Origin of the sequence: Neobacillus muris, from assembly GCF_943193175.1 — a bacterium.
Lineage (GTDB): Bacteria > Bacillota > Bacilli > Bacillales > Cytobacillaceae > Neobacillus > Neobacillus muris.
Genome location: NZ_CALPDF010000010.1, coordinates 1 through 115,343, shown reverse-complemented (window position 1 = coordinate 115,343; position 115,343 = coordinate 1). Strand labels below are relative to the sequence as shown.

Annotated in this window: 92 protein-coding genes and 4 pseudogenes (1 of these 96 running past the window's edge); 8 read left to right on the top strand and 88 right to left on the bottom strand. The window is 39.5% G+C overall.

What is annotated here, in order from left to right:
- The 36 genes from NFS43_RS09825 to NFS43_RS09650 form a co-directional block, all read right to left on the bottom strand.
- Nucleotides 1-19: the 5' portion of an ABC transporter ATP-binding protein gene (locus NFS43_RS09825; RefSeq protein WP_251551491.1), read on the bottom strand. 737 nt of this gene lie to the left of the window's left edge; only the first 19 of its 756 coding nucleotides appear in the window; the start codon lies at nucleotides 17-19; its stop codon lies beyond the left edge, outside the window.
- A gap of 41 nt (nucleotides 20-60) precedes the next feature.
- Nucleotides 61-768, bottom strand: coding sequence for an aliphatic sulfonate ABC transporter permease SsuC (gene ssuC / locus NFS43_RS09820; RefSeq protein ID WP_251551490.1), 708 nt, complete (start codon nucleotides 766-768; stop codon nucleotides 61-63).
- A 49-nt stretch (nucleotides 769-817) separates the two neighbouring features.
- A complete protein-coding gene (locus tag NFS43_RS09815; protein ID WP_251551481.1) occupies nucleotides 818-1,819 on the bottom strand; it encodes a sulfonate ABC transporter substrate-binding protein in 1,002 nt (333 codons plus the stop codon).
- Nucleotides 1,820-1,828: 9 nt separating this feature from the next.
- On the bottom strand, nucleotides 1,829-3,394 hold the full coding sequence (locus tag NFS43_RS09810; RefSeq protein ID WP_251551480.1) for an AMP-binding protein: 1,566 nt from the start codon (nucleotides 3,392-3,394) through the stop codon (nucleotides 1,829-1,831).
- A gap of 21 nt (nucleotides 3,395-3,415) precedes the next feature.
- Complete coding sequence (locus NFS43_RS09805) at nucleotides 3,416-4,582, bottom strand: acyltransferase (RefSeq protein WP_251551479.1); 1,167 nt, start codon at nucleotides 4,580-4,582, stop codon at nucleotides 3,416-3,418.
- Between the two features lie 265 nt (nucleotides 4,583-4,847).
- Nucleotides 4,848-5,789, bottom strand: a complete 942-nt coding sequence (locus tag NFS43_RS09800) for an alpha/beta hydrolase (RefSeq protein WP_251551478.1) — start codon at nucleotides 5,787-5,789, stop codon at nucleotides 4,848-4,850.
- A 129-nt stretch (nucleotides 5,790-5,918) separates the two neighbouring features.
- A complete protein-coding gene (locus tag NFS43_RS09795; protein ID WP_251551477.1) occupies nucleotides 5,919-6,896 on the bottom strand; it encodes an AraC family transcriptional regulator in 978 nt (325 codons plus the stop codon).
- A 106-nt stretch (nucleotides 6,897-7,002) separates the two neighbouring features.
- Nucleotides 7,003-8,154 (bottom strand): iron-containing alcohol dehydrogenase, encoded by a 1,152-nt coding sequence (locus NFS43_RS09790; protein WP_251551489.1) that lies wholly within the window; start codon nucleotides 8,152-8,154, stop codon nucleotides 7,003-7,005.
- 90 nt (nucleotides 8,155-8,244) lie between these two features.
- Entirely contained in the window at nucleotides 8,245-9,081 is an 837-nt protein-coding gene (rhaD, locus tag NFS43_RS09785) for a rhamnulose-1-phosphate aldolase (protein WP_251551476.1), read from the bottom strand.
- 238 nt (nucleotides 9,082-9,319) lie between these two features.
- Nucleotides 9,320-10,624, bottom strand: a complete 1,305-nt coding sequence (locus NFS43_RS09780) for an MFS transporter (RefSeq protein WP_251551475.1) — start codon at nucleotides 10,622-10,624, stop codon at nucleotides 9,320-9,322.
- A 306-nt stretch (nucleotides 10,625-10,930) separates the two neighbouring features.
- Nucleotides 10,931-12,580 (bottom strand): response regulator transcription factor, encoded by a 1,650-nt coding sequence (locus NFS43_RS09775; RefSeq protein WP_251551474.1) that lies wholly within the window; start codon nucleotides 12,578-12,580, stop codon nucleotides 10,931-10,933.
- Nucleotides 12,573-14,408 carry a cache domain-containing sensor histidine kinase gene (locus NFS43_RS09770; RefSeq protein WP_251551473.1) on the bottom strand — a complete coding sequence of 612 codons (1,836 nt, stop codon included), beginning with the start codon at nucleotides 14,406-14,408 and terminating at the stop codon, nucleotides 12,573-12,575. The genes NFS43_RS09775 and NFS43_RS09770 overlap by 8 nt, the downstream gene beginning before the upstream one ends.
- Entirely contained in the window at nucleotides 14,398-15,468 is a 1,071-nt protein-coding gene (locus NFS43_RS09765; protein ID WP_251551472.1) for an autoinducer 2 ABC transporter substrate-binding protein, read from the bottom strand. The genes NFS43_RS09770 and NFS43_RS09765 overlap by 11 nt, the downstream gene beginning before the upstream one ends.
- A 90-nt stretch (nucleotides 15,469-15,558) precedes the next feature.
- Nucleotides 15,559-16,329 carry a DeoR/GlpR family DNA-binding transcription regulator gene (locus NFS43_RS09760; RefSeq protein WP_251551471.1) on the bottom strand — a complete coding sequence of 257 codons (771 nt, stop codon included), beginning with the start codon at nucleotides 16,327-16,329 and terminating at the stop codon, nucleotides 15,559-15,561.
- 176 nt (nucleotides 16,330-16,505) lie between these two features.
- Nucleotides 16,506-17,759, bottom strand: a complete 1,254-nt coding sequence (rhaA, locus tag NFS43_RS09755; RefSeq protein ID WP_251551470.1) for an L-rhamnose isomerase — start codon at nucleotides 17,757-17,759, stop codon at nucleotides 16,506-16,508.
- A gap of 21 nt (nucleotides 17,760-17,780) precedes the next feature.
- Nucleotides 17,781-19,199: a rhamnulokinase gene (gene rhaB, locus NFS43_RS09750; protein ID WP_251551469.1), complete on the bottom strand. Its 1,419-nt coding sequence runs from the start codon at nucleotides 19,197-19,199 to the stop codon at nucleotides 17,781-17,783.
- A gap of 162 nt (nucleotides 19,200-19,361) precedes the next feature.
- Entirely contained in the window at nucleotides 19,362-19,772 is a 411-nt protein-coding gene (locus NFS43_RS09745; RefSeq protein ID WP_251551468.1) for a substrate-binding domain-containing protein, read from the bottom strand.
- A gap of 93 nt (nucleotides 19,773-19,865) precedes the next feature.
- Nucleotides 19,866-20,666 carry a polysaccharide deacetylase family protein gene (locus NFS43_RS09740; RefSeq protein WP_251551467.1) on the bottom strand — a complete coding sequence of 267 codons (801 nt, stop codon included), beginning with the start codon at nucleotides 20,664-20,666 and terminating at the stop codon, nucleotides 19,866-19,868.
- A gap of 50 nt (nucleotides 20,667-20,716) precedes the next feature.
- Entirely contained in the window at nucleotides 20,717-23,206 is a 2,490-nt protein-coding gene (locus NFS43_RS09735) for a glycosylhydrolase-like jelly roll fold domain-containing protein (RefSeq protein ID WP_251551466.1), read from the bottom strand.
- A gap of 11 nt (nucleotides 23,207-23,217) precedes the next feature.
- Nucleotides 23,218-23,850, bottom strand: coding sequence for a YesL family protein (locus NFS43_RS09730; protein WP_251551465.1), 633 nt, complete (start codon nucleotides 23,848-23,850; stop codon nucleotides 23,218-23,220).
- Nucleotides 23,851-23,913: 63 nt separating this feature from the next.
- Nucleotides 23,914-24,606 carry a DUF1961 family protein gene (locus NFS43_RS09725; protein WP_251551488.1) on the bottom strand — a complete coding sequence of 231 codons (693 nt, stop codon included), beginning with the start codon at nucleotides 24,604-24,606 and terminating at the stop codon, nucleotides 23,914-23,916.
- A 160-nt stretch (nucleotides 24,607-24,766) separates the two neighbouring features.
- Nucleotides 24,767-27,112, bottom strand: coding sequence for a helix-turn-helix domain-containing protein (locus NFS43_RS09720; RefSeq protein WP_251551464.1), 2,346 nt, complete (start codon nucleotides 27,110-27,112; stop codon nucleotides 24,767-24,769).
- Nucleotides 27,113-27,371: 259 nt separating this feature from the next.
- On the bottom strand, nucleotides 27,372-28,256 hold the full coding sequence (locus NFS43_RS09715; RefSeq protein ID WP_251551487.1) for a carbohydrate ABC transporter permease: 885 nt from the start codon (nucleotides 28,254-28,256) through the stop codon (nucleotides 27,372-27,374).
- A 31-nt stretch (nucleotides 28,257-28,287) separates the two neighbouring features.
- A complete protein-coding gene (locus tag NFS43_RS09710) occupies nucleotides 28,288-29,280 on the bottom strand; it encodes an ABC transporter permease (protein ID WP_251551463.1) in 993 nt (330 codons plus the stop codon).
- An 89-nt stretch (nucleotides 29,281-29,369) separates the two neighbouring features.
- Complete coding sequence (locus NFS43_RS09705) at nucleotides 29,370-30,908, bottom strand: extracellular solute-binding protein (protein ID WP_251551462.1); 1,539 nt, start codon at nucleotides 30,906-30,908, stop codon at nucleotides 29,370-29,372.
- Between the two features lie 189 nt (nucleotides 30,909-31,097).
- Nucleotides 31,098-33,701: an exo-rhamnogalacturonan lyase family protein gene (locus NFS43_RS09700; protein ID WP_420910317.1), complete on the bottom strand. Its 2,604-nt coding sequence runs from the start codon at nucleotides 33,699-33,701 to the stop codon at nucleotides 31,098-31,100.
- A gap of 3 nt (nucleotides 33,702-33,704) precedes the next feature.
- Nucleotides 33,705-34,898, bottom strand: a complete 1,194-nt coding sequence (locus tag NFS43_RS09695; RefSeq protein WP_251551460.1) for an oligogalacturonate lyase family protein — start codon at nucleotides 34,896-34,898, stop codon at nucleotides 33,705-33,707.
- A 200-nt stretch (nucleotides 34,899-35,098) separates the two neighbouring features.
- Nucleotides 35,099-36,931, bottom strand: coding sequence for a rhamnogalacturonan lyase (locus tag NFS43_RS09690; protein ID WP_251551459.1), 1,833 nt, complete (start codon nucleotides 36,929-36,931; stop codon nucleotides 35,099-35,101).
- A gap of 175 nt (nucleotides 36,932-37,106) precedes the next feature.
- Nucleotides 37,107-37,763, bottom strand: a complete 657-nt coding sequence (locus NFS43_RS09685) for a rhamnogalacturonan acetylesterase (protein ID WP_251551458.1) — start codon at nucleotides 37,761-37,763, stop codon at nucleotides 37,107-37,109.
- 83 nt (nucleotides 37,764-37,846) lie between these two features.
- Nucleotides 37,847-39,247 (bottom strand): family 4 glycosyl hydrolase, encoded by a 1,401-nt coding sequence (locus NFS43_RS09680; RefSeq protein WP_251551457.1) that lies wholly within the window; start codon nucleotides 39,245-39,247, stop codon nucleotides 37,847-37,849.
- Nucleotides 39,248-39,655: 408 nt separating this feature from the next.
- Nucleotides 39,656-41,725: a bifunctional aldolase/short-chain dehydrogenase gene (locus NFS43_RS09675; protein WP_251551456.1), complete on the bottom strand. Its 2,070-nt coding sequence runs from the start codon at nucleotides 41,723-41,725 to the stop codon at nucleotides 39,656-39,658.
- Between the two features lie 183 nt (nucleotides 41,726-41,908).
- Nucleotides 41,909-42,628 (bottom strand): LutC/YkgG family protein, encoded by a 720-nt coding sequence (locus NFS43_RS09670; RefSeq protein WP_251551455.1) that lies wholly within the window; start codon nucleotides 42,626-42,628, stop codon nucleotides 41,909-41,911.
- A 1-nt stretch (nucleotide 42,629) separates the two neighbouring features.
- Nucleotides 42,630-44,054, bottom strand: a complete 1,425-nt coding sequence (locus tag NFS43_RS09665) for a LutB/LldF family L-lactate oxidation iron-sulfur protein (RefSeq protein ID WP_251551454.1) — start codon at nucleotides 44,052-44,054, stop codon at nucleotides 42,630-42,632.
- A 46-nt stretch (nucleotides 44,055-44,100) separates the two neighbouring features.
- Nucleotides 44,101-44,817, bottom strand: coding sequence for a (Fe-S)-binding protein (locus tag NFS43_RS09660; RefSeq protein ID WP_251551453.1), 717 nt, complete (start codon nucleotides 44,815-44,817; stop codon nucleotides 44,101-44,103).
- A gap of 174 nt (nucleotides 44,818-44,991) precedes the next feature.
- On the bottom strand, nucleotides 44,992-45,858 hold the full coding sequence (locus tag NFS43_RS09655; protein ID WP_251551452.1) for a C39 family peptidase: 867 nt from the start codon (nucleotides 45,856-45,858) through the stop codon (nucleotides 44,992-44,994).
- Between the two features lie 315 nt (nucleotides 45,859-46,173).
- Nucleotides 46,174-47,517, bottom strand: coding sequence for a multi antimicrobial extrusion protein MatE (locus NFS43_RS09650; protein ID WP_251551451.1), 1,344 nt, complete (start codon nucleotides 47,515-47,517; stop codon nucleotides 46,174-46,176).
- A gap of 352 nt (nucleotides 47,518-47,869) precedes the next feature.
- Between NFS43_RS09650 and NFS43_RS09645 the strand changes: the two genes are divergently transcribed.
- Nucleotides 47,870-48,439, top strand: coding sequence for a biotin transporter BioY (locus NFS43_RS09645; protein ID WP_251551450.1), 570 nt, complete (start codon nucleotides 47,870-47,872; stop codon nucleotides 48,437-48,439).
- Between the two features lie 427 nt (nucleotides 48,440-48,866).
- On the opposite strand, the gene NFS43_RS09640 is transcribed toward NFS43_RS09645, so the two are convergent.
- The 40 genes and pseudogenes from NFS43_RS09640 to NFS43_RS09445 form a co-directional block, all read right to left on the bottom strand.
- Nucleotides 48,867-49,073: a hypothetical protein gene (locus NFS43_RS09640; RefSeq protein ID WP_251551449.1), complete on the bottom strand. Its 207-nt coding sequence runs from the start codon at nucleotides 49,071-49,073 to the stop codon at nucleotides 48,867-48,869.
- Nucleotides 49,074-49,231: 158 nt separating this feature from the next.
- A complete protein-coding gene (locus NFS43_RS09635) occupies nucleotides 49,232-51,124 on the bottom strand; it encodes an N-acetylmuramoyl-L-alanine amidase (RefSeq protein WP_251551448.1) in 1,893 nt (630 codons plus the stop codon).
- 296 nt (nucleotides 51,125-51,420) lie between these two features.
- Complete coding sequence (locus NFS43_RS09630; RefSeq protein ID WP_251551447.1) at nucleotides 51,421-51,681, bottom strand: hypothetical protein; 261 nt, start codon at nucleotides 51,679-51,681, stop codon at nucleotides 51,421-51,423.
- A 163-nt stretch (nucleotides 51,682-51,844) separates the two neighbouring features.
- The gene (locus NFS43_RS09625; RefSeq protein ID WP_251551446.1) at nucleotides 51,845-51,979 is read right to left on the bottom strand and encodes a YjcZ family sporulation protein; all 135 of its coding nucleotides are present in this window, start codon (nucleotides 51,977-51,979) and stop codon (nucleotides 51,845-51,847) included.
- A 37-nt stretch (nucleotides 51,980-52,016) separates the two neighbouring features.
- Nucleotides 52,017-52,118, bottom strand: coding sequence for a YjcZ family sporulation protein (locus NFS43_RS09620; RefSeq protein ID WP_251551445.1), 102 nt, complete (start codon nucleotides 52,116-52,118; stop codon nucleotides 52,017-52,019).
- Between the two features lie 219 nt (nucleotides 52,119-52,337).
- Nucleotides 52,338-53,546, bottom strand: a pseudogene (locus NFS43_RS09615) (sulfite reductase subunit alpha); the annotation flags it as partial.
- 137 nt (nucleotides 53,547-53,683) lie between these two features.
- Complete coding sequence (locus tag NFS43_RS09610) at nucleotides 53,684-53,977, bottom strand: spore coat protein (RefSeq protein WP_251551443.1); 294 nt, start codon at nucleotides 53,975-53,977, stop codon at nucleotides 53,684-53,686.
- 20 nt (nucleotides 53,978-53,997) lie between these two features.
- Complete coding sequence (locus NFS43_RS09605; protein WP_251551442.1) at nucleotides 53,998-54,201, bottom strand: hypothetical protein; 204 nt, start codon at nucleotides 54,199-54,201, stop codon at nucleotides 53,998-54,000.
- Between the two features lie 199 nt (nucleotides 54,202-54,400).
- Nucleotides 54,401-57,484 (bottom strand): MMPL family transporter, encoded by a 3,084-nt coding sequence (locus NFS43_RS09600; protein ID WP_251551441.1) that lies wholly within the window; start codon nucleotides 57,482-57,484, stop codon nucleotides 54,401-54,403.
- A 178-nt stretch (nucleotides 57,485-57,662) separates the two neighbouring features.
- On the bottom strand, nucleotides 57,663-58,196 hold the full coding sequence (locus tag NFS43_RS09595; RefSeq protein ID WP_251551440.1) for a TetR/AcrR family transcriptional regulator: 534 nt from the start codon (nucleotides 58,194-58,196) through the stop codon (nucleotides 57,663-57,665).
- A gap of 577 nt (nucleotides 58,197-58,773) precedes the next feature.
- A pseudogene (locus NFS43_RS24600) lies at nucleotides 58,774-58,941 on the bottom strand (stage II sporulation protein P); the annotation flags it as partial.
- A 139-nt stretch (nucleotides 58,942-59,080) separates the two neighbouring features.
- Nucleotides 59,081-60,694 (bottom strand): gamma-glutamyltransferase family protein, encoded by a 1,614-nt coding sequence (locus NFS43_RS09585; RefSeq protein ID WP_251551439.1) that lies wholly within the window; start codon nucleotides 60,692-60,694, stop codon nucleotides 59,081-59,083.
- 306 nt (nucleotides 60,695-61,000) lie between these two features.
- Complete coding sequence (locus tag NFS43_RS09580; protein WP_251551438.1) at nucleotides 61,001-61,990, bottom strand: ABC transporter ATP-binding protein; 990 nt, start codon at nucleotides 61,988-61,990, stop codon at nucleotides 61,001-61,003.
- Entirely contained in the window at nucleotides 61,941-62,993 is a 1,053-nt protein-coding gene (locus NFS43_RS09575; RefSeq protein WP_277613921.1) for an ABC transporter ATP-binding protein, read from the bottom strand. Before NFS43_RS09575 ends, NFS43_RS09580 begins: the two co-directional genes overlap by 50 nt.
- 78 nt (nucleotides 62,994-63,071) lie before the next feature.
- Nucleotides 63,072-63,962, bottom strand: a complete 891-nt coding sequence (gene nikC / locus NFS43_RS09570) for a nickel transporter permease (protein WP_251551437.1) — start codon at nucleotides 63,960-63,962, stop codon at nucleotides 63,072-63,074.
- Nucleotides 63,962-64,918, bottom strand: a complete 957-nt coding sequence (nikB, locus tag NFS43_RS09565; RefSeq protein ID WP_277613920.1) for a nickel ABC transporter permease — start codon at nucleotides 64,916-64,918, stop codon at nucleotides 63,962-63,964. Before nikB ends, nikC begins: the two co-directional genes overlap by 1 nt.
- Nucleotides 64,919-65,015: 97 nt before the next feature.
- Nucleotides 65,016-66,566, bottom strand: a complete 1,551-nt coding sequence (locus NFS43_RS09560; RefSeq protein WP_251551435.1) for an ABC transporter substrate-binding protein — start codon at nucleotides 66,564-66,566, stop codon at nucleotides 65,016-65,018.
- A gap of 70 nt (nucleotides 66,567-66,636) precedes the next feature.
- A complete protein-coding gene (locus NFS43_RS09555; RefSeq protein WP_251551434.1) occupies nucleotides 66,637-67,344 on the bottom strand; it encodes a FadR/GntR family transcriptional regulator in 708 nt (235 codons plus the stop codon).
- A 598-nt stretch (nucleotides 67,345-67,942) separates the two neighbouring features.
- Nucleotides 67,943-68,155, bottom strand: coding sequence for an SPW repeat protein (locus tag NFS43_RS09550; RefSeq protein WP_420910316.1), 213 nt, complete (start codon nucleotides 68,153-68,155; stop codon nucleotides 67,943-67,945).
- Between the two features lie 554 nt (nucleotides 68,156-68,709).
- Nucleotides 68,710-68,937, bottom strand: a pseudogene (locus tag NFS43_RS09545) (manganese catalase family protein); the annotation flags it as partial.
- 209 nt (nucleotides 68,938-69,146) lie between these two features.
- A complete protein-coding gene (locus NFS43_RS09540; RefSeq protein WP_251551432.1) occupies nucleotides 69,147-71,108 on the bottom strand; it encodes a cytochrome c family protein in 1,962 nt (653 codons plus the stop codon).
- Nucleotides 71,109-71,370: 262 nt separating this feature from the next.
- Nucleotides 71,371-71,997: a spore coat protein gene (locus NFS43_RS09535; RefSeq protein WP_251551431.1), complete on the bottom strand. Its 627-nt coding sequence runs from the start codon at nucleotides 71,995-71,997 to the stop codon at nucleotides 71,371-71,373.
- Nucleotides 71,998-72,201: 204 nt separating this feature from the next.
- The gene (locus NFS43_RS09530) at nucleotides 72,202-72,543 is read right to left on the bottom strand and encodes a hypothetical protein (RefSeq protein ID WP_251551430.1); all 342 of its coding nucleotides are present in this window, start codon (nucleotides 72,541-72,543) and stop codon (nucleotides 72,202-72,204) included.
- A 56-nt stretch (nucleotides 72,544-72,599) separates the two neighbouring features.
- Nucleotides 72,600-74,843, bottom strand: coding sequence for a molybdopterin oxidoreductase family protein (locus tag NFS43_RS09525; RefSeq protein ID WP_251551429.1), 2,244 nt, complete (start codon nucleotides 74,841-74,843; stop codon nucleotides 72,600-72,602).
- Nucleotides 74,844-74,848: 5 nt separating this feature from the next.
- Entirely contained in the window at nucleotides 74,849-75,070 is a 222-nt protein-coding gene (locus tag NFS43_RS09520) for a hypothetical protein (RefSeq protein WP_251551428.1), read from the bottom strand.
- A gap of 227 nt (nucleotides 75,071-75,297) precedes the next feature.
- Nucleotides 75,298-75,480 (bottom strand): Fur-regulated basic protein FbpA, encoded by a 183-nt coding sequence (locus tag NFS43_RS09515; protein WP_251551427.1) that lies wholly within the window; start codon nucleotides 75,478-75,480, stop codon nucleotides 75,298-75,300.
- Between the two features lie 372 nt (nucleotides 75,481-75,852).
- The gene (locus NFS43_RS09510; RefSeq protein WP_251551426.1) at nucleotides 75,853-76,122 is read right to left on the bottom strand and encodes a hypothetical protein; all 270 of its coding nucleotides are present in this window, start codon (nucleotides 76,120-76,122) and stop codon (nucleotides 75,853-75,855) included.
- A gap of 15 nt (nucleotides 76,123-76,137) precedes the next feature.
- On the bottom strand, nucleotides 76,138-76,368 hold the full coding sequence (locus NFS43_RS09505) for a hypothetical protein (protein WP_251551425.1): 231 nt from the start codon (nucleotides 76,366-76,368) through the stop codon (nucleotides 76,138-76,140).
- A 229-nt stretch (nucleotides 76,369-76,597) separates the two neighbouring features.
- Nucleotides 76,598-78,061, bottom strand: a complete 1,464-nt coding sequence (locus NFS43_RS09500; protein ID WP_251551424.1) for a CoA-acylating methylmalonate-semialdehyde dehydrogenase — start codon at nucleotides 78,059-78,061, stop codon at nucleotides 76,598-76,600.
- A gap of 39 nt (nucleotides 78,062-78,100) precedes the next feature.
- Nucleotides 78,101-79,294 carry an iron-containing alcohol dehydrogenase gene (locus NFS43_RS09495; protein ID WP_277613923.1) on the bottom strand — a complete coding sequence of 398 codons (1,194 nt, stop codon included), beginning with the start codon at nucleotides 79,292-79,294 and terminating at the stop codon, nucleotides 78,101-78,103.
- A gap of 111 nt (nucleotides 79,295-79,405) precedes the next feature.
- Nucleotides 79,406-79,957: an NADPH-dependent FMN reductase gene (locus NFS43_RS09490; RefSeq protein WP_251551422.1), complete on the bottom strand. Its 552-nt coding sequence runs from the start codon at nucleotides 79,955-79,957 to the stop codon at nucleotides 79,406-79,408.
- Nucleotides 79,958-80,000: 43 nt separating this feature from the next.
- Nucleotides 80,001-80,501 (bottom strand): flavin reductase family protein, encoded by a 501-nt coding sequence (locus NFS43_RS09485; RefSeq protein ID WP_251551421.1) that lies wholly within the window; start codon nucleotides 80,499-80,501, stop codon nucleotides 80,001-80,003.
- 142 nt (nucleotides 80,502-80,643) lie between these two features.
- Entirely contained in the window at nucleotides 80,644-81,729 is a 1,086-nt protein-coding gene (locus tag NFS43_RS09480; RefSeq protein ID WP_251551420.1) for a maleylacetate reductase, read from the bottom strand.
- Nucleotides 81,730-81,810: 81 nt separating this feature from the next.
- Nucleotides 81,811-82,209 carry a DoxX family protein gene (locus tag NFS43_RS09475; RefSeq protein WP_251551419.1) on the bottom strand — a complete coding sequence of 133 codons (399 nt, stop codon included), beginning with the start codon at nucleotides 82,207-82,209 and terminating at the stop codon, nucleotides 81,811-81,813.
- 78 nt (nucleotides 82,210-82,287) lie between these two features.
- Entirely contained in the window at nucleotides 82,288-82,569 is a 282-nt protein-coding gene (locus tag NFS43_RS09470) for a hypothetical protein (protein ID WP_251551418.1), read from the bottom strand.
- Nucleotides 82,570-82,597: 28 nt separating this feature from the next.
- Nucleotides 82,598-82,978 (bottom strand): riboflavin kinase, encoded by a 381-nt coding sequence (locus tag NFS43_RS09465; protein ID WP_251551485.1) that lies wholly within the window; start codon nucleotides 82,976-82,978, stop codon nucleotides 82,598-82,600.
- Between the two features lie 92 nt (nucleotides 82,979-83,070).
- Nucleotides 83,071-84,324 (bottom strand): MFS transporter, encoded by a 1,254-nt coding sequence (locus NFS43_RS09460; RefSeq protein ID WP_251551417.1) that lies wholly within the window; start codon nucleotides 84,322-84,324, stop codon nucleotides 83,071-83,073.
- 242 nt (nucleotides 84,325-84,566) lie between these two features.
- Complete coding sequence (locus tag NFS43_RS09455; RefSeq protein WP_251551416.1) at nucleotides 84,567-85,376, bottom strand: alpha/beta fold hydrolase; 810 nt, start codon at nucleotides 85,374-85,376, stop codon at nucleotides 84,567-84,569.
- Between the two features lie 34 nt (nucleotides 85,377-85,410).
- Nucleotides 85,411-86,646, bottom strand: coding sequence for an LLM class flavin-dependent oxidoreductase (locus tag NFS43_RS09450; RefSeq protein ID WP_251551415.1), 1,236 nt, complete (start codon nucleotides 86,644-86,646; stop codon nucleotides 85,411-85,413).
- 87 nt (nucleotides 86,647-86,733) lie between these two features.
- Complete coding sequence (locus tag NFS43_RS09445) at nucleotides 86,734-87,717, bottom strand: VOC family protein (RefSeq protein WP_251551414.1); 984 nt, start codon at nucleotides 87,715-87,717, stop codon at nucleotides 86,734-86,736.
- Between the two features lie 406 nt (nucleotides 87,718-88,123).
- Here NFS43_RS09445 and NFS43_RS09440 point away from each other — a divergent pair, with 406 nt between their 5' ends.
- The 3 genes from NFS43_RS09440 to NFS43_RS09430 all read left to right on the top strand — a co-directional run bounded on the left by NFS43_RS09440 (nucleotide 88,124) and on the right by NFS43_RS09430 (nucleotide 92,409).
- Nucleotides 88,124-90,961, top strand: a complete 2,838-nt coding sequence (locus NFS43_RS09440) for an AfsR/SARP family transcriptional regulator (protein WP_251551413.1) — start codon at nucleotides 88,124-88,126, stop codon at nucleotides 90,959-90,961.
- A gap of 114 nt (nucleotides 90,962-91,075) precedes the next feature.
- Nucleotides 91,076-91,744 (top strand): 3-oxoacid CoA-transferase subunit A, encoded by a 669-nt coding sequence (locus tag NFS43_RS09435; RefSeq protein ID WP_251551412.1) that lies wholly within the window; start codon nucleotides 91,076-91,078, stop codon nucleotides 91,742-91,744.
- Nucleotides 91,744-92,409, top strand: coding sequence for a 3-oxoacid CoA-transferase subunit B (locus NFS43_RS09430; protein WP_251551411.1), 666 nt, complete (start codon nucleotides 91,744-91,746; stop codon nucleotides 92,407-92,409). Before NFS43_RS09435 ends, NFS43_RS09430 begins: the two co-directional genes overlap by 1 nt.
- Before the next feature lie 51 nt (nucleotides 92,410-92,460).
- Here NFS43_RS09430 and NFS43_RS09425 read toward each other — a convergent pair whose 3' ends face one another.
- The 12 genes from NFS43_RS09425 to NFS43_RS09370 all read right to left on the bottom strand — a co-directional run bounded on the left by NFS43_RS09425 (nucleotide 92,461) and on the right by NFS43_RS09370 (nucleotide 111,104).
- Complete coding sequence (locus NFS43_RS09425; protein ID WP_251551410.1) at nucleotides 92,461-93,231, bottom strand: citryl-CoA lyase; 771 nt, start codon at nucleotides 93,229-93,231, stop codon at nucleotides 92,461-92,463.
- Nucleotides 93,232-93,325: 94 nt separating this feature from the next.
- Nucleotides 93,326-93,970 (bottom strand): alpha/beta hydrolase, encoded by a 645-nt coding sequence (locus NFS43_RS09420; protein ID WP_251551409.1) that lies wholly within the window; start codon nucleotides 93,968-93,970, stop codon nucleotides 93,326-93,328.
- 141 nt (nucleotides 93,971-94,111) lie between these two features.
- The gene (locus NFS43_RS09415) at nucleotides 94,112-95,083 is read right to left on the bottom strand and encodes a ring-cleaving dioxygenase (RefSeq protein WP_251551408.1); all 972 of its coding nucleotides are present in this window, start codon (nucleotides 95,081-95,083) and stop codon (nucleotides 94,112-94,114) included.
- 424 nt (nucleotides 95,084-95,507) lie between these two features.
- Nucleotides 95,508-95,780, bottom strand: a complete 273-nt coding sequence (locus tag NFS43_RS09410) for a hypothetical protein (protein ID WP_251551407.1) — start codon at nucleotides 95,778-95,780, stop codon at nucleotides 95,508-95,510.
- Nucleotides 95,781-96,203: 423 nt separating this feature from the next.
- Entirely contained in the window at nucleotides 96,204-98,051 is a 1,848-nt protein-coding gene (locus NFS43_RS09405; protein WP_251551406.1) for an ABC transporter ATP-binding protein, read from the bottom strand.
- The gene (locus NFS43_RS09400) at nucleotides 98,044-99,804 is read right to left on the bottom strand and encodes an ABC transporter ATP-binding protein (protein WP_251551405.1); all 1,761 of its coding nucleotides are present in this window, start codon (nucleotides 99,802-99,804) and stop codon (nucleotides 98,044-98,046) included. The genes NFS43_RS09405 and NFS43_RS09400 overlap by 8 nt, the downstream gene beginning before the upstream one ends.
- A 61-nt stretch (nucleotides 99,805-99,865) precedes the next feature.
- Nucleotides 99,866-100,342, bottom strand: a complete 477-nt coding sequence (locus NFS43_RS09395; RefSeq protein WP_251551404.1) for a MarR family winged helix-turn-helix transcriptional regulator — start codon at nucleotides 100,340-100,342, stop codon at nucleotides 99,866-99,868.
- A gap of 293 nt (nucleotides 100,343-100,635) precedes the next feature.
- Nucleotides 100,636-102,381, bottom strand: a complete 1,746-nt coding sequence (locus tag NFS43_RS09390; RefSeq protein WP_251551403.1) for an SGNH/GDSL hydrolase family protein — start codon at nucleotides 102,379-102,381, stop codon at nucleotides 100,636-100,638.
- 331 nt (nucleotides 102,382-102,712) lie between these two features.
- Nucleotides 102,713-104,023 (bottom strand): ABC transporter substrate-binding protein, encoded by a 1,311-nt coding sequence (locus NFS43_RS09385; protein ID WP_251551402.1) that lies wholly within the window; start codon nucleotides 104,021-104,023, stop codon nucleotides 102,713-102,715.
- A gap of 92 nt (nucleotides 104,024-104,115) precedes the next feature.
- Nucleotides 104,116-106,212 (bottom strand): glycosyl hydrolase 115 family protein, encoded by a 2,097-nt coding sequence (locus NFS43_RS09380; RefSeq protein ID WP_251551401.1) that lies wholly within the window; start codon nucleotides 106,210-106,212, stop codon nucleotides 104,116-104,118.
- A gap of 52 nt (nucleotides 106,213-106,264) precedes the next feature.
- A complete protein-coding gene (locus NFS43_RS09375; RefSeq protein ID WP_251551400.1) occupies nucleotides 106,265-107,170 on the bottom strand; it encodes a helix-turn-helix domain-containing protein in 906 nt (301 codons plus the stop codon).
- Nucleotides 107,171-107,546: 376 nt separating this feature from the next.
- Nucleotides 107,547-111,104 (bottom strand): P-loop domain-containing protein, encoded by a 3,558-nt coding sequence (locus NFS43_RS09370; RefSeq protein WP_251551399.1) that lies wholly within the window; start codon nucleotides 111,102-111,104, stop codon nucleotides 107,547-107,549.
- A 166-nt stretch (nucleotides 111,105-111,270) separates the two neighbouring features.
- Here NFS43_RS09370 and NFS43_RS24365 point away from each other — a divergent pair.
- From NFS43_RS24365 to NFS43_RS09345, 4 genes and pseudogenes are all read left to right on the top strand, one after another.
- Nucleotides 111,271-111,732 (top strand): annotated as a pseudogene (locus NFS43_RS24365) (cytochrome P450); the annotation flags it as partial.
- Between the two features lie 523 nt (nucleotides 111,733-112,255).
- Complete coding sequence (gene nagA / locus NFS43_RS09355) at nucleotides 112,256-113,449, top strand: N-acetylglucosamine-6-phosphate deacetylase (RefSeq protein WP_251551398.1); 1,194 nt, start codon at nucleotides 112,256-112,258, stop codon at nucleotides 113,447-113,449.
- Entirely contained in the window at nucleotides 113,446-114,183 is a 738-nt protein-coding gene (gene nagB, locus NFS43_RS09350; protein WP_251551397.1) for a glucosamine-6-phosphate deaminase, read from the top strand. The genes nagA and nagB overlap by 4 nt, the downstream gene beginning before the upstream one ends.
- Before the next feature lie 88 nt (nucleotides 114,184-114,271).
- On the top strand, nucleotides 114,272-114,994 hold the full coding sequence (locus NFS43_RS09345) for a GntR family transcriptional regulator (protein WP_251551396.1): 723 nt from the start codon (nucleotides 114,272-114,274) through the stop codon (nucleotides 114,992-114,994).
- Nucleotides 114,995-115,343: the final 349 nt, after the last annotated feature.

Sequence of the window (115,343 nt, the reverse complement as noted above, 5' to 3'; positions counted from 1 at the left end):
ATTGATCCGTATTCTCCATTTGCTTTAACCCGCCTCTCTCTAAAAGTTTTTCCGTAGAGCTCAGGACATCTGCCTCCATATCAGCCACTTGTTTTCAAATAATTTCGCAATCCAATCAGATAGTTTTCCCAGTATGGCATAGATCAATATACTTAACACAATGATATCCATTTGCATAAATTCACGGGCATTCATCGCCATATAGCCGACTCCAGAATTTGCAGCGATGGTTTCAGCCACAATCAAAGTTGTCCACATGATTCCCAATGAATAGCGGACCCCTACTAAGATGGATGACAAGGCTCCTGGAAAAATGACCTGGGCAAAAAGTGAGAAGCCATTTAATCCATATGCTCTGCCCATCTCAATTAATCCTTTATCGACTGATTTAATGCCATGATAGGTATTAATATAAACAGGAAACAGGACACCCAGTGCAACAAGGAATATTTTTGACATTTCATCAATGCCGAACCATAAGATGACAAGCGGGATCAATGCCAAGTGAGGAATATTTCTCAACATTTGGATGGAAGTGTCAAATAGCAAATCAAAATATCTAAAAATTCCGTTAAACAGCCCTAGGGTAAAACCAATTGAGCCTCCGATGATAAAGCCGATGAGTGCTCTCCATAGACTAATCGTGATATGGCCGACTAGTTCTCCAGAAGCAGAAAGTTCCACACCAGCTTTGATTACATTCGTCGGGGATGGCAGTATTTTGGAAGGAATGATTCCTGCCCCGCTAAGAACTTGCCATAAAATCATGACGATCGTCGGAATCAGCCAAGGGAGCCACTTTGAGCCCCAAACTTTTTTACTCACCGTTTTTCACCTCCATTACAGCCTCTTCCACAGAAATCTTTTTAGGGATGATATCTAACTTGTAAAATAAGTCAGCAATTTCCTGTTGCTCCCCGACAATTTCATTTGTTATTTCTTCTACTCCATATACACGTCTTTCAACTGCCTTCGTGACAGATTCCGTATCCATTTTTAGCGCTTTCGATAGCAGGTTGATCAGATCTTGATGATTGTTGTTTGCCCAATCCATGGAATCTGAAATCTCTTTAAGCAGCGTATCAATGACCTCTTGATGATCATTAGCAAATTCTTTCGAGGCAACGAAGAAATCACGGTCGGTTGTCAGCCCTTCTCCATTCACTAGGAGTCTTGCATTGGCATTCACTTCTGTTGAAGAAGTATAAGGATCCCAAACAGCCCATGCATCCACTTGCCCCTGTTCAAAGGCAATTCTGGCATTACCAGGCGTTAAATACACCGGCTCTATATCATCCAGAGAAAGTCCTGCTTTTTCAAGCGCCATGATGATTAAATAATGGGCACTCGACCCTTTGGAAAAAGCGACCTTTTTCCCTTTTAAGTCATTAAGAGTTTGAATAGAGGAATCATTTTGCACCAATATCCCGCTTCCCTCGTATTTAGAAGTGCCGGCTGCCACATATCTTAAATCGGATCCCGATGCTTGAGAAAAAATTGGCGGGGTATTGCCTGTTCTGCCAAAGTCAATACTTCCTGCATTTAATGCCTCTAAAAGGGCTGGGCCATCCTGAAATTCTTTCCATTCCACTTTATATCCTTTTTCCTTCAGCTTCTCATCCAACGATCCTAAAGATTTTACTATATAAAGCGGACCATTTTTCTGATAGCCAATTCGAACAATCTTTTCCCCATCCTTTTCAGATTTACTGCTGCTATTTCCACAACCAGTCATAAAGAGGCTAAACGCTAGCAGACATGCGAGCATGACCATAAATTTATTTGTTTTTTTCACAGTTATCACAATCCTTTGTATCATCCTGCTAATCTAACTCATATTTTTCGCTTTAAGATTTTGATAGGTGTCAAGACTTAGCTCTCTTAATCTAGTCCTCTGAATTTTTCCCGTAGGGCCTACAGGAATTTCGTCTACGGCATATACCTCAGAGGGACATTTATAGCCTGACAGTGAGTTTCGGCAATGAGCTATAACCCTGTCGATAATTTCGTTGGGTGTTCCCTGGTTTTTATGGCAAACGATATAAGAAACAACCATTTCCCCATACAGCTGATGAGGAATGCCAATCACTGCTGCATCTTTGACGGCTGGAATCTGGCGAATCACATCTTCTACTTCATACGGACTGACCTTTTCTCCGCCCCGATTAATCATCTCTTTTATTCTTCCAACAATAAATACAAAGCCCTCTTTATCGACATATCCCAGGTCTCCAGTATGAAACCAGCCATCACGAAAATCCTTTTGGCTGTCGGCCTCAATGTAGTGATTGATCACATTTTTCCCCTTTATCACAATTTCACCAATTGAATTAGGTAAGCATTTCCGTCCATCCGGATCCACAATTTTTAGCTCCAGCCCAACTGGCAGCCCGACAGAGCCTAACACCCTTTTGTTAGGAGGGAGAGGATTGACACATATTTGACTGGCCGCTTCGGTCATGCCATAGGACTGGATGACAGGAACACCAAACTGCTGTTCAAAGCGTCTGGCATTCACCATTGGCAGCTGAGAGGATGCAGAACGAATAAACCGTAAACTACTGGAAATATGCTCAGGTCTAGGTGTATTCAATAGTATAGAAATGACTGCTGGAACACCAGAAACCCAAGTCACTTTGTGTTCATTAATCACATCCCAAAACTTCGAGGCACTGAACTTCGGTGCAATGACCATTTTTCCTTTAGACAAAATGGTTGACAGGACGGCAACCACTTGTGCGTTGATATGGAATAAAGGCAAAAAACAAAAGGTAACATCCAGCTGACTTAACTCATGAGAGTCAATAATATTCTCAATCGCTGCCAGAATTTGTCCATGTGTTAAACCTACTGCTTTCGGCCTCCCTGTTGTTCCTGATGTATAGAGTAAAACCGCTACGGAATTTTCAGAAGTTTGATAAGGGCTGTAATGGACGGCTTTTCCTCCGACCTCATTCTTAACCCATACAGAATCTGTATACTCATATCTCTTTTTCAAAAATGAGCCGGCATCAACCACAAAAAAAGTGTTTAACGTCAGATTAGGAATCTGGCTGTTTATTAAAATGTCAGCATGGTGTGTGCCAATAAAAGCACCTGCTGGCCGGCAGCGCTGGATGAACGAAATAAATTCATATTCTGGCATATTGGGATTAATCGGAACCACAATAGCACCATAATCAATAATTGCAAGATATAAGCAAACAAACTTATAGGAATTGGGGAAACTCACTACGATTCGGTCGCCTTGTTGAACACCAGCACTTGCTAAACAATCCTGTACTTTAGACATATCGTTCAGTAAATCGTTAGTCAAATGCCATTTGCCATCATCATGAATGATGGTTTTGGGCAGGGATAAAGCATATTTAAGTCGATCTGTTAATTCAGACATTCAATCATCTCCTAAAAATAATCACAAGTTACCACGTGCTGGTACCGTATTTCCTGCCTTTGTTAGTGTTGATTTTTTTCCCACCACATAAGAAATAAGCGGCAGCTTATTCAGCCAGTACGACAGAAACATGGACGTACTATAGACAAATAAAATGGAAGCTGGCAGGACCAGCACATACATCCACTTGATGCCATCAAACAATGGAATCACCTGTTTGATGATAAACAAGGGAAACGGCTGGACAAGAAACATTCCAAACGACGTTTTGGAAGCGAGCATGATATAACGGCTAAAAGGCTCCCACTTTTGCTCTGTTCGATGCTTCGCCCATTTTCTTCCACACATCAATAAGGCCGCAATGACCAATAAACTATAGGGTAGAAATAAAGGCTGATGCGGTTCTTGTGCTTTATTTTCCGATAAAAACAGGAAAAATCGATTATAAAAGTAGTAGAACCACATGAGCACAACACCCGAACACAAACTAATCAAAATCGCTTTAACATGGTTTTCAAGGAAATGGCTAATTTTTTCGTAATGGCATGCCACCATTCCTCCCGCAATAAACCAGCATTGATAGGTCAAAACAAATACGCCATAATGAGAAAGCAAATAGGGCCATCCAGAACGGTCAATGTGCGGAATCGCAAATTTGTAAAAAGCCATCATAACTAATTGGAAGATGACACTGCCAATAAAAATTTGCAGATGCCACTTTTCATATTTCCGCATCCCATAAAGCAGAAACGGGAAAACAAGATAAAATTGAAAACTAATTAAAACGAAATAAATGTAAAATTCATCTCCCTGGAGGAGAGATATGCCCAACTCTTTTAGAAAAGCTAGCAATGACCCATTAAAATCGAGAGAATACGTGCTGCGGAATAAAATATAGATGATATTCCAAAACAGGTAGGGGATCGCGATTAAAGAGAGTCTTTTCTTCCAAAATGATAAAATATGAAATTCTTTGCGATAATAAGTGATAAACAATACCAATCCTGTAATAAACATAAATGCCAGTCTTGTGACATGCATGGACGAATGGACAGCAGACATGGCCATGGAAGGAACTGTCCCATCTTCCAGTTTATTTGTAAATATGGTCATGGTATGTACTGATAGCACTCCAAGCATGATAAAAGTCCGCATGAAATCAATTTCGTAAAGATGAAGCTTTTTCAACTAAGAAAATACCTCCTTCTCCTCTTTTTTAGTTCCTTTAGTTTAGCTGTTAAACCTTAAGTAATTATTAAGATTCTCATTAGAAATACGTTTGATTTTATTGGTAATTTAAAATCATAAGAACTTTCGCTTCCAAAAGAATGGAAAACCATTTTGGGCTCCCTTCTATTGAAACGAAAAAGTATGAACAAATTATTACCAAACTTTTAACAAATTGGACATTCCTTCTAAAAAACACCTCAAAACAAAAAAAGATGACAATATGTCACCTTTTCTTTAAGTGGAGATCAAAATATTCTTGGACGATATTGAGAATAGCGGGCTCTGAAAATCCGCCATGCCCCGCCCCTTTAATTCTGTACATGGTTACTTCTACGTTCGCTTTTTTTAAAGCCTGATATAATAGGACACTTTGGTTATATGGTACCCTCTTATCCTTGTCTCCATGCATAATTAAAAAAGGCGGATCGTCAGGAGTTATATAAGTAATGGGATTGGCGAGTTTCACCTGATCCGGATGTTCCTGAACCGGCCCCCCAATCAGTATCGATTCAGGTGAATCCGCAGCATCAAAATCTACCTCCGAAGGAAACTTACTCATTTGCGAAAAATCAGTGGGGCCATACCAATCCACAACTGCTTGAACCCTGCTTTCAGTGCTTTGATTGTACGAATTTCCTTCTAATTGCTTTATACCGCCGCTCGTCCCCAATAACGCAGCAAGATGCCCGCCTGAAGAACTGCCCCAAACCCCAACTTTATCTGGATTGATATGATACTTGCCAGCGTTTGCTTTCAGATAACGAACAGCCGCTTTGATATCATGAAGCTGGGCAGGAAATTTAGCTGCATGGCTTGTCCGATGCTCCACACTGGCCACGACATAGCCTCTCTTGGCAAATTGGACTAATGACGGAATAAAGCTAAAAGACTTTTGAGGATGGTTTTTCCCCCATCCTCCTCCCTTAATATAGATAATTAAAGGAAGCTGCTTATCGGAATGCTTTGGGACAAGGAGATGCAGTTTTAATGCAATCCCATCTATTTTGGTGTATACGATGTTAGGCAATAGTTCTATATTATTTGCTCGTGATTTTTGCAGCCTAATGGTTTTTATGTCTGTTTGACTTCCATTTGCATACGCATTTTCCCAACTGAAACTGGATAATAGGAAAATGGCCGCTATTGCTGATAATATGTATTTCATTGAACCAATCCTAGTCTTATTTGATTTAAGCCGCATAACTATTATTTACTAGGCTTTGTCCTTTATTCCATAGAATAACAATAAGATTAATAATTGATTTTTCTGAACTTAACAAAGAGAGAAAGCAGATTAATGGTCTCCTCTCCCCATGACGTGATCTCGAAATTTTTTTGGAGTCTGACCGTACTTCTCTTTAAAAATTCGATAAAAATAACTGATATTATCATACCCGACCATCTCCACTATTTCGGAAATCGGCAGATGGGTCCCTTCCAATAAATCCTTTGCCTTTTCCAGCCGTTTTTCCTGAAGAAGCTCTTTAAATGTAAAGGAAGTGGCCTTTTTTATGATTTTACTTAGGCCATAATGCGGCTGATTTAATTGTTCCGCTAACTCATACAGCGAGGCATCTTTAAAATGCTCGTCAATATATTTAAGGGATTCCACAATCAAATAATGATGGACCGATGCTTCTTCCTTTCTCTCGACTTTATCAGAGTTTTTGATTAGTTCAATCATTAGAAGACCCATATAGAGCTTAATGGTAGACTCGGAAAACGTAGATGGATACATGATTTCATATATCATTTTTCCTATAAAGCTTTGTATTGACTCCACTTCAGCTACTTTAAAATATAAATACTGGCCGTTTTGCGTATTATTGTATAAACTGTTCAGCAAAAAATCACTCACCACATTTTCAGAGCTTAAAAAGGAAAAAATAAACTCAAAAAATGCCGGTCGAATGATTAAGTTGATAACGATGTCTTCTTTTCCCGAAGCTTTAATTTCATGCTCAATATGCTGATTTAATAGAAGAAGCTCGCCTTTTTTTAAAATGATCGGTCTGCCGCCGACTGTTTGCCGCAATTCCCCATTAAACACGTAATTGGCCTCAATATAATCATGTTTATGCAAGGGAAAATCAACAAATCTAGTATGCTTCCGTACCATGATCGTTTTATCCTTACTGAGGAATTTTTCACTTTCAATAATAAAATTCTTCTTGCTTGTATATAACTCTCTACTAACATCCGCCCTTTGTTCAAGGATCGCTTTCTCTTCCTCTGTTATCTCCAATAGTTCAGATAAAATGTCCGGCTTCAACTATCTCACCTATTTCTCTCAGTCACTCTAAAAGAAATCATACCATATTCTTTCATTAACAAATATAAAAAGGCATATTCCGATTGTTGGAATATGCCCTGAGGTATTATACTATTTCTTTAAACATTTCTTTGACTTCTTCTTTTGTTGGCTGGAATGGGTTTCCTGGTGCACATGCGTCGTTTAATGCATTTACGGCTAATTTTTCCAGATCTACCTCATTAACCCCAAGTTCAGCTAGTTTGCTAGGAATGCCAACTTCTTTTGATAGAGCTTTAATGGCTTCAATTGCTGCATCTGCACATTGTTCATCTGTTTTTCCTGTCACGTCAAGGCCGGCAGCTTTGGCAATGGCACGGAATTTGCGGGGATCACGTTTGGCATTTTCTCTTTCAACAATTGGCAGCAGCATCGCATTACATACACCATGCGGCAGGTCATACACGCCGCCAAGCTGGTGGGCCATCGCATGGACAAAACCAAGACCAGCATTATTAAAGGCAATTCCACCTAAGAACATGACATATGACATTTGTTCACGTGCTTCAATATCGTGGCCATTCTTCACGGCACGCGGGAGATAATTAAAGATAATTTCAACAGCTGCAAGGGCTGTCGCATCGGTAACACCGTATGCACCGGGAGTGACAATAGCTTCAATAGCATGGGTCAATGCATCCATTCCCGTTGCAGCAGTTAAGGCTGCTGGTTTGTCGACCATTAATTCAGGATCGTTAACAGAGATAGTAACTAGACTATTTTTATCGACCATAACCATTTTTACTTCCCGCTCTGTATCAGTAATCACATAGTTGATCGTAAATTCACTGGATGTCCCCGCTGTTGTGTTTACTGCCACAATTGGAATCGATTTATTTTGGGTTTTGTTCACACCCTCATAATCACGGATGTCCCCGCCATTTGTTACGTAAAGACCCACCGCCTTCGCTGTATCCTGTGGTGAACCCCCGCCAACGGAAACTAGGAAATCACAGCCACTAGATTTGAAGACATCTACACCTGCATATACATTTTCAATGGTTGGGTTTGGTTTTACTTCGTCATATACAACATATTCAAGATTAATAGAATCAAGTTGTTCAAGAACCTTCCCGGCAATTCCTGATTTGCTTAAAAATTTATCGGTTACTACCATTGCTTTTTTGAATCCAAGATCTTTTACTAATGGAGCCAGTTCATTCAAACAGCCTCTTCCAAACAAATTGGTACTTGGTACATAGTAAACACTCACAATAATTCCTCCTCAAAGTTTGTTCAGTTATTCACAAATGTATTTATAAAAGTAAGGAACTGAAACCGCCCCTTAATTTTGTAAAACAATAAGACATTAGATATTTAGGATCCCTGGTCGAGGCACCACTTTAAAGGCCTCTGCCAGTGCTTGAAGCTGTTCATCCGAAATCGTTTGTTTTTTACCTCCTTGAGCACAAACAATCGTATAAACCTCTGCAGCCTTTTCTGCTGTTTCGATCAGCCCAAAAGTCTCATCCATTGTATTGCCAGCACCGAAGATACCATGATGCGGCCATAGAACAAGACGAACATGCTCCATTTTTTCCGCTGTAGCTTCCCCAATTTCGTTTGTTCCGGGCACGATCCAAGGGATGATGCCAACGCCCTCTGGAAATACAACCAGACATTCTGTACACATTTCCCAAAGCGTTTTTGTAAATTCTTCTTCCTTCAAAATATGTGTAAAGGACATTGCAATTAAATTAGTGGCATGACAATGCATAATTACACGATGGTTTTTATCAACAGATAGACGGGTCATATGGTTCATTAAGTGGGTAGGAAGTTCACTCGTAGCGACTCCGCCATTTTCAAAGCCCCAAAGAATTTCGTAGCTTCTTCCATCCTCAGAAATTCGAATGACCCCCAAGTTAGATGCTGGATCCTGTTTTACATTTTTAAAATATTTGCCTGAACCAGTAACAATGAAATATTTCCCTGCTAAGGCTGAAGCATCAAAATTCATCGGGATCGTTCTGATCACTTTGGTAACATCCAAATACGGAATGACTTCATATTGATTTAACAAATAGCTGATATTTCCGCCATTGCGTTCATCCCAGCCATGACGATATAAGTTAGTAGTTGTTTCAATCATTTCCTGCAGAAATGGTGCTGTTTCGATGGAATTTCGGGTTAATATCATTGCCATGTTTTTTCGCTCCCTCTATATAAAGGTCTTTGTTCTCTATTCAAACACCTTTGGTATCTTCTTCATATAAAAAGCATACATCTAAAACACACGCAAATCAACATAAACAAAGAATATTTTTTTGTTTATGTTGATTTAATTAACATTTTTGTCACATTTCCTTTATTTTAACTATTAAACAAAAAACAAAAATTAAAACCTAGGATCGAAACCCCAGGTTAATGAATATTTCATTGAATTAAACCACATTCTCTTTTACATCAGCTGCTGTGCCAAACCGTTCTCTTTCAATCTGTTTTAGTGTTTTCCCATTAGTGTTAGGAGCAAGCAATAGGCCGACTACACAATGGATGGCTAAGAATACAAGCATAACAATCCCAGCTACTTTAAAGCTTAATTTATCCATTATCGTTGGGAGGATGAATGACCAAATGGCTATCCCGAATCGAACTAAGAAATACATAATTCCTTGTGCACCTGCACGATACTTCGTTGGGAAAAGTTCACTTGCCCACAGACCATAGAATGCCTGGGCGCCAAAGCCTGCAGCACTGCCCCATAGGATAACGAAAGCAAACAGTGAAAACCAGTTCATTCCAGTGAAGGTCAAGATGATCCATGCAGCGATTCCCATAACCGCACCTAAGCCAAACAAGAATTTTCTGCTATACTTATCGCCTAATTTCATGAATACAAAATAAGTGGTTGCAACAGTTAAACTCCAAAGCAGAACTTGAAGCAGATTTGCTTGAGTACCAGTTAAACCGCCAACATTTTGATAAATGTATGGCATAAAATACCCCATGGCTCCTGCAGTTAAGTTCCAGAATAAATATATACCGATTAGCAGGAACAATGCTTCCCGATTCGGTTTCAGGCTAAATAATTCCTTCAGCACACCTTTACTCTTTATGTTGCTGCTTTGTTTTGCTTCTTTTTCTTTTCCTTCTTTCCAAATCGCTGATTCAGACAAGCCTTGACGGATATACCATGTAATGAAGGCAATAACTAATAAATGGATAAAGATAAGACGACTGCCTAATAATCCAAGTGGTGCAAGCAAGACGGCGAGTAAAAACGTAAGCGCAGGACCAGTTGACCATGCCAGCTGAGCGGTTCCCACATGGGCTGCCCGTTTATCGGCTGGTGCTTCTTCCGCAATGTATGTCCAAGATGCAGGTACCCCTGCACCCACCGCCACTCCAGTGATGATGGTACCAACCAATAGCATTGGGAAGTTGACCGAAACCGCTATCAATAATACCCCAAGCATATAAAGCAGTAAATCATACGTATATATGAATTTTCGTCCATATTTGTCACATAAATAACCGCCGAACAAGGCACCGACAGCAGCACCAAAAGCATTTGCACTTAGGGCGCTTAATAAGCCTACCGCCATGCTGTCCAATTTTAAATACTCCTGCCACAATGTTAGACTGCTAGCTGCAGCGATGATCGAACCAGCTTCGATATAGTTGGCCATCGCAACAGAGATCGTTGCTTTCCAACCAGTTGTCTTCTTAGCACCAAATTTAGCCATGATATAACCTCCTAATTCGTTCGCTAATTTAGTAAACGGTTTCATTTGGATCGAAAATTTTTTCTATAAATCTTTAAGTCTAACATTCAACATAAAAACTTCCATTGTCCCGATGAACAAACATGATACTTGTTTTTTGTGTTCATTGCATTCCCTTCCCCGGATTTATTCTCTTTATAGGTAAACTATACTATTTTAAAGCGCTTACCTGAAGGTGACAGAATTCAGATAAGGGTGACAAAATTCAGAATAATGGCCGCAGACGCAAAAAAAAGAGACATGGCAAACCCATATCTTTAAAAGTCCTTATTTTTCAAATGTTGGCACCGAGTGCTGATCTCTGTATTGTGAAGGGGTTTGTCCCAGCCACTGCTTGAACAGCCGTCTAAAATATTTCGTATCGTGGTAGCCGACAGAAATGGCAATTTCTGCAATTTTTAAATCGCTATTCGTCAATAATTCCTTCGCTTTTTCCAGCCTTACAGTTGTGACATAATCCAATACGGTCTCACCTGTTTGTGCTTTAAAGTAGTCACAAAAATAATTGGGATTCATATAGACCTGCTGGGCAATCTTTTTGATCGTTATATTTTCATGGAGGTTATTTTTTATCCATTTTTTGGATTCCAGCACAGGGTTTTGCTGTTCTGCTTTCAAAACAGTTATTTTCGACATTACCTTTAATACCCATTGCTTGATACTATCTTTTAACTGGACGAAATTACCTGCATGCCTCGTCATGTTTAATGCTTCAGCTAAAAGTTCAGGTTCTTCACGATAGCCATTATTTTCAATCCAGCTGTTTACAATTCGAATCATTAAATAATGCACGGCTTCATTCATATTAACGGGTGAAGTGATAGATTCCAGCTCGCGAAAGTAACCTTGTAAGGAATTAATGAGTTCTTCCCTTTTTCCGTATACTAAAGCGTTTACGATTTGTTCGGTGGATTTTAGAATTGTAGAAGTGATACCTTGGTTTTTCTCATTACTGGAGCTTTTGATTATGCTTGCCTGAAATGTTTGGTTGCTCCCATGAATCATTCGAAACTGCATCAAGGTTTGCAATTGCTTCTTTGTATTTCCAAGAATGGAGAGGTCCATAAATATTTTGCTGATTGCAGCAGAAACCGTAAATGGTGTGTACTTTTGGATACTATATCTCAATTCTTGTGCAAATTGATTCGTCTCTTTCAAAAGCGATCCATTCAGCCCAGACAGGGATTTATCATTGAACAGCACCCAATAATCAAACTTGTTGCTGCGCCACCACCATCTTTTGCCCTTTTGATTAAATCGCGCTCCCATCACTTCTTCCAATATATTTTCTACTGCAAAAATCCAGGTGTTCCATTCTTTAGAAGAAAAATCTTTGGTTTTTGAAAATACATGATCAATGCTAAAGTGAACTAATTGGTAGGATCCTGCTGGAAATTCCCGAGTCCAGTCCAAGTAAGAGATATCTCTCTCCTCATTCCAAATCATTTCACTCAATAGTTGGACTTGTTTGGTATAGTCTAATTTTGCTGCTTTTTCTTTTATTTTTTCCCACTCATGCCTTTTTTTATATTCTGCAATGATCCTTTCTTTTATCTCATTTAACTGTACCTGAAATTGTTCCTTATCAATTGGCTTTAGAATGTAATTAGCCGCTCCGCTCTTCAGGGCAGACTGCAGGTATTCAAAATCATCGTAACCGCTTATAAAAATGGTTAGAAAGGTGGAATACTTTTTTAATTCATTATTTAGAGTTAAACCATCCATCTCCGGCATCTTGATGTCAGAGATCAACAGGTCAAATACAAGGGAGTCCTTTGTTATGGTCTCGAATGCTTCCAAGCCATCAGAGAAGGCAGCCACGATTTCCCATTCATCCCCGCATGAGCGAATTAATCGCTCAATTCCTCTGCGAATTCTTGACTCATCATCAACAATAATGGTTTTTATCTTATTCATCACTTACCATCCCCTTTCCTGCCAGAAACTGAGAGACCTCATTCTTGGTGATGATTGGAATTTGAATGGTTACCTCTGTACCTGTGCCTTCTTTACTCTTTACCTTAAGTTCATACTGATTACCAAACAGCATCGCCACGCGGGCATGGACATTCATCATTCCAAACCCTGATTCTCGTTTTCCCATTGGATCTGACCGTAATTTCAGGTTTATATCAGCCAATTGCTCTGAACTAATGCCCGGGCCATTATCACGAATAATAAAAACAATGTCCTTGGATCCCTGCTCTCTGGCAATTTCCCGAACAACAATTTCTATCTTTAATATTTTTCGCTTTTCTAATCCGTATTTTATGGAGTTCTCTATTATTGGCTGAAGAATAAACTTAGGTGAAAAATACTCATCGCTTTTTATTTCTACTTTTATTTCAAAGGTGAGCCTTTCTTCAAATCTAAACCTCTGTAATCTTAAAAAATCATTAACATGCTCCACTTCCTTGGAAATGGGGACAAGCCGGTCATTATTGGTGAGGGAATAACGGAGCATCCTTCCCAGAACGGTTACCATTTCAACTACTGCTTCGGATTCTCCCTCTTCGACTGCCATACTTATCGTCTGCAAGGTATTGTACATGAAATGAGGATTGATTTGGGACTGCAACGCATACAGTTCAGCATCTTTTTGCCTAATTTCAATCGTGTAATTTTTCTTAATTAATTCCCTGAGCTTTCTGATCATCGAATCAAAGCTATGAGCTAATACCCCCACTTCATCCTTACCATGGACGGGTATGTACACATCCAAGTTCCCCTGTTCAACCTCCTGCATGATGTTTCCTAGTCTTTTGATTGGTTTGGTAACTGTCCATGCAAGAATGATCGAGATAATCGTGGTGATTATAACCAGCCCAACAAATGCAAAAACGGTTACATTTTTTACGATATCCGTGCTTTTTGTTAAATATTTTAGAGGAATACTATGAACTAAAATCCATTTATGGGATGCAGACTGGTTAATGCTGATAAGTGACGGTCCTTTTTGATCGAATGATTGGAAGCTTCCGTTGTGAATTGGATATTCTTTTAAGTTTGGAAAAAAGGTACCTATTCTATTTGGATTAGTATGATAAATAATCTGCCCGCCTTCATCCATGACCGACAATTCTGCATTTTTTTCCTCTTCTAAATCGGATAGAACCTTTTCAATAAAGGAAAGTTTGACAGCCAAAAAAATGGTACCAAGGGACTTTCTGTTATCGAAGTCGGTAATTTGTTTCATTAAAAGCAGGAAGGGAGGATTTCCTTCAAACTTTAATGCTGTCCGGTATGGCATTAACATTTGTATTTTATCTCCAAGGGCATGTTCTTCTCCATAGGGTAAAGACAAATTTTCAAGATTAAACCCATCATATGGAACTCGTGTGCTGACAAATGCACGATTTTTTGACAGAATAAAAGCACCCAAAATATCCGGACTATTTTCCAGATACGTCTTGGTCAGAAAGCTTTCCACGACAAATTTATCTTGCTGGTATCGCGATTGATTTTTTTTGGAATCATCCCTCAATACGCCCATTACTTCATTCGAACTATAAATTAATTCCGGATAATTCTCTAATTCACTTAAATTATTTTCCAAATTATTATTTGCTTGTTTTAATAGTTTCGGAATATATTCACCCACTTGTTCTTCGATAGACTTCGTATATTCGTAATAGGCAAGGGAGCTCAGCAGTCCCATTGGAATGACTGTTATAAGAATATAAGTGATAATTAATTTTGTTGACAATCGGGTGCTGTTTCTTTTGTTGAAGACCTTAAAAATCATACTGGTCAATATTCTCCCTTGTAAAATCAATCGGCAGTCCCATGATGACAGTATCTCCCTCCACCTTGATATTCCCAATATTTTTGATATGTTGTCCGTCCTTTGGTGTTTGGCCATTCAAAAGATCTTTAGCAACACTTACAGTTAAATACCCAAGTTTTTTGGGACTCCATAATGTGACAATTTGGGCGGAATTATCTTTTAAAAAGGTTCTCATTAAATTAGGTGTCGATAAACCTGTAACCACTACTTCTCCTGATTTCCCCGCATCCTTAACTGCTTGAGCCGCTGCAGGCGGTCCAACGGAGGAACTTCCTAATATTCCCTTTAAGTTTGGATAATTTTTCAGGAGTCTTTCTGCCTCTAGATAAGACTTCTGTGGATTATCCTCCGTTTCTACAACCTCAATTAAATTCATATTGGGATAAACCTGTTTCTGCTGCACCTTTATCCATTTCAGCCACTCCGATAAATTTGCAGCATCTTGGGAGCCTGTCATGATAGCAAAGTCCCCTGTTTCTCCCATTCTCGAAGCCAAATTATCCATTAAATGACGCCCTAACTTTTCAGGATCAACCATGTTGATAAATAAATCTCTTTGTTCGGAGGTTGTATCTGAATCCCAGGTGATTACTTTAATGCCCTTTTGCTCGGCCTTTTGTAAAATAGGTCTCAACATCATTGGATCGTTTGCCGAAACGGCAATAAGGTCGACATCTTTTTGAACTAAATCTTCAATAATATTCATCTGCTGCTTCCAATCAGCAATTGGAGGACCAGCAAAAATAACGGTTACTTTTAATTTTTTGCCTGCTTCCAAAGCACCTTCTTCTACCGCATTAAAATATGGGATCCCGCTTACCTTCGGCACAATCGCAATTGTGAAATCATTTTTTGTTCCGCTTTCGCTATTTTGCGCATCCTTCTTTTCACCATTAAAGATAATTTGATATTTTTCAGTATGGTCCCAATAAGAGCAACCGCTTACAACAAATATTAGTAAAAAGCCTGCCAACAGTTTCAATGTTACCTTTATATGAACCACCTCACAAGTCAGCACAATAAAGTATTGGTAAAACGAAGAGACCGGAAAACAATCCACGGTCTCAACTATTAAGTCATATCTATTGAAAGGATATTTTTATCCAGCTCACCGTGGCTTGTCGGCGATTATTACTTTAATATTCTTTTCCTCTAACAACTTTATCGTTTGTTCATCAATATTAGAATCCGTTATCACACAGTCCACTTTTGAAATAGGTGCTATTTGTGAAAATGCACGTGTCCCAAATTTACTAGAATCTACCATGAGGATTCTCTCATCAGCGATTTCCATCATTTGTTTTTTCAGGAGCGCCTGCAGCTCATTAAAATCACTAAGTCCTTTTTCAAGGTGAACCCCCTTGCAAGAAAGAAAAACTTTATTGACATGATACATGCCAAGGGATCTTTCCGCAAGAGGTCCTACATATGATAGAGATTGTGACAGTAATGTTCCGCCAGTAGATATCACTTTGATTTGTTCCTTCTTACTAAGCTCGATCGCCGCCTTTATAGAGTTTGTTAAAACTGTTAAAGGCATATCTGGCAATTCCTTTGCTACATACCATGCGGTCGTACTTGCATCTAAAATGATTTGATCTCCAGGTTCAATGGTTCGAACGGCAGCCCTTGCAATTGAACCCTTCTGTTCCGCATTGGTAATCTCTCTTTCTAAATAAGAAATCTCCCCTTGGTCCTTTTCAATACTGACTGCTCCACCATGGCTGCGCATTAATAAATTCTCTTTTTCAAGCTTTTCCAAATCTCGTCGAATCGTTTCTTCGGTTACAGAGAAAATTTTGCTAAGTTCGGATACCCGAATACTTAATCGTTCATTAACTAATTCGACAATTTTTTTTTGTCTTTCTGCTACAAGCACAAACTCCTGCCCCTTTCTCATTTTTAGACCTATGTTGGTTTTATGTTGTTTTTCGTTTGATTATCTGTTTATTCACACTCATACTATAACACATTTTCTGAAAAACAAATATATCTTTTCAAAAAATTAAAGGCCCAAACGGTTGCACTTTCCCCGTTTGAGCCTTTACCTGGTTTTTATCTTTTTGATAAAACTTCATTTTCGTAGGCTTTTACTTCTTCTAACCAAGACTCCTTTACTGGAACCCTCATTATTTCACAATAATAGTCCCAAACTGCGCCAAATGGATAAGTCTTGAATTCTTCCATTAACGCTAACCTTTCGGTAAAATTGCCTTCTTCCTGAAGCTGTTTTAATTGCTCATTTGGAACAAGCATTGCATAAAGCAGGGCCTTGATCATGTTGCGTGTACCAATGGTCCAAGCCGCTACACGGTTTATGCTGGCATCAAAGAAATCAAGTCCAATGATGACACGGTCTAGGGCATCATTACGTACAATTTCTAAAGCGATTTCTTTTAATTCATCATCAAGGATGACAACATGGTCACTGTCCCAACGTACAGGTCTTGATACATGCAAAGCAAGTTTCTCGCTAAACAGAAGCATAGAAGATATTTTGTTAGAAACAGTTTCAGTTGGATGATAGTGACCCGTATCCAGCAAGCATAATTTATTGTTTTTCATTGCATAGTTTAAATAGAATTCATGAGAACCAACTACATAAGATTCTGATCCGATGCCAAATACTTTACTTTCAACTGCATCCAAGTTGTACTTTTCGTCTACATCCACTGCAAAAATCTTATCCAACGATTCTTTTAATCTCTTTCTTGGAGTCAGACGATCACTTGGAACATCTTTATAGCCATCTGGAATCCAGATATTAGTTAAGGCAGGAGTACCAAGTTCTTTTCCAAAATATTCGCCAATTTTCCGGCTGACAATACAGTGGTTGATCCAGAATTCGCGAATTTCTTCCTCTGGATGTGAAAGTGTAAGACCATCAGCTGCTTTTGGATGAGAGAATAAAGTTGGGTTGAAATCCAAACCAAGTCCATTTTCCTTTGCCCAATTAACCCAGTTTTCAAAATGCTTGGGCTCTAATTGGTCTCTTTCCACTACTTCGCCATTTGTTTCTGCGTAAATCGCATGCAGGTTTACACGGTGTTTACCAGGAATCAAGGATAACGCTTTTTCTAAGTCAGCTCTTAGCTGCTCAGGTGTAGAGGCTTTACCAGGATAGTTACCGGTTACATCAATGCCGCCGGACAATTCATGTTGATTCACTTCAAATCCGCCGATGTCATCGCCTTGCCAGCAATGGATAGAGACTGGAACCTTTTTTAATGTTTCAAGGACCTCATCAACGTTAATTCCCCATTTAGCATACGCTTGTTTCGCAAGTTCATAGTTTTCTTTAACAGACATAGTTCATTCTTCCTTCCTTAGTTAGCTTTTAACGGGCTGTGCCGGTAAATATTTTTTTACTTCAAAAGATTCTTTGATGATGGCGCGGGCCCGCTTAATGTCTTGAATTTCTCCCAGCGCCAGCAGTTGGGCAGCTATATTGCCGATGGCCGTTGCTTCAATAGGTCCGGCATTTACTTCTTTATTAGTCACGTCGGCGATTAACTGATTGAGCATTTCATTCTGGCAGCCGCCGCCAATGACATTAATTTTTTCAAACTGCTTTTCAAAAATTTCTTCTATTTCTTTCACTGCATCCTGATAACTTACCGCTAAGCTATCGTAAACGCACTTGGCTACCTCACCAGGCGTGTTTGGAACAGGCTGTCCGGTTTCCACACAATAATTCATGATTTCTTGCACCATGCTGTCCGGTTTCAAGAAGCGGTCATCATTTACATTGACAATGGCCTTGAAATCCTTAGCTTCTTCCGCTAACTCTACGAATCTAGCAAAAGAATATTCATCATTATAGTTTCGTTTCACTTCCTGAATCATCCAAAGGCCCATGATGTTTTTCAAGAAACGGAATTGGTAATCGATTCCGCCTTCATTGGTAAAGTTATAATCCAATGCTTTAGTAACACAGATTGGGAAATAGTTTTCCGTTCCAATCAGCGACCATGTTCCGGAACTGATGTATATCGTTCCATCCTGTTCCGGAACGGCGATAACAGCCGAACCAGTGTCGTGAGTTGCCGGAAGAATGACTTCCATATCAAAACCGAGCTCTGAAACCAATTCTTCTTTGAGTGTTCCAAGGACTGTTTTAGGTACATTGATTTCCTGGAACATGTCCTTATTGATACCAAGGACATCCAACAGCTGATGGTCCCATTTCTTTGTAAACGCATTCACAAGCTGCGTCGAAGTGGCATTCGTATATTCATTGGCCTTCTTGCCTGTCAACAAGTAGTTTAAATAATCCGGTATCATTAAAAATGTTTTTGCTTTTTCGAGAATTTCAGGGTGATTTTTTTTAATCGAATAAAGCTGATAGATGGTATTAAATTTTTGGAACTGGATTCCAGTTTCCAGATAAAGTCTTTCCTTAGAAATAATCTGGAAGACCTCTTCCATCATTCCATCAGTCCGGGGATCACGGTAAGAAACCGCTTCCGTAATTGGCTGATCGTTTTCATCCAACAGCACAAAATCTACAGCCCATGTATCAATCCCAATACTGTCTGGTTTAATGCCCACCTCGGCACATTTCTTTAATCCATTTTTAATTTCCTGGAACAGTTTATCAACTTCCCAGCAAAAGTGGTCACCTTTTTTGACAATCTTGTTTTCAAAACGATGAATTTCATCTAATTTTAATGAGCCATTTTCCAGCCAGCCTAAAATGAGTCTTCCGCTGGAAGCACCAATATCAACGGCAATACTGTACTTTGTCATGAACATCACCTTTCGGTCGTAAACGCTTACTTACACTACTATCATACTAAAAATATAAGTTATTCCTATAACTTAATTGGTCTAATTTATTGTCCTTATTTGCAAACTTAAAAAGCCTGCAGAAATTGTTTTCAAATTTCTGCAGGCTTTGGGGGAATAATTTTAGTAAACGTCTTTCCACTCTGCAATGTTGCTAGAATCAAATTTAAATGGGTCTCCTAGCATGATTTGTGTGCCATCACCATCTGCAACCACTTCTTTTTCACCAAGATCACCTGCTGTAAATTTATCACCGACTTTACCCGTGATTTTACCACTTACAAGTGCTTCTGCAGCATAACCAGAAAGATATCCGACGTCAATTGGATTCCACAAATACATCCAGTCACAGACACCGCTTTCAATATACTCAGCCATTTCGCTTGGCAAACCAAGTCCCGTTAGCTTTACTTTGCCTTTTAAGCCTTTATCTGTCAGCACTTTTCCTGCCGCGGCAATGCCGACAGTTGTCGGGGCAATAATTCCTTTAAGGTCGAATAGAACCTCTTTGGGACTTTGTTTTATTAATTTCATTCATTCCTAAGCCAACTGTTATCGAAATATCCTTGAATATCGCCGCCGACTACCCAAAAACAATACTTATTTTTATTAAAAATAATAGTCAAATTAAACTAAAACAATTTGCTTCCCAGCTTCTACTTCGACAATAATCCCGTCTACACTTAACCAAACTGAAATTGCAGTCGGGTTGTAAACAAAAGTACTGTCTGCCGAAAATTTTAGGTTTTGGAACGCCTTCATATAGTCCACAATTTCGATGTTAGCCGCATACCAAATATCATTTCTATTGCCTATAAACTCACAAAAACTTTCGATCAAATCCCAGTTTTCATCATCGTCAAACTCATAGCTATGACCCCAGACATACATCATATATAAGTATTGTTTTTTATGAAGCTGGACAAATTCCTCTGCCAGCTTCATTAAATCTCGTTTATGATGGCAGGTTGGATTCCACTCGAGAAAATCATCCGGCATGGAAAAATTTCCTGTACTATGGACGGTTCTCGCATACTCAATACCTAAATATGGAAGCATTTCTTTAATTAATTGATTATAAGAGCCATTAGGGTAGGATAATCCCCTTACCGTATATCCAGCTATTTCCTCCAACCGTTTTCGGTCTTCGATGACTTCCTCAATGATTTGTTCCTTTGGAGATCTAGCTATAGTTGGGTGCGTCACAGTATGGGTTGAGATTTCATGCCCTTTATATAGTGACTCAATCTCCTCATGGGGAATTCGGCCGTCTGTCCCTAATAAACCAGAATTAATATGAAACGTTCCTTTGATTCGATTTTTATTAAAGATTTCTACTAATCTTCTGTCGGCATCCCTGCCATCGTCATAACTCATGGTTACTACTTTATGTTTTCCTTCAGGAAAAGCCATCATAATTTTTGGCATACAATCCCTCACATTCTATTTAACTCAATTGGAATTTAATTCACATTGACCTATGTATAAAGTTTCAAAGTCACTGGGCCAATCAAGCCAGATTTTACAGATTCTTTGGCGTACTCATTTGCCTTACTATTGGTAACGGTTACCTTAATACTCAACTGATCTGCATCCATATACGGGGTGATGTCAAAAAGATAGGGACTCCACATTTTTACTCCTGCATTTTTCCCGTTGACGTTTAATTCCGCCAACTCACAAACCTCACCTAAATCCAATTCGGCCTTTTTATATTCATTTATCGAATCAACAGTCACATTAGACTCATAAATTGATTCTCCGGAAAAATATTTCATCTCTTCAAGCTCTGTTAAAGAAACCAAAGTTTCGAGTGGTTCTCCGTGCCAGAAAGGATTGGTTAAAATCCAGTTGTCGACCTGTACGGTGATTATTGGTTTTGATTCATTATGCCCCTTTGCAAAAGCTGGCGCTCCCTCTGAATTCACACAAATAATGGCTGACTCTCTGCGCTGCAGTGAAATAGGGAACCTTGTATAGATATCATCCGCTGCCTTAATCTGAATTTCTTCTATACGGGAGTTCCAGGCATCCCAGGTTTCGATAGCGCCATGGCCATTAATAGCCAATTCACCTTCTATCGCATGCTCGTCTTCATTCACTAAAACATAAAAATCAAAGCCTTCTTTGACGATATGCGTAACCCGCAGCCCGGGATTATTCGGTGCTAAATAAACATCTCTGAAAAGAACACGATCGATCGCGCCAATCACGCTGTTATAATTATAGATTTGGATGACCCTACCCGATAACGAGAGATTTTTCTTTTCTGGATTATAAGCAATCACTGCACCCCCCGTTTCTAGGAACAGATTGAGCTTATTGACAAGGTCATTTGACGCCAGTTGTTCAAGATTCTCAAGAATGAGTACTCGATAACTTTGGTTTTTTATTTTCGCTTTACCTTCTTCAATCACACAATCATGAAGAAAAAGTTCCTCTTCCAAATAATTAAATTCAATCTGATGGGTATATAAAGGCTCAGCAATTTTCCACGGAATATGATCCTCTTCGCATAAAACAGCAATTTCTGTTACGTTTGAACATTCACTCAACAGCCAGGACATACGTCTTTCATAATCCGCAATTTTCTTATAATATTTCCACCATGCGTTATGTGGACCATTGTCAGGTGCCCGTTCATTTAATCGTTCACCATCAATAGAATAGTAGAATGCATGAGGATAAAGTTTATTTACTCCCCGAACGAACAGCCAGTCGACAAACCATTTCATATCATCTACGGAAAATTGCCATTGATGCCCATTTGGTCCGCAGCAGCCAAAAACCTCATTAGCATTACGCGGCAATCCGCGATGCCGAGCTGCATCCGAAGAACATTTTCCTAAAGTACTGTCCCGTCCTATGATTCCTTTATTGTCTTCGGGGCCAACCCATCTCCACACCAAATCCTGGCCTGGCAGCTGAAAATATTTTAGAAATCCGATATCGTCACTTGTTTCCGGATGCCCGGTCAATTGAATGCCATGTCTCTCACACCATTCAGAAATAGGACGGTAATACGTTTCTTGAAGCCGTTTGTTAACGGCCTTTTTAAAATTTCTTCTCTTGATGTTTGTGTCAACCCCGACGTCAAACCATAGCGATAACAAATCAGTGCTTTCATTCCCATGTTCCTGATAATAATCCAAAAAGCCGATCGTCCAAGGCTTAATTTTTTCGGTGTCAACACAGCGCCCAACCACACTTGGTTCATCTGTGAAAAGTGCTTCTATCGTATTTCCGAAGTATTCCTTCAAGTGTTCGTAATAGACATCATGCGTGACACGGATAAACTTTTGCATGGCGTCAGGATTTAATAAATCCCCCGCCGGCGGTGCTCCAGGCTCACCATCATCTTCTCCGAAATGAATTCCCCGCACAGTTCCCTTGGAAAAAGTAGAAATAAGGAACACCATGGACCAGTCACCCGGTTCTGTTGGTTCAAAGGAAACCCTATTGTTCTCGACCTCCAATGGAATAATCGCTAGGGGATCAATCTTCGATTTTCCGATAAACTTTACTGCAACGGCGAGAACGATCTCCTCGGAATCTGCCAACTCTTCTTCCATTTGTGTAAAGCCGCTTGCAGAATGCAATGCCATTCTCAAGCCCCTTGCCGCATACTCTGGATTATTTTCAACTACCTTGCCATGTGCCGACCCAGATGGATACATCCCTTCATCATAGATAATCACCTTCATACCTAACTTTGTGGATTCCTCCATGATAAATTGCATGATATCCATAAACTTTGGCCCTAGATATTCGATATCCTCTGGTATGCCAATACGAGGATGGGCAACCACACCAAGAACCCCTTTGGATTTGAAATCGCTCAATTGCTTTGAAATCTCTTCTTTATTAAGATCCCCATTTAAAAACCAAAAGGGAAAAACCGAATACTCTGCAGATGGATTTTGAAAGTGATTTTTTAATTGTTGTATCTGACTCATTTGTCTTTGCATATCCCTTCTCCTTATTTCGAGACAGTCCCTTGTTGGATTCTTTCAACCTTAGAAAAAGCAAAAAATGCTGACCACATCAGAATCACTGCTAATACACTGCCACAAAATAAAGGGATTAATCCTGGAACTGTGGTCATTAAAAGGTAGATAGCCACAGCGCCAATAGCCATCAAAGCTGTGGATAGCGGATTAAATAGCATGATGTAAAATGCTGTTTTTAATACCTGATGAACTTTAAGATCATAATGAACAAACGTCGGAAATACATAACACACTGTCAAGACGTAGCCCAAACAAATAAGTAAGACAGGATAGTAGATTAAATTGAGATACCCGCCAGTGTTTTGAAGCAAATGAATGTCAACATATAGGAAATAGCCAAGGATCACGAGAATAAGACCGAGAAGATTACTTTTAATAAACTCCTTCTTATAAGACCCCCAAAAGGTTTTAAAAACAGGAACATCAAACTCCCCCATCAACATTTTCCTTACGATGACAAACATTGCAATTGTAGCAGGAAAAACTCCAAACACCACTAATCCAGCGATCGAAAAGGCAAGCCATAGAACATTAATAAAGGCTAATTTCAAAACCCATTCACAAAGTTTATATAGCGCCCCTGTCAGCCCATTCATTTGCATAGGAAGTACCTCCTGTAAACGTATTAAAATAGTAAAAGGAATATCTCAAAAATCTCCATATGGTCAACGTTTGATAGCTTGATATACATTTAAATTAGAATAAGCTACCTTCATTGGCGCCATTTGACGAAAGCCGATTTTTCCTCCTTCGTAAATTGGTCCATACATAGTACCATCATCTTCCCATTCGAGTACCGGTAAATAATTAATTGAAAACTGTACGATCCCCTCATATTTTACTAATCTCATATAATAAGGAGAAATCGCATCCTCTACAGGCGGCAGAGGATCGGCAGCCATTGCGGCTAAGTGGAAGCCAAAGCTTTTCCGCAAATTACACGTACGAAAAGCTCTTTCATCTGCATGCTTATGCCTAAAATAAGACAGGTGCAAGCAATTAATAGATCCCGAATGGTATTCTGGATACTGACCATGCCTTGCCGGCAAAACTGGATCAAAAAGGTCTTCCCCGCTTCGTCCTGTCGCCGCGAAAAAGATCATACAAAGTCCAGGTTCCCTTATTGGACTAAACTCCCACTCAATCATTATTCGATCTGGAAAACTGACAGGACACCAATATACCCAATGAGAATTGTCCCCATAAACTTCAGGGCCCAATTCGTTTTCTAAATGTAATCGGTTACCTTCAAAGCTAACCTTAGCTTTTCCTTCCAAAATCCAATCCTGTATTTCATGTTTACTGGTCAGGGGATTTGCATAAAGGCATTTACCCTTTTCAAACTGGCTGACTATCATAACAAAATCCCACCTATCATAAAGGATTCTTATGCTTTCCACTTGACTATAAAATGATATTTCTTTTCCGGCAACCATACTTTTTTGTAATAGTGAATTTAATCCGCTATGTTATCTTAAAAACTTAGTTTCTTAAAAAAAAAATGATAATTAATATAAATTAACCATCATTTTCTAAATTTAATTTATTGGCGTCTTGATTGAGCTTCCGATATTGGCTTGGTGGAATACCGACTTGTTTTTTGAAAATCCTGTTGAAATAACTATGTCTGTATCCTACACTCTCAGCGATCTCATTTATTTTTAAATCAGAATTGATTAATAAGTCTTTTGCTTTATCAATTCTTAATTGTGTTAAATAATCAATAAAATTAATTCCAATTATCTGTTTAAATGCTTTACTAAGTGTATATGGATTTGTACCAGCATCATCGGCACAACTTTCTAAAGATATATCTTCCATATACCTTTCCTGTATTGTGACAACCACCTTTTCCACCATACATTTTAATTCCATATTCATGCGGCATTCAAGCTTCTCTATGTAAGGGCCGATTACATCCTTTGAAAACCAATTAACAATCCTTTCCTGATCACGGATTTTAGAAAGTTCATCAATCATATTTTTACCGTTATAAAGTTCAAGTGGATGTATGCCTGAATGCAATATTTCATGCTGGATACTGCTAAATAGTTGGGTTACTGCCTGCTGCAAGTATATCTCGCTGATTCCTTTACTGATAAACTCCTGAATAAATTTATAAATCAAACCTGCAATCTCTTCAACTTGTCCCATTCGAATGGCCTGAATAATTTCTTTTTCAATGGCAAAAGGAAATTGGAAATCAATATTTCCCGAATGCTGATACTTTCGCAAATCTATCATTTGATTGCTATTTTCATAGATTCGGAATCGGACGCCTGTTTTTACATCTTCAAATATATAAGGAATTTTCTTTACACGGTCGGTCTTCTCGCTAATTGTAATAGTTACATGCATTTGAATGACCTGGTTTACAGTTTCTGTTACCTCCGCAGCAAAACGATTTAAATCTTCTTCAATTGAGTAATCAGCAGGATAGATAACTAACAAACCAACAGAAAAATCAGAAAATTTTATAGTGTTAAATTGAGGGAACATCTTTTGAGCTAATTCTTCCATAATATTAGCCGTCATATAGGTAACTACACCATTATCATTAGGAGAGTAGCTTCTTTTTTCTCCAAAAAAGCCCGTGAGTTGCAGTTCAATAGCAATAAAATATTGATTTTCTACGTTCCAGCCATATGTCTCCATTCTTTGACGCAAGTCTTCTTCATGATAATGATGCAAATCACCTTGAACTAGTTGATAGATGAAGTTGCCTTTTAGCTCTGTCAATTGCTCGGAAAGCCGATGCTGGAGCAGGTTACTTTTTTGTGATAACTCCTTCCATTGCTGCTCGATAATGGAAAAGGCATCCTTCTCTATTCTTTTCCAATTATCTGTTTCATCTCCCACAAAATTCCGCAGCAGATTTCGGATTGGCGCATATATTCTCAGTGAAGTCAGCCATGACAAAATAATAGCTAGAAGCAGGGCTGAACCGCTGATAATCATGATTAATCTTGAAATAAAAACGATAGGTTCTGTAATGGAAGACATGGGCGAAGCAGAAACATATGTCCACTTTGATTTAATTCTTGTAAAATGACCAAATGAAATTAAATAGTTTATGTTTTTATATTCAAATTGAAACGAGCCGCTCTCTTTCTTTTGTTTTTCCAATTCCTTTTTTACAACATTAATAAAGCTAGTTTCACCTGTACTGTTAGAAGAAAGCAACAGATCATTTTTTTCATTCAGAAGAAAAGTTGCTCCATGATCATAGGGGGTTAATGTTTTTAAGAGATCAATTGCTTTATGACGGTCAATGGTAACAATGATAGCCCCAAATGGCACCTTATTAATAATTGGAATATTACTGACAAAAGCTAAAGTCGGGGTTTTCTGTCCTTTAACGGACGAAATTTCCTCCCAATGCAATTTTGTTCCACTTGATAGCATATTATGATAAACTTGATTCTGTTTTTCATCCAACACGTTGTATTCCTTGTTAAATAAAATGGGATTATTAATATCCAAATATAATTCTGCATTACTTATCAAATTATGGCTGCCTTCTAATAAAACCAAAGTTCTGGTAATATCATATGTTTCCGTAAACTGCCTTACAAAATCTATATTTTTTAAAGCATCTCCAAACCGAGGCTCAAATGCCCAATGGGATGTATATTCCTCTATGTATTTAAATTGTTCATCGATATTTTTTGCCCTTTGAACAGTTTGATTTGCGTTGGATGCTTTAAGTTCATCTTCCACTTTGCCAACAGCAAACCAATAGATTCCTAAACCTATTAAAAGTCCAGGAATACTGGTAATAATTAAAATGAGAATAAAACTATTCCTATGGTAACTTCCTTTCCATAGATAGTTTATTTTAGCAATCAAGTTTGTATAACCCATTTAAAACACTCCGTCATATAGGCATTATTTATATGGTTAATAATTCTATTATGTCACAACCACAATTAAATAGAAAGCGCTTTAACGAGTAATCTTTATGACTTTCCAAATAAAAACATATAATTACAGGATTTTTTACCCCTAATAACGTACGAACAAAGATAATTTTTGACAAAAAACAATTAAATAAAGACTAGTTTTTAATGGCCGCTTTCGCTCCATTATAAACTAGTCTTTATTTCGCCATTAATTGAATCTTTTATCCTTTGACAGATCCCAAAAGCATACCTTGGGCAAAGTGTTTTTGCAGGAACGGGTAAACAATTAATATTGGCAGGGTAGCCACAACCACAACCGCCAATTTTAAAGATTGTTCAGGCGGTGCCACATATGCTCCCGCCTGGGAGGCAGCATCTGTCAGATTGCCTTGTGATAGAATAATAATCTGCTGAAGCAGCACTTGTACTGGCCATTTGGTGCTGTCACTAATATACAATAAGGCATGGAAGAAATCATTCCAAATCCCAACCGCATAAAATAGCGTAAAAGTTGCAAGGACAGGAGTTGATAATGGTAAAAGAATCCTCCAAAATATCCCGATTTCTGTGCAACCATCTATCTTAGCTGCTTCCTCTAATTCATTTGGAATCCCTTGAAAGAATGTTTTAACAATAATTAAATTAAACGGATTGATAGCTCCAGGCAGTATCAAGGACCAATAGGAATCTAACAATCCTAGTGATTTAACAACAATGTAAGTCGGAATCATACCGCCGCTGAACAGCATGGAAAAAATAACCAAATTCATAAAGAGGTTTCGTCCCATTAAATTTTTTCTTGATAACGGATAGGCCATTGTAAAGGTAAAAAACAAACAAACCACAGTTCCTACTAAAGTGACACCTATTGAAACAAGTATACTACGTGAAAATGTCGCAGTAGAAAAAATATATTTATAGGCATTGAGCGTAAATGTTTCTGGCCAGATAAAAAAGCTTCTCCTTGTCAGTTCTGCCTCCGTAGCGAATGACCCTGCAATGATATAAAGAAATGGCAGAATCATTAGAAGCCCAATGATTCCTAAAATAATAACGTTAAATCCATCAAATACGCGCCCTGGACGTGTATTATGCATTTTTGGCATTGACATTTGCCACACCTCCTCGATCACACTATTAAAAGATACCTTCTTCTCCAAATTTCTTAGCTAATTTATTTGAACCTAAAACTAGGATAATACCAATGATAGATTTAAATAAACCGACCGCAGTACTGTAGCTGTACGCCCCTTGGGTAATCCCGACAAAATATACATACGTGTCAAAAACATCAGCAACTCCGCGGTTTAATGAATTACTCATCAAATAGATTTGTTGAAAACCAGTATCGAGAAAACGACCTAGCTGCAAAATAAGCATGACAATAATGGTGCTTCTAATCGCAGGCAAGGTGACATGCCATAACCGTCTAAATCTGCCGGCACCGTCCACAATAGCTGCTTCATATTGCTCTTTATCAACGGCTGTCAGCGCAGCTAAAAAGATTACGGTTCCCCAGCCAGTCTCTTTCCAAATAATTTGAAGCATAATCAATGGCCGGAACCATTCCGGAGCAGAGAGAAAATCCATCTTCCTGCCATAAATTTGCTCGACGATCTCATTCACGACTCCGCCGCTGGTTGTAAAAAAGACATACGTAATACTTGCAATGATGACCCAGGACATAAAATGCGGTACATATATAAATGTTTGCATAACCCTCTTGTACGAATTACTTCTAAGTTCATTAAGCAATAGCGACAAGATAATCGGAGCCGGAAAGAAGAATACCAAGTTTAATACAGCGAAAATGGCCGTGTTTTTCAATAATCTAAAGAAATCCGGGTTTTTAAAGAAGTTGGTAAAGTTATCAAAGCCGACCCATTCACTGCCAAACACTCCCTTAAATGGTGAATAGTCCTGAAAGGCAATAACTACTCCCCACATTGGCAGATATTTAAAAATGATAAAATATGCCAGCCCAGGGAGCAGCAGGACATAAAGCCATTTATCCCTTATTATGCGCTGAAACGGAGAAATGTTTGACTTTGTTTTTTGAGCTGCTTCTATTCCAGGATTATTTAGTCCGCTTATTTCTGTTTCCACAGCTGATGCATCAGACCTTTCCATTGTTCCACTCCTTCCATTTTGCCTATTTTCGTCGATGAATTTCTTTTGAAACAGGCAGCTAGCATTAACTGCCTGTTTCTTCCAATGCTTTATTTTTTGTTTTTATTACTTTCTTTATATAACTTATTGATTTCATCCGTGTAGTCGTCCCCACCGGAAGATTTCCATAATTTAATGGCATCTTTGAAGCCTTGTTCATCAATTTGGCCTACGATATATTTAATACGGGCATCATTGATAATATTGTCCAATTGCTGTCCCTTTTGGGCATAAACTTCTGAAAGCAATGATGCTGCTGGATTGGCTACAACAATCTTTTCATTCTCTTTGATGATTTCTTTTTCTTTCACTTGAAGTGGAGTATACTCAGCATGTTTGAAATTCTCATCAGGAATACCAGGTATGAATTGGTTAAGGTCCTGAATTTCGGAATAAAGTGGATCTGTTGATGTAACAAGCGCTGTAAATTTCCCATCTTCTATTTTATAATGGCGTCCTTCCACACCCGCATAGGCAAAGGTTTGAGCCGGTTCATTATTCAGCTTATCAAGGAATGATAATACTTGTTTTAATTCCTTTTCAGTTTTAACACTTGATTTTGGTATTGCCAGCAAGCCGCTATAACCAGCAGTAGGCAGGTTATGAAGTCCTTCTGGTCCTTCTACTGCGCCCAGTACATCCACAGCGTCTTTCAATTTTGGATCGATTTTTTCCATAGCAGCTGCATTACGATGTGCTTGGTCTAAAACGTTAACAATGAGTCCGCCTTGTCCATTTTGGAATGGAACATCCCATTTTCCGGAATCCATTACGGCAAAATCTTGATTGATTAATTTTTCGTCATACAATTTTTTAAAGAATTTCAATGCATCCATATATTCTGTGGTCATAAAGTCCGGCTCGAGCTTTCCATCCTTAGTGATTCCCCATTTATTTGGTGCGCCAAACCATGTTTGCATGACATCAAATGGGCCGGTAAATTTTGATATTACCATACCGTAAGTATCATCTTTTCCGTTCCCATCAGGGTCATTGTATGTGAATGCCTTTAACACATTATAAAAATCATCAATCGTCTTAGGCTCTTCTAATCCCAAATTTTCTAACCAATCCTTGCGGAAGTAAACTCCGTTTCTTCCAAGGGGGCGTGCCCTATATATCCCATATATTTTTCCATCAATGGCACTATTTTGCAAAGTAATTTCGTTGGCCTGGCTTAAGTTTGGATAATCCTTTAAATACGGTGTAAGATCCCAAAATGCATCATTGCGGACAGCGCTTACAAAACTTGGAAGTTTATCAGGGATCATGATAATCTTTGGTAAATTGCCGGATGCCAATGTTACATTTAATTTGTCATTATAAACTGAATTCATCACATAATTTACAGTAATGTCTACACCAGTGTACTTTTCAAGTGCTTGTAATGCTGGACTACTGTCTGTTAACGGTGTCGTAGAAAAACCGGTCGTCATGATAGTGATATTTGGTTTTGACGATTTGCCATCACTAGCTTTACCGCTTGTTTGATCAGCATCATTGCTGCATCCGATCAGGGAAGTGAGCAGCACGGCAGAAAGTGCTGGAATTGCAGCCTTCTTTCCAAATGATTTTTTTGCTTTTTTCATTAAAATTCCCCCAATTAAAATAATAGATTGAGTTGCCAACATTTATCAGTTACTCGATTCTCTGAATCGTGATTTTTTCGGTAACTGCGTCCTGTATTACCTTTAAATTAAACCGCTTTCATTTTTCTTACAATTATCAATTTTTGTACTTAAAAAACCCTTGATGCCACAGGTTTTTTTAAGCAATTCTCACTTTATTGCCGTTCTAACACTTTCTTGATTGTGTTCCATCGGCAGATATTTTCCTATCAGTTCCAATGCGACAATCGTATTTAAGCACCACTGTGAAGTTGTGTTGGTCGTTATTTCCGGTATTTCAGTTAATGGCCGCCACGTATCGATTACCTGGCTTTCGATTGGCAGTACCATTTGACTAATTTCTTCGTTTAATAACAGATTCCAAGCTTTTTCTGCCAAATTTTCATCTTGCCTCTTTGCGGCCGCATAGGCAACCATTCCGGACGCCAACATAGACAGACTAAACAATTTATCATATAAAATGCCATTACTTCTTTCCACTTTTTCTTCATTGGATAACACATAAAATTCTCCGAATTCAGCTAACATATCATCCCATACTTCATCATCCAATGCCTGGGCAATTTCCATCCATGCCTGAGGCCCGCCAAATGCAATGACCATATGATAGCCGCCTTCATTTCCATCCCCCATATGAAGCAGGGAACTGGTTTCCGGATCGTAGCCAAAGGTCGGGCCAGAAAGCAATCGAAACGGCAATTTTTTGAGAATTTCAATCCCTGTGACAATTTTCTGTTTATATTCGATATTTTCCGTACGCTCCCATTCAGAAAACCAATTCGAACAAAAGGCTGCCCAATCAGGACCTGTACGGGCATGTGTTGAATATTCCTCATTCGAATAAAATTCCCTCATTGGATCAAGGCCGTAAAGAGCTTGATCCGCATCCCGCACCTCTGTTAACAAATCTCGCGTTCTTTCGTCAGTTGTTAAAAAGTAATAATACTTATGCAGCCCTGCCATGCTAATGCGGGCTTCCTTGCATCCGCAGCCCCAGTGAACAACATTATGTCTTGAGCCCAGTCCTGCATATTCACCTAAGTGATAACGGTCGACTTCACTGGTGTGACGGGTCATGGCTTCCACCAATCTAAAAATATCTTCCCTGCCTGAACGCAAGAATGCATACCAGAGCCAAATATTTGGAACCAATTCTGTATTCTGCCATGCAAATCCCCCCAAGTCATACCGCCATTGATGGCGAACGGGATCATAGGTGTGCATGACATCTCCATAGTTCCAGTAACCGTACCATTTTCGTTGTTCCACTTCCTTTTTATAAAAAGCAAAGGCATTATCCAGTTGTTGCTCTAACATGGCTTTGGCAGGGGTGCTTCTATCAGGTAACCCCCACGTTCCCAAAGCTTTTGTTTCGTAATAGTACTCCGGTTCACAAACCAGCAGCACAGGTGATTGCCACTCATCAATTTTCCCTGCTAATTCTTGATGTGCTGGGACATTGGCGTAAATTTGTAAATAAACTTCGCTTGTATTGGCAATGCCATTTGGAGTTGCCCTCATTTCGTCAAATCCCTCGTAAGCACTTACCACATGTGTATCTTGACTGTAATGCCTAAAATCCATTGCTTCAGAATCAGGTGCCCAAAACCACACTTTTACTTTTGATATAGAATGGCTTAATTCCGAGACTTCCAAACTGGACGGGAACTTCTGCCAGAAGTTTTTCATGCCAATCCCAATGCCGCCATCTTCTCCCCCAACATAAATCAAGCCTTTCGCTCTTGAACCATGTGTCGATTCTACCCATGAGCAGCTATCCCCAGTTCGTTTTACGATTTTATAATGATCAGAAGAATCTTGAATAATTTTAAAATCGTTCCAAACCGCATTTTGCTTGGCATGATCAAGCAATGGCTGATGTTCTGGATGGGTTAAATCCAATATTTCCCCAGCAATTTGTTTTTGGTACAAGCCATTTGCATTCCGATGCCTTCTGGTAAGCAGCAGCTGTGCTGGTTCCGAGAAAAGCCCAGTATCACCCGCAAAGCGGACATTTCTATTCCAGAGCTCCCCTGTTACTGGCACGGAAAATTCCATCCCTAACCCTTTAATAAAATCACTTTGCGGCTCACCATCATAGAAAAAGGTATGGACCATTCGAACCGTGGATGTACCGGCAAAAAAGTATAATCTTAAAATAAATGGGAGAAATATATTTTCCTTTGCTTGATCCTGATGGGTACCTTCGATCTTAATGACACTTCTTAACAGACCATTTTGTTCTATTACTACATTATGAATCTCGCTTTCGAAGGCTGCTTCCCGAGTTATCCTGTTTCCGTTCTCAGAGCTTCGGCTTTCTTTTATCGCAATTAATCTGCCGTCTGTGCCCATGACTTTGGAACCGCTTTTTATTGTTTGAATAAAGCGGCTTCCATGCTTGTTAACAATAAATTGGCTTTCACCTGTATTTATTTCAATGGTATCTTCCTGTTCAATGACCTGTAATGGACATTCATTTTCTACATTTTCGTCATTAACCAGTTCAAATGAATCCAAATCCCCCTGTAAAATAGCGGCATGCCCGGTCCATTTCACACTTCCATCCGGCCAAAACGCCATATGCCAGCTTTGTAATGGGGTTTTTTCTCCATTTTCATTTTGAAGTGAAAGAGAATCATGCTTCCTTAACGTACCTTGCTTCCAAGGAACCCCCCAGGAGACACCTGTTTGTGTTGCCGGTTTTTGGTTTAACCATTTCAATCTCAACGATTTCACTCTCCATTCAATCATCTGCTATCTTATTAATTTCCCATCAATTAATTTTGGGAGACTATCAAAATCGGGAACATCTGCTAAATAAACGTTACCATAGCCATTCATATCACTTGTAAACAAGATTTGGGTCCCGTCCGGACTGAACCTTGGATGAACATGGACTTGTTGAACATGAAAACTGCCGCGGTGTTTACATAGAATTCTTGGCCCTTCCATGGCTTGATTTGTCCTTTTCCATAGAAAAATACAATCCTGGTACCTTTCACCATGATAAGCGCTCGACTGCTGACCGTCCCCCACGATGAAGGAAGAATCATTCGAATGGATATGCATATTTTGATAAGGAAACTCAAATTCTTGGCAATCTGAATGATCATAAACGGAAAATCCAAGAAATTTGCCGTCTTTCCTGTCTAAAGAATCGGTAAACCCATGATATCCAATTGTGATTCCATCAGCATGCCAGTATTCGTGGCCGGCATATTGATTTCTATCTCCTTCACGGAGCTTCCAAACCTCACCTGAATGAATATTCATGACCCAAATACGATGGTCTACTTTTTCCCAAGGTCCCTCGTGGCAGAATGTAATCAAATGTGGCTGAGTAGGTGATGCATTGACATGGCCAATCCACCGGTTTTCTTCATGAATGATCTGAGTTTCTCCTGTTTCGAGATTCAGCAAGTTAATCATACAATGGGGCCTTGCCGCTTCTGTTTCTTCAAAACCAACATATCCCCCGGAAAGGTTGCTTTTGATGGTTTGTGACAAATCTTCAGCAAGGCCGAAACATAGGGATTTACCATCTGCTGTACAGCTTAAATTGCTAAAATGATAACCTTCTTGAAGATGATAAATGGTCGTTTCCTCATAGGTATCTAGGTTGATGGAAATAATTTTTTTATCATAAGTAAAATACGCTTCGTTTTTGAGCGGGTTTAAGAAGGTTCCCTGAAGTCCATTTGTTTGCTTAGGATCCAAATCTGTAAGCTGTGTTAATTCTCCGGTGGATAAATCAACGCCAAATAAATTTGTCGAGTTCCCGCGATCTGAACATAACAATAGCTTTGATTCGTTATCATACCACCCGTTATTCGTGAAATAAATGTGATAATTGTGTGCCTTAAAGTCCGTTAATTGAGTAATCTTGACATTAGTAATGGAATCCCTAAACTCACTCCGTTCACTCGGCCATTTTGTCCCCTTACCCAAAGTGCATTCCTCTTTTCTGATTTTAGTACGATTAAAAAGTATTACTAAATACCACCTTACAAGCGCTTTCTTTTTCCATCAATAACACTTTTTTGCATATGTCCTGTAACAATAATTGAATAATGAACAAAAAAAGACCACCAATGTATATTGGTGATCTCCGAAATTTTCTTTAGAAGCAGGCCATTTGTATAATAGGATTAGTCTTTCTTTTCAACTGCATAAATTTGAGGAACGGGCGGTTTTTCCATTCCATGTCCCAGAAAATAACTTGTGTGAGGCGGCTGATTGTAGGCTACATTTTGCCATGCGATCCCTAACCGGTAAACCGGATCGTGCATAAGCGTATAGATTGGATGCTCTGTAACATCAGTTGTCGTGTAAATTCTTAGTGATGTACTGTCATCACTTCTCCAAACAACTTCTTCTCTCCAATCCCCCAGTATATCAGCTTGCAAGCAAGGGTTCCCTTTTGTCCCGTTGTTGGAGCGCGTTCCTTCAGCCGTCAGCAAATTAATTAGTTGTCCATTTTCATAATCCCACTTATCAATCTTTCCCACTCCTATACCTGTTTCCATATCATAATCATGGTCGAGAAGCTCTCTAAGCTGATCTCCATCCCACCAAATCGCAAAATTAAAGGATTGCGGGGTTTGATCTGAGATTTTTTCACCAGTAGTGCTATTATATAATCCTTCCCCACCTGTTTTCCAATGAGTGGAAGACCAAACCTCAACGCCTTCATATCGAGGATCAATATCAGCTGCCAAGCCTCTTCCTACATCTTCGTAAGAGGGGATCCCCCATAAAATTTCTCCTGTAGCCGCATCATGAATTTCTGTTCCATTTTCCGAGGGCACCTCATGGACCTGGAATACCTCAAGACCGGGTCTTGTGGGAATCAAATTGCCAACGTGCATCGCATCCCCATGTCCTAGGCCAGTTGTATAAAGACCTTTTCCATTATGGTCGATAACACATGATCCGTATATGATTTCATCTTTACCATCGTTATCCACATCCGCAACACTAACACTGTGATTTCCTTGTCCCGAATACCCTTCATTCCCTGGTTCAAGACTATCAAACTTCCAAACCTTTGTAAGCTCGCCATTTCGCCAGTTGTAGGCAGCCAGCACGGCCCTTGTATAATATCCGCGGCACATTACCACACTCGGTCTTTCGCCATCAAGATAAGCAATGCATGCAAGAAAACGATCTACCCGGTTTCCTTCATCATCTCCCCAATCGGAACTATTTCCTCTTGGCGGATCATAGTCAGTTGTTACAAGTTCTTTACCAGTTTCACCATCAAAGATAGTAAAATACTCTGGCCCCTCTAAGATAAATCCATCCTTGTTCCGATAATCCGCATCAGCGTCACCAATTACTTTTCCTGTGCCATCAATTGTTCCATCTGCTGTTTTACAAGCAATCTCAGCTTTTCCATCCCCATCCAGATCGTAAACCATAAATTGTGTATAATGTGCTCCCGCACGAATATTTTTTCCTAAATCAATTCGCCACAACTGCGTACCGTTTAATTTATATGCATCAAGATAAACATTTCCGGTATATCCCTTGTGAGCATTATCGTGAGAATTTGAAGGATCCCATTTTAAAATAATCTCATATTCTCCATCTCCATCTACATCTCCTACACTGGCATCATTTGCGGAATAAGTATAGTTAACCCCATCCGGTGATAAACCGCCTGCAGGCTTATTTAACGGGATTGGCAAAAAGTTTTCTTCCCAGACTTTGACTTCCTCCGTTGGCGGCTGCTCCACACCATTTATTACAGGACGGATATAATAGGACGAATCTTTATTCCCTTCTTTATCCAGAAAATTAGTACTCGATGTAATGGGCTCAGGATTGACCATTTTTCCACCACGGTATAAATTAAAAGAAATCTCATCAGGATCTGTCCCTAACAATCGCCATCCAGTATACACACCCTTTTCAACCTTGACTGCGATTAACCCCCGGTTTAGCTTCTCCATTTGCCTTAAGATTCTCTTTTTATCCATCAAAACTTTCCTCCAATATTCAATGTAAGCATACATTCCGTAAACTCTTTCACAATAAAAAAATTTTTTTACATCGGACATCTTCTGAGTAATTGCACTTACCTATGAAATAATTATTTCTTGAACTAAACATTCTAAAAAACAAGAGAAGGTTATCCTTCTCTTGTATAAAAACTTATTTCATTAAATGAGAGATTTTTATTTCGAGCTCTTTTATTCCATCAGCTACTAACCTTGCCATCTGTTTGGCACCATTTTTTGTAAAATGTGTATAATCATGATCATTTACAGAAGCCATAAAGTAAGTAAATGCTTTCTGGTATCCCACTCTATCAAATAAATTTAAACTTTTTTCCATTAAATCGATTAATGCCACATCTTCCTCCACCGCAATTTCCTTCATCGCCTGGCAATATTCCGGGAAATCATTGATAAAACGGTTATTCTCCAGATGTAATCTTGCTGCAGGGGTAATCAATACCGGTTCTGCCTGATAGCTTTTGGCACAATCAATATATTTTTTTAAATACTGTTTGTAGGTTGTAAAAGGTTCCGTATACCGTTCCGGCTTGTTTTTGGCGGCGTCATTATGCCCCATTTGGATCAATAAGAAGTCACCGGCTTTTATTTTTTTTGCTATTTTATCTAATCGCCCTTCCTCGATAAAGGTTTTTGAGCTTCTTCCGCCGATCGCATGATTTTCTACTTTCACCTCATCTGTGAAATAGTCCTGGAGGAACTCTCCCCAGCCACCCTGATGTTTTTCTTGCTCGTCATACCTTTGTACAGTCGAATCAGCAGCAAGGTAAATTTTCAACTTTTCTGCATTCATTCATATCGCCTTCCTATTCGGCGGCAAATGAAGAACCCCTGCATGTTCCATTTTCTCCATGCAAGGGATCCCCATCTGCTTAATTAGTTTTTGATGGTCTCAAACTCCCAGCCAGGCAGATAGCTTTTTGTATTAAACAACATTTGTTCAAGAAGGGCTTCCACCTCCTCAGGAGTAAGCGAACTTAACAAAGGATCTTGTCTAAAAGCACGTAAAGCTAATTGTTTATCACACTGCAGGGCTGCTTGAAGCGTCATTTCCTGTATATGGATGTGACGCAACACCATATTATTGACAGGAGTAGGCAGTTCACCTGAGACGATAGGCTGGACACTATTGTAACCAAACAGCGCATTTGTTTCGACAATTGCATCTTCCGGTACACCAGCCATTTGCCCCTTGTTCGGTAAATTCACATTCGAAATGATGTCTCCCAATCCAAGAATGGCTTTGATCATTTGAACACCCTCTTCGCCGGTTGCATTTAAAACAAAGTTTTCTTCTCCATTAGCAAGTCGCTGCCCTTTTTCATACAATTCTTTTCCTCTTGCCATCCGCCAATCTACAGGTGTTAAGCCAAACTTCCATTCCCTCACTTTTTCTGGGCTGTGCAAATACCAAGTGTTGGGCATAAATTCTGCTAAATGCCGGTCGCCTGCAGCAGCAATGATCCCAAACTTTTTAAATAAGTCGAATTTAACTCTTTGGGCGGAAGAAAAATGGTCATTCAACCAGTTGCCCGTATTTTTCCCTTCAAAACCAGTCTCATAATATTTATCCACAAATTTTTGGTACAGAGGCAACAGATTGATATTTTGATAGGAGGCCTGATCAATCCATGTAAAATGATTAATTCCCAGTACATTCACCTTAATGTCACTGCGCTTAACCTTTTCAATTCCTTCTAAATCTTCTAACATGGAAGCCAAAAGTTTTTGCGTGCCAAACACTTCATGGCAGCAGCCAAAGGCTTTGATTTCCGGGAAAACATGATAGAGGGTTCTTGTACAAAGGCTCATTGGATTTGTATAATTGATTACCCAGGCATTTGGAGAATGCTCCTTAATTTGATTGGCAATTTCTACAAAGAGCGGAATGGTCCTTAGTGCCCTGACTAATCCGCCTGGTCCGACTGTATCCCCAACAGATTGATAGATACCATATTGTTCCGGAGTATGAACATCTGACTTCATTTCTAAAAATGTTCCAGGCAAGATAGAGATAATCACAAAATCGGCACCAGTTAACGCTTCCTTTAATGTTTTAACAGCTTCATAGTCCCACCTGCCGGCCACTTCATCTCGATCACGCAAACGATTGCCAATAATCGCATTTTGTTGTGCTGCTTCAAAATTGATATCGTACAGTTTTACGGTGCCAGATATATTTTCCTCCATCGCCAGATCACTCATCAGCCCCCATGCCCAGCCTCGTGATCCCCCGCCAATGTACGCGATTTGAACATCTTTTATTTGTTTTGCCATGTAAAACTCCTCCTTAAAGTTGAATCATTTGTTTGCGCTTACAAATATATGAGGAATATCTCCTCCCTTTCTTTAACTTTAATTGAGGAGACGGTTTCCAACAATGACACTTTTTTATATCCGTTAAAGGACAAATAGGACTTTTTTGCAGACTTTGGACAATTTAGTTTCTAAACATTATCTTAGACCTATCAAGCTTCAAATGGTCAGACAAAAAACAGTCTTTTATGTTTAAAAATCAGTAGGCAAAAAATGTATAATAATGTTTACCATCCTGCTTGATTTTTTCTGGCTAACTTGATTTATTAGTTCTATTACTTAACCAACTTCCTTCCTCCTTAACATTGAAAGTTTCCCCAAAGAAAAAAGCACCGCAAAATGCGATGCAATTTCTTATGGTTTACCAATTTATCTCGTGAACGCAGCTGGTACACCGCCATCGACAGTTACCATACATCCGGTTGTTTTGTCTGATTTGGATGAAGCAAAGAATGCAATCGATTCTGCAATATCACTAGGGTAAATGTTTACAAGCAAGGTAGTACGTTTACGATAATGTTCTTCTAATTGGTCTGGGTCGATGCCATAAGCAGCCGCACGCTCCTCACGCCATCTTGATCCCCAAATGGCTGATCCTTGCAGTACTGCATCTGGAAGTACAGAGTTGACACGGATTCCATACTGGCCGCCTTCAGCTGCAATACATCTAGCTAAATGTGTTTCAAGAGCTTTTACAGAGCTATAGGCTGCTGCATTTTTTCCTGCATACACAGAGTTTTTGGATCCGACAAATACCATGTTGCCTCCGATGCCTTGCTCTTTCATTTGTCTAAATGCCTCGCGGGCAACTAGGAAATAGCCTGTTCCTAATACATTCATGTTTAAGTTCCACTCTTGAAGAGTTGTTTCTTCAATTGGACTGGATGTTGCAAGACCTGCGTTGTTGACAATAATATCGACACCACCGAAAGTTAAAGCGGATTGGTCAAATGCAGCTTGGACTTGTTCCTCTTTCGTTACGTCCATTTTTACTGCTAATGCACGGTCAGTACCATACTCTTCATTAATTTCAGCAGCTACTTTTTCAGCGCCTTCAAGATTTAAATCAGCCAATACCACATGGGCCCCTTCAGAAACTAAACGGCGTGCTGTTGCACTTCCGATACCGCCTGCTCCCCCAGTAATGAATGCTACTTTTCTGGAGAATTCTGTTTCAGCAGGAGCAAGAGATAATTTATATAATTCTAATGGCCAATACTCTACATTGTAGGATTCGTTTGCACTTAGAGAAACAAAGCTTCCTAATGTTGTAGCACCCTTCATAACAGCAATGGCACGGTGGTATAATGCGCCGCTGATTCTTGAATTTTTCACGTCCTTACCAGTGTTCACCATACCAATACCAGGGATTAGAATAACACGTGGTGCTGGTTCAAACATTTTGTCGCCTTCATTTTTGTTTTGTTCAAAGTATTCTTTGTAAGCTGCTTTGAAACTTGCGACTCCCTCTTTGATGCTGGCAGTTAGTGCTTCCACGTCTTTTGTTTGCGGATCCCAGTTTACGTAAAGTGGAATCATTTTAGTATGAACAAGGTGGTCAGGGCAGGCAGCACCGATTTGAGAAAGCTCTGGTGCGTTATTGCTGTTGACAAATTGCAGTACATCTTCGCCACGGTCGTAAGTTAATAGCATTTTCTTCTCGTCACTAACTGCCCCGCGGATAACTGGCATTATTTTTGCTAGAATGCTAGTAGCTTCTTCTTCAGAAAGAGATTGATATTTTTGGCCGCCAAAAGTTTTCGCCTCATCAATTCTTTCATTAATATATTGCTCTGCCTCATTAATGATAGCAATAGTTTTTGCATACGCTTCTTCAGAAGTTTCTCCCCAAGTAACTAAACCGTGTTTTTCCATTAATACTAGTTCTGCATTTGGGTTATTTAATACACCCTGAGCGATCATTTTTGAAAGAGTAAATCCTGGTCGGATATATGGTACCCATACAAAACGATTTCCAAAAATCTCTTCTGCGATTTGCTTACCACTGTCTGCACAGCAAAGGCTAATGATAGCATCAGGATGTGTGTGGTCTACATGTTTGAAAGGCAAGAAAGCATGCAATAATGTTTCGATTGATGCTCTTGGGTGCTTGCTGTCGATCATACAATGTGAAAGATATGCAACCATTTCTTCGTCAGTCATTTCGTCGCGCTCGAATAATGGACGAATGTCTTCTAAATTAAGACCTGTAAAATTTTGAGCCTTCATTGTTGCCAAATCGGAACCGCTTCCTTTTACCCACATAACTTCAACATCCCGGCCGCGGAAATCCCTTTCAATTGTCTTCATGGAAGTGTTGCCGCCGCCATAGTTACATACCGCACGATCTGATCCAATTAAATTAGAGCGATAGACGAGTTCTTCTACCCCTTTTGTAACTTGTGATGCAGTTTCTTGATTCCAAAGATTCCGTACCATCCATACTCCTCCGTTTGTTTGTATTTATGTTTGTTATCTTCTGTTTTATTATAATATATGTTTGTTTATTTTTGAATAGAAAAGTTCATAAAACCGTCAAATTTTTATTTTATTTTACATTTGAATGAAAAAGCTGTCCTAAGCAGGCTTAAAAATGACTGCCTAGAACAGCTGTGTTTTCTTCTATAAATCATTAATAACAATATACGTTGCTTTTATTGGTCCATGGACGCCGACAACTAAATTTAACTCAATATCTGCAGAGTTGCTTGGCCCGGTTATAAAGTTTATACACGATGCGACATGTCCTGTTTCCTTATGAATTTGTCTCATTTTTTTAGCTGCTTGTGTCATTCTAGGCACAATCGAACTTTTGGGAATGAGGGCAATATAAGCAGTTGGCAGGAAGCTTACCGTCCTCCCTTTATTCTCATCACTAAATAACACGACAGTGCCCGATTCCGCGAGAGTGATTTCACTTATGGTAATCCCCACGTTCGCCTGTTCAGCTTTAGCAATGTTCTCAGCACCTTTTGTATAATCCCATTCATAAACATCGATCTCTTTAGCAGGCCATTCCCGCTTCATAAGAGGATCGAGTCCCCATTTGGCGAATCTTTCATCCTTCCAAGAAACAATGGGACCGCTACCGTATTTAGTGACCACATCGTCCAGCAGGGAAGGCAATTGTTCCTTATCCGTTGTATAAAAGGTCGTATGAATTTTTTTACATTGCTCCTGTAATACCTCTACCAATTCATCCTGTGTGGCGCCCTTTAATACCTCGTCTTGCGGCCGGAATTTCCATATTGGCCGTTCGATTGGACCGGCAATTCGAGGTCGTCCAAGCTGACTGGAAATTTTATTTAAAAAGGCATCGCGGTTCTGTATCGTTCCAGTCATATTATTTGCCCCCTTTTTCTCGGTTTTTAAACCAATCCCGGAATCTTTCTTTATTTGGTGCCGGGAATTCCCGAATGTCTGTCCAGGCCTTTAAAGGTCCGGGGCCTTTTGAAATTTTATCTCCATCTGTAAAAGGATTCATTGCCGTTGGAGCTAGTTTGGAACCAATTTTGTATAATGTTGGCGAAGCTGCCCCTAACCCGAATGCCTTCATCGCCAATTTTTCTGAAATAGGTGCTTTTCCTTCCTTTTCAACGATCACTTCACGGTGTTTGTGCAGCAGGTTGTGCAGCGGGATCTTTACTGGACATACTTCTGTGCAAGCTCCGCAAAGTGTTGAAGCATATGGCAGCTCTTTAAATTCATCATAGCCGCCAAGCAATGGCGAAAGCACGGCGCCAATTGGTCCTGAATAAATGGAACCGTAGGAGTGACCGCCAACATGCCGATAAACAGGACATACATTGACGCATGCTGCACATCGGATACATTGCAGCACCGATTGAAACTCCCCGCCAAGGATATTGGATCTTCCATTATCCACAATGACGAGGTGAAATTCTTCTGGACCATCGACATCCAATTCCTCTTTAGGACCTGTTAGAACAGTAATATAACTAGTCAGCTTCTGCCCAACAGCGCTTCTGGTTAACAAGGAGACAAGAACTTCCATCTCTTCAAAGGTAGGAACGATTCGTTCCATACCCATTACAGTAATTTGTGTTTTAGGCAGCGCCGTGACCAAATCCGCATTTCCTTCATTTGTAACCAAGCTGAAAGATCCTGTTTCGGCTATAGCAAAGTTACAGCCGGTAATTCCGATATCTGCACTCAAATATTCCTGCCGCAGCATTTCACGGGCATGTGCAGCTAATTCTTCCGGCTTAGAAGTCTTTGTATAACCCAGTCTTTCCGTAAACACATCCCGAATTTGTTCTTTATTTTTGTGTAATGCTGGAACCACTATATGGGACGGTGGATCATGGTCATCAACTTGAAGGATATATTCACCAAGATCCGTCTCAATCACTTCACAGCCTTCTTGTTCAAGAACACTATTCAAACTAATCTCTTCTGTAACCATTGATTTGGATTTGACAATCTTTTTGGCCTGCTTCTCCCTGACAATGCCCCGAATATAATCATTCGCTTCTTCTTTAGTCTGGGCAAAAAATACATGTCCGCCGCGCATTGCCACATTTTCACTTAATTGATCTAAATAATAATCTAAGTTTTCAAGGACATGCTGGCGAATTTCTTCTCCATGTGAACGCCAGTCTTCCCAGTTACCAAGTTCTTCAGCAGCGACACGTCTTTTGACCCCCATGCCATCCTGCGCACCGGATACGGCACCGCGCATAAAGTTGTCATGGATACCTTTAGAGACACGTTCCTTAAACTGCTCGTTGCTAATTTTCATTGGCATGTAAAAATTCCCCCATTCTTAAGCGCTTCCTTTTTGAACGTATCAGTTAACGACTGTTTAACACTTCAGCTATATGCATAACCTTGATTGGTTTTCCCTTCCGGTCAATTCTTCCGCCAATGTTCATAAGGCATCCTGCATCGGCCCCGATCAGATAGTCAGCATCTGTCTCTTCCACATGGCAAACTTTCTCATCCACCATTTGCTCTGAAATTTCGGTCATTTTGACGGAGAAGGTACCGCCAAAGCCACAGCACTGTTCTTTTCCAGGCAGTTCGGTGAAATTTAAACCTTTTACGTTTTTTAAAAGTATCATCGGTGCTTCCTTCACACCTAGTAATCTAGTCATATGGCAGGATGTATGATATGTGGCCTTTCCGTTCAATCGTGCCCCAACATCTTCAACCTTTAGCACATCGACGATGAACTGTGTCAGCTCGTACGTTTTCTCCGCCAATTTTTTAGCCTTCGGTTCCCAAATGGGATCTCCTTTAAAGACATGTTGATATTCATGGAACATAAACGCGCAGGAGCCAGAGGGGCAGACAATATATTCTGCATCCTGGAATGTATCAATCATCCGCTTCATGGCTTCTTTCGATTCTTTTGTATAGCCGCTATTATAGGCAGGCTGCCCGCAGCATACTTGTGATTCAGGAAAATCGATCTCACATCCCAGCCTTTCAAGCAACTCTACTGTGGCTTTCCCTACATTGCTTTGAAAAAGATCCACAAGACATGTGGCAAATAAACTCACTCTCATCTTTGTTACATCCCCTTTTTGCTATCAGCAATTGGCTTAAAACAATATTTTTATTTGTTTTTGTTTTATTATAATACATTTTTGTTTGTGTTTGAAAGTTAATTGATTAATAAAAAAGGAAGTTAATGAATAGCTCATCAACTTCCTTAATCTATAAATTAAACTCACCATCTTTTATAACTCATAACTGATCGCTTGACTCCCCATTTGAGTCCAGGATGCCTCAAAACTTTCCCTTGGGACTGATTTATATGGCTGCTCCGCTAATGGGTCATTAATGTATACGGATGTATCGTCATAACCTACAATTAACACGCTATGCTCTCGATAGGTGATTTTGACCTGCCCGGAAGGAGTATTCCAGGTAGAGAATTCACTTTCAGGCAGTTTGGAGAATCTGGAATTGGTGATAACCCAAACCGGTGAACCTTCCTTGACCATATTATAAACAGAATCGATGGTTTGGCCCGTTAAATCAATGATTTTGCCTGGCAAGTATTTATCCGCTAAATTTGCAATCGGGCGATGATAAACTCCATACCCTGATTTATTGAACGTATAAATATCGCCTACAAAGCCCTCATTGGGGTTTCCTTTAAGTCCACTTTGATATCGAAAAGGGACGGCAGCAACTTCTTTTGCAAGAGTCAACTTATCAACAGAAACCCCTGCATATTGCAGCAGCATGGTTAAGCTTGTTACCTCACAGCCTCGTGCCAATTCAGGCATTTGCTGGACTAAAGGCACATCATTTATTACGATTTTTCCATTTTCTCCTTGCGTTACATTTGGTGTTTGCGCTTCTTCAGATGAAACTGAGTCTTCATATTGAGTTTCATTTTCTGCTTGGACTGTGCTTACCTGCGAAACATCCGAAGCCGGTTCTGCCTTTTTGGACAGTTTTTGTTCTTCCTGTTTCGCCGAGCTAATATCATTGCTATTGTTTGTATTTTTTATAAGTCCTGTTTGTTGTAATCCTACACATCCGACAACTGTAAGAATCACTAGGAGGATGATCAGTAACATTATTTTTTTCTTCAAATAATAAACTCCTCTCTATTTCTCTTCTATTTAAAAAGTTTATTGTCCTATTATTCTACTAAACTACATTATATTATGACTTTCTTAAGAGAAACTTAATTTTATTGTGGGTATAGATGAAGCCTTTATGGATGAACACCCTATTAAAATAGTAACTTTAACATATTTGACGAATTTTGACAACATTATGGTAGATTTATCGAGTAATTTCGAGAAATAGCAGGATATAAACTATTCATGATGACCATAAAAAATCCGTACAAGTCTGTACGGATTTTTTGCTGCTATTAATTGAATGTGTTAACGTTAACAAATTTATATACCGTGTTTAAGCTGTTTTTGTTTTCTGGCAAATGCCGCTTTGTGCTTTCGCAGAACAACAAGAGATATCGCCAATAATCCAATGATTTCGCCGAAAGAAGCGGCAATCGCCCCGGCTCTGCCGTTAAGTTCCGGATGTAAGTACACTAACGGGATTATAATGAAAACTACCCCTGCCATATTTAAAATTTGCGGTCTTAACAGGGATTTCGTGCTTTTTTGAAGCATGAGCAATCCACCAAAAAAATCTACCCAGGGAAAGACTAAAGTTTTAAGAAGAAAAAATTTTAATACATGCAAACTTTCTTCTGCAAGCCTCATATCTGCTCCTAAGATTGTCTTCATAAACCAATGTCCGGCTGGCGTGAAACATAAGACCCCAAGAAATATAGATGGCACGATACTAAAAATCATGACACACTTTATCACAGCCGATTTATTATGCTGATAAAATTGCAAAACAATTTGATGGGTATACATAAAAAAGCTTAGAACTAAATTCGTGATACTGAAAGCCAAGGCAAACGAGGCAATCCCCAGATGCGTGTCTTGTATTTTCCCTAAAAATGCGTATATGACTGGTATCAGAATGCTTTGAAATGACATATAAAAAACCAATGGAAAGTAAAACGAGCGAATGTCCTTTTTAAATATGGGAGTTTCACCCTTAATTTTGCTCCCCGTTACAATCGCATGCCCGCGCCATACGCTGATCAAACATTCAATGGCCATGCCAATTAAAAAAATGATCGCTCCAGCTGCACTTGAATCGGCGTGACCTAATGAGACAAGAAAACTGGCAATGGCAAACATCCCTGCCAATCTGATGATGACCCCAACTGTCACCCACTTTGTTTCAAGCTGGTTAATAATGATTCCTTGATACAGGCAGCGCAAACCAGAAAAGACAATAACAGCTGACAGAACCAGAAAGGTAATCTTCAAGGAAACCATGGATTCCTCATCCGCATTAAATCCATAAATGAACAACCAATCACCTAGTTTAGTAAAACCAATGAAGGCACATAAACCAGAAATGACAAGGGAAACTTTTATAAAAAAAGCCATGATTTGTTTAAACGATGTCTTCCCTTTTGCCAAGGCAGATGCGGTTTGACGAAACACCAAAACCGGCCGCTCAAGAATTCCAAACATGGATAAGGCAATTGCATAATTGGCAATAATGATTTCGGCATGGTCCGCCCTGCTTAACGTTCCATTAATGATGACGTGGGAAATAGAGGTTAAACTTGCCGAAACAGCCAATGGAATAAAGAATACCAGCATTCTCATTACGTTAAAATTCTTCGTTGCATCTTCTGTTTTTATTGGATTCACCCCATATCTTTCTATTCCATTATTATAAAAAAAATGATTGCTATTTTAGCTTGTTATTCCGCTGGAGAAAATCCGGTATATATAAAAAGAACGCCCTTCCCCTAACAGGACTCAAAAGCCTCAATTGAACAAGTACAGTTTATGCCATTATATGACTTAAATGGATGGCTTTCAATGCTTCAAGCGGAACTGTTTAAATATATTCCTTACCATCCGCCATTATGTTGGTTCATCGATGATCCTTTCTAACAATTGACAAAAATAGGATTGACATATCTTTGTTTGGAAACTTATACTGTATTTGTTAACCAATATACCATTTAAGTTAACAAAAGAACAAGGGGGTTTATTGATGCTTCAATCTCATAATCGATTGAAAATGTGGATTTTCAGTGCTTTATTTGCAGCAATTATTGGAATTTTGGCTCAGGTCACCATTCCTTTGCCACTTGTGCCGATTACCGGGCAAACACTTGCAGTAGGGCTGGCTGCGACCATTTTAGGTTCCAGATATGGGACTCTTTCTGTTATTCTGTATGCGTTAATGGGCGCCATCGGGGTTCCTGTTTATAGTGGAATGTCAGGGGGGTTTGGGGTCATCGTAGGCCCTACTGGCGGTTTCATTATCGGATTCATTCCTGCTGCATTTTTAACAGGTCTTATTCTTGAAAAAACTAGCTACACTGTCATAAACGGCATGATTGCCAATACAGCCGGCATGCTTATTACCTTGGTATTCGGAACCGTTTGGCTGAAAATAGTTGCGAGCATCACTTGGGGAGCTGCCTTAACTTCAGGGTTTTATCCCTTCCTTATCGTCGGCTTAATTAAAGCATTCCTAGCTTCATGGATCGGAATTGCTGTTTATAAAAGACTTGTATCGGCAAAGCTGTTAACTTCTCCACAGCAGATATCTAGCTAATGCTTTTTATGAAAAAAGGCTTTGCTATAACTGAACGTTGATTTTCTGTGCTTGAAAAATAACCGGAGAAATTCCGTTTAAATTGGGAAATACGGGTATTTCCTTAAAAATAAGAGAGTTTTTTCCGTTTATTGTTTCAAAATCAATGAATTTTGGCTTACTTAGAGCCGTTAAGCGGAATTTCTCCGCTTATTTCGGCTTCTTAAGGCCCCTCTATCTACAATAGACGGAATTTCTCCGTCTATTAATTCTCATACATACACGAAAATCTACAATGAACCCTAACGAAAAAGAGACCCGCGATACGTGAAATTCACGGTGCGGGTTTCTCTTTTAGCGTAAGGATTCTCCCTTGTTGGTCTATGTTTATATGGACAGAATGGTTAAATTAAATTTTGTTAATCGTTATGTTTTATATAAGAAGAAATTATTTTTCAATTATCTCAATTGAAGAAATGCGTGTCGGATTAACCAAAATCTTGTTCTCACCATCTAAATAGACAAGGTTATTATTTAAGACTCTTGAACCATTTGGCAAATCAGCAAAAAAAGGGCGAGTAAAATCATTTACTGAATAATTATTCTCGCAAATAACATATTCTTTACCAGAGTCCATAACAACCTTTATTTTCAACATAACCACTCCTCATAGTATATTTACTTTTCAAAATTCTACACTCAAACTGATAATCCCTCCTAGAAAATTATTACATATTCTAAAAACTGCAACAGCTACATAGCGTTTATAGCAAGAAGGGAATACCAGTCTGAAAAGGTATTCCCTTCTTTTGTTTATGGCTTTACAACCTCCACATCACTTTTCTTCACAAACCCAACACGGTGGTTAAACGTAATTTGGTAGTATTCTTCCGTCCCTTCGACAACCTTGTTCGTCAATGGATCATTGAAATATTTGGCATGATAATAGTCTGCCTTGATAGGTCCTGTCGCAACATACATTTGTCCTTCAGGCAATTGATATAATACATCCGCTTTTCCACGTGCAGAGTCTGCAATTCCCGTTCCTTCATAGGCGGAATCTTCCGGGTAAGCTGCCCCGTAAACTGGAATTGAAGCAGCCCCTTCTTTTGGTCTAATGATAATTCCATCACCAGGTATGGTGTTTTTATCATGAGGATTGTAGAACCAAGCTTTATTCCCGCCAAAGAAGATGGCGGTCCAATCTCCCTGTTGATCTGCTTTCACATAGCTCTGACCGACAGCCGCTTTATTGCTCCAATCATTGATACTCATCGTTCCGGCTGCCCCGTTACTTTGAAGAATCGGATCGCCGATGAATGGGGCACTAAAATCAGGCGCCGTTCGTAACTGAACGAAGCTGGAAGAGAGTGCTTCAAGCGCTCTGTTACCGTACGTATAACTTTCGATATTCGTGTTATAATTCGGACGGATTGTGACAATAGAGCTGTTTTTCCCGTAGCTAGGATTGATGGATTCTCCGAGCAAATTAAAGAAATGGGACCAGTTCCAGTATGCACCCGGATCCCAGTGCATGCTCCGCTGCTTAGCCACGGTCAGCCCTGGGACTTCATCATGCCCAAGAATATGCTGCCTGTCTATTGGAATGTTATATCTTTCAGATAAGTATTTTACAAGTTTGGCAGTGGAACGGTACATTTGCTCGCTGTACCAGTCCGCTCCTTCCGTTGCAAATCCTTCATGTTCAATCCCAATCGAGTGCATATTAAAATACCAGTTGCCTGCATGCCATGGAACATCATTAGGACGAACCATTTCCGTGACCTCACCAGTTTTTGAAACGATGTAATGGGCACTTACAAAGGAATTTCCTAGGAAGGTGCTAATGGCTGACTGTACGCTTCCTTCAATATCATGGATAACGATATAACGAATATCCAGCCCATCCTGAGGACGGCTGGCAATATCATAATTTCCGTAATTCGTTATACTGCTTGAAAATTGTTTATAGGCAGCTGGAATATATGTACATTCCAATCCATTAGGACAATCGGCATTCGTGAATTTCGCATTTCTCAAAGGAATATTTTTGGCCGTATCTTTATTAGGAACAATTGGCTCCGCTTTTAAAATCAGTTTATCACCGTTTTGCACCGTTTTTTCCTTACCGTATTGGATGGTTTGGTATACTGCCTCAGCAAATTCCGCTGCTGTTTCTTCTATATCGGAACCACTGTATTTGACAACTGCCCCATACCAATCTGCAGCATTTGATGAAAGCCCTCCAGTTGTTTGCTTGGCGTATTCAGCAAGCAAGGCAGCTCCACCGCGAATATTTTGTTCCGGATCATTTTTTAGCAAACTCGAATCCAGATTTAGAATTTGAGCTGCATGATCAAGCATGTCTACAGGCTGTTCCTTCAATTCGGCAGATGAGACTGTCTCATCCCCTTTTGCGTTTCGTGCATGGTCACTATCCAGCAAATTCATGACCCCATATCCACCCATTTCACTTTGTCCCTCATGCTGTTCCCAGCGTGATTCATTGTAGGAAACAGCCATCAGGACATTGACTGGCACCCCAAATTCTTTTGCGGCATTTTCAAATAATGCTTGCGATACTTCTGGATTTGTCACTGTTTCTGCATAAACCTTGACATCCTTCTTGGAAAAATTCCCCGCAGGGACAGCAAATAAAGAAGCTGTTAGTACAGAAGCCAGTAACAATTTTGCTGCCTTTTTCATGAAAGAACCCCCCTTTGACAGAATTATTAAAAATCTATTATTCTCTCAAAAGGCAATTACTTCCTTCAACACTCCGACAAAATGAATCGAAATACACAGGAAAAAGATTTTCATTTGTATGACTATAGGCAGAAATCACTAATCACCGCAAATTAAAGTACCAGGACTTTTTGTATGCAATCTATCTAAAAAAAACGGGGAATTTGTACGCTGAAAGCTGTGCTGATGGTTCCATTTTATTAAGAGAAGAAAAAAAGACATTACATATGCTGCAATGTCATCGATACAAGGCTTTATTAATCTTGATCATCACCGTCATGTTCATGTCTTTGTTCGGATGATTCCAAGCTTTGTCTTTCCTGTTCACGTTCTGCTGCTCCTGGCGGCGGCCCCCAAAAAAAGCCCCATGGGTCTCTTCTAGGAAACGTTTCTTCCATGGTTGGTTCCTCATGCCCGCCCCGATTGATTTTAACATTTTCCGGATCAATAATTTCAACATTTTTTGCATGAATAATTAGATGATCGACATGGATAACTTTGCTTTTTTTATTAGACATTTTTACACCTCCTCCAAATATTTGCTTTATCCTATTCCTTTTTTGTGCTTATGTTTGGGCGAATGGCAGAATTATAAGAAGGAATAAAAAAAGAAAAAGCCTGATATAGGCTTTCTCCTCATTGCTGCCATCGTTATTTTGGGAATTGCAAACTATATTGATCTTAATAGAAGCAAACTGCTCCTACGATGATTAAGAGAATAAATAATACAACGATTAACGCAAAACCGCCGCCGTACCCAAAACCTCCGTAACCATATCCCCCATAACCAAAGCCTGGGTATCCAAAACCATACATGTTTATTCCTCCTTCCAATCATATATCTATTTACCTTTTAATAAAACGCTCCGCCAACGAAAGCCGCTCCTACGATGATAAGCAGAATAAACAACACAACAATTAAAGCAAAACCTGCTCCATATGCACCATCTGCCATATTCGCCGCCTCCTTTCTCACTGTACTAACAGGATATGTAAAATCAGCAAAAGTGGATGGGCAATCTTGCATTTCAATAAAAAATTTATTATTAAACCCATACCATTAATCATCACTTAACCATTGCAAAAAAATTAATTAAAAAAAGTGACTTTTTGACCGAAAAATACCGGAAAAAGCCACTCTTAAGATAGATTTTATCTGGTGCCATTCATAACTTTAATACACATCACGCTGATAACGACCTTGCTCCTTCATTGTGTTTAGGTATGCTTCAGCCTCTTCACGTGTCATGCTGCCTTCTTTTTCAATTACATCAATAAGTGTGTTGTGAACATCTTTCGCCATATGCAGCTTATCACCACACACATAGAAGTAAGAGCCATTTTCTAACCAAGCAAACAATTCTTTACTGTTTTCCAGCATTTTATGCTGCACATATACCTTTTCCGCTGTATCCCGCGAAAAAGCTGTGTCCAATCTTGTCAGAACCCCTTCTTTTTGGTAGTTTTCCAACTCATCTCGATAAAGGAAATCCGTTGCTGAATGCTGGTCTCCAAAAAATAACCAAGTACGTCCAGTTGCATTGGTTACGGCGCGTTCTTCGATAAAGGAACGGAATGGCGCAATCCCTGTGCCTGGTCCGACCATAATGATGTCTTTATCTTGTGACTCCGTTAAACGGAAGTGTTTGTTTGGCTGAATAAAGACAGGAAGAGTATCACCTTCCTGAACACGTTCTGCACATAAAACGGAACAAACTCCTTTTCGTTCACGTCCGTAAGATGTGTAGCGTACCGCCCCAATTGTTAGGTGGACTTCCTCGGGATTAGCGGTCAAGCTGCTAGCAATCGAATACAGCCTTGGAGGCATTTTTCTTAACAACGAAACAATGTCTTGTGCGGTTGCATTCCACGGTCCAAAGTCACGCAACAGATCTAGCAAATCTCTGCCTTCAATATATTCCTTTAGCTGACCAACATTTTCATTCAGCACTAAATTTTGCAACTCAGCGTTTTCCGTGAATCCCGCAGCCTGCTGCATGATCTTTTTCGTCAATAAAGTTATTTCGAAGTAGGCTAAGAGCGATTCCTTTAATGGGAGCGTATCCCCTTGTTTGTTAATCGTAACAGCTGTCTCTGGATCCCAATGCATTTCCTCCAAAAGGGCATCCACAAGTTCTGGATCATTCTGCGGGACAACCCCCAAGGCATCGCCAGGAGCATACACCAGTCCAGAGCCTTTTAAAGATAACTCAATATGTCTTGTTTCTTTATTAGATCCATTTCCATTTAAATTTATATTTTTGAGAACTTTCGCGTGAAACGGGTTTGTTCGTGAATATGGTGCTGGAACACTTTTGTTCGATTGATCTATTGTAAGCTGCATAATCTTCACCTCATAAAATTCATTCCTGTATTTATTATATTATAATAGAAATATTCCCAGGTCTCTACAATTAGGATTTTCCAAAAAAAATTCATGATTCAATGGCTGGTTGCCACAAAAGGAAAAGGCGTACATTCAAATGTACGCCAATAAAAGGCTGCCAAATTAGTTCTAGATTAAAAATGATCATCCGGATGCAGGTTATTTTGCATAAGTTCTTGTACCTTGCCAATCTGTTCGATTGTGGCAAGCTCTGTCTCATACCAGCCTCTGCTATTCATCGTTTCAAAAAGCTCAAATTGATTTTGGTTTGCTTGATCAAAACATTTTTGATAAATTTCCCGCAGACCTTGATGAGTGGTTTCGAGCATTGTATTGGATATGCTGCGGCATCGCGCCTTCTCCAGTTCCAAGCATAGCTGCAGCATTTCCCGGTCAGTCAGGCCGCGGCCTTCTATATTATTTGGCATATGTTACACCTCTTTACCATTTATTGAACATGATGGGTCCGGTTAAAATACTGAGACAGATCCACAATTTTTAATTGATGGCTCTCCGCCATTTGTTCCATTTTTTTTCGGAGTTCCTGGTCGTTGCACTGTGAGGCAAACCAGTTTAACGCCTTTGCCGTGATCTCTTCCGCACGAATTTCATCCTCGATATAAGCCAGTTCCTTTGTGGTCAGCTGTGTCATCCCTTTTCACCCCTCAAGTGTTGTTTCCCTTGTTAGTTTTGTTCGGAAGGATTCCATTTATTCCATTATGGCATAAATAAAAGGGATGATATATAAAATCAATAACGGTTAACTTTTTTTTCATAAGAATTAAACTAGATGAAAATAAAAAAAGGGGCTGCTGCCCCCCCAAGCTGTTGATATGCTCAACAGAAAATGCTTATATTGCCTTTCTTTCTTTACTTATTTCTTCTTTCCCTTTTTTAGAAAGTAAATTGGCAACGGCGCTTGGCAAAGCAATCATTGCCGGCAAAAAGAGCGGAAGCAATATAAAGCACAGTACGACTAAACCTGTAATAACTGCTATAGCCAATTCAGCTAAAAGTAACATACCAGAAGGCATAAGTGTAGCAAAGGTGCCCCCAAGGATGATGACCGCTGCAATGATGACACCGCCTATATGCTTTGACGCCAGCACAATGGCCTCTTTCTGTGGCATATGCGGATATTCCTTAAACCGCATCATCAAGAATATGCTATAGTCAACTCCCAAGGCAACAATAATGATAAAGGAGAAGAATGGAACGAAGGAGGAAATTCCTTCAAGCCCCAGCAAATCTAAGAAAATATAGTTTATGATGAACATTGCTGCATAGTAAGCCCCTAAAAGGGATGCTGTAATAAAAACTGGTGTCCAGAAAGATCTGATGACAAAGAACAGGACGAGCAAGACACTTATAATGACGATGGTGGTCGCTCTATTAAGGTCCCGGCTCAATATGTCATTCATATCTTTCGTTGTGGCGCTTGGTCCAGATGTGCCAAACTTGGCATCCGAAAGAGTTGTGCCTTTAAGGCCACTGGAGACAGCCGCGTTAATTTTATTGATGGTACTTAACGCTTCCTTAGAATAAGGATCATCTTTTAGCACAATCATGATCTTGGTAATTTTTCTATCTTTGGACATAAACGTATCCAATGATTTTTCAAAATTCTTGTCCGCCAATGCTTCCTTCGGAATAAAGAAAGTTTTATTTGTTTTGTACTGTGTTAAGAATCCATTTGTTTGACCAAGTCCATCGGAAATTTGCTGTAATCCGCCGTTTATTTCTGATAGCTTTTGGCCAAATACACTGAAGCCATTGAGACCGTCCGCAAGCTGCTGCTGACCTGTTTTCATCTGGCCAAGGCCATCGGTAACGCTGTTCATATTGGTAACGATGGTACCTATTCCTGAAGAGGCTTGGCCAAGGCCGCTTTCAAGCTGTTTTAATCCTGCTGCCATTTGGGACAATCCGCTGCCCATGCTGGCAAGATTTCTATTTGCCTCAGCAAAACCAACAGTTGCCGCATTATAATTTTGGTTTAATTCTTCAATACCTTCAGGGGTAATTTGACTTAAAGATGAAACTAACTGATCAATCGTTTGCTTTAACCCAAGGTAATTCTCATCACTATTGACATTTGAATAACTAGTTCCTAGAGATGTCACCATGGATTGCATTTGCGAAAGCGCACTTTTTACTCCTAAGATAGCCTGTGCTGCGGACTGGTAATGGGCACCCATTTCTGCATAACCAGTCTGCATCTTCCCATAATTATCCGTTAACAAAGATACACCGCTGCTCATTGTTGCAAGATTGGTTTCGATGGCTGCAATTCCATTACTTATCGTCTGTGAATTGCTCGTTCCATCATCGATCCCATCCTGTATTTGCTTCAATCCGTTTGTCAAGGCATCCATGCCTTCTTGGAGCTTGGCTGTACCGTCCACCATTTGGCCAACCTGTGAAAAATCAGCTGCTCCCAGCTTTTCTTGAGCCTGTTTCAAACCATCATTTATTTGGTCGACACCATTTTGAGTTTGTGAAACTCCATCGGTCACAGACCCCATTTGATTGCTGATATAAAAATCATCAATTTGCTCACCTTGAGGCTGAGTGACCGAAGAAACCTGCTTCACACCTTCAATCGTTTTCAGTCCTTCTGTTACGTTATCAATGACGGTCATTGATTCATTATTATTTAACACTTTATTCGTTTCGATCACAACCGTGGCAGGCATGGCCTGGCCTTTGCCAAAATGATCCGCAATGATATTAAAACCTTTTGAAGACGGGTATTTATTGCCCAGCTCTCCAACGGTATCAAAATTAAGCTTTTGCTCGTGCAGATACACCATTGGGCCCAAGATTAACAGGATCACGACCACTGTAAGAATCGGACGCTTTGTTGCGAAGGTGGACGTTTTGCCCCAGTACTTGTTTTCCTTATGCCCAATGATACTTTTCGAAGGCCAGAAGAGTTTTTTCCCCAGCACTTTCATAATAAACGGGGTTAAGGTCAAAATTTCCAGCAATAATACGGTTACACCAATTGCGACAACGACACCGGATTTATAAATTGGCGATTCTGCAAAAACAAGAGCCAAGAAAGCAATAAATACTGTGAGTATGCTGTATGCAATCGTTTTGCCAGCCGTTTTATAGGTGTTTACGATTGCGTCATCAATCGAGTGTCCATGGGACAGTTCTTCCCTAAACCGATTAAACAATAGAATGTTATAATCCGTCCCAATCCCAAATAGAATAAGGACCAGAAGCATTTGGGTAAGGCTAGTTATTGGGAAACCTGCTTTGTCAATTAATTGAGCGGCAATTCCCATCGATACTAGATAAGAAAAGGCAACTGCCACTAGGGAAACAAAAGGGGTCACGACTGACCTAAATGCGATGATAAGCACAACTAAAATAAAGACTACTGTCAATGCAGCACTCTTCTCAACTCCTGCAACAGACGCCTTTAGGTAATCGTTATTAATAAATTCTTCCCCGCTCAGATAATATTCTACAGGCACTTTACTAAGCTTCTTGTCCAGTTCCTTTTGAATGTCATCTACTTCTCTGCCTTTTTTATCAAGCTTAAAGCCCACCATTATGGTGGTTCCATCTTTGGAAACTAAAGAACTTTTCGCATCGGGCATACTAAAGGGATCAATCAGATTGGCAATGCCCAGCTCTTTGCTGCTGTCGCTAATTTCCTTTACGGCATCGCCGATTTTGTCCATTTCATCGTTTGAGATTTTATCTTGATCATAAATAACGATGATATTGTTGGTGCCTTTAGTCGTGTCCATCTTTTTTAGGATATTGTCTGCTATAACCGAAGGGCTGTCATCCCCTGTTCCTTGCTGGCCTTTTTGCCTTAGAATGGCATTGATGTCCGGCTGAATAGCTGTAAGCAATATGGCAGCAATCAACCATATTGAAAAGATGGCCCAACGGCCTTTTATTATTTTTATCACCTTGTATCCTCCCTGTTCATTTCTTTACAATGTTATTTTTTTTGTTGGTTTTCTCCCGGAAGGAACAAAAACATCAAAGAAATCCTTACACATAAGACACTATAACAGGGGATACGTAAGGGTTCAAAAAGCAAAATAGAACAAGTGTATTAAAATAATACACTTTTACTAATTTGTATTATCCAAACATCACTTGATTAAAGATTTCAAATAGCTCATCTTTCTGGTAATTATATTCTTTACTAATCCAATTCTGTAAAATCGTCATAATTGATGTTGCATATAGCTCGCACATGACATCCGGATACTTAGATTGATTGATTTTGTTTGAAACGGGATCATTCTCTGTAATTGAGTGCTCACGTAAAATATCACTTGCAATTTTCACCATGCTTTTGAAAAATATATGTCCATCAGATCCTAGCAATGTATTTTCAAATAACACGATATTCTCTTCCACATAATCGACCAATAATCTAAATGCGTCTGTATTGGAAGTCTTATTCAATTTAATAAGTTCTTCTGATAGATGATAAATAAAATCTCTTAGCAGGCTATATTTATCTTCATAATAACGATAAAACGTCGTACGATGAATTAACGCATCATCACATATATCTTGAACGGTAATGGAAGAGAACCGTTTTGTTTGCAGAACATGCATAAAACTCTGAATGATTTGGCGGCGTGTGCGTTCAGTGGTATAAGTCATGGTACACATCCTATACTTGGTGTTTTGGCAGAAATATTGGAATTTCTTGAAATTAGTTATTGTACGGTTTTATTAATCTAATTTTAACTGCTTGAATATATGTACCATTATATACTACAGCGTTTTTTTATGTAGATGTTAATCTCACGCGCCTTCTTCAGCCGCCACATAAAACAAAAAAAGCCGCAATCATGACGGCTCCGATTTATAATCATTTCCTCACTTTTATCTGACCGTTTTTAAAAGGCACTCCATTTACTTATTCGGCACTTTTTCACCATTTCCTTTAAATCACAACTTAATAACAGCCTTCTACATTTGAACTAAAGATGGTTTCTATAAAAATATGCGATTGAAAACATGAGGCCCGTAACCAATACAGATATAGTTAATGTAGAAATGCCAGTAAGAAAATAAGCTAATATACTGCTGAATAGCGTAAACACTAGCCATTTTATTGAAGCGGGGAAAAATTTAGCCATTCCCATTCACCTCTTTTGTTTCGCTGGATTCCCAAAAATGTTCGGCTAATGCATCAGAAAATGCATCTATCGTCCTTTCAAGTTCTTCCAACGTATTATCCACTCCGCGAACTTCCAGCAACATGGCATTTTTTTGAAATATCCTGATTATATACACCGTTCCCCTGATTATAGGTTTTAAGGATAACAGCTCTGCAAATACCAGGATATGTTTTTTCTAATTTTTCGCGTAATTCATTTGCCAGTTCTAGATTATCTAAATAATTCTTGTTCTCTTAACTAACCACCAAAAAAACGCCAACTCCTATGGCTGGCGCAAAAAGATATAAACTCTGTGTAAGTAAGGAATTCTAAACAATCTTCGAACCTACTAGATTGGCGGAACTGTGTGGAGATACCCCATTACCATATTGCAACGACTCCATCTGCCCTTGGTTCAGTTCCTCCTTGCAGGACACCGGTTTTGGGATCTCTCCAAATAATTTGCCCACGTCCAAATCCTGTGGAATCAAGCGCCACTTCAATTTCATGGCCCCTCCGTTCCAATGCTTGGGCAATTTGATTTGGAAAACCAGGCTCCACTTCCACCTTTTTCCCTGAAACCCATTTCCATCTTGGGGCATCAAGTGCTGCTTGGGGATTTAAATGAAAATCAATGGTATTCATCATCACTTGCACATGGCCTTGAGGCTGCATATATCCGCCCATAACCCCAAAAGGCCCAACCGCTTCATTTTCTTTGGTTAAAAAGCCTGGAATAATCGTATGATACGTTCGCTTGCCGCCTTCTAAACGGTTATCATGATCAGGATTCAATGAAAAATCGTGCCCGCGATTTTGTAGTGAGATTCCAGTCTCCGGAACAACAATTCCGGATCCGAAGCCCATATAGTTACTTTGAATAAATGAAACCATGTTCCCTTCATTGTCAGCAGCTGCTAAGTAGACGGTTCCTCCGTTTGGAGGGGTTCCTGGTTCTGGGGTCCTTGCAGTCTTTCCTATTAACTGCCTTCGTTCCGCTGCATACTGTTCTGATAGAAGCTCATCCACTTTGACCGTCATTTTTGAAGGTTCTGTTACATATTTTTTTCCATCGGCAAATGCAAGCTTCATGGCTTCAATTTGTTTATGGCAGCGATTAATATCATCTCCCATTGAAAAGTCGTACCCTTTTAAGAGATTAAGAGCCAGTAACGCCACTATCCCTTGTCCATTTGGAGGAATTTCCCAAACATCATAACCGCGATAATTCACTTTAATCGGCTGAACCCATTCCGGTTTAAAATTTGCTAAATCATCTTTGGTCAAAAATCCATTAAACTGTTTAGAGCTAGCTGCTATTTTATCAGCCAAATCGCCATGGTAAAAAGCTTCAGCATTGGTTTCTGAAATAGCCCGCAATGTTTTGGCATGATCCGGCGAGCGCCACACTTCCCCAATCTCCGGCGGTTTCCCTCCAGGGGCAAATGTTTGAAACCAGTTAGCAAACTCCTCCCCTATTAAAACTTTTTTATAATTTTCAAAGGCTCTTTTCCACAACTTCCCTACTGTTGGGCTTACTGGATAACCCTGTTCTGCATACTCAATGGCAGGTTTCAATACTTCCGTTAACGGCAGTTTCCCAAACCGTCTTGATAATTCAGCCCAAGCTCCTGGCGCCCCTGGGACAGTCACAGGAATCCAGCCATAAGTGGGCATTTTGTTATGGCCCCGTTCTTTGACCCCTTCAATGGATATATTTTTTGGGGAACGGCCACTTGAGTTTAATCCAAACAACTCCCCTTTTGTCCAAACAAGGGCAAAAGCATCACTCCCTATGCCATTTGAGGTAGGTTCGACAACGGTTAGAACTGCAGCGGTTGCAATGGCAGCATCAATAGCGTTGCCGCCTTTCTTCATAATTTCTATCCCTGCTTGAGCAGCTAGCGGCTGCGATGTAGTGACCATTCCTTTTTGTGCAAATGCAGTCATCCGTTGCGACGGATAGGGATGATACAAAAAACGATCGTTGGGCATAAATCCATCCTCCCTTTTTTGTAATCTCTTAACTATCTATTTTTCCTTTCCTAATACTAGAAAACCATCTCACCCCTTAGTCGACAAACTTTTATTTTTTAAAAATATCGATGTTGTGTTTTTCTAATACCCATTTTGGCAGCAAGAACCGGGCAGTAAGCAATGGATCGACTACCTAGCAGATTGACCCTTAGCTTAGGCTCATGATTTTTACTAAAATCATAGATTGGTGTTGAACATTCTAATAAATACAATGATGACTCCTCCTTCATGATTCATATGACAGTCCCGCAAGATAAATCTTTTTTATGCGAAGTGGCATGCAACTCGATGCCCGTCCTTTTCCCTAAACTCTGGCACCTCAGACTTACATATATCACTAGCCAGAGGACACCTAGTATGGAAGCGACAGCCAGAAGGAATGTTTAACGGGCTCGGCACATCTCCTGTCAGGATGATTCTTTCTTTCTTTTTTTCGCTTGAAACATCCGGAATGGCTGAGAATAATGCTTGTGTATAAGGATGCCGCGGACTTTTGTAGATTTCCCGCTTATCTGCCAATTCCACTAATTTCCCTAAATACATCACACCGACACGGTCACTAATATGTTTAACAACGGATAGGTCGTGAGAAATAAAAATATAGGTTAATTGATATTTATTTTTCAATTTTTGCAGCAAATTTAGAACTTGGGCCTGAACAGAGACATCCAAAGCAGATACGGCTTCGTCACATACAATTAATTTAGGGCGTACCGCAAGTGCTCGAGCGATACTGATCCTCTGCCTTTGGCCGCCGCTGAATTCATGGGGATAACGCCAAAAATGTTCAGGATTCAATCCTACATCCTGCAGCAGATTCTGAACGTAGCGAAGCTCATCCTTCTTGGGAACTATTTTGTGAACACGGACAATTTCACTTAACATCGCGCCAACCGTCAGCCTTGGATTCAGTGAACCAAACGGATCTTGAAAAATAATCTGGATATCCTTGCGGAGCTTTCTTAATTCATTTTTATTAAATTGACTTATTTCCTTGCCTTCAAACAAAACTTCTCCCTCAGTCGCCGCTTGCAGATGAAGGATGACTCTCCCCATCGTAGATTTTCCGCAGCCAGATTCACCGACAATCCCTAATGTTTCCCCTTTTTTGATGGCAAAGGAGATGTCATCAACGGCCTTCACATAATGGTTTTCCTTGCTAAAAAGACCTCCTCCGCCAACCGGGAAATACTTCTTTAATGAATTAACCTCCAATAAGTTCTCTTGAGGCTGCTGTTTCTCTGCTGCAATCATCTAGAATTCCCTCCCTTTCAATCGTTTCCCAGCGTTCGGAATACATCCAGCAGCGTACCTGGTGAGAATCCTCGCTTTCCTCCATGGGAGGAACTTCATAAAAACAAGCCGCTTGTGCATAAGGGCATCTGGTTGAAAAACGGCACCCTGTTGGCATTTCCATAGGGTCAGGTACAGATCCTTTAATCACAGGAAGTTCTGCCATCTCTACATCCATTTTTGGAATGGACTCAATTAAGCCTTTTGTATAGGGGTGCTGCGGATTCCTAAATAATGATTTTACATCGCTATACTCCACTACCTCTCCTGCATACATGACAAGGACACTATCAGCAATTTCTGAAACAACACCCAAATCATGGGTGATCATGACAATAGACATTTCCATTTCTTGTTTTAACTTGTTTATTAATTCTAATATTTGAGCTTGAATGGTCACATCCAATGCAGTTGTAGGCTCATCCGCAATAAGCAGCTTTGGTTTACAAGATAAAGCCATCGCAATCATGACTCTCTGCCTCATTCCGCCGCTCAGTTCATGAGGGTATTGATGAATTCTCTTTTCTGGGGAGGGAATTCCGACAAGCCTTAACATTTCAATCGCTCTCTCTTCTGCCTCTTTCTTTCTTACCTTTTGATGCAAGCGAATCGATTCGGTAATTTGTTTCCCAATCCGATGAACTGGATTTAAAGAGGTCATAGGCTCCTGAAAAATCATCGATATCTCATTTCCGCGAATCGAACTCAATTGCTTTTGGTTCAATTTTGCTAAATCCTTTCCATCAAAAAGAATTTCCCCTGCTGTGATATTCCCCGTTTTCGGGAGCAGCCCCATAATCGATAAGGAGGTTAAACTTTTTCCACAGCCAGATTCTCCAACAATACAAAGAGTCTCTCCTTTCTTAACGGAAAAGTCGATCCCATTTAATATCTTGATCACAGATTTTTTAGTTTGAAACCCAACATGCAAGTTTTTCACGTCTAAATTACTTTTTTCGCTCACTTCATTCACCAGCTTTCCAGAGGATCTACAATGAACAATCAGTGGAAACAAATGATCCAATTTTAACTAGATTAATAGCTATTTTAATTTTGGATCGAGCATATCCCGTACACCATCACCAAACAAGTTGATAGAAATAACCGTTAGAAAAATAAATATACCTGGGCAAATAGCGATCCAAGGCGCGTCTGACAGATATCCCTGGCCAGCTGACAACATGGCTCCCCAGCTCGGTGTAGGAGGCTGAGTTCCAAGACCAAGATAACTTAATGAGGCTTCAGAAATGATCGCTGAAGCGATGGCGAGTGTTGCTTGCACCATGATTGGGGCTAATGTATTGGGGAAAATATGAATTAAGATGACTCTCCAATCTCGTAAACCAGATGCCTTTGCTGCCTCCACATATTCCCTTTCCCGGTGAGCCAATACTTCCGCACGAATTAAGCGAATAAAGTTCGGCGTTAAAACAATGCCAATGGCCATCATCGCATTCTCCAATCCGGCTCCCAAAACAGCAGCTAAAGCTAGTGCAAGCACAAGGGATGGAAAGGAAAGAAGCGCATCTGTAATCCTCATGATGATTTCATCGACGGCTCCGCGATAAAAACCTGAAATCAATCCCACTGGAATCCCAATGGAAAGTGCAATTCCTACGGAAATAAGGCCGGCCTGAAGTGAAACCCTTGCCCCAAAAATCACCCGGCTGAAAATATCACGGCCGATTTCATCTGTTCCGAACCAATGCTCCGCACTGGGTGCCTTCAGTATTTTGGAATAATCCTGCTCACTAGGATCATGAGGAGCAATAACAGGAGCAAATAGTGCCATAAAAATTAAAATTACGATAAAGATTCCTGCCACAACAGCAAGTTTGTTTTGAAAAAAACGTTTCATCATTGTTTTAAACATTGTTTTGCGAGGACTAATGGCCTTTTCCTTTTGAATTCCTCCAACTTTGATTAGCTCCATTATTTAGTTCCCCCTGCTAATTTAATCCGTGGATCTAAGAAAGAATAAAGCAAATCGACGACAAAATTGATAAAGACGACGGCAAAAGCCATAAACATAACGGCTCCCTGCACTACAGGAAAATCACGTGTCAAAATCGAATTCACGACAAGCTGCCCTAATCCAGGGACAGCAAATATCGTTTCCGTAATGACAGCTCCGCCTAAGAATGTGCCCACTTGTAAGCCGCTTACTGTTATTACAGGTATAAGAGCGTTTCTTAAAGCGTGGCCAAAAATAACGCCTCTTTCACGTAAGCCTTTTGCATATCCAGTCCGAATATAATCTGATTGAAGAACCTCAAGTAAACTTGATCGAAGCATTCTGGTTAATTCTGCTGATAATCGGATTCCTACGGTAACCGCAGGCAAAATCATCAGGAGTAAACTTTGTACAGGATCTTGTGCAAATGGCACATATCCGGAAGGAGCGAACCACCCTAACCCAATTGCAAAAATAAAGATAAGCAATATTCCCAGAAAGAATGGGGGAATGGAAACTCCAGATAGAGCAAACAAAGTACTCGTGTAATCCAATAAAGTCCCTTTACGGCTTGCGCTAATAATTCCTGCTGGTATTGAAATGAAAAAAGCAATTAAAAACGAAATAACGGTCAATTCCAAGGTGACTGGAATCTTTTGCATTAATATCTCCGTTACAGCTGTATTATCCACATAAGAATTTCCCAGATCTCCATGTAGAACATCTGTAACCCATCGAAAATATTGAACGTATAATGGATCGTTCAACCCCATTTCTTGTCTCAAGGTTTCTACTGCCTCGGGTGAAGCTTCTTGGCCTAAAATGAGCAAAGCAGGATCCCCCGGCAATACGTTCACTAATGAAAAAATGATGACACTAACCAAGAAAAGAATGATAAACATTAGGCCCATCCTTTTAAGAATAAAGGAAACCACCGCCTACACCCCCGATGTGTAAATTTTATATAGAAGGGGTTGTCCATTATGGGGTCTGACCCCTTTGCTTTTTGGACAGCCCCTTCCGTCTGAATGCTTACTCAAAAGAAATGGAGTCTGTACGTATCATCGTATCTGGAATATGTTTGAACCCTTTCACATAGCTTTTCATCGCTTTATAATCAATTTCATGGTAAATGAAGATATATGGAGCATCGTCCCAAAGAATATCAGAAACCTCTTTATACATTTCGGCGCGTTGTTTCTGGTCACCAATTGTCCGTGCCTTATCCAATAACGTGTCCACTTCAGGATTTGAATATCTAGTATAGTTATTCGATGCGCCGGAATAGAAGAATCGATACGTATTACCGTCCGGATCAATCCGTCCGCTCCAGCCGTTACGGACAGCTTGAAAATCTCCTGAATCTAACTGGTCAAGCAATGCCCCGAATTCAACCATTTCAATTTTCATATCAATACCTACTTGTTTTAGCATCGATTGAATCATTTGAGCCATTTGTTCTTCTTCTGGACTTGGGCTCAGCTTTAGTGTAAAGCTGATATTTTTCAAGCCAGCATCTGCTAAAATCTGTTTTGCTTTTTTCACATCTGCCTTAGGCTGTTTGAAATCAGGGGCAGCCCAACTCATAGGAGCAAACGGACTGACAGACGGTACTGCACCATTGTGAAAAACTACCTCTGCTATGGCTTCTCGATCAATCGCCAGATTTACCGCTTGACGAACAGCTTTATTATTAAATGGTTCAACGGATGTGTTTAAATGAATGCCTTGGAAGCCTAATGCATCTTTTTCCATTAATTTAATGTTGGGATCCTTCTTTAATTTATCAATATCTTTGAATGCTACTTTGTTTACCAAATCTAAGTCCCCTGACACCAGATTGGTAATACGAACGGTGGAATCAGAGAATGGCCTGAATTCAACATTTTCTACAGAAGGCTTCTCTCCCCAATATCCATCAAATCGGGTCAGTTTAATATGGCTTTGTGGGACACGCTCAACAAATTTATAGGGACCTGTCCCAACGGGCTGATTGGCAAAATTATCGCCTAGCTTTTTCACTGCCGTTGGAGAAACCATCATTCCTGCTCTATCAGTTAAGTTAGCCAGGAAGGGGGCATATGGTTTAGATAAAACAATTTCTACCGTATACTCATCAATAACATTGACTGCTGATACCAAATTGATTTCTGATAATCTTGGAGAGCTAAAATTGGGATCAAGCATACGATCAAAATTGAACTTTACCGCTTCCGCGTTAAAAGGTGTTCCATCCTGGAACTGAACTCCTTCTTGCAATTTTAAGGTGTAAGTCAATTCATCCTCCGAAATAGTCCATTCTTTCGCTAGTTCTGGTACAAATTCCAGATTTTCATCAATATCAATCAACGTGTTGAATAAACTATGGAAAACTTGCCGGTCTACTGCCGCTGAAGAACGATGCGGATCCAATTGTGGAGGATCGTCATCTAGACCAATGATCAATGTGTTATCAGTTTTCTTAACAGAAGACTCAGAACCCGCCTTTTCCTCAGACGATGCTCCACTCTCTGATTTTGATGAACATGCGACAGTAAAAACGGAAAAAACAAGCAGCAATAAAAATATTTTTATATTCTTCAATTTAGTGGCCTGCCTTTCTATCAAAAATGAATGTAATTTTACTCCCTGATAAACTTCTATTCACTCTCACTTATGTATTCTCAGCCGTTGTTTTTTGAAAGTCGTTTATATGCATATACCTTTCAGTTACCTCTAGAATGTGCTCTTTCATTATGGACTTGGCCTCATCTTTATCCCCCTCTTTGATTGCTTTATATATATCCTTGTGGTATTGCAAACTCTTTTGTTTGCTTTCCACTTTTAATAAATTGTTTCTAAAGGAGTAAAGTAAATCTGACAATTGGTGATATACCTTTTGGATTATTTTGTTCTGTGTGGCTAAGACAATGGCCTTATGAAACAATTCATCTGCTTCAAGCGTTGGTTTATTCTGTTCAATTGCTTCAAGATGAATAGCTATTGCTTCTTCCATTGAGGCCAATTCTTTTTCTGTCGCTTTTAAAGCGGCTATTCCGGCTGCCTCCACTTCTAAAATCAGCCTGAATTCCAGTAAATCATTTGAAATTTTAGTATCCAGTAGGGCGGATACGACAAAGGAGTCTACTAAAGTAGTTAAATCTGTTTTTTTTACAAAAACTCCTATTCCCATTCTTTTTTCTAGAACGCCCAAATCCGCCAATGTATTTAGTGCTTCCCTTACAGAGGATCTGCCAGCATTGATAATCTGCATCAACTCTCTTTCTGATGGCAATTTACAGCCTAATTGATAATGGCCATTTTTTATTTCTTTGATGATGTATTCAGTTACTACAGTGCTAACCTTTTTCCCCAATACCATCACCCTTCAATTCCATTGAACTTGTCTTACCTGTCTGATATGTTTATAAATATAACATACCCTTTTTATAATTTTCTGAATCTTGTGAGATTAACTGACGTACTTTTTCCACTTCACAGGAGCTTTTTACTTCTTTGGGTTATCCGATAAAATAATAATTGTGCCAAAATAAAAAAAGAGTTGCTCAGCAACCCTTTATCACAGAATTTGTACTATACCAATAACATTAGCCATCCAGTTGGAACTAAGTCAGATTATGATTAAGTTTTTGGACTACCTTGTATACGATTACGACAGTAATTGTTCCATTGTCCGAATTTGCCACTTTAACATCCACATAATTCAATAGGTCAAGTTGACGCAAAAAATCATTAGCTTGTTCCTCGACATCACATGGTGGGCCGGTAAATATCTTGGTACATATCTTACGGATTGTGAAGTCCATAGCTCTTCCGCTCCTCTGAACTATTGAAATCTTGTACCTATGAATCAACTTATTTCTATTTCAGCGCCATTTCCATGTAGCCTCTATAGACCTTCCTTGCAGGCAACAGCAGGGGATTTCCAATCCCCCCTGCTGTTGGCCGGGTAAACTCCACTAGGATTTACTGTTTTTCTGAGCCGCACCTGCCCAAATAGCAAGAATTAAGACGATGATTCCAAAAATGACACTATTCCACATTGCCCCTGTATTACTGGAGAAACTGTACACCCAAGGCGAAATGACTAGCCAGATCCCAATCAAACCAGTGAGCCAAAGTTGCCACACATTAAACACCTCCATCATATTTAACGTTGACGTTAATGTCATTAAATATATATGACTTTCAATTTCAAATATTCATGGGGATTGATGTATTTATTTTTGATTAATTCGGAGGAATAAGGAATGAAATATTTTATTAAAATTATACGTAACGTTAGATTTATCAATCAAATGGATTATCAGAGAAGGAGTTAGGTTAAAATCTGTGTAATACGTGTTATATGTTGGTTCAAAATCCCCCCTTATCAAAGAAAAAATGCCCATTCATCAATATGTATATGAACACAATTTTGGAGAATACCATGTTTAACAAGACCTGATGGTTCTTTTGATATTGCTGTTCTATCTGCCGTAAAATTGGGGCGTTACAGCTTGGGAATAACCACTGTTTACTCTCTATTATCATATCGTATAACAATTAGTCATCAGGAGGTGAGGGAACAACACAAGGTACCACTAGGTTTAAATAAAAAAATCAAACAAAAGAAGAATAAAATTGATAAGTAATAATTTTTTCTTTCTTTAACACGTTCCTTATAGACACAATAAATAGCCCTATAAGGTATTTAACATTTTTTTTAATTGAAAAATCCCTCCCCCTCCTGTTTTTCCAAGTCTTGCGGGAAAGTGCTTGGAACAATTGGTTTTTGCATTTTCTCAATATCTTCAATTGCTGCCATCCATTGATTTTGGTGCATCGTATCTCTAGCAATTAAGAATGACAGCATATCTCTCACGCCCGGGTCAGTTGTGGACTCATATAATCTAACTACTTGAAGGCGCCCTTGAGACTCTGCATTTAAGTTTGCCCGGAAGACTGCGAGCACCCATGTAAAAAAGATATTTATGGCACATCAAAGGAGGTATTTTCCAAAATTCACAGATAAATCTATTCCTTAAAACTGTTTTTGCAAAAATAGTAATTCAAAGACAAAAGGTTATTTTTTTAATATTGCAAAAATATCTTGTAAGAAGTAATAATTTTTTTTTCTAAATAAGGTGCTCTGAATTGAAATTTAGAACACCTATTTTGATATTATTCCCCTTTATCATTAATTGAGGATAAAGATAACAAATATTTGATTAACACATTCTGCTCTTGCTCAGTGAAACCAGTTGTCTCATCTACCCAGAATTCATGTCCCTCCCCGGTTACATGAACTTGCTGTAAATCTTTAGAACTTTTATTAGTTTCTACAACTTTTTTCCTTAATTCACCATCCACAAGAGCTTTTAAACTATTGGCTGGGTTGGGTAGTTTTCCACTTAACAAAGTTCCAGGAACGCCAATTTCTTTTTCTAAATCTGGCCCAACCGAAACACCTCCATCATGGAGATAAGGGGCTGTCCAGTATAAACCGATTAAACTTGGGACTTTATATCCCCCCGGTGAATTTCCACGGGCAAACGCAAGCATAATTTGCTCCGGATCCAGTTTATCAGTTGGCACTTTTAAAATAGTTGGATTTTTTGGTAAAGGTATCGGCGTATCAGGTGAATATAAAGCTGATTCTCCAAATATTTTTTCTGTTTTCTTAAATGATTTAGCTCTGGTAGCTTCTGTGCCAATTTTGTTTACAGAAATAACCTTATTATTGGTCAGTGCATCTCCAGCATGGCAAGACATACAATTGGCTCTTTCAAAAACTTTTCTACCAGCAGAAACAGTATTTTGATCAAATTCTCCATTTGGCTTCGGAGGCTGAATAGTGTTTTGCCATGCGGCAACTCCATTATTCTGTTCATTAAACTTATGCTTAGGACTACTCACAATGACCCCATCCGGAGCAACAAAGGAAATTTTAGGAAATTGTGGTGGTTCCACAATTTGATTGATCCCAACTGCATCTGGCGTCGGGTCAACATCACGAAAAAATTCGGATGGTTTTTCTTTAAGCGCTGGCTCATAACGAAATTTAGGATTTGCCGCATTTTGTAAAATTGTTCCCAAATAAACCTCTTTATCAACTCCAAAAAGATCCTTACTTAGTTCTGATTGAGATAAAGAGTCTGCATTTTGGGCATGAACATTGTTACTAAAGGCGGCTAAACCTTTGAATGGTCCCGCGGCGGCAAATCCGCTCCAACCATAAGGATGATCTTTTAACGTAAAGGAATCCGGTATCTGTGCAGGATTACTGACTAAATCAATTGTAGAATCAAAATTTCCTCTTGGCCATTTTGCAAAAATATCATCCACTGCTTTTTCAAGTTTTTCAGGGTGTGGTAATCTTTCAACTTTCCCTTCCGAATTTGTAATGGTACGATCCATATCCATAATAAATTGTTTTAAATTTTGCGTATTAGCGTGAGTAAAATAAGCAGACGAGTTAGTTGCTAATGCCAGCAAAAGCCCCAAATTAAAATCATTATTTGGAGCACCTTCCACGACTTTTTTTGAAATGGGATCAACCGTTGCATGACAGGCAGCGCAACTAATCCCTACTCTCACTCTCCCATCGCTTACGCTGACAGGCATTCCCATGGGAACATAGGTACCTTTTACTACATCAATTCCTGTATCGATTTTTTCTCCCTTTTTATAAGATTTATTTCCTATTTTTATGTCATTAGCGAGTTCCACCTGCAAGTTACTGGTCCCTTTGCCTTTAAGGGAAGCTATGGCCTTTGTTACTTTACCTATTGTAAATGGACCATCAATAATTCCCATAATATCAGTTAAGAAAACTTCATTACCAAATGTTTCTTCGTAAAAGGTTTTTCGACCAAGCTCAAGAAGTTCCTTATCAATTTTTACTGCCCCATTCTTTGCTGATAGCTTTTTTCGGCCCTCCTCTGTTTTTAGGAGTTCTGCCGCCTGCTTATCAGTGATATGCTCACCCCATAAGTCATAACTACTACGATTATTTGGATTATATGATACTAATTTATCACTCTGAGGTGTATAGCCATAATTATAATCCATCATTCGAAACGCAATAAAACCTGCAACGGCAAAAAATAGAATACTCCCAATAACCCATCCTAATTTCTTCATTTATCACTCCTCCAAATATTTACTTTGGTATACGCATGGATTATTTTGCCCAAACATTTTAAACATAGGCAAAAATTGATAATAAAAGTGGCTGTCAAATATATTGACAGCCAAAACGGATTTTTTATGTCACCGATTGAGTTTTTCCAGAAAAATATTAATTGGGAAAATCTATATGAGAATGGCTGCACATGAATAACAGGATAACATCCGAAGCATTGCATACGAAAACTGCTGAAATATTTTTAATAAATCCCCGTTTTTATTGATATAGCTGCTCACTGGAACCACTAGTTGGACTTTGATATTGGTTTATAAAATTTTGAATGTGCTGTTGATTTTCTGGAACTACCTGGTACATGGATCCGATTTTTGTTGTCATATTTTGATCCGCAGGTTCTAAAGGATAATATCCTTTTTTGACCATATACTGCCACATATCATACGCATGGGCGCAACTCATCATAAAACAAGTTTGTAAAAATGATCGCAGTTCGGGATTTGCTGCTTCCATTGCGGAATAGGCATATTCCCGTCCTGCCCGTTTTAATGTCAATAAATAAGCCGTAGCCATTTCACGATCATTCATATTGTTAACCATGGTACGTGGTTGAATTGGTGGATATTGGCTGACGGTAGACTTAGTATAATCGTTAAGCTGCCCCTCTTCTTTAAAAAGCGATAATTCCTTTTTTGCTCCCTCAGTTTGATTAAGAAATTCTACTTTCATATTATAGTCTCGGACGTGAAATGGGAAATGTCTCTCCAAAATGCTTTTAAATTCCTGGTCTTGTACATGTTGTAACATATAAGCCATATTCGTAATGGAGTTAACACAACTCATTGTTAATTCGTTTAAATCATTAAGTTCATGTGCTGCTAGTTTCATTATGCATTCCTCCTATTTTTTTAGCTTTACTTATTTATAGTGTGCATAACAGAAAATTTTATGTATGCTTCTCCCATTCCTAAGATGTCACTTTTAGAAATTTCTATGAGTTTGGAGTAAAAAACCGATCAGGGCAAATAAGTTTGGCGTTAACAGTTTCAACGATTTAGACCTTGAAAAAAATACAGCTTTGATGAACTAAAATCACCAAAGCCCTGCAAGCTCTTGATATTTTGGCGTGATAATATATAGGGACTGTCTTTTTCCAAAGGTTTGAACTACATGGGGTGTAAATAACACCAGTCGTTGTTTGATATAATCAACATCTGTTTGGATAAATACAGGGGTTGTGTTTTTAATTAATGACGCCATTTCATCTAAGGAATCCCCCACTCTGAATAACACGCTCCAGTGATATTTTTGTTGATGGGTATCGTTCTCTGATGAAGCAAGAGCAGTCAAATGGGTTTGTAATTCCTTAATGACATACTGAATCCTTATAAGGAGTGGATTCACCTCATCTTTTGACTTATCTTCAACAACCATTATAATGTGCTGTGATGTCTTAAGAATGTCATTTATTTCGTGAATCATACTTCCCATCACTGCCCTTCACTCACCATAATCTTTTCAATTCTGCAGGCGCCATTTTTAAAATGCGGTTGTTTGGACACAAGGTCCCATGTCTCAAGTGTCAATACATTTGCTGCTTGGTTTTCGGTCAGCGTTCCATAATGGAATGGGATAAAAATAGCTCCAGGTCTAACTGCATCCGTAATTCTTGCTGGAACCATAATCGAGCCTCTTTTTGTCGTTACTCTAACCATGTCCCCCATTTCAATTTCAAGTTCTATTGCGTTTTGAGGGTTAATTTCAACATATCCTTCTGGAGAGGCCAAATGAAGTAGTGGAGCTCTTCCAGTTTTTGTTCGAGTATGCCATTGATAAACAATTCTTCCTGTATTAAGTTCATAAGGAAATTCTTCTGATGGAGCCTCTAACGGCGGGGCCCAATCGAAAGCATAGATTATCGCTTTTCCGTTTGCGTTTAGTGCCTTAAATTCTTCTTCTGTTCTTGCTCTCCCTGTAAGTAAGTCCCTTCCATATGACTCTGCTTCATGAGCAAAAGTATAAAATTTTCCGTCAGTGTATAAACGCTCTTTCCCATTCGGATAGTGTTCGTTACATGGCCATTGAATGCCGCCAAGCTTTTCCATTTTATCATAGGTCATCCCAGACATATCGCATGGCCTGCCTTTTGACACCCTTCTCCATTCGTTGAAGGCTTCTTCTGGGGTGCTATACTTTATCAAGGGGTTGCCTTCCCGGTCCCTAAAGTCCATTCGTTTCGAAAATTCCAGTAATATTTCAAAATCAGAAGGAAGGTTATAGGGCGGATTCACTGCCTTTCTAAGTACATTGACTCTTCTTTCTAAATTCGTCATTGTCCCTTCCTTTTCACCCCACAGCGCAGTTGGGAGAACAAGATCCGCTAAGTCCGCTGTTTCACTTAAAAAAGGATCTTGCACAACCATAAATACTTTTTTCATAATATCAACCATTTTATTCCTATTAGGCAAAGAGACCGCTGGGTTGGTAAACATTACCCAAAATAATTCAATTTCTCCTTGCTCCATCAACTGGACAATATTATTTATAAACGTTTGGGGGCCAACTGGGAGGTTCTCTGGATCGACATTCCAAAGCTTGGCAATTTCCTGAATATGTTTTGGATTACTGTTGTTACGGTAACCCGGATAAAAGCCAGCTCCACCAGTCTCTCGATTCGACATTGCACTCGGTTGCCCCGCATGCTGAAAAGGACCTGATCCTGGCTTCCCAATCTTCCCCATAATCAGATGCATTGAATTGACCAGAGTAGCCGCGGCCGTGGCGTCCATACTCTGGTAAACACCCTGTAAAAGAATTGTCACTGTCTTATTGGATGTTCCAATCCACTCTGCACATTGAAGAAGTTTAGATTGGGGAATATTTGTTATTTGTTCGACCAATTCAGGATTATATCGTGAAACGGTCTTTTCTAACTCAGTAAAACCAATCGTATGTTTTTGAATATATTCACGGTTAATCCAATTATTTTTTATTAATAAATGAATAATTCCATTCAGTACCGCAACATTTGTTCCACTTCTCGGCTGCAGGGCAAGATCAGCCATTTTGTCACTAAGATCATTTCTTGTGTCAATTTCAATAATTTTTGATCCGCTTTTCCTTCTTGCTTCTAAAACGCGCTCCCAAAAAACGGTGTTTGTTTCATTGGAATTGCGTCCAATGAATACCACTACATCTGCAATATCAATATCTTCTTGGCATGCCGGCGGCCCGTCAGCGCCAAAAGATTCAATTAACGACCATTCTGCTGTCGCCGTACATAATCGTGTATTGGCATCCACATGGTGCATTCTAAGACCTGCACGCGTGATCTTCGAAATGGTATAGTATTCTTCAAGGTAGGCTTGACCTGTATGATAGAATGCTAATCCACCAGGACCTTTTCGTTTTAATACTTCTTTTGTTTTTTCTACTAATAAGGAATAGGCATCTTCCCATGTAGAAGTCAAAAGCTTGCCATTATGACGAATTAATGGGGCTGAAAGGCGATCAACACTATTGTTGGCCCACCATTGGTTTTCCCCTTTTGGACCGAGTCGTCCTCTATTTATTGGATATTCCTCATTACCCATGATTCCGACAATTTTGTCATTTTTAACCGCAATAAAACAACCGCAGCCATTGGAGCAGATATTACAGGTGGAATACACCAAGCGGTCAATTTTACCTTGAGAATAGATATTCATATCAACTCTGGAGGTATCCCATCCCATTGGTTTCACATCCCTCTACTTTTCTTATCGCTTTTTTTTAGCAAATCAAGTTGTTGTTGAAAAGATGGATATTTAGGATATTTTCTAACGCCTCGATATGGAAGAAATGGGGGTACTATAGGATTCATAGCAGAAAATACGGGGAGTTCTTCTTTTGGAACACCAGTTTCCTTTCTAAAAGGAGGAACTAACAACTGTTTATAGGGGAGATTGGATGAATGATCCATACTTTCACTCCATTAGGTCTTTTATAAAATGTTTATTCTTCCTTTTATTTTTTTATTACTGGGAGAAGGTTTAGGAGTTTTCAGACCTTTTAAATAAGGCTATTTTTTAAAGCTACCAATGATGATAAACTCCATAGTCATCGAATTAATACTTTTAAGACAGTAAAAGCTATTTTTGCCAAAAAAAAGAAGGGGCTGTCCAAATGGACAGCCCCTTCAACAAATTTTTAAATCAATTGAATAGAGCCAAACTCACCATGCGGATGGTTTTGTAATTGAAATCTCCTATACTCATATTCTAATTTTGATAGTGGCATTTGATAAAGCTGTTGATCTTCTTTGTTATATACGTTTAAAAAAATTAGTTTATTGATAAGTTTTTGCCGTTTTTTTTCCTTATCATGTCTCATCATAAACACTCCTTCAGTTTTTACAAAACCTTTCATTAGATACAGCTATATATTGAATCTGATCGATTTAATTATTAGATTATTTGTATTATATACCTATAATTCCTATGTGTAAAGTATGAATTGGGATTAATAAGCTTGTCTAAGCATACTTGATATAGGTGTTCAGGGTCGAGGTGACCTGAATATACCTCTCCTTCTTAAAATACTCCGCAATAGCTGGAAAACACTCGAATTCGCATACACGTTCGTAAAATCGAATCCATTAGAGTCCCGAAACTCAATAATTTCTTTCTCTTCTTTTTTTTGATTATTCTGGAATGGATTCTCTTTGACAGAGTCCTCTATATTAGGTTGTACCGCTTTTTGTTGTTATTTTTCTTTTTCATTTTCTTTTTGTTTTTCTTTTTGTCCACCTATCGTACCACGATGAGTAAACGAATCGTCCATCTCTCCTAATTCTGAATCGATATAGGCAGCATTTTCATCTGGGCCGCTCACTTCATTGCCAGGCAACCTCGCTTCTTGATCACAGATAGATTGATATAGTCTGCGAATTTCTTCTCTTTGTATGGCATCCAAAACATATTGAATGAGTGAGTGATCCTCGACATCTTGTAGTTCGGAATAAATACAATCCATAACCGGTTTGCCACCTTAGTTCAGATTATATTTTCTCCAATTTTTAATCGCGAGTTCTCCCGTTTCAGGATTGTATCGAATCAACTTATGGTGAGTAATGAATCGGTCCATTAATGAATGAACAGTCTCGATCGAATAGCCCATATCAAAGGCGATTTGCTTTTTCGTAATTTTATAGATTCCGATTTGTGTTGTATGTGGGTTTGTAAGCAGATAGAGATAAAAATACTTATCTTCCGGGGTCATTTCTTCCGATACAATCGTATTGATCCAAAAACCAAAAAAAGACCAGGTGTTGGATAAAGCTTGAAAATATTATGACACGATAATTCTATGGACTTTAAAGCTTCCTGTTGAGCTATAATTAAGAGTAATATGTTTTTTTTACATCAAAAAGCCCACCTAATGAAATAAGGCGAGCTATAGTAAACAATTATAATTGATATTTTCGCGCGGCCCCCGCCAGGCATGCCAATTAAATCAAACGAGCCGTAAGCATTTTTTTGCGGGTATAAAATTCAATGCCATCCCGGCCGTTTGCATGAAGATCGCCATAAAAAGACTTCTTATATCCGGAAAATGGGAAGAAAGCCATTGGGGCAGGAACTCCCATGTTGACACCGAGCATTCCCGCATCGATTTCATCTCGAAATTGTCGAATGACCTTGGCACTATCTGTGAAGAGGCAAGCTCCGTTCGCGAATTCAGACTGGTTGGCTATTTCAATTGCCTCTGTAACGTCATTGACGCGGACAATGGAAAGGACAGGGGCAAAAATTTCATCCTGCCAAATTTTCATTCCAGGCTTCACTTTATCAAAGATGGTCGGTCCGATAAAGTACCCTTCTTTATCCACTGCAGGATCCTCACGCCCATCACGGAGAAGAATTGCGCCTTCACGTTCTCCGATATCAATATATTTAATTGTTCTTTCCTTTTGCGAATTGCGAATGACCGGGCCTAGGAAATTACCCTTTTCCAGACCATTGCCAATCGTTAGGTTATTTGCCTTATCTACCAGACGCTGCACTAATTCATCAGCGATTTTGCCTACCGCAACCACCACCGAACAAGCCATGCAACGTTCCCCTGCAGAACCGAATGCCGCTCCGATGATGTTTGAAACAGCTAAGTCAAGGTCCGCATCAGGCATCACAATTGTATGGTTTTTCGCACCCGCTAATGCCTGAACTCTTTTTCCATTCGCCGCGGCCGTTTTGTAAATATATTCCGCAACAGGCTGCGATCCAACGAAGGACACCGCCTTCACATCGGGATTATCTAATATGCCATTTACAACGTCATGTGCACCGTGCACAATATTAAACACCCCATCCGGAAGACCAGCTTCCGTAAATAATTCGGCCAGACGATTGGCCAGGATAGGTGTTCGCTCGGAAGGCTTTAAAACAAACGTATTACCACACGCGATAGCAAGCGGGAACATCCAGCAGGGAACCATCATAGGGAAGTTAAATGGAGTAATTCCCCCGATGACACCAATCGGATACCGAAACATGCCGGACTCAATATCGGTTGCTATATCCGGAAGCTGGGTACCCATCATAAGTGTAGGAGCACCTGCTGCAAATTCGACACATTCAATCCCGCGTTGGACTTCACCGTATGCTTCATCAAAGTTTTTGCCATTTTCTTTAGTAATCAAACGGGCCAATTCATCCCAATGTTCTACCAATAGCTGCTGATATCGAAATAAAATACGGGCTCGCTTCGGAACAGGGATCTTACTCCATATTTTGAATGCCTCGATTGCAACTTTAACGGCATGATCCAAATCCGCCCGAGTTGAAAAAGGAACGTAGGCTAAAGCCTCTCCCGTCGCAGGATTGGGAACAACCTCATATTTTTCTGCTGTAGAAGACACCCACCTTCCTCCAATGAAGTTTTTCAATTTCATGGTTTCAACGACTGAACTCATTTTATTTCTCCTTTTTAATTAAAATTAAACTCTATTACCTCATGACTTCGCTGTCCATTCCTGCACTTTAAAGTCGTAGTCATAACAATTATGATAAAGGTTTACAATTTCCTCATATGTAGGAACCCGCGGATTATTCCCCGGACTTCCGCTGTCTAAGGCATCCGTCGCCATCTTCGAAACCACCCGGTCAAATTTTTCTTTATCGATTCCCCATGTTTTCATGTTCGGAATATTTAAGTCCTGGCAGAGCTGCTTGATTTCTACAATAGTGAGTTCCGCCAACTCTTCATTGCTTAACTCCTTCAAATCAGAACGAATGAGGCGTCCAATAACTGCGAGGCGGTCTATGGCAGAATCCTTTGTGAATTCAATCACAGCAGGCAATAGCATCGCATTAGATACACCATGTGGAACATGAAACAAAGCTCCTATTGGACGGGACATTCCATGAACCAATGTTACGGAAGAATTCGGGAATGCTGCTCCTGCCTGCATAGATGCTAGCGCCATTTTTTCTCTTGCATCGAGATTATCTCCATCATTAAAAGCTGCTCGAAGATTTTGCGTGATCAACTCAATTGCTGAAAGAGCCAAAATATCCGTAAGCGGTTGAGCCCGCCGTGATATAAAAGCTTCGATCGCGTGGCAAAGGGCATCTACTCCAGTTGCGGCAGTGACGTGTGGCGGAGTTGAAAGGGTTAAAATTGGGTCGACAATGGCAACTTTAGGAATAAAGTGCGGATGGCGGATCATCATTTTGATATCATCTTTCGTATTGGAGATGACGGTTACACTTGTAACCTCTGAGCCTGTTCCTGCTGTTGTTGGAATCGCGATCAATGGAATCGGATCTAGTGATACCGCTTTCTTACCTCCCATATAATCGCCAATATAGCCGCCATTAGTTGCGATGACCGCAACTGCTTTTGCCGCATCAATACAGCTTCCTCCACCAATCGCAATAATCAGGTCACATTGATTTTTCTTCAGAACTTCAAGTGCTTCAGCTACATGAACATCTGTCGGTTCAGAGTTGACATCCAAGTAAGTGACATAAGTAACTCCAGATGCATCCAAACTGGCCTGGCAGCGCTTTACATTCCCGATTTGCTCCATAACCCTGTCACTGACCAGCAGTGCCTTCTTCCCTTGCAATGAGGCCTGCTCTCCAAGAACTGTCAGCGAATTGCGTCCATAAAATACCGCTTGCGGCATGCGAAATTCTGCAATCCCACTCAATTTTAATACCTCCTAACAGTCTAGTATGACAAAAATTTTAACAGCATAAAAAAATGGGCCAGACCTTCTGTTTTGTTGCCCGGATAACAAATAATGAACTCGCTACTGTCTGACATCCTCTTTCATTAACCGCTCACACATATAACAAAATTGCTGTGAAAATTCACGGATATTTCCCAATAATTGAATATCTTCAATTTCATTTTTATCATTAAAATGGCTGTTATGAGCAAAAATAGTAGTCGGTATAACGTAACCATTCAAGTACCCCGCCAGAGGTTTTAACTGATTTTCGGCAATTAGATAATGCTGATGATTTCCCCCTGTTGTAACAAAACCCATTACCTTATGTTTAAATGCTGCCGGTGGGATTAAGTCAATTAAATTTTTGAATGCACCGGTAAAGGAACCTTGGAAAATCGGGGTCCCGAATACATATCCGTCCGCTGCCATCATTTGATCAATTACCAATTTGGTACTGCCTGTGTATTCAGATACTGGCCGTCCGTCACAAAACTCAATTTGGTAATTTTTAAGATTCAAAAATTCTATTTCAAATTCGGGATTATGAAGCTTGATTTGTTCTAAAATTCTACGAATGACGATGGCTGTTTTACTCCCAACAATCGTCCCTGACACCCCTAAAATTTTCATTCTCATATCCTCCTAAAATTGTTAAACGAACTAAAAAGAGATGTTATGATTCTGGCCATCCTTCCGGAATCGGACCGACGTTCCGGTTATAATATAAAAGGGGAGATTGATCGGTAATCGATAAATCGATTACTTCGCCTAAAAGAATTATATGATCTCCTGCTTCGCTTTTACTCACGGTTTTGCACTCGAATACTCCCAAGGAATCCTTAATGATCGGCAAACCATTTGAAGAAGATTCCCAATGAACTTTTGAAAAACGGTCTTTCTCTTTCCCTGCAAACGCCCAGCACGCCTCTTTCTGTTGCTCTGAAAGAGTATGCACAGCATATTTGTCAGCTTGTAAAAATGCGTCTAAGGAAGATGAGTTTTTATCAATGCACCAAAGAACCATAAGCGGGCTGATGGATACCGACGCAAAGGAATTGACAGTTAAACCAACCGGGTTTCCCTTTTCATCCGACGTCGTCACAATCGTCACTCCAGTAGGATATAGACCCATTATTTTCTTAAAAACATTGGCTTTTTCTAAAATTTTTGTCATCTTAATTCTCTCCTTTTCAAACAAATTTTGTTTTGCAAGATTTCAAGCAATATAACCGCACAGAACTGTTCGCTATCGATACATTCCTAGAAATGGAGCATAGCTGGCTATTGAATAGGTTTCCGTTCATTTAATCAAGAAATTATTGTCTGTTCATCACTTCTTGTTGAGGTCGTGTTCCTTTGTAGGCAAGCTCCAGTAATTGTCGAATCGATTGTTCGTCAACTGGGCGAGGATTATAGTATGGATTTTTGGAAGCTAATCTCGCGGCATCATCAAGATCCTTCTCCTTCATCCCAATTTCCGCCAATGAAGTTCGAACACCAAGAGAAGTAGTAAATTCAAACAATGCTCCTGCCGTATCTTTTTCATCACAACCAAAAGCACGGGCCATAATTTTTATGGCTTCCGGAACATGATTTGCATTGTACCAAATCGCGTAAGGGAGGATAATTGTATGTGTTTCAGCATGCGGCAAATTATAGCTGCCGCCCAATACATGACATAACTTGTGATGGAGTGCCATCCCTACTGCCCCCAGAACGGTGCTTCCTAACCAACATCCATAAAGAGCTTGGGAACGGGCATCTGAGTCATTAGGATCAGCCAAAATTATAGGAAGACTTTTAAAAAGTGAACGTATTCCTTCTTCTGCCATAAGAGAGATGATGGGGTTAGCGTTTTCTGCATACAATCCCTCAACACAATGGGCAATGGCATTCATGCCGCTCGTCACAGTTATATGGGGAGATAATGTAAAAGTAAGCTCAGGGTCATAAATAACCGTCTTTGGTTTCACGATGACATTTTTCCCTGTCGTTTTCTGCCCATTTTCTGTTATTCCCCAAACAGATGTCATTTCTGAACCTGCATAGGTGGTTGGAATGGCCAATATGGGCAGTGATGTTTGTAAACTAATCGCTTTGGCTAGTCCAATGGATGAACCACCCCCAATTGCAATAAGACTATCCACTCCCTGATCCTCTACAAGCTTCAGTGACTCCCTGACTGTTTCAATCGGAACATGTTGAATAGCTTTTGCATGGATTCCTGCACAACAATCACCAAGCAAGTTTTTAACCTCTAATGCAAGTTTCTCCCGTCCTGGTGTGGATATCACTAAAGCTCTTTTTTTACCTAAATTCTGCAACTCATCTAGTACTTTTTTTCTTTTACCTGTGCCAAATATGACCCTGCTAGCCTGAACGTCATATTCAAAGTTTTCCAAACCAACCTCCTCCTTCTACTATCATGAATGTAAATGATAAAACCTAATGTGTTTTTTTAAACTGATAAGAATATCAATTTTTTAAAATAAAAATGAATCTAAAGCATATTGACCAGGACCAATGAAAGCAATACCAATAGCAACTGCTAACATAGTCAGATTATATTCATATCCATTTGATACTGCCCATAATCCATTTCTACCATGTACCTTTACGATTGAAATCACCATCGTTCCAGCAATCATTATTCCCGCTATCGGGGTGAAGAGTCCTAATGTAAAAAAGATTCCTCCAAAAAGCTCTACTAATCCTGCGATCAGTGCCATCGGTATCCCCGGCTTCATTCCAATAGCATCAAACCAGCCTCCTGTAGCTTTTAACCCGTTACCTCCAAACCATCCAAATAATTTTTGTGCGCCATGACCGATGAATAAAAGCCCAATGACCAAACGAATAATTAATATACCAGTATTCACCATCATTATATCGTCCTTTCACTTCACTCAAGCGTAAATATTAATTGAACTAATGTAAATATCTATCATTTAAGGGATTTATTAGTTAGATAAAACCGAGGTAGAAAAATATTCTTGCAGTTTTATAGTTAAACCCCCACTTCCAAACTTTGGATGGTGATGTTTCCTTTCCTGATTGTTTTTAATAAATTCAAGGAATAATAGAATATGACTGCGACGGTCTAATATATTCTCGATCTCATTACTATAAAACCAAGAATCTATGCAATTATAGATTCCTCTATTGATTCCATATGTTTGTTGACAAAATTGAACAAATGAAAGATCTGTTAAATGTATCATTTCATCGGTTTTTGAAGTCATTTTATTGCCTCCCAACCAAAAAAATTGTTTAACATTCACTTTGTAACAGAAATCTGCTTCTGACGAATTTAATATCTTTTTTGATTTGCAGTACTAATTGATTGATTGAATCAAAGGGCCTTTCCTCTCTAACAAAAAAGCAATCGTTCACCTTTATTTCTTCACCATAAATCGTTTCATGAAAATTAAAAATATGAACTTCATAATGGATTTGTAAATCTTCTTTATTAATCGTTGGCCGAACTCCCACATTCATGATTCCGTTATAACGGCTTCCCTTATACAGCACCTTAACCCCATATACACCTGTTGTTAAAGATGGTTCTTTTGGAGTAACTAAAAGATTAGCCGTCGGAAATCCAATCGTCCGGCCAATTTGATTTCCTCTTATCACTTTTCCCTTAATCATTGCCAAAATAATCCCCTTCTTCTTTTTTTACAGGAAGCCCCCATTCTGGATGGTTTTAGACAGGGGCATACAGAATGGGGGCTTCTCCGGAATTATAATAGTTCAGTACCTGCACCTGCTGATTGTACAGATGATTGTTTGTATAACTTTAATGGTGCTGTTTCATTGTAAAGGAAAGCAAGGATTCCGCACAGGATCGTACTGCCCATAGAAATCACCATGGGAGCAGCCAGGCCGAACTTGTCAGCTGCCATACCGGCAAGTGTTGTAAATGCCACTCCGCCAACCAATTCACCGACAGCCATAATGAAACCGACTGCTGTTGCTACATATTTAGCCGGAACTGATTCTGATGGCATATTTGACATAGATAGAACCATGGTTCCTACGCCAACATTCCCTATAAAAGCGGCAATCATTAGCCACACGATTTGACTGCCTCCTAATAAGATAAAACCTAGGGGTGCTGCTGCCGTAATAAACGAAAAGATGATCATGGTCGGCTTCCGGCCAATTTTATCTGATATGGCAGGAACACCAAATCCCCAAAGAATCCCTCCTAATCCTAAAGCAGACATGATATAACTCATATTAGTGGAAGAAATTCCTTTACTCACTAAATACATAGGTGTAAAGGTATTAATATTGAGATACCAAGTGACAGCAAAGATCGCAACAAAAACAGAAACGAGTACATTCTTATTTTTCAAGACTAATTTCAATGGAACTTTTTCCTCTTGCTTTTCATCTTCAATCGTTAATTCCTCTGGTTCTTTTACAGTCTTCCAAATAAATAGGAATAGAATGAGACCAGGAATGATGGTAAGCAAAAATGTCGTTCTCCAGCCAAATTCATTTGCTAATGCCACAATCACAATTGGTCCTAAAAAGCTCGCCAACAACGCTGTAGAGGAACTTTGGAACAAGCCCATATTAAAGCCGCGCCGGTGCGGCGAGGATGCAATCGACAGCAAGGATTGAGCAACCGGAAATACCGGCCCTTCTGTAATGCCCATAATCATACGGAAAAAGATTAGCATTAAAAATCCATTTGCCATCCCTGTTAAAAGAGAACAAAACGAAAACAAAAGAACAGATAGCATTAATATATTTTTCTTTTTTCCTAATTTATCCGAAAGAAAACCGCCAAACCACCCTGAACAGGCCCATGTTAACGAAAAGGCTGAAACAATGATCCCAATATGGGTATTCGTTAACCCCAGTTCTTTTGTCATAAAAGGAAATAAGAAATTAAGTGCCAAGCGATCAACGAAAACAAAACCCCAAACAAAAAATAGCAAGATTAATAATTTATTTTCATATGTCCAAAACTTTTTGTTTTCCATTTATACACCTCATTTTAGTAATCCTGTCAAACATCCTGTAATATACCGATAAAAAACATATGAAAATATACCTAGTTAGTAACCGCCAAATTTTTTTGGAAAAACCGGCAAAGCCCCCGGCCCTTATTAGACGGCCAGGTGCTGCCACTTTGCCTCCTTTTTGTCGTTTCTCAGCACCATCAGTCTCTGAACGTTCCTGCTTTGAATCTTTTATGCTGCTTAAAAAAACCGTTAAATGCCATCTATTTCGTAACCGTTGCCAAAGAAAGGAAATCAATCGTTGCGTTTAATACCTCTTCTAATTTTTCCGCTTGTGGATAATGAGACGTGTTTTCAATGATTTTTACGGTTGCGCCTGGGATTTTTCTTTGATATTCATAGGCGTACTCAACAGGAACAAGTGCGTCTTTTTCTCCCCAAACTATGCAAGTGTTGGCAGTAAGTCTATGAATTCTCCTGCTTAAACCTTTATCCGGAATCGGCCACATATATCTTCCCGCCTCCGTTAGAGCCGTTAAATTTTCTACAATGGCTTCCACTCTTTCTTTTGGATCCTCAGGCAGAGTGGAAAACGCTTTGGCGGCATCAGAATTTACATCGACAAACATTTTAGCTAATAATTCATCCGGTGTGTTGACCAGTGAAAAGACATCTGTAACTGGCGTCTGATCGATCCATAGACCTACAGCAGCAATAAGGAGCAGGTTCTTTACCCGCTTTGGATCGGTTGAAGCGATCTCAGCAGCCAGCATACCTCCGAATGAGTGTCCAATTACATCGACCTGCTCAAGCCCCAGAGCATCAAACAGCTCATAATAATAAAGGACTAAATCCCACCATCCTTGAAGCTCTTCATTCCCGGTAGACCCTCCTGTTCCAGGCATATATGGAGCATATACTTTATATTGCTTGGATAGTTCCTCCAAATAGGAATCCCAATTATTCCCTCCTGCTCCATGAAGGAAGACAAGAGGTTTTCCTTCTCCCTTAACTAGGACTTTAGCTGTTATGTTCTCTCTTACAAAGATCGTCTCTATTTTTGGTGAAGCCATGGTTTCTCTCCTCCTTGATTCAAAATCAGAATTTTTATTTCACAACTTGTTTATTTAATTGAACTTCCGGCCAGTTTGTTACCGGCCATTGATCATCCCACATATCTTTCAAATAAGGGATTACTTCTTTCGCCATTAATTCAATATTTTTACATGTTAAATGATGCGGCATTGAACCATGATTTAACAAGGCAATGATGTTTCCAACATTCAATTTTTTAGCTGCTTCTTTTAATTGATCACGGACACTTGCTGGTGAACCTGCAACAATAAATCCTTGGTCAATTAACTGCTGCCAATTTAATCCTTTTCTTAACTGGGCACCGGCACCTTCAGAGCCATACTGTCTTTGCATTCCGTGTGCTACACTCCGAGCTGATCTGTACCCTGGGGCTTCTGCATATCTTGGCGAAACATGGAAAGATTTATCAAAGAAGTATCTTACATGCTCTTCATATTCTTCCTGAGCTTTCGCATCTGTCTCGGAAATACAGATTAATTGAACAAAAGCAGTCTTGTACGGGTTCATATCATAACCTTTTTGCTGACGTCTTTCCCAGAATTGATCAAATTTATCTTGAGCAAACTTATGGCCGTAGAAGCTAAGGTAAGAGTATTGATAATCATTTTCAGCAACCCAATCCCAAGTCTCTAGACTTGCTCCGCCGCCTGGAATCCAAATTGGCGGATGCGGCTTTTGGTAAGTGCGGGGCCAAACGTTCACGTAACGCAGCTGGTTGAATTTTCCGTTAAAATGGAAGACTTCATCTGTTGTCCAAGCTTTTTTTATTAAATCATGTGCCTCATAATAACGCGGTCTTAACTCAGCAGGTGACACGCCATATGCGTAATTGGTATCCATCGAAGTACCTACAGGGAAACCTGCAATTAAGCGTCCTCCTGTAATAACATCCAACATGGCAAGTTCTTCTGCCACACGAATAGGCGGATTATAAAGTGCCAAGCTGTTCCCTAACACAACCAGACATGCCTTTTCGGAATCTTTCACCTTTCTTGCCACTGCCGCTGCCATGATATTAGGTGATGGCATCATGCCATATCCATTACTATGATGTTCATTCACTCCGACTGCGTCAAAGCCCAAATCAATTGCAAGCTCATATTGAGAGAGATAATCATTATACATTTCGTGGCCTTTTACAGGATCATATAAGGTCCTTGGAATAGTGATAAAAACGCTTTCATAATCTTTTTCAAAATTCTTAGGCAAATCACGGTATGGCATTAAATTCATAAATACAAATTTCACTTTGTTTCCCTCCTCAGTTATTGTTTCATTATTCTGGTGCTCAAACGATCTAATCCCTCAATAGCTGGATAATTAGAGCAGATTTTCTTACTTTTTAACCTTTTGAATTTGTGGATTCACAACCGGCTCAAGAAAATTCAAGATTTCTTCTGCTTCATCCAGCTTCCAAGGCGGCAGCAATAAAGTAGATCCAAGCTCCTCAAGTGATTCATCAAGTGTCAGCCCAAGATCGCAGGTTGAAAATTCACATAAAATGCCGCCAGGTGATCTCACATAGCAGGAATGGAAGTAATAGCGGTCTTTAATTTCTGAAATATCGGTGAATCCAAGGCCCTCAATAAAATGTCTAACCTTATGCATTTCTTCATCCGTAGCGACAGCAAAAGCCACGTGATGAATAATTCCAGCTCCATTAATCCAGCTTCCTTGCGGGACATCCGGCTCATGCTTAAAAATGACTGTTTTTGCAGCTCCACCCTCATTCAGTTCCAATTGATAAAATGGTCCTTCTTGTCCTGTCATCTTAAAGCCTAAGGCTTGTGTGAAGAATCGCATTTGTTCATCCACCTCACGAATGGACATCGTCACACTGTGGAATCCTTTTACAGCATAATCAGCTGAAATTTCATCTGAAACATATCCTTCACGTGTATCATTGTTATCCTCAACCAGCTCAAATTCTAATCCGCATGGATGGAAGAACGAAAGACGCCTTTGTCCAAATCTTTTCTCGATTTGACCATGTTCTACATGATTATTTTCAAAACGATTTACCCAAAATTCCAATGAACCCTCTGGAACCGTGTAACCTGTAACCTTAACCTGACCTGATCCTCTGCGTCCGCGAACTCCAACCTGTTTAAATGGAAACGATGTCATAATTGTACCGATTTCAGCATTTTGGTTCCCATAATACATATGATAAATGGGAAGATCGCCATCCATTAAGACCGTTTGCTTACAAAAGCGCTGTCCCACAATCGTTGCAAAAAAATCAATATCTTCTTGTGCACCTTCAACACCAGCAGTTACGTGATGAATACCCTGAATAATACTACTTAGATTTTCCATATTTATCCTCCCAGTCATTTTTTTAATGGATTATACCCCTGTACGATCAATCCATTAATTGCACTATAAAACACGTAACTAACTGTTTAATTACAATAGACTTACATTTTTAAAAATTTCATTTTTCCAGAAATACGCATAAATACTTTTGGTTTATCCCTTTTAAGACTGAAAATAAAAACTAATCCCCAAACGATTGGGAATTTTTTTGTAAGATGCATTTGTAAGTTCATCTGTAAACTAGTATAACTATATTGACAACTTGCCAACTTACTTATAGTATTTATATTGAAATGTAAGTGAGATTTTTTTACATATTAGATTATAGACAAACGCTGATCATTTTCCTTCTTCTTTGAATGCGCTTACACAAAGTGGGTTAATTTCTTTAAAAGGGAGGAATAACGTGGAATTTTTTGAATCTAAACTTAGAATTCCTTATTACACACCATATTTAGTTAGAGAACGTCTATTTTCCGTCATTGAAAAGAATTTAGACCGTTCATTAATATGTGTTACCAGCGATGGCGGATATGGCAAAACGACATTAATCTCAAGTTTTATCAAGGAAAATAATATCCCAGCGATTTGGTACCAGTTGTCACACTTGGATCGTGATCCTCAAACTTTTCTTTCCTACTTTAAAACGGCAATCTTTAGACATATTTCAGGAGAACTTTCGGTTTATAATATACCTAGAGAAAAAGTAGAGAGCGAATTGAATAATATCATCACGATTCTATCTACTTGGCCAAAAAAGCTGGTCATTGTTCTGGATAACTATCAGTCTATTAATGAATGTGAAGAAATTGAATCCATGTTGACAGCGATTATTAAGCATGTATCCCCAAATGTAACCTTTATCATTACAAGCCGCATCCGGCCCAATTTAGAACTTGTCCATTTAAAGCTCCAAAATCGATTAGTTGAATTAAGAACCCACCATTTGGCTTTCACAAAAGATGAACTCGAAAAGTTTTTTGTTCAATTGCATCATATTCATCTGCAAAAAGACGAAATTGAGCTGGTTTTGCATAAGACAGAAGGCTGGGCTGCCAGTTTACAGCTTCTTCAAGAATTAATTAAAGATATGGAAATTCCAGCCCGCCCTTTTTTCTGGCTTAAATTTCGAGGAACACCTGATATTTACGATTATTTGGGCTCAGAAATTCTTGCTTCAGAAACGGAGGAAATAAAAACTTTTCTTTATAAGACTTGCCTATTCTCCGAACTAAATGCAGATATTATTAATCAATTTCTTGCTTTTACCAATTCAGAACAAATCCTTAAGCACCTATTGGAAAATCATCTATTTATTTATAAGAATGAATTTGGCACAATAAAATATCATACTATTTTTAGGTCCTTTTTATATAAAAAATTATCAGAATATTCTACTAAGTCAGAAATATACAGTTTGCATAGACAAATTTCCTCGATCTATGAACAAAGACGACAACATTTTTTTGCTTTTGGCCATTCCCTTGCAGGACAGGATTTTTTACTTGGGGCAAAACTGATGTCCAATATGAGGAGACAATATGACTCTTCCCAGTTTTTAACTCTGATGGACGGACTATTAGAAGAGAGTTCCCCTGAAGGTTTTTCAGCAGCAAGTATGAGCCTGTATCTCATAAGATGCATGCCATTAGAAATTAATAAGGATTTAATTACACCTTTGGAAAAGAAAATTAATGATACAAAAGATACAAATTCTTTATTGCTGTCAAATCTTCAGCATATGCTGGGAGGATTATATTTTTATACAGGTAATATTAATAAAGCCGAACAGCTTTGCAATGATTCACTCTCTCACTCAATAAAAAATAAAGATCAAGAATTAATCTCTATTAATCTTTCATTAAAAGCATTAATCCTTTGGTACAAAGGCAACAATGAAAAGGCAATTCAATTAGCAAAGCAGGCGATATCATACCCAGATAAGAATGGAACCTTTCATCCCCACCACATAGCTACATGGGTTCTTTCAGAAATCTATCTGGATCAAAACGAGTTGGCTAAAGGTGAATCTTTGTTAACAGAAACACTTAAGCTTTCTGAACAACGTTATGATTGTTCCATTATTTATCCTTATTGCTCCATGGGAAAGTATCACCGATTAAAGGGCGAATTAAAAGAAGCTTTGGATTGGATTAAAAAGGCGGAATCACTCGGACTTGAGTTCAATATCGAATATGATTTGGGCTGGATCTATTATCAGCTTGCCCTTACCTATTTTGAAGCTAAAGATTTTACAGAGGCCGAATTAAATCTATCTAAATCTCTCACTTACCTTCTGCACTCAGATTATCTAAAATGTCATGTGGTGATGCTGCAAATCCGGATTTTAAAAGAATTAGGAAACCTCACACTTGTTGCAGATTTACAGAAACAACTAGATGATTCAATCCGGGAGATGAACTTCTTCTGGTTACAGCAGGATGCCAAAACTGCTATCCCTGATCCAATCAGGATTAAAGAAAAAAAGAGAAAAAGTGACAGATTATTCCTCTATACCCTTGGAAATTTTGAAATTAAATATGAGGATAAACCGATTTCTTTAAAAAGAAAATCAAGTTTACAGCTTTTACAATACTTTATTGCGAACCGAAACAAAAAAATTAATAAAGAGAGTCTGATTGATCAGGTTTTTCCGGATGGCTCCTTTGATTCTGTCAAAAATCAATTCTACGTTTCTTTATCCGATCTAAGAAAATCGATAGAGCCCGGTCTTAAAACAAGAAAAGATTCCTCCTTTATTAAACGGAATATGGAGCATTATTCATTATGCCTGGATTACGTTTATTTAGATGTGGATGACTTCACTCGGATGATTGAACAAAAAAGTGGTGCAACCAAACTAGAGCGGATGGACCAATTATTGAAAGCGGAACAATTGTACCGCGGAGATTTTTTTGAAGGATATCCCTATCATGAATTTTTGGAAGAAGAAAGAGAAAGGTTGCGTTTGCTTTTTATAAGCACCCTTCAAGAATTAGCAGATTATTACTGGGAGAACAAGGACTATAAGCTCGGAATCGAATATTATGAAAAGATTTTAAAAAAGGAACCGTATAACGAAACCATCTACATCGACTATATTAAACAGCTTCTAAACGGAAATTTCTTTTTGCAGGCTAAAAAGGTTTCAGAGCAATATAAAACCTTTATAGAGAACGAATTGGGAATACCAGTAGATGAAAAGGTTCAAACAATTTTTCAAATCTATAACCAGTCTTCCTAACTGACGATACTATGAACCGTTTCCCTCTATTCTTTATCAGGCATATTTGTAAGAACTTTGTAAGTAATCTTTATTAATATATTTTACAAAGACTATGAATGGAGGGAAATCTTATTGATTAATAAAATTTATCATTCTATGGATGAAGCAGTGGCAGATATTACGGATGGAAGTACCATATTATTTGGTGGTTTTGGCGGGGCAGGAGTTGCCTATGAATTAATTCTAGCGCTGTACAGTCAAGGTGCAAAAAAGATCATTGGTGTCAGCAATAACCCCGGCTATCATGAGGAAGGCATTGCGAAGCTGATTTTCCATGACCGGCTGTCAAAATTAGTGTGTTCTTTTCCAAATAACAAACAAAGCTATGTTTTTATAGAAAAATATAATCAGGGCAAGATCGATATGGAATTACTGCCGCAGGGAACCTTAGCTGAACGGATTAGAGCCGGCGGGGTTGGAATCGAGGCGTTTTTTACCCCAACAGGAGCGGGTACGGAAGTTGCTGTTGGCAAGGAAGAACGAGAGTTTAACGGTGTCCCTTGCATCCTGGAAAAAGCAATACGAGGTGATTATGCTTTCATTAAAGCAAAGAAAGCAGATCGTTGGGGCAATCTTGTCTATAACAAATCGGGCCGCAACTTTAATCCACTCATGGCAATGGCCGGCAGAATCACCATTGCAGAAGTGGATGAGATTGTGGAAGTTGGGGAACTGGATCCGGAGACCATTGTAACCCCCGGTATTTTTGTTCAACGTGTTGTAAAAAGGAGCGGATTATAATGGAAAAACGTTTATTGACAAGGGAGCAAATTGCCAAACGGATTGCCCATGATCTTCAGGATGGAGACGTCGTAAACATCGGAATTGGAATCCCTGTTTTAGTCAGCAATTATGTTGCTCCTGACGCTGAAATCGTTTACCATAGCGAGCAAGGCGTCTTGGGCATGGGAAAAAAGGCGAAACCCGGTGAGGAAGATCCGGATTTAGTCAATGCCTCAAAAGAACCTGTTACGCTTGTTCCTGGCGGCAGCTATTCACATTCCTCGGATTCTTTTGGAATGGCAAGGGGGAAACATATTGATGTTGCCATCTTGGGAGGCATGCAAGTTTCCGAAAAAGGTGATCTGGCAAACTGGAAGGTGAAAGGAGCAAAACTCGGAAGCATCGGTGGTGCCATGGATATCGCTATTGGAGCCAAAAAGGTTGTTATCGCCATGACCCATACCAGCAAAAATGGAGAAATAAAAATCGTCAAGAACTTGGATTATCCAGTAACTGCATTGCGATGTGTAAACCGCATTTATACTGATCTGGCCGTCATAGATGTGACACGAGATGGATTAATGTTAAAGGAAATTGCCCCTGGTTTTACTGTGGAAGACGTTCAAAAAGTAACAGAGCCACCCCTGATTGTATCAGAGGACATAAAAGAAATACAAATTTAGCAGAATAAAATAAGGTCATTCCCCATTAAGCGGAGAATGACCTTATTTTATTTAGCCTTGATAATCAGTATTATCTTCAACATATTTAAATACTTGCTGGGCAATGCTATTTTGTCTGCCCCTTTCCATATCTTCTACTAAATGGGCCACCAGCCCTACGGCACGGGACGCTACTGCAAATGACTTTACGATCCGGTAATCAAACCCCATATCAGACATAATCGAACCAATTGCTCCAACCGCATTCAATGTAATTTGTTTCCCTTTTTCTTCACAAAATTGTTTATGGATTTCTATTAAAAGCTGTGAATGCCTGCCAAAAAAACCTGTCTCCTTTGCCACTTCATATAACACTCCGGTGCGCGGATCTCCAAATTTATGAATATGATGGCCGAAACCGGGAACTTGAAGCCCTTTTTCCTTTCGATCTTTTATGACGATCGAAGCCAATTCCTCTATCTTTCTTTCCTTACCATATTCTTCAAAAGCGTTTTGCAGCATCTCCGCAACATATTCCATCGCTCCTAAATAGACAGTTCCTGCTCCAAGCAATCCTGCTGCTACAGCTGCCTGTACAGCTTCGGGTGCCCCCAGATACGTTAATCGTGCTGACAGGGAACTTGGCGTAAACCCATGCTCGCAAATTGCAACCAGAATAGCATTTAACATTTTGGATTCCTTTTCAGTTGGTATGCGATGTTTTGCACCAAGATATGCCATATCAGCCAGTGTGATTTTCCCAATCAAATCTTTAGCCAGATCATACCCATGTACTTGAATGGTATCTACTGTTGATCTGCCAATCCTTGTCTGAAATTCCATTAGTAAAATCCCCCCACTAAAAAAAATATATGTAGATGCTCAGATTGCCAGTTTGTATGGATGTGTCCACATTTTTTCGGTTTCAATTTGAACTCTACTTTTTTTCGCCTATAACCTGTTGAATCATCGACCGGGCAGCATTTATTTCGTCATCATTCACGATATGGTCCATTCCTTCGTAAATTCGTTTATCCGTTTTGGCCCCCATCTTGATAAACATGGCTTCTGATTCATGAACCCGTTCAATTGGAACCCAGCCATCTACATCACTGGAACCTAAAAAAACAGGAGTACCAGAAAAGGTTCCCTTTATTGGCCTGTTTGTTGCCTCAGGGCCAATCAGCCCTCCTGTTAAAATCAAAATCCCGCCGTATCGTTTAGGATGCCTAAAAGCAAATTCCGCCGCTAGGCATGCACCCTGTGAAAAACCCATCAAGACCATTTTATCGGTTGGGACACCTTGATCTGCCCATTGTTGCAATATGTTTTTGCAAACATCCAACGAGTAGGTTAAAAAGGGTTCATTTTTTCCGATTGGTGCCATAAATCCTTCTGGATACCAGCTGTTTTGAAAAGCCTGAGGGGCAGCGTAATGTACTCCGTCCTGCCCGATACGATCCGCGATTTCAAGAATAGTTCCTGGGGATTGATTTCTGCCATGCAGAGAAAGAACAAAAGCCTTTGCCTCCGAAAAGACTGTACCTTGAATTATCGTTTCCTCTTGCATGTGTACGTTCATATGGATCGCCTCCAAAGTTTGCAGGATAATAAAATATAATGTCAGCTTACTTCATTCACCTTACATCGTTCTTACACTTTTGAAGGCAATTGAAAAAGGTCCCATCAAATTCATTTGACGGAACCATAATTTTGCCATGCATTATTTCACTTTTTGAATTTGAGGGTTTACAATCGGTTCAAGCTGCGAAAGAATTTCTTCACGGCGGGGCTCAAGCCATGGCGGAAGTAATTTTTGTGAACCTAATCTTTCCATCGGCTCGTCAATGGCAAAGCCGATATCACTGGAGGCAATTTCACAGAGGATACCGCCAGGAGAGCGTACATAAACAGAATGAAAGTAATTCCGGTCCTTAATATCAGAAGCGTCTGTATAACCTAATCCCTCGAGATGGGCTTTTACTTTGGCCAGAACTTCATCATTTTCCACCCCAAAAGCGACATGGTGGACAGTACCTTCCCCAAAAGTCCAGCTGCCCGACGGCACATTAGGCTCATGGATGAGGAAAATCGTTTTCGCTGCACCGCCTTCATTAATTTCAAAACGATAGTAATCTCCTTCTTGGCCGGTCATTTTATAGCCAAGTGCTTCTGTCAAAAATCTTGCTTGTTCAGATATCTCGCGTACAGACATGGTCACACTGTGGAAACCTCGAACAGCGTTTTCTTCTGTAATTTCCTCGGTTACCCATCCTTCACGTGGATCATTATCATCCCCGACAATTTCAAATTCAAGACCTGATGGGTGCATGAATGGAACCCTTTTCTGGCCAAATCTTTCTTCAATATCCCCATGTTCAACACCAAGCTTTTCAAAACGATTGAACCAGAATTCCAATGAAGCTTCTGGTGCTGTATAGGAAGTCACTTTTACTTGTCCAGAACCTTTTCGTGCTTTGATGCCTGCCTGCCTATATGGAAACGTTGTCATTACTGTGCCTAATTCAGCATGCCGATTCGCATAATATAAATGATAGATTGGCAAATCCCCATCAAACAAAACAGTTTGCTTAACCATCCGCTGACCAATTACTTCCGCAAAAAAACTGATATCTTCCTGTGCCGGACCCACTCCAGATGTCACATGGTGTAATCCGCTAATAGGCTGAACCATGTTTATTCCTCCCTAAAATTTTTTGTGGTAATTCCACTAAACTTACTATATAAAATGACAGTTACAAGGAACTTACAAATGTTAAGTTTTTTTCATATAAGAGTTTTTTTCTGGCATAAAAAAGCTTCCTGTGCTTGATAGTGATGATTGGCTTTCTAATAGTAGGGCTGGATATAACAATAGAGGCATCTTGATTAATAATAAAAAATCTCTCCATGATAGTTCCAAAACTCAATGGCTGCAGAAATAAAAAAACGCCAACTCCTTTAAAGAGCTGACGCATTCTCACAATGTAAATTGTATCAATAGGTTAATCTTTGTTATTCAAATTCTAATGGATAGTTACACAATTTCAAGTAGATACCATGTAAAAACCAAACATTTAAGAGTAATGATATATTGTTTAACAACAATGCAGCTTTTTTTATTTCACTTCTTCCCAATAATAATGTATTTCCTCTTTTCTAACCACTTCCGGACACTCCACTTCATCATCCCAATGGTCGTAATTGTTTTCTCCATTTACATGTTGAATGTCAACACTATAATATTTATCTTTGTGCTTAAAGATAATGACAACCATTTCAGAATATCCAGCATCATCGTTCCCAAGCTCTTGAACAAACTCAAGCCCATAATTTGGATCATTTCTGCGTTCTGCAACAGAATCTAATATAACATTTTTGGGAAACTTCATTTTTCATTGCACCTTCATTTTTAAATATATTTTTTAAAGTACTCACTAAGGCTGCATGAAAAAAGCCCAGTGATCTTTAACTAGACTTAAATAAATATTTGATCTCTTTTTAGACCGTTCAATTCAATTTCTACAGTCTCCATTTTAAAATAAATCATTACTTAAGACAATTAAAAATATTATCCAATCAACAGAAAAAGCAGCACAAATGACCCCATATTAACATCCATATTCATCAATTCCGATATACCTCCGGTTCCATTCACACGATTTGTTCACTGCAGATTTCCAGAAAAACAGAATTCTTATGAAAACATTTTTCATCCAGCTAATCTTTATAAAAAAATTCCCTGATATCAGCATCCATTTCGGATTGATGATATCAGGGAATTTTTATGAAAAGAAAATAGCATTCCTTAATGATTATGATGCTTCTTCAAACTGGCTATTGTATAGCTCCGCATAGAAGCCATTTTGTTTCAGCAATTCTTTATGTGTTCCTGTTTCAATGATGTCGCCATCCTTCATTACAAGAATCATGTCAGCGTTTTTGATGGTAGAAAGCCTGTGAGCGATCACAAATGATGTTTTTCCAACGGTCAATTTGTCCATAGCCTCCTGGATCAGCATTTCTGTCCGTGTATCAACTGAACTTGTTGCCTCATCCAAAATAAGCAATGGCGCAGTTTTCACCATGGCTCGGGCAATGGTAATCAGCTGTTTCTGGCCAGCCGACAGGCTCGCTTTATCATCAAGAATGGTATCATAACCATTAGGCAGGGTTTTTATAAAGTGGTGCAGCCCTACTGCTTTACAGGCTGACTCCAGTTCCTCATCACTGACTCCCTTACTGGAATAAACGATATTCTCACGGATCGTGCCTTCAAACAGCCAAGTATCCTGGAGAACCATACAGAACAAATCATGTAGATTTTCCCGTGTTAAACGGCTGGTTGGCACACCATCAATCAGGATTTCACCGTCATTTACTTCGTAGAAACGCATCAGCAAATTAACCAGAGTGGTCTTGCCCGCTCCGGTAGGGCCGACAATCGCGACTTTTTGGCCAGCCTTGACGTTAACTGAGAAGTTTTTAATAACCGGCTGATTTTCATTATAACCAAAGCGTACATTCCTAAAACTTACATCACCATTTACCGTTTCAAGCCGATCCTTCTTCTCACCTTCATCCGCCAGCTCTTTTTCATTCAAGAATTCGAAGACACGCCCACTGGCCGCGGCTGTTGATTGGAGCTGTGTGGCTCCCTGGGCAATCTGGGTAAGAGGCTGAGTGAAAAGGCGAATGTATAACATAAAGGATACAATGACACCGAACGATATGTGGCCATTAACGGCAAGTGCCGCACCGACAATACAGACCACGACATAACCTAGGTTTCCGACAAACATCATAAATGGCATCATCAGTCCAGACAGGAATTGCGATTTCCAGGCACTGTCGTATAACCCGGTGTTAATCTCACGGAAGGCTTCCTTCGCCAGCTTTTCTCCATTATAGGCTTTCACCACATTGTGTCCTGAGTAGGTCTCCTCAATATATCCATTAAGCTTGCCGAGTTGTTTTTGCTGCCGTCCGAAAAAGACTTGTGACTTAGCAATTAAGAATGACATCAGTGCAAATCCAATAAATGTGGACAGGACGGCAGAAATCGCCATGATCCAATTGGTCCAAAACATCATCACGAGCGAACCCAGGAATAGTGTGATGGCTGAAGTCAACCCGCTTAAGCTCTGGTTCAGCGTCTGGCCCACCATATCTACATCATTTGTAACACGGCTAAGAACATCACCGGTGCTTGTGGAGTCAAAGTATTTTAATGGCAGACGGTTCATCTTTTTTGAAAGATCTTTCCGCAAGCTTTTAGAGATCCGCTGCGTCGCTGTTGCCATGATAAAACCTTGAATATATTGAAACACGAACATTAAAACATAAAGAACTGCAAGAATGGTTGCCACGTGGACAACGGCATCCATATCAATACTTGTCATCAGACCTTCCGTGATTGTATCGGTTATATCGCCAAGTATGTCAGGACCTATAATATTAAAGATAGACCCTGCCATGGAAAGGATCAGGGCTACAATAATCGCCGGAACATACGCACGGGAATACGTGAATAATTGTTTGAAGCTTTTCGATAGGTTAGCGCCTTGCCCCTTTTGGGAGCCCCTTTGGCGTCCTTTCGGGCCGCGCCCTTTTGGACGTTCTGCCTTCTTATCACCATTATTAGCAAATTCATTTTCAGCCAACTTCAAGCTCCTCCTTTGACAACTGCGAATAGGCAATTTCTTGATAGACGTTGCATGTTTTCATGAGCTCCTGATGTGTACCGATGCCTACCACTTCACCTTGATCAAGTACAATGATTCGGTCCGCATCAATAATCGTCCCGATACGCTGGGCAACAATAATGGAGGTAGCATCTTTTATCTCTTGTTTGAGGCGCGAACGCAAAACTCGGTCGGTCTTATAATCCAACGCCGAAAAAGAATCATCGAACAGATAAAATTCAGGATTTTTATAGATGGCACGTGCAATTGACAATCTTTGTTTTTGCCCGCCGGAAATATTTGTTCCGCCCTGAGCAATTTCAGCCTTGTACTGCCCCTCCATCTTTTCCACAAACTCTCTGCCTTGAGCGATTTCAACCGCTCTTTCAACATCACTGACTGCCATCTTCGTATCCTCACCAAACGCAACATTGGACGCAACGCTGCCACTGAACAAAATCGCTTTTTGGGACACATATCCCAGCTTGTTCCTTAACACTTCAAGGGAATAGTCCTTCACATCAACCCCGTCAATGAGCACAGCACCTTCCGATGCATCCATGAATCGTGGAATCAGGTTCAGCAGCGTGCTTTTACCGCTGCCTGTAGAGCCGATGATGGCGACTGTTTCACCCCTATGAGCTTGAAAACTTACATTTTTCAAAACATAGTCTTCTGCGTCAGGGTATTTAAAGCTTACATTGCGGAACTCCACTTCGCCGGAGGTATTGGTTTTTTCAGCTTGGGGTCCTTCCCCATCGCCGATTTTGACCTCGGTATCCAGAACCTCATTGATCCTTTTTGCGGATACGGCAGCACGAGGCATCATGATAAACACCATCGACAGCATCATGAAGGACATGATAATTTGCATCGCATAAGAGGAGAAGACCACCATGTCAGAAAATCGGGATAGCCGATCCTGCAGCGGAGCATTGTTGATTATGACGGCCCCAATCCAATAGATCGCAAGATTCATTCCAGACATCATCAGCACGATGGACGGGAACAAGATCGCCATCGTCCTGCCTGTGAAAAGATTCGTTTTGGTCAATTCATTATTTGCTTGTTCAAATTTTTCTTCCTGATACCCTTCGGCATTATAAGCACGGACAACCCGGATACCTGACAAATTCTCTCTCGTTACACGGTTCAATTGGTCCGTCAGGTTTTGAACCGCTCTAAATTTTGGCAATGCTACAAAGACGACAATGGCAATTAACACACACAGGAAGGCAACCGCAATTCCTGTCGCAGCAGTCCACTCCCATGCCTTGCCTGTAATTTTTAAAATCGCCCATACGGCCATTATCGGAGCACGAATGACAATCTGCAATCCCATTATGATCAACATCTGGACTTGCATGATGTCATTTGTGGAACGGGTAATCAGGCTGGCAGTGGAAAAACGGCTGATTTCCTCCATCGAGAAAGACAAAGTTTTATCAAAAACCATGCCGCGCAAACGGACCGAGAAGCCTGCAGCTACCCTTGCTGCCAGGAAAACCGTTGCCATGGACGCCAGCATACTGCCTACAGCGCAAAACAGCATGTAACTGCCTTGGACGAGAACGTCACTAATCTTGCTTCCTTCTGTCTGCACAAGCTTGGTGATTTCCGTCATGTAATCGGGAATTTTTAAATCAAGCCATACTTGTGTCACTATGAAAACCAGGCTGCATACAATCAACAGCCAGTCTTTTTTCTGAAAATATTTGAAGATTTTCAGCATGCATGAACCCCTCCTCGGGCATAAAGTTATATATTTCCATGTCATTAGCTAGAACAGAATGTTAACGAAAGGGTCCTGATTCCAATTGTCCCATACCATCTTTCTCCATTTTTTCTCTCACTGCCTTCAGCAGCAAGTGCATTCCCTGCTCAACGGTATTCTGTTCATCTGGCGATAAATAATTTAATGCATCACCGACTGCCCGTTTCACTGGTTCATTTGAGTTATTTCTGATTCCTTTTAGAACTTCCTCGCTCACAGAAATAATCACTGACCGTTTATCTTTTGGATTGGGAGTCTTCAATAGAATACCTTTTGCAGACAAGCGCTCAACAATATCTGAAACGGTACTTTGGGTCATTCTAAGATTTTTCGTCAATTGTTTAATGGTAATCTGCTTATTCATCAACACTTGTGCAATGACCCTTAACTGAGGAACCGTTAGACCGTGCTCCTCAGCATGTTCTTGAATACTTCTTATTAGAAATCGATGTAAAAAATCAATTGATTCACGGATAAAATCGGCCCGATCCTCCAATAGTTACTCTCCTCTCCCAAAACATCTTATACGATAAATCGCACACGATATATCTTATGCGATTTATCGTACACTCACATTGTACGATTGTCAATAGCTTCTTACACATTCCATTTAAAGGCTTGAAATATTTTTATAATCAAAAAGAAAAGATGACTCCTCTATTATCAGAGCCATCTTTTCTTTTAAATATTCATCTTATTATTTTCAATTGATAGCCTTTCTAAACTTATATCATACAGTGAGAATAAATCCGGTTTTTCCATTTTAATTCTTAGTAGAACCCTGAAAAGCTACAAGGTATATCCGAATCCCAAAATAGTAAAACATTTTTCTTCGTTATTGTGAGCCATCTTGATTTCAATTTGGTGTTCCCGGCAGACATTCTCCTGATACAAGATTACAGCATTGCAATGAGTCCAGTTTTCTACATGAGGGTCGGCGGTTTTTATATGTCTGCCATCCACAAAAATATCCGCCATTCCAAACTCGCTGCTTCCGGAATCCTTAAAAACAAGGATGAGGCTTCTGCTGTTGATCGTCATTTTGAAACTTTCATTTTCCGATGCAGCAGAATGCATCCAGTTATTTGAAAATTGCGGGGTCCCAAAAGGATTAGCATCCATCTCGACCATCTGCAAATCGTCATCTGTTTCTGAAAAGCCGCCCATATTGATCCATGCACCAATTCGGTTATCATTTCGATCCAGTAACTGAACATCCTTAAAATAATTGCCGATAACCGGAGATTGGTCTATTTCAACGTCAACTCGATCTCTAATCGATTTATTTGTTTCCGAAAACAAATAGGCAAGGCAATCCGCCATAACCGTATGACCATCATTTGTCGGATGATAAATATCGTAAAAAAATTGCCGTTTGGTGATAATGTTCCCCTCTTCTTTCGTAAGTCTAAACTGGTTGACCACCGCATCCTTTACACTTACCATGGGAAGATTATAGTGCTTTCCTATGGGAGAAAGTCGATCCTGCAAATTCCAGTCATTTTCAAACACGCTGAATAATAAAATAACCGCTGGTTTGTTTTCCGAGGATAGTATTTTTAAAACAAGGCTTTCATAACAAATTCCTTCTGTTTCGTCTCCTGCATCATTTACTGCGAACTCCACAATCACGATATCCGGCTTTACTTTTCCATTCCTTAAAATATCTCGTTCATAGCGAAGCATGCCGAGCTCAGATGGTGTGCCCCCTACACCTGCTTTCACAAAATGAACATTCTTTCCATCTTCTTTCCCAAACATTGCTCTGAATTTCAAGTACGATTGGCAGGCATAACAATGAGTATGGATCGGCTTGGCTCCAGCGCCCTGAGTAATGGAGCCCCCTATATAGGCAATGGTAACATCGCCGCCTCTTTCTGCTTTTTCGATTGCCGTTTTTAATCTTTGATTGTTTCCTTTGTTTAAAAGAGATTTTTTAATCATGGCCTGGTAGCCATTGGAGCCGAATGCAACCGGAGGTTCCATCGCGATCTCTGGTACCTTATAGGAATCATAGAGATAGAATTTGACACTTGCAGCTGCTAGTTCACCAGGATGGTCAAATTCAAAGGCAAATTTGCCTGGAACATCATCATCTTGGGACCATTGGAAATCACCAAGTTCAAAAATTATCTCAGCTCCATCTGTTGGGCATGGCATTCTAAGCAAAGTTCCCGTTTCATATTTCTTTTGTTTTCCATAATTATGTAACACAAAATGGATGCTTCCAGGATTTTCATTTCCTGTTTTTATTGTTACACCTATACTGTGAACCAGTTTATGAAATCCCTTACAATTTTCGAGAAGACCCAAGATTTCCTCATCTTTCACGCCGCCTACAAGTCTAGCAATACTTTTTAATCGTCCTGCATCCAAATAGACTTCTTGTGAGGGCTTGCCTTCATTACGGGGAGTTGCCTCAATCACCTTCTCAAACATAACAAAAAAGCTGTTTCGTTTTGCGACCGGATCTTTTGGCGCCTTTGGACCAGCACTTTTATCGTCATTGATTATTAAACTGCTGTTGTCAGTCATTTTCATCTATCTCCTATGAATGTTTAATTTTTTCTGATCTATCCCTCTTTTTATATCATTACTATAAAGGAACTTTTTCAGAAAGGTCAATGCATTTTTGAAATCGCTTTATTTTCGGACAAGGATGTACAAATATAGGAGGTTATTAGAAAAGCGCTAGGCAATTCTCAAATTCTAAAACTTTTATACTTTTTGGTGTAATAAAATAATGTATTTAGAAACAAAAATGTCCCATTGACTATGATACGATTGAAGTACTTACCCAAGTTTAACTCAATCACCCTCCCGATCAAGGAGGACATAGTCAATGAGACTTGATGATGGAATTATTCTATTTTTGAGCCAAAATAGCTTCAGCTTGTTGTCTAAATTGCTTTGCAGCATCTTCTGGCTTCATTTCTCCATAGGCTATTTGGTCAGCAAAGGTCTTTAAAAGATTGATGATTTCGCCTGCACCTGCAGGATCAGGGCCATTGAATGCTGAACTGTTGTTTTCAGCCCAGGCTACATAATCGAATATTTGTTTTTGTACCGTAGACAATAAAGGCTTTAACGCTTCTTGGACTTTTGACGATCCAGGAATGCCGCGTTCGCCAAGCATTATTTTATTTGCCTCAATATCGTTGGTCAGGAAGTCAATAAATTTGGCAGCCTCTGCTTTTTGTTTGGAACTATTGGCAATTGACCAGAACATACCGGGTTTTATGAACAATCCTTTATCAGCATCCGGCCCTGGCAATCCTGATATTTCCAATGGCCGATTTGCCACTTGTTGGATACCTGATAACTGGCTTGCCCATTGGAAAATGCCAACGGATTGCTGCTTTACAACAGGATCATCTTCAAGCCCTTTAACTTGAGCAATCACGTCAGGTGATGGAACCGCTTTATTTTTTACCATATCGGAATACATCTTAAAATAGTCAACAAAATATTTGTCATCCTTATACCCTAATGCTTTGCCATCTTTACTGTACAGTCTTTGCCCATTGGTTCTTAAGTAATAGTTGAAAAGTACATCCGGAGCCGTGCCAGGTCCATTATCAATGTACAGGCCAGAGGCGCTTGCCTTTTTCCCAAATTCTTGATAATCATCCCAAGTCCAGTCCGCAGGGATTTTGTCTATGCCGATTTTTTTTAAAAGTGCGGGATCATATTGGTAACTGAGGGCAACCATACTGGCTGTCAGCCCATAATATTTACCGTCAATTTTACCACCGTCAAGAAAATTTTGGCTGAGATTTGTGGTGTCTATTTCCTTACCAAAGAATGGTGTTAAATCTGCTAATTGGTTATTCGTTGAGTATTCCGTAATATAAGAAAGATCCATTTGGATAATGTCCGGAAGCTGGTTTGCCGCCGCTTGAGGGGCCATCTTCTTCCAATAATCATCCCAGCTGGCATATTCAGGTTCAATTTTTACATTGGGATGCTCTTTCTCATATAGTTCAATCATTTTTAGCGTGTAATCATGTCTTGGTTGATTTCCCCACCAGGCTAAACGAAGAGTAACCTTTTCATCCTTGCTGGCTTCCTCATCATTTTTTGATTCTGACTGATTCTTACTTGTTGTACCACCGCTGCACGCCGCTAAGGAAAAAATTAGAAAAAGCGAAAGCAAAGCCATTATAAACTTTTTCATTTATAGAGTCCCCCTTTTAAAAATGTAAGTGTTTACATTTATTGCTAAAAAAGTAAAACTATTGACTTAAGCTAGCCTAAACAACGATTAAACTATGAAATTGCCTCCTTTGACTGGAAGTATTCTTTCAGCCTTTTAGCAAGTTCATCATCTGAAAGTGGATTGCGATGAGTGTTTTCCAAATAAATATGTTTCTCAGTTTCTGGCATCAGGTATTCCTTATACCATGCGAAAAAATCAGGGCTATCACCGTGTATGCGCAAAAACCGCCTAAGTGTGTCTACATTCTCAACCGTACTCTTAATATTCGTGAGCCAGTCTGCCTGGTAAAAACGTTCCCATTTCCCATGCTCGGAGCCGCGCAAAACTTCCAGCCCTTTTTCGTAACACCATTTAGATTCGGATGCATAGACAAATGCTAGCGGATAACGCTGATGACGATACTCCTCGTAAGACCGGCACAGCCAATAAAAACCTTGGCATCCAGATAAATGAAGTGCACCATGGAACCGCAGCTGGTCTATTGCCCTACGCTTATCATCTAAACCGAGTTTTGCAAAACAATCGTCACACCGCTTAAGCCATGCTCCCCATTTTCTTATGCCATGCTCCAACTGCCTCTCGAACGCTTTTACTTGCTCATCGAAAGGTAACTCTCCTACAGCCCATATTAATCTCGAATCCGGTTGATACCTCTTTCCTTGCAGCCAGTGACCAATGATTTGCCTTGCCGGGTGGTGATAGTACTCGTCTCCGGCTAAATCATCAGAATTCGGTCCGTATTGTATCGCCGCCTCAAAATAGCTTTGGTACAGTTCCTTCAACTCATCTTGATTAGTAGAATAATATCTATTAATGAATTGACTCAAGTGAGCACTCACGTCGATTGTACCAGTACTCCACAACTCGCGAATCACATCAAGCGCATAGACATGGGGACGAATGTTGCCACAGTTGAGGAGCAAATAATCATCAGCTCCATGATCAAAGGCTGACTCAAGCTCCTGCTTTATAAACGAAGCCGGTCCTGGATACATAGTCAGATGATTTGAAGCCTGCAAATCATGGAAGGTCACATGGTAATATAAACCATGTTTCCCCTTATCACCAGGTTCTGGAAGGGATGGTACCCGTAAATTTTTATTGCTATTTCTGCGGGAAACCATTTTCCCATAACCATTATCCGCCCAAATCTTGATGACATCATCAGGCAGCTCAACATAGCCATCTTTATATAATTCTGCGATTTCGCCATACAGAGCTGCACAATACACAGGATTTTGTACAGTGCTTCCAATCATGTCATACTGTTTCCGAATGACTTTGCTAATCATCGCCCCCCGTTTTTCAGGAGTATCAAAGGCCGGGTCGTCTTCCCAGAAAGGCTTGTCTCCTTGACCGCGGAAGGATAATACCCAAAGAACCTTTTTATCCTTTTGCTTTTCGATGGCCTCCCGCCACAGGCTCTCAAACAGTTCCGGCTCCTCCTTGTAGCTTGCTTTTTTGCCTGGGAATGCGCGCAAGAACATTTCAGCACCTAGTGGCTCAGCATGATGATGCGTCACCCATAGACCCATTTCAGAGGCAACTTGATAATGAACACCGTTTCTCGGCAAGTCTGTTCCAGGAATCACCATGTTGCCTCCACAACGAAGCAGAGCTTCAAACACCGGTTCCCACACCTCTCTTGAAGGGGGATATGGTTCCTTCCATCCAATCAAGCACACTTCGTCGTTGACAAACCAGCCACGGTAACGGACCTTAGGCAGAGGTGCGTCATAGTCCATCATTGGTATATCAATTTTGGGACGGGTAACGATTAACTGATCGGACCAAAACCAGAACGGATGTATTTCCAAAAATCTTTTGCTAAACTCCAGTATTCCGTAAACAATGCCCAACTCATCATAGCCCACAATATCCATCCAAGAATTTCTTCCGTCCGAATGAAAGCGAAATCCATGCGCCTCTGGATGTTGTGGACAATTGTCCTTGTGCTCAGCATATCGGATACAAAGGTCTGCCACATCTTCAGGTCCGATTACCAGCTTGGGGACCTCACCCAACACTGTTTCAACATCTCTGACCAATATCCTGATGGCATGATCAACCGGCGAAGTTCGTACTTCGGGGATTTTTATTCGCAGCTGCCCCTTTAATTCTAGCTGTCTTTTTACATCGGTATTCACTGGTACATCCCTCCTTTTAACATCATACTTGAAATTTTCTATTTGGGATTTTCTATTGTTGCTCCTTTTTTATCGTAAATTGCTTTTTTAACATGGTATTGTGCTTTTTCCGAAAACCGGAAGGAGTAATGCCAGAGTATTCCTTAAATAGTCTGCTGAAGTGAGACACGTTTCGGATGCCAACACGTTGTCCTATGGATGTCATAGATTCAGGAGAAAACTGCAATAATTTTTTGGCTTCTTCCATTCGTTTGTGCTGAATATAAGTGGAAATAGTGTAACCGGTTACATTTTTAAAGCAATGGCACATGTAATGTTTATTAATATTAATAGAATTGGCTATAAAATCTAAATCTATCTCTTCTTTATACTTACTATTAATGATTGTTAATATTTGCTCCACATATATTTCTTGTTGAGTTAAATGCAGATATTGCGACTGTTTATTCATAGATTGAACCATCCTATAAACCATTACTAACAACTCGAATAAAAATGCCGCCGCCATTGTTTCGTTTCCAAACTCGTCTTTATTAATCTCGGCATTCATTTTCGAAACTAACTTGTCAATCTCATGCTGGTCATTTACATCGCAATGAAGCAAAAACCCATTATTTGGAAACATGTGAAAAATCGGTTGAAGAATTTTGTCTGGAAACATTCTTAGAGGAGTATCCAAAAAATGAATGATACTTCTAATATAAGGGGAATCAGTCTCCGGTTTAGCTATATGAGGAATTTGGCCAGGGATCAAGAGCATGTCGCCCCTTTGAAGCGGGTAAACTTGATCGCCAATAATGATCTTAGCGTTTCCTTTATGAAACAGGTAGATTTCATACCCCATGTGAAAGTGCAGTTTTCCATCTCCATCAATTCCCTTTTTTTCATACTGGACAAATATCCCCTGATTTTGAAGCTGATTATCTGTTTCATTGGAATGTTTAGTTAACAATGTCATCCGATCACTACTCTCTAAAAAAGTGGTTTATAAAAATCATGTGATTAATGGTTATCTTGTTAGCAATCGCTCCTGTGCTATAGTTCAAAATTAAATCATTTAAACCATTCTGCCAATTGTTTTTTTCCTGATATTGATGTTTATTTGTATTTTGATCATTTATGAATAGCCATTCTGCACCTGCATGAGGATAGAGTTTAAATCCAATTGGATTTGGTTAATGGTTCCTTATTACAGTAAGTGTGTTGGAGTTCCTGTTAATCATGAAAAAAGTATTTGACGTTGTACACTCATCTAAAAAAACTGCCCAGCAGTTTGGGCAGCCTTAAAGTAACGACGATACTATTTCCACAAAATTTTAGAGAGTGGTGAGCATTTATTCACTTATGCTTAACATGTCCATTTCTCTCTTAATATCATTTTCAAGTTTTTCATCTATCCATTTTCCTGACTTCCTTAATTGATCAAAGTAATGCAATATTTCTTCTCCGTCTTGTGCTGCTTCCAATTTATTCCCGAGACTTTTGTGTACCTTCATCCTTTCATTTAATGTCTCAATCAATGTATGGAATTTTGGTAAAATCCCCTCTTTATACAGCAGCCTTCTTTTATGAACGGCTTCTTCTAAATCAGCCAGTCCCCCACTCGTATCGCCTGATGCACAGCGGCCCACGCCACGGTACTGCAAGGCTGATGAAAAATAATCCCTATTTAGCAGCTGGCCATTCTGATCCAACTTTCTGCAAAGATCTACCGCTTCAGAACAATATTTTAACCCTTTATCAAATTGCTTATCTAAATTATAAGCTCGTCCTAAATTCATTAAAGAACTGGCCAATATACTAATATCTGTTAATTTATTTTCCTCATACATCTTTTTATCCATAGCTGCTATAGCTTCAAAATCTTTTATTCCAGATTCATAGTCGCCCAGATCCAACGAAATGGATCCTCTATTCGCAATGGTTTTAGATAACAAGCTAGAGGTATCGATTTGATTTTCCTCCTCAAGGGATTGTAAAAGCTTAACAGCAGCATGAATATCCTTTGCAGCCTCCCGCAGCTTCCCTTGGGATCGGTAGGTAAACCCTCTCTCTTTCAAGGTTTCCGCCTGGCTGATCAAATCGACCGGTTTTCCTAGATTCCGTAGTTCGTTTCTTAGATTAATTGACTTAGTGAGATCCTCAACTGCTTCGATATAGTATCCCGTACGCCGATAATTTGCCCCTCTTTTAGCATAACTTAAAGGCAAAGAATCAGGGTCCGTTACCTTTTGCAGTTCAAACAAGGATTCCTGCCTCTTAATCGCTTCATTATAATCCTGAAAAGCTTCTTTATATCTCATTAATAAAAAGTATGCCTCTCCACGCAGCATATACTTATAAGAGATCTCCTCGTCCTTGCCTCCAGTGGCATCAAGAATCTTAATTTGTTGATTCAGTAACTGTATGCGGCGTTCTCTCTGATATTTTACAATGGAATGTTTCCTTAAGTAGTTTGCCAAATAATGGATAAACTCAACGAACGATGGATGGTAGAACTGATTCGCGACATTTTGATCTTTAATTAATTCTAAATAGTTTAAGGCATTGGCAATAAGATAAACCTCTCCATCGCTTTCAACACTTTCCCATTTCATTTGCTGAGGGTTTTCTTTTAATGATAGGATCTCTTCTAACCAGCCGCTAGTCATTTGTTCCAATTCCGTGCCATATTTATCAAAAATTAATTTCTTCCACTCATCATGCGAAATGGTAATGAGATTCCCTCGATAGGAGCGATCCACTTTTAAGAAAATACGCAAATCTAATAAATAGGCCAAAAAAGTAAAAGTGGGCTTATCTTCTCCTGATAAATAAGAAATTTCTCTAAAGGTCAAGCCTTCATAAGCTCTTGAAACAATTAAAAGAATCCGTAAAAGGTTCTCATAAAATTTATTCCCATACATGGCATGCAGCTTGTCTAAATAAAAGTTAAATAACTCAGATCCACTCGGGAGATCCTTTACATCAATCTTCCCTTTATAGGTAACAAGCAGCTCTTTGATCGCCTTTAAATACAAAAACCGATTCTCTGCCTTAATAATTAATTCATCAAACATTCGTTCATGTTCAATCGTCATTTTGCCATTAGCCAATAACTCTTTCTTTAAGTAAGAGATTAAGACATCCCGATTATGTTCATGATGCCGATTGTAACTGAATTGCTCCGTAAATTTTAATCTGTCCAAATTATCTTGAGTAAAAGATGTGAGTTCATCTTTCTTTCTGCTGGTTAAAAGAATGTATACACCATCATTCAGCATGGTTTCATCGGGTATAAAATCAAAAATCGACTCTCCCTCTTGTCCTGGAATCTCATCCACGCCATCAATGACAAGGAGTAATTTATCATGGCCAAAGTGTGTTCTATGTTCCTCCGAAAACTCATTCATCATCCGGGCAAAATGGACCTTTTTATCCTTACTTTTCGAAGGAACTCCCTCTATTCCAACAATCGTGTTTCTGCCGTCCTTATCTTGACGCAATATATCATGAACTCTCTGCGAAAAATAATTCATTTTATAACTGAACGAATCATTGATGTAATAGGCTCGAACGGAGCCATTTAGCAGCTTATGATATTTATTTAAGGACATCTCATCCAATGCCCGGGCAAACGTTGTTTTACCTGTACCCCGCTCCATTTGTATTAAAAATAAACCCTTTGGATGTTTATTCATTGCCGATGAAAGGTCATGAATTAGATAACCTGGGCTTTGAAAATCTTTTACTTCCCCAATCTTATTTAGAATTTCTGCCTCAATCATGGAATATGTTCGATCATCCACCGTTGATCTTTTTGGAATCATAATATCTAATTCCCGGCGTGTTCCTTTTATCAACTCATTTACCTTTTGATCGATTTTCTTTTTGCCTTTTGTATAATCAAGCACCATGGTTTTGTCTTTATGTGAAAAATAAGTATCAAAAAAATAGATGCTGTTTTCGCTGGTCAGAATAAACGGGAATAAAGGAACCGTCAGACTATCATTTAATCTTACTGAAATATCCGAGGTGTCTCTCTCAATATGGTCCATGGCCTCTTCTCCAGACAGCCGATATTCATTCCCGCCTTGTTTAAGGTAAAGATTGATTTGCTGGTCCAATTCAAACGTATCTTCAAAATACCGTTTAATTGCTTCAAGTTTTTTTATAATATCCTTACGAAGGTCATCATCAGCATCAAATGATAAGGCGCCATGGCCCAATTGATCATTGCGCCACTTTACGATCTGCTCGTCTCTGTATAATTTTAAGGTTCGTATTAAAACCTGCTTAAGAGTTGGATGAGTGGATGGCAGTTTTGATATCACACCTGCAATTTTCTCCCAATCACCTAGTGATAAAGGTTTTTCTAACAGTGCGACCAATACCTTAATTTCAGCATCGGACCTTTCTCTGAGCGAATAAATATGACTGACACTGATAAGGATCGGGAATTTAAGCAAAACCTCCAAGAGATCCTTTATCTGCAGCACGGCACCATAGGATTGTTCCTTCAGAAGCAATTTGTATAAACTGGCATATTCATGGGCAATAACAGAAGTGCTGTTTTGAAACGCTGGTTTAAACCACAGCTGTTCATTTTCACATAACAATCGAAACAGATGGTTTCTATTGCCTTCATTGAAATCAGATTCTGTTTCATCTAGAACTTCTGCTTTAACATGTTGAAATTCTCGACTCTCTAGAGCCTTCATAATCCTTTTTCTAGGGCCAAGCTTAATCCCTAAATCAGCCAAATCTTCCTCACTAAATGAAAGGAGATCTTCTAACCTTACCTCTTCTTCTTCAAAAACGTCTATGTACTTTTCTAAATTAAGAGCCATTAAAAATTGAGTAATATCCATATCATCCCCGCCTAATCCGCATCTTTGCTCGCTACATCCCATTAAAATCTCCTAATTATTGTACTATAAACAAATGTTAGAAAACATATATTCCTCGATAATAATCTACTGCTGATAATTGCATCCTTTCAGCTTTTTTTGTACACCATATCATTTTTTAGATCTTGACTCTATTTGTCTAGTATTTGTGAACAAATGAGTAACTGCCATAACACTAGATCAACCTTTTGTCCCTAATTTCGCTAAAAGGGCTGCGGCAGTGTTTGCATGGAGTACTATTCCATACCGTTCCGAATGGAAATATGATCTTTCAGCCCATAAAAAAATCCTCATAGATATTGGCCATGTTTCTCAGAACCTTTATTTAGCAAGTGAATCAATCAATGCTGGTGCTTGTGCGATCGGTATCTATGACCAAAACCTAATCGACGAGGTATTAGGTTTAGACGGAGATGGCGAAAAATTTACCGATGAGCAAATAGTACAAATTACCATGCTGCTTTTAGGTGCAGGGGTCGAAACAACAAGTCATGCGATTGCTAATACTCTCTATTCATTGCTTTATGATCCTTTTTCATTAGATATTCATCGTTCTAATAATAAAAAACATCTGACATTCGGAAATGGCCCTCATTTCTGTTTAGGAACACCCCTTGCACGGAGCGAAATTTCGTAATGATTAATGAATGGGAATTATCTATAGTAAAGGGTCTGCATTCACATTTGAATGCAGACCTATTTTAGTACCTAAAAACTTATTATTGATAATTTTGATAGGGACAGATGATAAAGTGGTGGATCCTCTTTGGTGAATACGTTTAATATTATAGGTCACTTTAAGAATGCCATGATAAGTTTACAAACAAAATATCACCCAAGTTAAGGTCACTTCACTTGGGCATTTCCTGGCTGCTCGCATTGTGTTCGTTACCTGAAGTTTATATAGAAGCTGGGAGATAAATCCACCAGAGGCATTTTTCGGACTTTCATTTTTGGACATCTCAATTTCCATCTTGATTTGTTTTATTATACTTATTAATATATCTATACCAATTTAACCTACATAGAATAGATAACACCTCAAATATAAGTAATAAATGTGGATTTTATCATCATTATCTTTTAGAATATTGGTATAGACAACTATATTTTTAAATGGTAAAATTGCATTAATTAGAAAGGAAGTCATAAATATGTCAACAAACTCGAAACTGATCAAAGGTATTCAAATTTATTCAGATGATCGATGGATTGAAAATGGATTTATAAAAATAAAAGATGAAAAAATGGTGGAAATAGGGTCTACAGAACAACTTTCCTCACAAGAAGAGTTTGAAGTTATCGAGATTCCATCCAATTATAAAGCTGTACCTGGTTTTATCGATGTCCATATCCATGGAGCAAACGGTGCAGATACGATGGATGCGACCAAGGAAGCATTGGAAACAATGGCAGAAGCACTTCCTCGTGAAGGGACCACGAGCTTTTTAGCGACAACGATTACCCAGGAAGAACAACAAATTGAAAAAGCCCTACTGAATGCAGGCGCCTATATCCATGGGAAGCAGTCCCCCGGAATGGCTGAAATCCTAGGGATCCACCTTGAAGGTCCATTTGTAAATAAAAAAAGAGCGGGAGCTCAGCCTATTCAACATATTATTGATCCAAACCTTGATTTATTTAAAAAATGGGAAGCTCTCTCTGAACATAGTATCAAGCTAGTCACATTGGCACCCGAACTGCCGGGCGGCCTTCAACTGGTTAATTACTTGGCTGAAAATGGGATGATTGCGTCGATTGGGCATACTGATGCCACCTATGAAGAAGTGCTCGAAGCAATTGATGCCGGAGTGAATCACGTAACACATCTTTACAATCAACAAAGAGGTTTGCATCACCGAGAACCAGGAGTGGTGGGTGCAGCCTTTTTAAAGGATGAGTTAAAAGCAGAATTAATCGTAGACGGTGTTCATGTTCATCCCGAAATGGTCAAACTTGCCTATAGGCAAAAAGGCAACAAAGGAATCATCCTGATTACTGATGCCATGCGGGCAAAATGCCTAAAGAACGGACATTACGATTTAGGAGGCCAGGATGTAATCGTTCAGGATGGAAAAGCAGTCCTCAGTGACGGAACCCTGGCAGGCAGCATTTTAAGACTTGGCCAAGGAGTAAAAAATATCCTAACCTTTGCAGACTGCGAACTGGAAGATGCCGTGCAAATGGCAGCTGTAAACCCAGCCAAACAACTTAATGTTTTTGACCGCAAAGGCAGCATTTCGGAAGGAAAAGATGCTGACATCGTGATTCTTGACGAAAACTTAGATGTATATATGACGTTATGCCGCGGAAAAGTTGCCTATTTTAAAGGAGGAGAAGCAAAGTGAAAGTCATCGAAGCCAAAGATTATCAAGATATGAGTAAGCTTGCCGCCGATTATATTATTCGTAAGGTAAGTCACTCTCCAAAAATTAAACTGGGACTTGCAACAGGCGGTACTCCTCTGGGGATCTATGCCAATTTAATTGCTGACCACCAAAAGAATGGGACTTCTTATCAAGGGGTTACCACTTTTAATTTAGATGAATATATCGGGCTTTCCGGTACTGATCCGAATAGTTACCGCTATTATATGAACCATAACCTATTTGATCATATTGATGTTCAAAAACAGAACACATTTGTTCCGCGCGGAAATGCAGATGATATTGAAAAAGAATGTATCGATTATGAAAAATTGATTAAAAATCACGGCGGCATTGATTTACAGATACTTGGCATTGGCAGCAATGGCCATATCGGATTTAACGAACCCGGCACATCCTTTGATACTGAAACCCATGTTGTTCAATTAACTGCTTCTACAAGACAGGCCAATGCCAGATATTTCAACAGCCTGGAAGAGGTGCCGACGAAAGCCATCACAATGGGCATTGCCTCGATTATGCGAAGCAAGGAAATCCTATTGCTCATTTCTGGTGAGAAAAAGACAGAAGCTTTGAATCGTCTATTGTCTGGCAACGTGGATGAAAATTTCCCGGCATCTGTGCTCAAGAGACATCCATATGTTACAATTATTGCAGATAAGGCTGCAATCGCTGATTTAAAGGTGAACAGCTGAGGTTCTTCCTCACTGTCTCCTTTTAAATATAGCTGTTTTTATTTGGAATCGGATTAAGTTTAACTAGAAAGGTGCAGTTAAGACTAGAATGATTAAAAAGGATTCCCCCATCCCCATTTATTATCAGCTTCAAGAACTTTTAAAGGATTTGATTGAAAAAGGTGAATTAAAACCTGGTGATTCCATTCCAACCGAAAGGGAATATGCAGAAAAATTCCAAATCAGCCGAATGACGGTGAGACAAGCTTTAACCCAGCTCGTCAATGAGGGTTATTTACACCGGATTCAGGGAAAAGGAACGTTTGTTGCGGAACGGAAAATTGAGCAGCCCTTATACCGCTTGCGAAGCTTTACGGAAGATATGGAGACCAGAGGACTTAAACCAGGCAGTCACTTAATTTCATTTGAAATTATTCCTGCCACAAGCCAAATTGCTTCTCAGTTGGACATTCAAGAATATGGACCTGTTTATGAAATCAAACGAATTCGGTTGGCCGACGATGTTCCAATGGCACTGGAATCAAGTTATATATCCGCAAACCTGATTAAAGGCCTGACCGAACAGATTGTGAAAGAGTCCGTTTATTCCTATATTGAAAACGAATTACACCTGCAAATTGATGAGGCTTCACAAGTAATTGAATCGTCCATTGCCAATGAAGTGGATGCAAAGTTTTTAAAAGTAAAAAAAGGTTCCCCTATCATGCTTATTCAACAACAAACCTTTTTAAAGGATGGCACCCCTGTTGAATATGTAAAATCCTCGTATCGTGCCGACCGGTACAAATTTATGATCAAAATGAAACGGTAGGGGAATATCATTTTTAGTCATTCCCCTTTAGTGTTTTGATTTTGGCAAACTCTTGTTGTCTAGTAAATTTATTTCCCTATATTAAAACAATCAATGAGGTTGCGTTCTCGCAGCCTTTTTATAATTTAGATTAGTGAAAAGCTATAGTGACTGTTATGATTTGATTATCTTTTTACCTTAGGCATCATAGCCGCAGGATGTCAGGATTTCCCTATTATTGGTTTTTACCATTAATGTTAGAGAAACAATGGTGTTTGGACACCACCAATAAAATAAAGTAGGGAAACCTTTCTCAAGGCTTCCCCCTTATCAAACCGTACGTGCCCTACTAAGGCATACGGCTTACCAA

Excerpts from the sequence above, each read along its gene's own strand:
- NFS43_RS09725 (WP_251551488.1), bottom strand. The coding sequence starts at position 24,606 with ATGATAGTCAGCCAGTTTGAAAAGGGTAAATGCCTTTATGCAAATCCC.
- NFS43_RS09690 (WP_251551459.1), bottom strand. The coding sequence starts at position 36,931 with ATGGATAAAAAGAGAATCTTAAGGCAAATGGAGAAGCTAAACCGGGGG.
- NFS43_RS09425 (WP_251551410.1), bottom strand. The coding sequence starts at position 93,231 with ATGGAATTTCAGACAAGGATTGGCAGATCAACAGTAGATACCATTCAA.
- NFS43_RS09580 (WP_251551438.1), bottom strand. The coding sequence starts at position 61,990 with ATGATTGCAGCAGAGAAACAGCAGCCTCAAGAGAACTTATTGGAGGTT.
- NFS43_RS09430 (WP_251551411.1), top strand. The coding sequence starts at position 91,744 with ATGGAAAAACGTTTATTGACAAGGGAGCAAATTGCCAAACGGATTGCC.
- NFS43_RS09535 (WP_251551431.1), bottom strand. The coding sequence starts at position 71,997 with ATGAAACTAGCAGCACATGAACTTAATGATTTAAACGAATTAACAATG.
- NFS43_RS09775 (WP_251551474.1), bottom strand. The coding sequence starts at position 12,580 with ATGAATAAGATAAAAACCATTATTGTTGATGATGAGTCAAGAATTCGC.
- NFS43_RS09610 (WP_251551443.1), bottom strand. The coding sequence starts at position 53,977 with ATGCCAAATAATATAGAAGGCCGCGGCCTGACTGACCGGGAAATGCTG.
- NFS43_RS09595 (WP_251551440.1), bottom strand. The coding sequence starts at position 58,196 with ATGACTTATACCACTGAACGCACACGCCGCCAAATCATTCAGAGTTTT.
- NFS43_RS09645 (WP_251551450.1), top strand. The coding sequence starts at position 47,870 with ATGCTTCAATCTCATAATCGATTGAAAATGTGGATTTTCAGTGCTTTA.
- NFS43_RS09420 (WP_251551409.1), bottom strand. The coding sequence starts at position 93,970 with ATGAACGTACACATGCAAGAGGAAACGATAATTCAAGGTACAGTCTTT.
- NFS43_RS09710 (WP_251551463.1), bottom strand. The coding sequence starts at position 29,280 with ATGGAAAGGTCTGATGCATCAGCTGTGGAAACAGAAATAAGCGGACTA.
- NFS43_RS09555 (WP_251551434.1), bottom strand. The coding sequence starts at position 67,344 with ATGGTATTGGGGAAAAAGGTTAGCACTGTAGTAACTGAATACATCATC.
- NFS43_RS09490 (WP_251551422.1), bottom strand. The coding sequence starts at position 79,957 with ATGAAAATTTTAGGGGTGTCAGGGACGATTGTTGGGAGTAAAACAGCC.
- NFS43_RS09485 (WP_251551421.1), bottom strand. The coding sequence starts at position 80,501 with ATGACAAAAATTTTAGAAAAAGCCAATGTTTTTAAGAAAATAATGGGT.
- rhaB (WP_251551469.1), bottom strand. The coding sequence starts at position 19,199 with ATGACAAAGTACAGTATTGCCGTTGATATTGGTGCTTCCAGCGGAAGA.
- NFS43_RS09530 (WP_251551430.1), bottom strand. The coding sequence starts at position 72,543 with ATGGTTGTTGAAGATAAGTCAAAAGATGAGGTGAATCCACTCCTTATA.
- NFS43_RS09620 (WP_251551445.1), bottom strand. The coding sequence starts at position 52,118 with ATGGCAGATGGTGCATATGGAGCAGGTTTTGCTTTAATTGTTGTGTTG.
- NFS43_RS09670 (WP_251551455.1), bottom strand. The coding sequence starts at position 42,628 with ATGACTGGAACGATACAGAACCGCGATGCCTTTTTAAATAAAATTTCC.
- NFS43_RS09455 (WP_251551416.1), bottom strand. The coding sequence starts at position 85,376 with ATGGCTTCACCAAAAATAGAGACGATCTTTGTAAGAGAGAACATAACA.
- NFS43_RS09815 (WP_251551481.1), bottom strand. The coding sequence starts at position 1,819 with ATGATACAAAGGATTGTGATAACTGTGAAAAAAACAAATAAATTTATG.
- NFS43_RS09520 (WP_251551428.1), bottom strand. The coding sequence starts at position 75,070 with ATGGATCATTCATCCAATCTCCCCTATAAACAGTTGTTAGTTCCTCCT.
- NFS43_RS09635 (WP_251551448.1), bottom strand. The coding sequence starts at position 51,124 with ATGAAAAAGGCAGCAAAATTGTTACTGGCTTCTGTACTAACAGCTTCT.
- rhaA (WP_251551470.1), bottom strand. The coding sequence starts at position 17,759 with ATGTCTGTTAAAGAAAACTATGAACTTGCGAAACAAGCGTATGCTAAA.
- NFS43_RS09445 (WP_251551414.1), bottom strand. The coding sequence starts at position 87,717 with ATGGAAAATCTAAGTAGTATTATTCAGGGTATTCATCACGTAACTGCT.
- NFS43_RS09605 (WP_251551442.1), bottom strand. The coding sequence starts at position 54,201 with ATGACACAGCTGACCACAAAGGAACTGGCTTATATCGAGGATGAAATT.
- NFS43_RS09345 (WP_251551396.1), top strand. The coding sequence starts at position 114,272 with ATGATTAAAAAGGATTCCCCCATCCCCATTTATTATCAGCTTCAAGAA.
- NFS43_RS09515 (WP_251551427.1), bottom strand. The coding sequence starts at position 75,480 with ATGAGACATGATAAGGAAAAAAAACGGCAAAAACTTATCAATAAACTA.
- rhaD (WP_251551476.1), bottom strand. The coding sequence starts at position 9,081 with ATGGCAATGATATTAACCCGAAATTCCATCGAAACAGCACCATTTCTG.
- NFS43_RS09475 (WP_251551419.1), bottom strand. The coding sequence starts at position 82,209 with ATGGTGAATACTGGTATATTAATTATTCGTTTGGTCATTGGGCTTTTA.
- ssuC (WP_251551490.1), bottom strand. The coding sequence starts at position 768 with ATGATTTTATGGCAAGTTCTTAGCGGGGCAGGAATCATTCCTTCCAAA.
- NFS43_RS09675 (WP_251551456.1), bottom strand. The coding sequence starts at position 41,725 with ATGGTACGGAATCTTTGGAATCAAGAAACTGCATCACAAGTTACAAAA.
- NFS43_RS09410 (WP_251551407.1), bottom strand. The coding sequence starts at position 95,780 with ATGAAGTTTCCCAAAAATGTTATATTAGATTCTGTTGCAGAACGCAGA.
- NFS43_RS09625 (WP_251551446.1), bottom strand. The coding sequence starts at position 51,979 with ATGTATGGTTTTGGATACCCAGGCTTTGGTTATGGGGGATATGGTTAC.
- NFS43_RS09585 (WP_251551439.1), bottom strand. The coding sequence starts at position 60,694 with ATGCCCAACGATCGTTTTTTGTATCATCCCTATCCGTCGCAACGGATG.
- NFS43_RS09780 (WP_251551475.1), bottom strand. The coding sequence starts at position 10,624 with ATGGCTAAATTTGGTGCTAAGAAGACAACTGGTTGGAAAGCAACGATC.
- NFS43_RS09700 (WP_420910317.1), bottom strand. The coding sequence starts at position 33,701 with ATGATTGAATGGAGAGTGAAATCGTTGAGATTGAAATGGTTAAACCAA.
- nikC (WP_251551437.1), bottom strand. The coding sequence starts at position 63,962 with ATGGAGCTAATCAAAGTTGGAGGAATTCAAAAGGAAAAGGCCATTAGT.
- NFS43_RS09800 (WP_251551478.1), bottom strand. The coding sequence starts at position 5,789 with ATGAAATACATATTATCAGCAATAGCGGCCATTTTCCTATTATCCAGT.
- NFS43_RS09770 (WP_251551473.1), bottom strand. The coding sequence starts at position 14,408 with ATGATTTTTAAGGTCTTCAACAAAAGAAACAGCACCCGATTGTCAACA.
- NFS43_RS09735 (WP_251551466.1), bottom strand. The coding sequence starts at position 23,206 with ATGCAAAGACAAATGAGTCAGATACAACAATTAAAAAATCACTTTCAA.
- NFS43_RS09680 (WP_251551457.1), bottom strand. The coding sequence starts at position 39,247 with ATGGCAAAACAAATAAAAGATGTTCAAATCGCGTACATTGGCGGGGGA.
- NFS43_RS09505 (WP_251551425.1), bottom strand. The coding sequence starts at position 76,368 with ATGACCCCGGAAGATAAGTATTTTTATCTCTATCTGCTTACAAACCCA.
- NFS43_RS09385 (WP_251551402.1), bottom strand. The coding sequence starts at position 104,023 with ATGAAAAAGTTTATAATGGCTTTGCTTTCGCTTTTTCTAATTTTTTCC.
- NFS43_RS09715 (WP_251551487.1), bottom strand. The coding sequence starts at position 28,256 with ATGCCAAAAATGCATAATACACGTCCAGGGCGCGTATTTGATGGATTT.
- NFS43_RS09470 (WP_251551418.1), bottom strand. The coding sequence starts at position 82,569 with ATGACTTCAAAAACCGATGAAATGATACATTTAACAGATCTTTCATTT.
- NFS43_RS09390 (WP_251551403.1), bottom strand. The coding sequence starts at position 102,381 with ATGACTGACAACAGCAGTTTAATAATCAATGACGATAAAAGTGCTGGT.
- NFS43_RS09550 (WP_420910316.1), bottom strand. The coding sequence starts at position 68,155 with ATGACATTAACGTCAACGTTAAATATGATGGAGGTGTTTAATGTGTGG.
- NFS43_RS09705 (WP_251551462.1), bottom strand. The coding sequence starts at position 30,908 with ATGAAAAAAGCAAAAAAATCATTTGGAAAGAAGGCTGCAATTCCAGCA.
- NFS43_RS09745 (WP_251551468.1), bottom strand. The coding sequence starts at position 19,772 with ATGAAATTAATAAAACAAAGTCCCAAAGAGGTTCTATTCGACCTTAAA.
- NFS43_RS09660 (WP_251551453.1), bottom strand. The coding sequence starts at position 44,817 with ATGAGAGTGAGTTTATTTGCCACATGTCTTGTGGATCTTTTTCAAAGC.
- NFS43_RS09400 (WP_251551405.1), bottom strand. The coding sequence starts at position 99,804 with ATGCTGAAAATCTTCAAATATTTTCAGAAAAAAGACTGGCTGTTGATT.
- NFS43_RS09370 (WP_251551399.1), bottom strand. The coding sequence starts at position 111,104 with ATGGGATGTAGCGAGCAAAGATGCGGATTAGGCGGGGATGATATGGAT.
- NFS43_RS09460 (WP_251551417.1), bottom strand. The coding sequence starts at position 84,324 with ATGGAAAACAAAAAGTTTTGGACATATGAAAATAAATTATTAATCTTG.
- NFS43_RS09415 (WP_251551408.1), bottom strand. The coding sequence starts at position 95,083 with ATGGTTCAGCCTATTAGCGGATTACACCATGTGACATCTGGAGTGGGT.
- NFS43_RS09465 (WP_251551485.1), bottom strand. The coding sequence starts at position 82,978 with ATGATTAAGGGAAAAGTGATAAGAGGAAATCAAATTGGCCGGACGATT.
- NFS43_RS09525 (WP_251551429.1), bottom strand. The coding sequence starts at position 74,843 with ATGGGATGGGATACCTCCAGAGTTGATATGAATATCTATTCTCAAGGT.
- NFS43_RS09810 (WP_251551480.1), bottom strand. The coding sequence starts at position 3,394 with ATGTCTGAATTAACAGATCGACTTAAATATGCTTTATCCCTGCCCAAA.
- NFS43_RS09540 (WP_251551432.1), bottom strand. The coding sequence starts at position 71,108 with ATGAAGAAATTAGGATGGGTTATTGGGAGTATTCTATTTTTTGCCGTT.
- NFS43_RS09500 (WP_251551424.1), bottom strand. The coding sequence starts at position 78,061 with ATGAGTTCAGTCGTTGAAACCATGAAATTGAAAAACTTCATTGGAGGA.
- NFS43_RS09630 (WP_251551447.1), bottom strand. The coding sequence starts at position 51,681 with ATGTCTAATAAAAAAAGCAAAGTTATCCATGTCGATCATCTAATTATT.
- nagA (WP_251551398.1), top strand. The coding sequence starts at position 112,256 with ATGTCAACAAACTCGAAACTGATCAAAGGTATTCAAATTTATTCAGAT.
- NFS43_RS09740 (WP_251551467.1), bottom strand. The coding sequence starts at position 20,666 with ATGCCAAAAATTATGATGGCTTTTCCTGAAGGAAAACATAAAGTAGTA.
- NFS43_RS09375 (WP_251551400.1), bottom strand. The coding sequence starts at position 107,170 with ATGACATTGTTAACTAAACATTCCAATGAAACAGATAATCAGCTTCAA.
- NFS43_RS09685 (WP_251551458.1), bottom strand. The coding sequence starts at position 37,763 with ATGAATGCAGAAAAGTTGAAAATTTACCTTGCTGCTGATTCGACTGTA.
- NFS43_RS09720 (WP_251551464.1), bottom strand. The coding sequence starts at position 27,112 with ATGGGTTATACAAACTTGATTGCTAAAATAAACTATCTATGGAAAGGA.
- NFS43_RS09665 (WP_251551454.1), bottom strand. The coding sequence starts at position 44,054 with ATGCCAATGAAAATTAGCAACGAGCAGTTTAAGGAACGTGTCTCTAAA.
- NFS43_RS09510 (WP_251551426.1), bottom strand. The coding sequence starts at position 76,122 with ATGGATTGTATTTATTCCGAACTACAAGATGTCGAGGATCACTCACTC.
- NFS43_RS09730 (WP_251551465.1), bottom strand. The coding sequence starts at position 23,850 with ATGCAAATGAATGGGCTGACAGGGGCGCTATATAAACTTTGTGAATGG.